This window comes from Sediminibacterium ginsengisoli (assembly GCF_900167075.1).
GTDB lineage: Bacteria > Bacteroidota > Bacteroidia > Chitinophagales > Chitinophagaceae > Sediminibacterium > Sediminibacterium ginsengisoli.
Genome location: NZ_FUWH01000002.1, coordinates 374,239 through 489,581, shown reverse-complemented (window position 1 = coordinate 489,581; position 115,343 = coordinate 374,239). Strand labels below are relative to the sequence as shown.

At 46.6% G+C, this 115,343-nt stretch carries 110 protein-coding genes, 1 tRNA gene and 1 riboswitch (2 of these 112 only partly in view); of the genes, 43 read left to right on the top strand and 68 right to left on the bottom strand.

The features are described 5' to 3' along the window. The 4 genes in view from B5D42_RS05285 to B5D42_RS05270 are tightly spaced (at most 37 nt apart) and all read left to right on the top strand, a layout consistent with a single transcriptional unit that may run on beyond the window. Nucleotides 1-50, top strand: the 3' portion of a protein-coding gene (locus B5D42_RS05285) for a YfhO family protein (protein WP_078830397.1). It extends 2,455 nt beyond the left edge of the window; 50 of the gene's 2,505 nt are visible here — the last part of the coding sequence; the start codon falls outside the window, past its left edge; the stop codon is at nt 48-50. Between the two features lie 37 nt (nt 51-87). After that, nucleotides 88-1,005, top strand: a complete 918-nt coding sequence (locus tag B5D42_RS05280) for a glycosyltransferase family 2 protein (RefSeq protein WP_078830396.1) — start codon at nt 88-90, stop codon at nt 1,003-1,005. An 11-nt stretch (nt 1,006-1,016) separates the two neighbouring features. Continuing rightward, nucleotides 1,017-1,709, top strand: coding sequence for an FkbM family methyltransferase (locus B5D42_RS05275; protein WP_139366992.1), 693 nt, complete (start codon nt 1,017-1,019; stop codon nt 1,707-1,709). Between the two features lie 6 nt (nt 1,710-1,715). Beyond that, nucleotides 1,716-2,600, top strand: coding sequence for a hypothetical protein (locus tag B5D42_RS05270; RefSeq protein ID WP_078830395.1), 885 nt, complete (start codon nt 1,716-1,718; stop codon nt 2,598-2,600). Here the strand turns inward: B5D42_RS05270 and B5D42_RS05265 are convergent. After that, nucleotides 2,583-3,491 (bottom strand): FkbM family methyltransferase, encoded by a 909-nt coding sequence (locus B5D42_RS05265; protein WP_176112909.1) that lies wholly within the window; start codon nt 3,489-3,491, stop codon nt 2,583-2,585. The genes B5D42_RS05270 and B5D42_RS05265 overlap by 18 nt on opposite strands. A 145-nt stretch (nt 3,492-3,636) precedes the next feature. Between B5D42_RS05265 and B5D42_RS05260 the strand changes: the two genes are divergently transcribed. Then, nucleotides 3,637-4,797, top strand: a complete 1,161-nt coding sequence (locus tag B5D42_RS05260; protein WP_078830393.1) for a glycosyltransferase family 9 protein — start codon at nt 3,637-3,639, stop codon at nt 4,795-4,797. On the opposite strand, the gene B5D42_RS05255 is transcribed toward B5D42_RS05260, so the two are convergent. Together B5D42_RS05255 and B5D42_RS05250 are read right to left on the bottom strand one after the other, a co-directional pair. Next, nucleotides 4,766-5,545, bottom strand: a complete 780-nt coding sequence (locus B5D42_RS05255) for a glycosyltransferase (RefSeq protein ID WP_078830392.1) — start codon at nt 5,543-5,545, stop codon at nt 4,766-4,768. The genes B5D42_RS05260 and B5D42_RS05255 overlap by 32 nt on opposite strands. Before the next feature lie 19 nt (nt 5,546-5,564). Beyond that, nucleotides 5,565-6,314: a menaquinone biosynthetic enzyme MqnA/MqnD family protein gene (locus B5D42_RS05250; protein WP_078830391.1), complete on the bottom strand. Its 750-nt coding sequence runs from the start codon at nt 6,312-6,314 to the stop codon at nt 5,565-5,567. A 78-nt stretch (nt 6,315-6,392) separates the two neighbouring features. Here B5D42_RS05250 and purB point away from each other — a divergent pair, with 78 nt between their 5' ends. The 6 genes from purB to B5D42_RS05220 all read left to right on the top strand — a co-directional run bounded on the left by purB (nt 6,393) and on the right by B5D42_RS05220 (nt 11,553). After that, nucleotides 6,393-7,739 (top strand): adenylosuccinate lyase, encoded by a 1,347-nt coding sequence (purB, locus tag B5D42_RS05245; protein ID WP_078830390.1) that lies wholly within the window; start codon nt 6,393-6,395, stop codon nt 7,737-7,739. A 57-nt stretch (nt 7,740-7,796) separates the two neighbouring features. Further along, nucleotides 7,797-8,438, top strand: a complete 642-nt coding sequence (locus B5D42_RS05240; RefSeq protein ID WP_078830389.1) for a Crp/Fnr family transcriptional regulator — start codon at nt 7,797-7,799, stop codon at nt 8,436-8,438. Between the two features lie 116 nt (nt 8,439-8,554). Further along, on the top strand, nt 8,555-9,964 hold the full coding sequence (locus B5D42_RS05235; protein ID WP_078830388.1) for an MBL fold metallo-hydrolase: 1,410 nt from the start codon (nt 8,555-8,557) through the stop codon (nt 9,962-9,964). 33 nt (nt 9,965-9,997) lie between these two features. Continuing rightward, entirely contained in the window at nt 9,998-10,561 is a 564-nt protein-coding gene (locus B5D42_RS05230; RefSeq protein WP_078830387.1) for a YeeE/YedE family protein, read from the top strand. Nucleotides 10,562-10,570: 9 nt separating this feature from the next. Then, entirely contained in the window at nt 10,571-11,038 is a 468-nt protein-coding gene (locus B5D42_RS05225; RefSeq protein ID WP_078830386.1) for a YeeE/YedE family protein, read from the top strand. A gap of 128 nt (nt 11,039-11,166) precedes the next feature. Next, entirely contained in the window at nt 11,167-11,553 is a 387-nt protein-coding gene (locus B5D42_RS05220) for a hypothetical protein (protein WP_078830385.1), read from the top strand. Between the two features lie 5 nt (nt 11,554-11,558). On the opposite strand, the gene B5D42_RS05215 is transcribed toward B5D42_RS05220, so the two are convergent. Continuing rightward, complete coding sequence (locus B5D42_RS05215; protein ID WP_078830384.1) at nt 11,559-12,620, bottom strand: response regulator; 1,062 nt, start codon at nt 12,618-12,620, stop codon at nt 11,559-11,561. Beyond that, nucleotides 12,617-14,221 (bottom strand): sensor histidine kinase, encoded by a 1,605-nt coding sequence (locus B5D42_RS17840; protein ID WP_078830383.1) that lies wholly within the window; start codon nt 14,219-14,221, stop codon nt 12,617-12,619. The genes B5D42_RS05215 and B5D42_RS17840 overlap by 4 nt, the downstream gene beginning before the upstream one ends. Nucleotides 14,222-14,372: 151 nt before the next feature. On the opposite strand from B5D42_RS17840, the gene B5D42_RS05205 reads away from it, so the two are divergent. Beyond that, nucleotides 14,373-15,401: an MBL fold metallo-hydrolase gene (locus B5D42_RS05205; RefSeq protein WP_078830382.1), complete on the top strand. Its 1,029-nt coding sequence runs from the start codon at nt 14,373-14,375 to the stop codon at nt 15,399-15,401. A gap of 1 nt (nt 15,402) precedes the next feature. On the opposite strand, the gene B5D42_RS05200 is transcribed toward B5D42_RS05205, so the two are convergent. The 12 genes from B5D42_RS05200 to B5D42_RS05145 all read right to left on the bottom strand — a co-directional run bounded on the left by B5D42_RS05200 (nt 15,403) and on the right by B5D42_RS05145 (nt 29,785). Beyond that, nucleotides 15,403-17,238: a UbiD family decarboxylase gene (locus B5D42_RS05200; RefSeq protein WP_078830381.1), complete on the bottom strand. Its 1,836-nt coding sequence runs from the start codon at nt 17,236-17,238 to the stop codon at nt 15,403-15,405. Between the two features lie 122 nt (nt 17,239-17,360). Beyond that, nucleotides 17,361-19,760: a ribonucleoside-diphosphate reductase subunit alpha gene (locus B5D42_RS05195; RefSeq protein ID WP_078830380.1), complete on the bottom strand. Its 2,400-nt coding sequence runs from the start codon at nt 19,758-19,760 to the stop codon at nt 17,361-17,363. Nucleotides 19,761-19,862: 102 nt separating this feature from the next. Continuing rightward, on the bottom strand, nt 19,863-20,834 hold the full coding sequence (locus tag B5D42_RS05190; RefSeq protein ID WP_176112908.1) for a ribonucleoside-diphosphate reductase small subunit: 972 nt from the start codon (nt 20,832-20,834) through the stop codon (nt 19,863-19,865). A gap of 103 nt (nt 20,835-20,937) precedes the next feature. Further along, nucleotides 20,938-21,148: riboswitch (cobalamin riboswitch) on the bottom strand. Nucleotides 21,149-21,406: 258 nt separating this feature from the next. Next, nucleotides 21,407-22,438, bottom strand: coding sequence for an LLM class flavin-dependent oxidoreductase (locus tag B5D42_RS05185; RefSeq protein WP_078830504.1), 1,032 nt, complete (start codon nt 22,436-22,438; stop codon nt 21,407-21,409). A 91-nt stretch (nt 22,439-22,529) separates the two neighbouring features. Then, nucleotides 22,530-22,973, bottom strand: coding sequence for a DUF3592 domain-containing protein (locus B5D42_RS05180; RefSeq protein WP_078830379.1), 444 nt, complete (start codon nt 22,971-22,973; stop codon nt 22,530-22,532). 98 nt (nt 22,974-23,071) lie between these two features. Further along, complete coding sequence (locus tag B5D42_RS05175) at nt 23,072-23,512, bottom strand: carboxymuconolactone decarboxylase family protein (protein ID WP_078830378.1); 441 nt, start codon at nt 23,510-23,512, stop codon at nt 23,072-23,074. Nucleotides 23,513-23,579: 67 nt separating this feature from the next. Further along, entirely contained in the window at nt 23,580-24,152 is a 573-nt protein-coding gene (locus tag B5D42_RS05170) for a Crp/Fnr family transcriptional regulator (protein WP_078830377.1), read from the bottom strand. 34 nt (nt 24,153-24,186) lie between these two features. Continuing rightward, nucleotides 24,187-26,400, bottom strand: coding sequence for a TonB-dependent receptor (locus tag B5D42_RS05165; RefSeq protein ID WP_078830376.1), 2,214 nt, complete (start codon nt 26,398-26,400; stop codon nt 24,187-24,189). 100 nt (nt 26,401-26,500) lie between these two features. Next, complete coding sequence (locus B5D42_RS05160) at nt 26,501-26,788, bottom strand: hypothetical protein (protein WP_078830375.1); 288 nt, start codon at nt 26,786-26,788, stop codon at nt 26,501-26,503. A 62-nt stretch (nt 26,789-26,850) separates the two neighbouring features. Beyond that, nucleotides 26,851-27,804, bottom strand: coding sequence for a phosphodiester glycosidase family protein (locus B5D42_RS05155; protein ID WP_078830374.1), 954 nt, complete (start codon nt 27,802-27,804; stop codon nt 26,851-26,853). A 156-nt stretch (nt 27,805-27,960) separates the two neighbouring features. Further along, nucleotides 27,961-28,899 carry a lipoyl synthase gene (gene lipA, locus B5D42_RS05150; protein ID WP_078830373.1) on the bottom strand — a complete coding sequence of 313 codons (939 nt, stop codon included), beginning with the start codon at nt 28,897-28,899 and terminating at the stop codon, nt 27,961-27,963. Nucleotides 28,900-28,957: 58 nt separating this feature from the next. Beyond that, complete coding sequence (locus B5D42_RS05145) at nt 28,958-29,785, bottom strand: hypothetical protein (RefSeq protein ID WP_078830372.1); 828 nt, start codon at nt 29,783-29,785, stop codon at nt 28,958-28,960. Between the two features lie 44 nt (nt 29,786-29,829). Here B5D42_RS05145 and B5D42_RS05140 point away from each other — a divergent pair, with 44 nt between their 5' ends. After that, the gene (locus tag B5D42_RS05140; protein WP_078830371.1) at nt 29,830-30,237 is read left to right on the top strand and encodes an OsmC family protein; all 408 of its coding nucleotides are present in this window, start codon (nt 29,830-29,832) and stop codon (nt 30,235-30,237) included. 67 nt (nt 30,238-30,304) lie between these two features. Here B5D42_RS05140 and B5D42_RS05135 read toward each other — a convergent pair whose 3' ends face one another. The 7 genes from B5D42_RS05135 to B5D42_RS05105 all read right to left on the bottom strand — a co-directional run bounded on the left by B5D42_RS05135 (nt 30,305) and on the right by B5D42_RS05105 (nt 36,999). Further along, nucleotides 30,305-31,597 carry a DUF2851 family protein gene (locus B5D42_RS05135; RefSeq protein ID WP_078830370.1) on the bottom strand — a complete coding sequence of 431 codons (1,293 nt, stop codon included), beginning with the start codon at nt 31,595-31,597 and terminating at the stop codon, nt 30,305-30,307. Nucleotides 31,598-31,655: 58 nt separating this feature from the next. Then, nucleotides 31,656-32,246 (bottom strand): Maf family protein, encoded by a 591-nt coding sequence (locus B5D42_RS05130; protein ID WP_078830369.1) that lies wholly within the window; start codon nt 32,244-32,246, stop codon nt 31,656-31,658. Between the two features lie 38 nt (nt 32,247-32,284). Beyond that, nucleotides 32,285-33,223, bottom strand: a complete 939-nt coding sequence (locus B5D42_RS05125; protein WP_078830368.1) for a geranylgeranylglycerol-phosphate geranylgeranyltransferase — start codon at nt 33,221-33,223, stop codon at nt 32,285-32,287. 82 nt (nt 33,224-33,305) lie between these two features. Then, nucleotides 33,306-33,830, bottom strand: coding sequence for a KdsC family phosphatase (locus tag B5D42_RS05120; protein WP_078830367.1), 525 nt, complete (start codon nt 33,828-33,830; stop codon nt 33,306-33,308). A gap of 23 nt (nt 33,831-33,853) precedes the next feature. After that, nucleotides 33,854-34,093, bottom strand: a complete 240-nt coding sequence (gene iscX, locus B5D42_RS05115; RefSeq protein ID WP_078830366.1) for a Fe-S cluster assembly protein IscX — start codon at nt 34,091-34,093, stop codon at nt 33,854-33,856. A gap of 32 nt (nt 34,094-34,125) precedes the next feature. Continuing rightward, nucleotides 34,126-34,461, bottom strand: a complete 336-nt coding sequence (locus B5D42_RS05110) for a 2Fe-2S iron-sulfur cluster-binding protein (protein WP_078830365.1) — start codon at nt 34,459-34,461, stop codon at nt 34,126-34,128. Between the two features lie 192 nt (nt 34,462-34,653). Further along, nucleotides 34,654-36,999, bottom strand: a complete 2,346-nt coding sequence (locus tag B5D42_RS05105; protein ID WP_078830364.1) for a S9 family peptidase — start codon at nt 36,997-36,999, stop codon at nt 34,654-34,656. Nucleotides 37,000-37,138: 139 nt separating this feature from the next. On the opposite strand from B5D42_RS05105, the gene B5D42_RS05100 reads away from it, so the two are divergent. Continuing rightward, the gene (locus B5D42_RS05100; protein WP_139366991.1) at nt 37,139-37,612 is read left to right on the top strand and encodes a DinB family protein; all 474 of its coding nucleotides are present in this window, start codon (nt 37,139-37,141) and stop codon (nt 37,610-37,612) included. 275 nt (nt 37,613-37,887) lie between these two features. Here B5D42_RS05100 and B5D42_RS05095 read toward each other — a convergent pair whose 3' ends face one another. The 5 genes from B5D42_RS05095 to B5D42_RS05075 form a co-directional block, all read right to left on the bottom strand. Next, the gene (locus B5D42_RS05095) at nt 37,888-38,118 is read right to left on the bottom strand and encodes a hypothetical protein (RefSeq protein WP_078830362.1); all 231 of its coding nucleotides are present in this window, start codon (nt 38,116-38,118) and stop codon (nt 37,888-37,890) included. A gap of 45 nt (nt 38,119-38,163) precedes the next feature. Next, complete coding sequence (locus B5D42_RS05090; protein ID WP_176112907.1) at nt 38,164-38,655, bottom strand: thermonuclease family protein; 492 nt, start codon at nt 38,653-38,655, stop codon at nt 38,164-38,166. A gap of 453 nt (nt 38,656-39,108) precedes the next feature. Then, entirely contained in the window at nt 39,109-39,774 is a 666-nt protein-coding gene (locus B5D42_RS05085) for a response regulator (protein WP_078830359.1), read from the bottom strand. Between the two features lie 7 nt (nt 39,775-39,781). Next, nucleotides 39,782-41,371: a tetratricopeptide repeat-containing sensor histidine kinase gene (locus B5D42_RS05080; protein WP_245825558.1), complete on the bottom strand. Its 1,590-nt coding sequence runs from the start codon at nt 41,369-41,371 to the stop codon at nt 39,782-39,784. A gap of 181 nt (nt 41,372-41,552) precedes the next feature. Continuing rightward, a complete protein-coding gene (locus B5D42_RS05075; RefSeq protein WP_139366990.1) occupies nt 41,553-41,759 on the bottom strand; it encodes a hypothetical protein in 207 nt (68 codons plus the stop codon). A 504-nt stretch (nt 41,760-42,263) separates the two neighbouring features. Here B5D42_RS05075 and B5D42_RS05070 point away from each other — a divergent pair. Then, nucleotides 42,264-43,142, top strand: a complete 879-nt coding sequence (locus tag B5D42_RS05070) for a hypothetical protein (protein ID WP_217698785.1) — start codon at nt 42,264-42,266, stop codon at nt 43,140-43,142. Nucleotides 43,143-43,240: 98 nt separating this feature from the next. Next, nucleotides 43,241-43,714, top strand: a complete 474-nt coding sequence (locus B5D42_RS05065; RefSeq protein ID WP_078830355.1) for a VOC family protein — start codon at nt 43,241-43,243, stop codon at nt 43,712-43,714. Between the two features lie 100 nt (nt 43,715-43,814). Here B5D42_RS05065 and B5D42_RS05060 read toward each other — a convergent pair whose 3' ends face one another. After that, the gene (locus B5D42_RS05060; protein ID WP_078830354.1) at nt 43,815-44,438 is read right to left on the bottom strand and encodes a hypothetical protein; all 624 of its coding nucleotides are present in this window, start codon (nt 44,436-44,438) and stop codon (nt 43,815-43,817) included. 103 nt (nt 44,439-44,541) lie between these two features. Here B5D42_RS05060 and B5D42_RS17835 point away from each other — a divergent pair, with 103 nt between their 5' ends. After that, a complete protein-coding gene (locus B5D42_RS17835) occupies nt 44,542-44,718 on the top strand; it encodes a hypothetical protein (protein ID WP_176112906.1) in 177 nt (58 codons plus the stop codon). Nucleotides 44,719-44,772: 54 nt separating this feature from the next. Beyond that, nucleotides 44,773-45,858 (top strand): SMP-30/gluconolactonase/LRE family protein, encoded by a 1,086-nt coding sequence (locus B5D42_RS05055; protein WP_245825556.1) that lies wholly within the window; start codon nt 44,773-44,775, stop codon nt 45,856-45,858. Nucleotides 45,859-45,868: 10 nt separating this feature from the next. Here B5D42_RS05055 and B5D42_RS05050 read toward each other — a convergent pair whose 3' ends face one another. From B5D42_RS05050 to B5D42_RS05020, 7 genes are all read right to left on the bottom strand, one after another. Continuing rightward, entirely contained in the window at nt 45,869-46,804 is a 936-nt protein-coding gene (locus tag B5D42_RS05050) for a ketopantoate reductase family protein (RefSeq protein WP_176112905.1), read from the bottom strand. Between the two features lie 10 nt (nt 46,805-46,814). Continuing rightward, a complete protein-coding gene (locus B5D42_RS05045; protein WP_078830351.1) occupies nt 46,815-47,405 on the bottom strand; it encodes a GNAT family N-acetyltransferase in 591 nt (196 codons plus the stop codon). Next, a complete protein-coding gene (locus tag B5D42_RS05040) occupies nt 47,402-48,904 on the bottom strand; it encodes an APC family permease (protein WP_078830350.1) in 1,503 nt (500 codons plus the stop codon). The genes B5D42_RS05045 and B5D42_RS05040 overlap by 4 nt, the downstream gene beginning before the upstream one ends. Before the next feature lie 13 nt (nt 48,905-48,917). Further along, nucleotides 48,918-49,613, bottom strand: a complete 696-nt coding sequence (locus B5D42_RS05035; protein ID WP_078830349.1) for an aspartate/glutamate racemase family protein — start codon at nt 49,611-49,613, stop codon at nt 48,918-48,920. A 40-nt stretch (nt 49,614-49,653) separates the two neighbouring features. Further along, nucleotides 49,654-50,193: a YbhB/YbcL family Raf kinase inhibitor-like protein gene (locus tag B5D42_RS05030; protein ID WP_078830348.1), complete on the bottom strand. Its 540-nt coding sequence runs from the start codon at nt 50,191-50,193 to the stop codon at nt 49,654-49,656. After that, nucleotides 50,190-50,675, bottom strand: coding sequence for an acyl-CoA thioesterase (locus B5D42_RS05025; RefSeq protein WP_078830503.1), 486 nt, complete (start codon nt 50,673-50,675; stop codon nt 50,190-50,192). Before B5D42_RS05025 ends, B5D42_RS05030 begins: the two co-directional genes overlap by 4 nt. A gap of 67 nt (nt 50,676-50,742) precedes the next feature. Then, nucleotides 50,743-51,348: a TetR/AcrR family transcriptional regulator gene (locus B5D42_RS05020; protein WP_078830347.1), complete on the bottom strand. Its 606-nt coding sequence runs from the start codon at nt 51,346-51,348 to the stop codon at nt 50,743-50,745. 136 nt (nt 51,349-51,484) lie between these two features. Between B5D42_RS05020 and B5D42_RS05015 the strand changes: the two genes are divergently transcribed. The 6 genes from B5D42_RS05015 to B5D42_RS04990 all read left to right on the top strand — a co-directional run bounded on the left by B5D42_RS05015 (nt 51,485) and on the right by B5D42_RS04990 (nt 57,035). After that, a complete protein-coding gene (locus tag B5D42_RS05015; protein WP_078830346.1) occupies nt 51,485-52,546 on the top strand; it encodes an NAD(P)H-dependent flavin oxidoreductase in 1,062 nt (353 codons plus the stop codon). A gap of 63 nt (nt 52,547-52,609) precedes the next feature. Continuing rightward, nucleotides 52,610-53,365, top strand: a complete 756-nt coding sequence (locus tag B5D42_RS05010; protein ID WP_078830345.1) for an AraC family transcriptional regulator — start codon at nt 52,610-52,612, stop codon at nt 53,363-53,365. A gap of 65 nt (nt 53,366-53,430) precedes the next feature. Continuing rightward, entirely contained in the window at nt 53,431-54,921 is a 1,491-nt protein-coding gene (locus B5D42_RS05005) for a serine hydrolase domain-containing protein (protein WP_176112904.1), read from the top strand. 87 nt (nt 54,922-55,008) lie between these two features. Then, nucleotides 55,009-55,623: an NAD(P)H-dependent oxidoreductase gene (locus B5D42_RS05000; protein ID WP_078830343.1), complete on the top strand. Its 615-nt coding sequence runs from the start codon at nt 55,009-55,011 to the stop codon at nt 55,621-55,623. A gap of 110 nt (nt 55,624-55,733) precedes the next feature. After that, the gene (locus B5D42_RS04995; protein WP_078830502.1) at nt 55,734-56,408 is read left to right on the top strand and encodes a type 1 glutamine amidotransferase domain-containing protein; all 675 of its coding nucleotides are present in this window, start codon (nt 55,734-55,736) and stop codon (nt 56,406-56,408) included. A gap of 51 nt (nt 56,409-56,459) precedes the next feature. Continuing rightward, a complete protein-coding gene (locus B5D42_RS04990; protein WP_078830342.1) occupies nt 56,460-57,035 on the top strand; it encodes a Crp/Fnr family transcriptional regulator in 576 nt (191 codons plus the stop codon). A gap of 21 nt (nt 57,036-57,056) precedes the next feature. On the opposite strand, the gene B5D42_RS04985 is transcribed toward B5D42_RS04990, so the two are convergent. Further along, on the bottom strand, nt 57,057-57,572 hold the full coding sequence (locus B5D42_RS04985) for a HEAT repeat domain-containing protein (RefSeq protein ID WP_078830341.1): 516 nt from the start codon (nt 57,570-57,572) through the stop codon (nt 57,057-57,059). 101 nt (nt 57,573-57,673) lie between these two features. On the opposite strand from B5D42_RS04985, the gene bla reads away from it, so the two are divergent. Beyond that, complete coding sequence (gene bla / locus B5D42_RS04980) at nt 57,674-58,435, top strand: subclass B1 metallo-beta-lactamase (protein WP_078830340.1); 762 nt, start codon at nt 57,674-57,676, stop codon at nt 58,433-58,435. 41 nt (nt 58,436-58,476) lie between these two features. Here bla and B5D42_RS04975 read toward each other — a convergent pair whose 3' ends face one another. Both B5D42_RS04975 and B5D42_RS04970 read right to left on the bottom strand, forming a co-directional pair. Further along, entirely contained in the window at nt 58,477-60,630 is a 2,154-nt protein-coding gene (locus B5D42_RS04975; protein WP_139366989.1) for a PI-PLC domain-containing protein, read from the bottom strand. A gap of 358 nt (nt 60,631-60,988) precedes the next feature. Next, a complete protein-coding gene (locus tag B5D42_RS04970) occupies nt 60,989-61,978 on the bottom strand; it encodes a GlxA family transcriptional regulator (RefSeq protein ID WP_078830338.1) in 990 nt (329 codons plus the stop codon). 132 nt (nt 61,979-62,110) lie between these two features. Between B5D42_RS04970 and B5D42_RS04965 the strand changes: the two genes are divergently transcribed. Both B5D42_RS04965 and B5D42_RS04960 read left to right on the top strand, forming a co-directional pair. Further along, the gene (locus tag B5D42_RS04965) at nt 62,111-62,554 is read left to right on the top strand and encodes an SRPBCC family protein (protein ID WP_078830337.1); all 444 of its coding nucleotides are present in this window, start codon (nt 62,111-62,113) and stop codon (nt 62,552-62,554) included. 37 nt (nt 62,555-62,591) lie between these two features. Next, nucleotides 62,592-63,086, top strand: coding sequence for an SRPBCC family protein (locus B5D42_RS04960; RefSeq protein ID WP_078830336.1), 495 nt, complete (start codon nt 62,592-62,594; stop codon nt 63,084-63,086). Between the two features lie 187 nt (nt 63,087-63,273). On the opposite strand, the gene B5D42_RS04955 is transcribed toward B5D42_RS04960, so the two are convergent. From B5D42_RS04955 to B5D42_RS04935, 5 genes are all read right to left on the bottom strand, one after another. Continuing rightward, nucleotides 63,274-63,969 (bottom strand): hypothetical protein, encoded by a 696-nt coding sequence (locus tag B5D42_RS04955; RefSeq protein WP_139366988.1) that lies wholly within the window; start codon nt 63,967-63,969, stop codon nt 63,274-63,276. 329 nt (nt 63,970-64,298) lie between these two features. Further along, nucleotides 64,299-64,383, bottom strand: a tRNA-Ser gene (locus tag B5D42_RS04950). A gap of 202 nt (nt 64,384-64,585) precedes the next feature. Continuing rightward, nucleotides 64,586-66,334, bottom strand: a complete 1,749-nt coding sequence (locus tag B5D42_RS04945) for a M14 family metallopeptidase (RefSeq protein ID WP_078830334.1) — start codon at nt 66,332-66,334, stop codon at nt 64,586-64,588. Nucleotides 66,335-66,355: 21 nt separating this feature from the next. Continuing rightward, nucleotides 66,356-67,990, bottom strand: a complete 1,635-nt coding sequence (locus B5D42_RS04940) for a M14 family metallopeptidase (protein ID WP_078830333.1) — start codon at nt 67,988-67,990, stop codon at nt 66,356-66,358. A 149-nt stretch (nt 67,991-68,139) separates the two neighbouring features. Continuing rightward, a complete protein-coding gene (locus B5D42_RS04935; protein ID WP_078830332.1) occupies nt 68,140-68,916 on the bottom strand; it encodes a Rossmann-like and DUF2520 domain-containing protein in 777 nt (258 codons plus the stop codon). 11 nt (nt 68,917-68,927) lie between these two features. Here B5D42_RS04935 and B5D42_RS04930 point away from each other — a divergent pair, with 11 nt between their 5' ends. After that, a complete protein-coding gene (locus B5D42_RS04930; protein WP_078830331.1) occupies nt 68,928-69,812 on the top strand; it encodes an alpha/beta hydrolase in 885 nt (294 codons plus the stop codon). A 98-nt stretch (nt 69,813-69,910) separates the two neighbouring features. Continuing rightward, the gene (gene topA, locus B5D42_RS04925; protein ID WP_078830330.1) at nt 69,911-72,511 is read left to right on the top strand and encodes a type I DNA topoisomerase; all 2,601 of its coding nucleotides are present in this window, start codon (nt 69,911-69,913) and stop codon (nt 72,509-72,511) included. 105 nt (nt 72,512-72,616) lie between these two features. Here the strand turns inward: topA and B5D42_RS04920 are convergent, their stop codons facing one another. Next, nucleotides 72,617-73,693 (bottom strand): fatty acid desaturase family protein, encoded by a 1,077-nt coding sequence (locus B5D42_RS04920; protein ID WP_078830329.1) that lies wholly within the window; start codon nt 73,691-73,693, stop codon nt 72,617-72,619. A gap of 236 nt (nt 73,694-73,929) precedes the next feature. On the opposite strand from B5D42_RS04920, the gene B5D42_RS04915 reads away from it, so the two are divergent. After that, nucleotides 73,930-74,802: a transglutaminase family protein gene (locus B5D42_RS04915; RefSeq protein ID WP_078830328.1), complete on the top strand. Its 873-nt coding sequence runs from the start codon at nt 73,930-73,932 to the stop codon at nt 74,800-74,802. Nucleotides 74,803-74,862: 60 nt separating this feature from the next. Here B5D42_RS04915 and B5D42_RS04910 read toward each other — a convergent pair whose 3' ends face one another. Continuing rightward, nucleotides 74,863-75,273 carry an OsmC family protein gene (locus B5D42_RS04910; protein ID WP_078830327.1) on the bottom strand — a complete coding sequence of 137 codons (411 nt, stop codon included), beginning with the start codon at nt 75,271-75,273 and terminating at the stop codon, nt 74,863-74,865. A gap of 30 nt (nt 75,274-75,303) precedes the next feature. On the opposite strand from B5D42_RS04910, the gene B5D42_RS04905 reads away from it, so the two are divergent. The 3 genes from B5D42_RS04905 to B5D42_RS04895 all read left to right on the top strand — a co-directional run bounded on the left by B5D42_RS04905 (nt 75,304) and on the right by B5D42_RS04895 (nt 78,310). Beyond that, a complete protein-coding gene (locus B5D42_RS04905; RefSeq protein ID WP_078830326.1) occupies nt 75,304-75,633 on the top strand; it encodes a tRNA-binding protein in 330 nt (109 codons plus the stop codon). A gap of 20 nt (nt 75,634-75,653) precedes the next feature. Then, nucleotides 75,654-76,151: a methylated-DNA--[protein]-cysteine S-methyltransferase gene (locus tag B5D42_RS04900; protein ID WP_078830325.1), complete on the top strand. Its 498-nt coding sequence runs from the start codon at nt 75,654-75,656 to the stop codon at nt 76,149-76,151. A 119-nt stretch (nt 76,152-76,270) separates the two neighbouring features. Continuing rightward, nucleotides 76,271-78,310 (top strand): T9SS type B sorting domain-containing protein, encoded by a 2,040-nt coding sequence (locus tag B5D42_RS04895; RefSeq protein ID WP_078830324.1) that lies wholly within the window; start codon nt 76,271-76,273, stop codon nt 78,308-78,310. A gap of 9 nt (nt 78,311-78,319) precedes the next feature. Here B5D42_RS04895 and B5D42_RS04890 read toward each other — a convergent pair whose 3' ends face one another. From B5D42_RS04890 to B5D42_RS04865, 6 genes are all read right to left on the bottom strand, one after another. Next, nucleotides 78,320-78,805 carry a cytidine deaminase gene (locus B5D42_RS04890; protein WP_078830323.1) on the bottom strand — a complete coding sequence of 162 codons (486 nt, stop codon included), beginning with the start codon at nt 78,803-78,805 and terminating at the stop codon, nt 78,320-78,322. 126 nt (nt 78,806-78,931) lie between these two features. Further along, entirely contained in the window at nt 78,932-80,437 is a 1,506-nt protein-coding gene (gene lepB / locus B5D42_RS04885) for a signal peptidase I (protein WP_078830322.1), read from the bottom strand. 110 nt (nt 80,438-80,547) lie between these two features. Next, on the bottom strand, nt 80,548-81,699 hold the full coding sequence (locus tag B5D42_RS04880; protein WP_078830321.1) for a sigma-54-dependent transcriptional regulator: 1,152 nt from the start codon (nt 81,697-81,699) through the stop codon (nt 80,548-80,550). Between the two features lie 130 nt (nt 81,700-81,829). Further along, nucleotides 81,830-83,887: a TonB-dependent receptor gene (locus B5D42_RS04875; protein WP_176112903.1), complete on the bottom strand. Its 2,058-nt coding sequence runs from the start codon at nt 83,885-83,887 to the stop codon at nt 81,830-81,832. 76 nt (nt 83,888-83,963) lie between these two features. Then, the gene (locus B5D42_RS04870) at nt 83,964-84,950 is read right to left on the bottom strand and encodes a pyruvate dehydrogenase complex E1 component subunit beta (RefSeq protein WP_078830319.1); all 987 of its coding nucleotides are present in this window, start codon (nt 84,948-84,950) and stop codon (nt 83,964-83,966) included. A gap of 156 nt (nt 84,951-85,106) precedes the next feature. Then, nucleotides 85,107-88,013, bottom strand: coding sequence for a TonB-dependent receptor (locus tag B5D42_RS04865; protein WP_078830318.1), 2,907 nt, complete (start codon nt 88,011-88,013; stop codon nt 85,107-85,109). Nucleotides 88,014-88,153: 140 nt separating this feature from the next. Between B5D42_RS04865 and B5D42_RS04860 the strand changes: the two genes are divergently transcribed. Next, a complete protein-coding gene (locus tag B5D42_RS04860) occupies nt 88,154-89,092 on the top strand; it encodes a phosphoribosylaminoimidazolesuccinocarboxamide synthase (RefSeq protein WP_078830317.1) in 939 nt (312 codons plus the stop codon). A 24-nt stretch (nt 89,093-89,116) separates the two neighbouring features. Here B5D42_RS04860 and trhO read toward each other — a convergent pair whose 3' ends face one another. From trhO to B5D42_RS04835, 5 genes are all read right to left on the bottom strand, one after another. Beyond that, complete coding sequence (gene trhO, locus B5D42_RS04855) at nt 89,117-90,160, bottom strand: oxygen-dependent tRNA uridine(34) hydroxylase TrhO (protein ID WP_078830316.1); 1,044 nt, start codon at nt 90,158-90,160, stop codon at nt 89,117-89,119. Between the two features lie 157 nt (nt 90,161-90,317). Further along, nucleotides 90,318-92,771, bottom strand: coding sequence for a DUF5686 and carboxypeptidase regulatory-like domain-containing protein (locus B5D42_RS04850; RefSeq protein ID WP_078830315.1), 2,454 nt, complete (start codon nt 92,769-92,771; stop codon nt 90,318-90,320). A 147-nt stretch (nt 92,772-92,918) separates the two neighbouring features. Then, nucleotides 92,919-93,263 carry a hypothetical protein gene (locus B5D42_RS04845; RefSeq protein ID WP_078830314.1) on the bottom strand — a complete coding sequence of 115 codons (345 nt, stop codon included), beginning with the start codon at nt 93,261-93,263 and terminating at the stop codon, nt 92,919-92,921. A gap of 9 nt (nt 93,264-93,272) precedes the next feature. Further along, on the bottom strand, nt 93,273-95,732 hold the full coding sequence (locus tag B5D42_RS04840; protein WP_078830313.1) for a penicillin acylase family protein: 2,460 nt from the start codon (nt 95,730-95,732) through the stop codon (nt 93,273-93,275). A gap of 84 nt (nt 95,733-95,816) precedes the next feature. Beyond that, nucleotides 95,817-96,911 (bottom strand): aminotransferase class I/II-fold pyridoxal phosphate-dependent enzyme, encoded by a 1,095-nt coding sequence (locus B5D42_RS04835; protein ID WP_078830312.1) that lies wholly within the window; start codon nt 96,909-96,911, stop codon nt 95,817-95,819. 75 nt (nt 96,912-96,986) lie between these two features. On the opposite strand from B5D42_RS04835, the gene B5D42_RS04830 reads away from it, so the two are divergent. Beyond that, nucleotides 96,987-97,595 (top strand): MiaE family protein, encoded by a 609-nt coding sequence (locus B5D42_RS04830; RefSeq protein ID WP_078830311.1) that lies wholly within the window; start codon nt 96,987-96,989, stop codon nt 97,593-97,595. On the opposite strand, the gene B5D42_RS04825 is transcribed toward B5D42_RS04830, so the two are convergent. Beyond that, nucleotides 97,592-98,584, bottom strand: coding sequence for a GSCFA domain-containing protein (locus B5D42_RS04825; RefSeq protein ID WP_078830310.1), 993 nt, complete (start codon nt 98,582-98,584; stop codon nt 97,592-97,594). The genes B5D42_RS04830 and B5D42_RS04825 overlap by 4 nt on opposite strands. 110 nt (nt 98,585-98,694) lie before the next feature. Then, a complete protein-coding gene (locus B5D42_RS04820) occupies nt 98,695-101,109 on the bottom strand; it encodes a TonB-dependent receptor (protein ID WP_078830309.1) in 2,415 nt (804 codons plus the stop codon). A 185-nt stretch (nt 101,110-101,294) separates the two neighbouring features. Here B5D42_RS04820 and B5D42_RS04815 point away from each other — a divergent pair, with 185 nt between their 5' ends. Both B5D42_RS04815 and B5D42_RS04810 read left to right on the top strand, forming a co-directional pair. Continuing rightward, nucleotides 101,295-102,335: a sensor histidine kinase gene (locus B5D42_RS04815; RefSeq protein WP_078830308.1), complete on the top strand. Its 1,041-nt coding sequence runs from the start codon at nt 101,295-101,297 to the stop codon at nt 102,333-102,335. After that, the gene (locus B5D42_RS04810) at nt 102,332-103,057 is read left to right on the top strand and encodes a LytR/AlgR family response regulator transcription factor (RefSeq protein WP_078830307.1); all 726 of its coding nucleotides are present in this window, start codon (nt 102,332-102,334) and stop codon (nt 103,055-103,057) included. The genes B5D42_RS04815 and B5D42_RS04810 overlap by 4 nt, the downstream gene beginning before the upstream one ends. Here the strand turns inward: B5D42_RS04810 and B5D42_RS04805 are convergent. The 8 genes from B5D42_RS04805 to B5D42_RS04770 form a co-directional block, all read right to left on the bottom strand. Then, entirely contained in the window at nt 103,054-103,383 is a 330-nt protein-coding gene (locus B5D42_RS04805; RefSeq protein WP_078830306.1) for a helix-turn-helix domain-containing protein, read from the bottom strand. The two genes, B5D42_RS04810 and B5D42_RS04805, sit on opposite strands and share 4 nt — an antisense overlap. Continuing rightward, complete coding sequence (locus B5D42_RS04800) at nt 103,367-103,738, bottom strand: type II toxin-antitoxin system RelE/ParE family toxin (RefSeq protein ID WP_139366987.1); 372 nt, start codon at nt 103,736-103,738, stop codon at nt 103,367-103,369. Before B5D42_RS04800 ends, B5D42_RS04805 begins: the two co-directional genes overlap by 17 nt. 79 nt (nt 103,739-103,817) lie before the next feature. Then, the gene (locus B5D42_RS04795; protein ID WP_078830304.1) at nt 103,818-104,678 is read right to left on the bottom strand and encodes a hydroxymethylglutaryl-CoA lyase; all 861 of its coding nucleotides are present in this window, start codon (nt 104,676-104,678) and stop codon (nt 103,818-103,820) included. A gap of 37 nt (nt 104,679-104,715) precedes the next feature. Further along, a complete protein-coding gene (gene rlmB, locus B5D42_RS04790; protein ID WP_078830303.1) occupies nt 104,716-105,456 on the bottom strand; it encodes a 23S rRNA (guanosine(2251)-2'-O)-methyltransferase RlmB in 741 nt (246 codons plus the stop codon). 12 nt (nt 105,457-105,468) lie between these two features. Continuing rightward, on the bottom strand, nt 105,469-106,044 hold the full coding sequence (locus B5D42_RS04785) for an NUDIX domain-containing protein (protein WP_078830501.1): 576 nt from the start codon (nt 106,042-106,044) through the stop codon (nt 105,469-105,471). Nucleotides 106,045-106,134: 90 nt separating this feature from the next. Beyond that, a complete protein-coding gene (gene metK, locus B5D42_RS04780; RefSeq protein ID WP_078830302.1) occupies nt 106,135-107,385 on the bottom strand; it encodes a methionine adenosyltransferase in 1,251 nt (416 codons plus the stop codon). A 49-nt stretch (nt 107,386-107,434) separates the two neighbouring features. Then, nucleotides 107,435-108,919, bottom strand: a complete 1,485-nt coding sequence (locus B5D42_RS04775; protein ID WP_078830301.1) for a DUF4270 family protein — start codon at nt 108,917-108,919, stop codon at nt 107,435-107,437. A gap of 10 nt (nt 108,920-108,929) precedes the next feature. Next, entirely contained in the window at nt 108,930-109,748 is an 819-nt protein-coding gene (locus B5D42_RS04770) for a glycogen/starch synthase (protein WP_078830300.1), read from the bottom strand. Nucleotides 109,749-109,852: 104 nt separating this feature from the next. Between B5D42_RS04770 and panC the strand changes: the two genes are divergently transcribed. From panC to B5D42_RS04740, 6 genes are all read left to right on the top strand, one after another. Beyond that, entirely contained in the window at nt 109,853-110,689 is an 837-nt protein-coding gene (gene panC / locus B5D42_RS04765; protein WP_078830299.1) for a pantoate--beta-alanine ligase, read from the top strand. 74 nt (nt 110,690-110,763) lie between these two features. Continuing rightward, on the top strand, nt 110,764-111,108 hold the full coding sequence (gene panD, locus B5D42_RS04760; RefSeq protein ID WP_078830298.1) for an aspartate 1-decarboxylase: 345 nt from the start codon (nt 110,764-110,766) through the stop codon (nt 111,106-111,108). A gap of 47 nt (nt 111,109-111,155) precedes the next feature. Further along, complete coding sequence (locus B5D42_RS04755) at nt 111,156-112,172, top strand: lysylphosphatidylglycerol synthase transmembrane domain-containing protein (protein WP_078830297.1); 1,017 nt, start codon at nt 111,156-111,158, stop codon at nt 112,170-112,172. Next, a complete protein-coding gene (rfaE2, locus tag B5D42_RS04750) occupies nt 112,159-112,656 on the top strand; it encodes a D-glycero-beta-D-manno-heptose 1-phosphate adenylyltransferase (protein WP_078830296.1) in 498 nt (165 codons plus the stop codon). The genes B5D42_RS04755 and rfaE2 overlap by 14 nt, the downstream gene beginning before the upstream one ends. A gap of 86 nt (nt 112,657-112,742) precedes the next feature. Continuing rightward, the gene (gene ppk1, locus B5D42_RS04745) at nt 112,743-114,839 is read left to right on the top strand and encodes a polyphosphate kinase 1 (RefSeq protein WP_078830295.1); all 2,097 of its coding nucleotides are present in this window, start codon (nt 112,743-112,745) and stop codon (nt 114,837-114,839) included. Then, nucleotides 114,820-115,343, top strand: the 5' portion of a protein-coding gene (locus tag B5D42_RS04740; RefSeq protein ID WP_078830294.1) for a Ppx/GppA phosphatase family protein. Its footprint extends 364 nt past the window's final position; only the first 524 of its 888 coding nucleotides appear in the window; its start codon is at nt 114,820-114,822; the stop codon falls past the right edge of the window. The genes ppk1 and B5D42_RS04740 overlap by 20 nt, the downstream gene beginning before the upstream one ends.

Sequence of the window (115,343 nt, the reverse complement as noted above, 5' to 3'; positions counted from 1 at the left end):
GCGCTGTGATCGCAAGTTTTGCAGGTAAAAGGAAAGAACAAAACGCATAACACGCTTAGCGGTGACTGAACTATCTTTGAGCGTTTTATGAGTACATCTTTCCAAATATCGGTAGTGATCTGCACCTATAACCGCGCAACCTATATACAGGATGCATTGGTAAGCCTGTATGCGCAAACACTTGATAAATCGCTGTTTGAGGTACTCGTGGTGAACAATAACTCCACTGATGACACGGAAGCGGTTTGCCGGCAGTTTATAGGCAATCACCCGGAAATGAATACTACTTTCCTGAACGAACCCAGGCAGGGAGCATCTTTTGCAAGGAATACGGGTTCGGCCCTGGCAAAGTCGCCCTTGTTATGTTTTATGGATGATGATGCCGTGGCTACACCCGATTACCTGGAACGGATCATCCGCTTTTTCGGACAGCATGCGGATGCCGGCGGACTAGGCGGCAGGATCATCCCGCGTTATATTCCTTCAGAACCTGAATGGATGAGCTATTACGTCTCTTCACTTGTAGGAAATTTCGATTATGCACCGGAAGTGAAGGTATTTGAACCCGGCAAGTATCCGCTCGAGTCCAATATGATCGTACGCAAGGCTGATTTTGACCGGATCGGAGGTTTCAATTCAGCACTTCCGGGTGTTGTAGGGACCTTACGGATCGGAGGTGAGGGTAAGGATTTCTTTCTGCGTTTACAGGCGCTGGGTAATCGTATTTATTATGATCCGGCTATTAAGGTAGACCATGTGGTTGAAGTAAGCAAACTTACCCGCGAATATATGTACCGTGTGGCCAGCGGTATCGGTCGCGGTGAACGTGTGCGGATGAAGGAAAAAGGCGGGAACGCACTTTTCATGAAACTGCTCGAATACCTGTTTAAACTGGGTGCATCGGTGATACTGGGAATAAAATATACATTGCAGGGGCATCCTGCCAAAGCAGCCCCCGTGATCAGATTCCGGATCGATGCATTAAAAGGATTACTCAATTATTAAGAAAGCCGTTTATGGGCAACCTCAGCAGAAAAATAAAAAAACATATCAGTCGCTTCTTCATGTTCCTGGATCAGAGCGCAAACTATTCCTATGCCCAGGAAGGAGAAGACCGTATCCTGCTGCGGTATTTCGGCAACAGGCCGGAAGGTTTTTATATCGATGTAGGTGCGCATCATCCCCGCACTTATTCCAACACTTACCTGTTCTATAAAAAGAACTGGCGGGGTATTAATATAGATGCCATGCCCGGATCTATGGCTCCATTCAGGAAAGAACGCAAACGTGATATCAATATCGAGGCGGCTGTTTCAGACCAGGAAATGGTGCTCGACTTCTATATCTTCAACGAACCTGCGCTGAACACGCTGGACAAAGAACTGGCCGAATCCAGGCACGATCCGGCTAAAAACCACCTGCTCCAGGGAAAGAAAGAAGTAAGAACAACCACACTTACCAAAATACTGGATGAACATTTGCCGGCAGGGCAAAAAATAGATTTCATGTCTGTTGATATCGAAGGGCACGACCTGCAGGCGCTGCGTTCGCTGGATTTCAGCAGGTACAGACCCGGACTGATCCTTGTAGAGATCTATGAACAGGATCCTTCGCAGACGGATATTTACAAGTTCCTTGCGGAAAAGAATTACAGCTTTATGTCGAAAGCCGTACTGACCTGCATTTTTAAAGATAACACTGTTGCTTAACCAGCTATGTTGAATACGCCCGTCCTGTTTATCATTTTCAACCGGCCCGAACAAACGGCCGAAACCTTTCATGCGATCAGGGCTGCAAGGCCTGCCAGGTTATTCGTATCTGCAGACGGGCCGCGGAAAAATCATCCCACAGATGCAGCAAACAGCAGTAAATGCAGGGAGATTGTAAAGCAGGTAGACTGGGACTGCGAAGTATCTTATCTGTTCAGGGATGAAAACATGGGTTGCAAGCTTGCGGTATCGGGGGGCATCACCTGGTTCTTCGAGCACGTGGAACAGGGTATCATTCTGGAAGACGACTGCCTGCCCCTGCCCTCTTTTTTCAGTTTCTGCGAAACGCTCCTGGAACGGTATAAGAATGATGAACGCATCATGCATATTTCCGGCAATAATTTCCAGTTAGGCAAACAAAGGGGCGATGCGAGTTATTATTTCTCAAGGTTCCCGCATATCTGGGGCTGGGCCAGCTGGCGCCGTGCATGGAATAAGTTCGATATTACGATGAGTGCTTATCCTTCGCTGCTCAATAATCCCGATTTTGTAAAATATGTAGACAATTTCATCCTCCCGCTCACTTATTCGGGCCAGCTGAACACCTGGGACAGCCAGTGGCTTTGTTCTGTTTACGCTAACAATGGCATCAGCATATTACCCAATACCAACCTGGTGAGGAATACCGGTTTTGCAGCACAGGGCTCCACCAATACGAGCGAATACCCCAGATGGTTTGGCAAACTCACTTATGGAGATATTAACGAGATCGTGCATCCTGCCGGAATAAAGCTGAACGATGCGGCAGACCTGTTCACAAAACGTAATATCCTGTCTTCCTTCCGGATGCGTGTAAAGCAAAAGCTGCGGAAATTATTCCGCCGCATTTAACCGCATTTCCGAGCTCACAAAAGCACAGGCCATTTCATCATCGTCTTTATGGAAGAAGCAGATGTCGTAAAATTCAAAAGGTGCTTTGTAACCTTCGATATAATCATGCATCTGAACGATACTGTCGAAGTCCTGAGTGGTCAGTGCCACGATGAAACGCCCCTGGTTATCGTAGAATAAGATGCGGTGATAGCCTGCATCTGCGAGTTTCCGCAACGTATCGATCCCCGGATCTTTCTGCTGACGCAGGAATTCGCGGTCGTATTCAAAAAACAGAACCGGTTTATTGCGTTCGATAAAGTCCATTGCTCCGCGCAGGATCATCATATCGTAACCGTCTGTATCCGTTTTAATAATTTTCACACGACTGAAATCGTATGCAGGATCTTTCGCAAGATCGTCAAAGCTGACCAGCCGGATACGGTCTTCGCCTTCGAGGATCGATGAAGTGCCTTCCACAAAAGTAGGTTTACCGGCTATTTCAGTTGTTTTTTCGGCCAGGTAGGTTTTGATCAGCGTAACGTCCGGAATGGACTGCGTGTTTTTTTCGAGCAATCCGAAATAATAATCGTTGCCTTCGATACAGATAACAGGAACGTCTGACATGTTCCTGATAAAAGCAGCAGTATCCCCGATATTCGCCCCGATATCCACTACCGCTGCGCCGGGAAATCTTCCTTCCACAAACCTCGCCAGCCTGGGCAGATTCAGGTTGTAGAACGGAAACTGGCGCATATTGAATTCTATCGTATGATTTTTATTGGCAAGCAGCTGAAAACGGCCGATCCGGAAAGTGCGCAGTCCGTCGCCGCCGAAAAAACTTTTCCGGTGAACGGGTTTCAGGGCATAGCCCATCGAATGAAACAGGTGTTTGAATGCTTTTTTTATCATGATGATGATTTCCCTATTACTTTTACAGGAAGCTACTGTTCCCGCATGCATCTCCGATAAGGATGCGCCGGAATGAGTGGTCTGCCGTTCCGACAAATATAGTTCATAGCGGCTTTCCCAGGTAAACCAACATAAGAAGCGTACCATGATGAATCGTTTAAAAGGCTGGATCTATGACATGGCCGGCTGGCTGGCCACTGCCGGTTCCAGACCGCCTGTTCAGAAAACGATCCTGGTTGTGCGGCTGGATGAGATCGGCGATTTTATGCTCTGGCATAAATTCCTGCCCGAAATAGTGGATGCGCCCGCTTATACCGGCTATTCCTTTCACCTGTATGCCAACAGCAGCTGGAAAAGCCTTTACGACCGTTTTTACAGCGATCTGCCGGTTGAAGTGACCTGGGTCAATAAAACGCAGTTCAAAAAAGACATCAAATACCGCTTGAACATATTGCGTTCAGCATACCACCTTCACAGCGAGATCGTTATTAACCCTGCCTATTCAAGGGATAAACGGAATGATGATGCCATTGTTGCAGCGGCAAGGGCCCAGGTAAGAATTGGCATGAAAAGCAATACCGAGAGCGTTAAATCTTATGAGAAGGGCTACGATCAGAAGTTATACACCAGGCTTTTCGATCTGCCGCAGCGGCCCGTTTTTGAATTTTACAGGAACAGTGCTTTTACTGATTTTGTAACGGGCAGTTCCAACTCAATCCGCGACACTTCGGTTGACCCGGGCCGTTTGCCTTCATTATCTTTCACACTTCCTGAAAAATATTTCGTGGTATTCCCTGGCTCCCGCAGTAAAGCGAGGATCTGGCCAACGGATCACTTTGCGGCTGTCAGCACTCACCTGCACCAGCGTTATGGATTTACGGCACTGGTTTGCGGCGGTCCCGGCGATATCGAATATACCAATGCTTTCTGCGCAGCTTATACCGGCCCGAAGCTGGATCTTACCGGCAAAACCTCGCTGCCTGAAATGCTGACCATATTTGCACATGCAAGCTGCCTTGTTTCCGTAGATACAGGTTCCGTTCACCTGGCTGCCGCTGCAGGATGTACGGTGTTCGGCATTTTCAACGGCTCGCAGTACAAACGTTTTGCGCCCTATCCGCAGAACATGCATCCTGGTTTCTTCGCCATCTATCCGGATGAAATTGAAGAAGACCTTGCAGACCCGCAACTGGTGAAAGAAAAATATGAATTTGTAATCAGCGTGCCTTACGCTTCGGTGAAAGCTGAAAAAGTAATTGCCGCCACAGAAAAAGCTACCAGTTTTCTCCGCCCAGCTTTTTCTTGATACGGAACAACCATTTACCCAATCCGGTATTCAACAGGTGATGCAGGGTTTTCAGGCGCAGCTGCCAGAGGATCATGGGCATGGAACGCCCGTAATAACTTTCATACACAGTTCTTGTTTCCTTTAATGCGCGCAGGTAAGCGGTGGAACTGATACCTGTATCATCGAACACGGTAATTGTTTTATCGATATAGCGATAAGGCTCATCTGCAATCCGGCACATCAGGTCATAATCCATCGCGATCTTATAATCTTTAAAACCACCGATCCTTCCGTATACTTCTTTTCTTACAAACCAGGTCGGATGCAATACGCTTCGCATACCGCGGTACAGCTTATCCTTTTCAAAAGGTTTTCCAACTGTTACAGGTTGCCCGCCGCGGATCATACTCAGGTTTCCGCTTGTCCACTGAACCGCCGGGTCCGATTCAAACACCTGCATCATAGCAGCGATCACATCGGCTGATGCGTACAGATCTCCCGAATTGAGCAAATGCGTTACTTCACCGGCGGCGAGATGTATCCCTTTGTTAAATGCATCGGCTATACCCCTATCCCTTTCATTGATCCATTTCCTGTATACCGGCTGTGGCGTATGTTCCAGCCATTGCCGGATATCCGGCGCTGTAGACCCGTTGATGATATAATGTTCATCCGGATGACGCTCCTGCCGGTCTACCGATGCACAGGTTGCCTGCAGGTCTGCCAGGTTATTGAAACAAATGGTGATGACGGAAACTGTTGCCATATGCTTTACTGACCGGTGATCAGCGCGGGTTATTTTTCAATTTTTCCAGGAATAATGCGAGTCCGGCCTTTTTTGCTTCGTCCAGGTTATAATCGATATTCTCTGTGTAATAATGTTTGAGATCGTAGACCGGGTATGCTTCCTCCTTTACCACTTCATCGACATGTGCCAGCCCATGTGCATTTGCCGCATTAAAAGATACGATAAAATCATTGTCGAGCTGCTTGTTGGCTACCCAGGCTGCAAATACGAATGGCAGTCCGGTGTGTTGTTTCCAGGCCGCGGACAGATCATAAACATAAGGGGAAATATTGCGTTGTTCGAGCGCCCTGTCGCCTATTACCACACCTGCAGTGGTTCCTTTGATATGTTCCCGGAAATCTTCCCGTGCATTTTCGAACCGGATGTCTTTTTTCCAGTACTCGCGCAGCAGTACGCGGGCCAGGTTAACCGAAGTACGGCTCTGGTAATCGAGCAGCAGCGTTTCAGTCTCTTCCAGCGGCACTTCGCTGAAAATGCACACAGAAGCCACATCGCCATCGGCTCCGATGCAATAATCGCTGATAATATGGGATTCTTTCAATTCAGGGATAATAGCTACCGGCACCAGTCCCGCATCGATCTCATCGTTCACCAGCATGGCGGCTATCCGGGAAGGATAGGCTTCGGTCAGTTCTATGTTCCCGGCCACCTTGGAATGCCTGATTCCGTATAATAAAGGTCTTGTATTCAGATAACTTACTGCTCCAATGCGTATTCTCTTCTCCAATTCGGTTATTTTTGCACAAAGGAACCAAAATTTGCGATCAAAAATCGCTGATTCACCACTTTATTAATTGCAAAAAACATGGAATTGACCGCTCTGTCCGCCATTTCACCTGTAGACGGCCGTTACCGTAAACAGGCAGCCCACCTCGATAATTATTTCTCCGAATACGCACTGATCAGGTACCGGGTACTGGTGGAGATTGAATATTTCTTTTTCCTCGCCGGAAAAAAATTCTTTAAGCTGCCGCAGAAAGCAAGGCTGCATCTTCAGAAAGTACTGGAGCAATTCAGCATGGAAGACGCACAGCATATCAAGGAAATAGAAGCAATTACCAATCACGATGTAAAAGCGGTTGAATATTTCCTGAAAGAGCAGCTGGACAAAGCCGGTATCCCCGAACTGAAAGAATGGATCCATTTCGGACTCACTTCGCAGGATATCAACAATACATCCATCCCGCTGAGCTGGAAACATTGCATGGAGCATGAATACCTGCCTGCACTGGTAAACCTTCAGCATACACTTACACAACTGGCAAAACAATGGAAAACGGTATCCATGCTTGCCAGAACACACGGGCAACCGGCATCTCCTACCAGTCTCGGTAAAGAGATCATGGTATTCGTAGAAAGGATCAGCAACCAGGTAGCGCTGTTTTCAGCAATCCCCTATGCTGCAAAATTCGGCGGGGCTACCGGTAACTTCAATGCACATCATGTGGCATTCCCGAAAAAGAACTGGGTAAGCCTCGGTAACGAATTTGTAGACCAGACGCTAGGCCTGCAACGGATGCAGTTTACTACACAGATTGAACACTACGATAACCTGGCCGCACATTTTGATGCCATCAAACGTATCAACAATATCCTGGTTGATCTTTGCCGCGATATCTGGACCTATATCAGCATGGATTATTTCAAGCAGAGAACAAAAAAAGGCGAAGTAGGCTCATCCGCTATGCCGCATAAGGTAAACCCGATCGACTTTGAAAATGCAGAAGGAAACCTGGGCATTGCAAATGCTTTGCTGGAGCATCTTTCAGCAAAACTACCGGTGAGCAGGCTGCAACGGGACCTGACCGATTCAACGGTACTGCGTAATATCGGCGTACCCGTGGCACATATCACCATTGCACTGAAATCGCTGGAAAAGGGGCTTGGTAAATTAGTGCTTAATGAAGCTGCGCTGCAACAGGATCTCGAGAATAACTGGGCAGTGGTTGCAGAAGCGATCCAGACCATTCTGCGTCGCGAAAATTATCCGAATCCATACGAAGCACTGAAAGATCTCACACGCGGGAATGCGAAGATCGATAAGAAAGCTATCCATAGTTTCATCGCTTCGCTGAAGATCAGCGCTGAGCTGAAAAAAGAACTGAAAGAGATCACACCTTCAGGATATACAGGTGTTCATCCTTCATTCTAATTATAAATTCAGGCCCGGTAAAATACCGGGCTTATTTTTTGCTCCCATTCTGACCACATGATTACAACAGAAGAAATCCTGGGTTTATTTCCCTCCTTCGACAGGCCGCTTGCGGAAACGATCGCGCAGCATGCCAGCCTGCAACGTTTCCGGGAAGGAACCACACTGATCAGAACAGGACAGCAGATCCGATCCATCCTGCTTATTACAGCAGGACTTGTAAAGCTGTCGCGCGAGGAAGAAGACGGAGGCGAATTCTTCATGTATTACCTCCAGCCCGGGCAGGCATGTGCGCTTTCACTGATGTGTACAGCCAAAGACCAGCGCAGCGAGGTAACAGCCGTTGCAACAGAAGACACTGAAGCACTAGCCATACCGGTTGCACTAATGGACACACTGATGCGGGAACACAGGCGCTGGTATGTTTATGTGCTGGAGACCTATCGTTCACGTTTCGGGGAATTGCTGAACACGATAGACCAGATCGCTTTCAGGAATATGGACCAGCGGCTGCTTTTCTACCTGAAAAAACAGCAGGAAGTATCGGGAACGGCCCGGTTATCGCTTTCGAATACAGCCATTGCCAAAGAACTCAACTCATCACGGGAAGTCATTTCCAGGCTCATGAAGCAACTTGCAGAAAAAGGATATATCACCCAGCACAAAGGGTATACCGAGATCCTGAAGCTGCCCGGCTGATTGTTCAGAATTCCCTTTTCAGACATTGATCAGCCATCGGCGTGACCAATGTCACGTTTCATTAATTGCGTATATGCCAGTTTTGCAATATTCACTTACCTGTAAAAACAGCATATATGAAAATAGAACAGATTTACACCGGCTGCCTGGCACAGGGCGCTTATTATATTGAAAGCAATGGCGAAGCCGTGATCATCGACCCCCTGCGCGAAACAGAACCTTATCTCCGCAGAGCTGCCAATGATGGCGCACAGATCAAATATATTTTCGAAACACATTTTCATGCCGATTTTGTAAGCGGGCATCTCGACCTGGCTGCAAAAACAGGCGCAACCATTGTTTACGGCCCGACTGCGAAACCAGGTTTTACGGCACATGTAGCTGAAGACGGGGAAATACTCACTGTAGGAGATATTTCATTCCAGGTATTACATACGCCAGGCCATACCATGGAGAGCAGCTGCTTTCTCCTGAAAGACGAAAAAGGTAACAATAAAGCTTTATTTACCGGCGACACATTATTCATCGGTGATGTGGGCAGGCCGGACCTTGCCCAGAAAGTAAACGCATCTTTAACGGAAGACATGCTTGCGGGGTTGCTGTACGATTCACTGCACAACAAAATCCTTCCGCTGGAAGACGGCATCATTATTTATCCTGCACATGGGGCCGGCAGTGCCTGCGGCAAGAATATGAGCCGTGAAACCACAGATACCCTGGGACATCAGCGCGCAGTAAATTATGCACTGCAGCCAATGACGCGTGAACAGTTTATCAAAGAAGTCACAACCGGATTAACACCGCCTCCCGGCTATTTCCCGGAGAATGTATTGCTCAATCTGAACGGATACGAAAGCTTTGACACAGTTATTGAACGCAGTAAAAAAGGACTCAACATTGCCGATTTTGAAAAAGCTGCGCAAAATGACGAAGTTCTGCTGATCGATACAAGAACGCCGGATATGTTTGCAGCAGGCTTTATCCCGGGATCCGTTAATATCGGTATCGATGGCAGTTTTGCACCATGGGCAGGAACACTGATCCCCGATATTCAGCAAAAGATCTTACTGGTAACCGAAGCGGGCCGCGAGGAAGAAACCATTACCAGGCTTGCAAGGATCGGATATGATCATTGCATCGGTTATCTCGAAGGTGGATTTAATGCTTGGAAAGCAGCCGGGAAAGCGACAGATCAGATCAGCTGCATCACAGCTGTGGAAATGGCAGCAAAAACAGAACAAGCTCCTGTACTGGATGTGCGGAGGCAAAGTGAATATGAAAGCGAGCATCTTGTAAATGCGATCAATGTTCCGTTGGATTATATCAACCAGCATTTGCCGGAACTGGATAAAGAACGTACCTATTATGTTCATTGCGCAAGCGGTTACCGGTCGATGATCTTTTGTTCTATCTTAAAAGCGCGGGGTTATAATAACATGATCAATGTAAACGGGGGATTCCAGGCATTGAAGAGCAGCGGACTGTTTGAGATTACAGATTATAAATGCCCGATGACCATGTTATAATCACAACTGCTGTTTACCTTTAAAGAAAATCTGATGATGTCTATATTGAAAGAGCCCTGGCCCTGGTATGTGGCGGGGATATTGATCGGGCTTACCGTTCCCGTTTTGCTGATCGCAGGAAATAAGCAGTTCGGCATTTCAGCTAACCTGCGCCATATCTGCGCTTCCTGTTTCCCGGGGAAAGTTTCATTCTTCAGGTATGACTGGCGAAAAGAGCGCTGGAACCTTGTATTTGCAGCAGGCATTCTTATCGGCGGATATATTGCAGCTACCTTTCTCAGTAATGGGCAGGATATAAAGGTTAATCCAGAACTGGTACAACAATTAAAATCTTACGGCATTACCGACTACAGCAATATGGTTCCGCGGCAATTATTCAATTTCGGATCCCTGCTGACATTGAGAGGCTGGGTGATGCTCGTAGGCGGCGGTTTTCTGGTGGGTTTCGGCACGCGTTATGCCGGCGGCTGCACAAGCGGCCATTCGATCATGGGTCTGAGTACATTGCAATGGCCATCACTGGTAGCCACCATTTGTTTCATGGCGGGTGGATTTATCATGGCAAACCTCATCCTGCCTTTTATTCTTGCATTATAACCGATACAAATGTCAACAACCTATTCTGTAAACAATACAACCAACACAGCTGAAAAAGGCCGCAAACATTATTTACGGTATCTTTTAACAGGTATTATGTTCGGGATCGTTTTTGTGAAAGCGGAGATCATCTCCTGGTTCCGGATACAGGAAATGTTCAGACTTCAGAGCTTTCATATGTATGGCGTGATCGGCACCGCAGTGATCACAGCGGCGTTATCCGTATGGCTGATCAGGAAGTTTGGCATCAGAACACTGGATGGTGAAAAGATCACTATCCAGCCAAAAAAATTCAAACAGGGTCAGATCTGGGGCGGCCTGATCTTCGGGTTAGGCTGGGGTTTGACCGGCGCCTGTCCCGGGCCGCTGTTTGCCCAGATCGGAACAGGGGCACTTGTTGTAATTGTTGTGCTGGCCAGCGCAGTGGCAGGTACCTGGACCTATGGCTACCTGAGCAGCAGAATAAAAAACGATTAAAAACGTTTATAACCGATTGTTTTTCAGCTTTTCACAGGTATTCCTGACCATAATCATACAGCTGCATGACTGGTATCTTAAAGCCTGTTTTCCCATACCGGTACCTTTGGGCTTCTATTTTGTAGCTAATGAAAATGCAAGCGCCTGTTATAATCGAAAACAACCTGTTGTTCAAGCAACTGAAGTATGAAGCGGATACGTGGAAAAGACACCTCTCATTCATTATGGAAGAAAATATCCGGATGAAGAACAGGCTCGCAGATATACTGAAAGACAATTTTGACCAGCGCCTCCTGCCGGATATAGATTCCTTCCAGGAAATATTACTCAGGGAGGATGCACGGATCGGTTTGCTGAGAGATGATATTGCCAAACTGGATCAGGCGCTTGAAAAAGAGACTAGCAGCATCATGAGAACAAAAATGGCCGGTATCAGGCAACTGATGGCCCATGCAGAGAAAAACGCTTTACAGCTGAAGCAGGACTTCAATCTTTTCCTGACCAATAATATCTGAGCAATTTAATTCAGCAGCTGCTCCAGTTTTCGCACGTCTTTGATAATAATACGTCCTTCCTGGATATCGATCATTTTTTCAGTACGAAAATCGCTTAGTGTACGGATCAGCGATTCAGTAGCCGTTCCGGCAATTGTGGCCAGGTTTTCGCGACTGAGATCGATCGAAAATTCTTCGGTCTGAGACTGGTGGTATTTGTTCCTTAACAAAAGCAAAGCTTCTGCCACTTTTTTACGCAGAGAATTATAAGCCAGACTCAGCAATTGTTTTTCTTTTTCCGCAACATTCTTCGCCAGCAGGCTCATGAACTTCATGGCGATCTCACGGTTATTATTCAGCAGCTGTTCAAAATCACGTTTGGGAATCATTGCCAGCTCAGCATCTTCGATTGCTTCCGCGGAGTCTTTATAAACAGTTCCTTCAATCAGTGATGTATAACCGATAAAATCACCCGGGCTGTATAATTCTGTAACGAGTTCCTTCCCGTCTTCATTACTTTTAAACGCTTTGATCTTACCCTTCGTTACATAATAGAGATAATCTGCGCGGTTGCCTTCTGCATATACAGCCTGCTTGCGTTTGTATTTATTTACATTCCGGTTACCGGTAAAATCAGAAAGCACTTTCCGGGTGTCGCCTGCATATTCCATGAGGTCCTGCAAGCCATCGAGACCGGGCTGCAGTTCTTTTTTCAGCAATTCGGCTTTTTTCAGTCGCCTGTCTACCGCATTGAGCAGTTCAGTGCCGTTGAAAGGTTTTGTGATATAATCATCAGCCCCCGCTTCCATTCCTTTTCTAAAATCAGCTCTTTCTGTTTTCGCGGTGAGGAAGATGAAAGGTGTATGCCTGATGCTTTCATTCCGGTGAACAGCGTGCAATACGCCATAACCATCGAGTTCGGGCATCATGATGTCGCAGATGATCAGATCCGGTTTGCCGGCAATGGCTTTTTCCACACCTATTTTACCGTTTGCGGCTGTAATGACAGTGTAGCTCGACAGTTCGAGTATCTCGGCGATATTATCGCGGATATCATCATTATCCTCGATCAGTAATATTGTTTTCATTCTCCGTTCTGTTTTGCCTGAAAGACTATTATAAATTCTGTTCCTTTTCCGATCTCACTGTTGCAGGTCACTTTGCCATGCATGAGTTCCGCATATTTGGATACGATGTGCAGCCCCAGACCTGTTCCCTGTATATTGGCAGCATTGGCACCGCGGAAGAATCTTTCCATGAGGTGCTGCTGGTCTTCCTTAGAAATACCGATACCATGGTCTTTAACTGCGAGCAGGAACTGTTTGTTATGGCAGCTTGTTCTCACCTCGATAGTACTGTTTTCCGGTGAGAATTTGCCTGCATTGGACAAGAGATTCATCAGTATATGTTTCAGCAACGATACATCCAGTATGAATACCGCCTCTCCTTCATGTGTATAATGGATCCCCTGTTGTTTTTTAAGATTATGCCGAACCTCTTCGATAACAGATTCCACCGTTTCATGAATATCGAATTCCGCAGGCCGCACCTGTATTTTGCCTTCTTCAATTTTACCTACACTCAGGAAATCATTCAGTATTTCCGTAAGCATCGCCACAGATGATTTGATCCGGCCGAGATGCCTGTCGCGGCTGGGCTGTTCTTCGGTTTTGATATATTTCTCGATCAGGTAAGTAGAGGAAAGAATGGTACTGAGCGGTGTCCGGAATTCGTGCGAAGCCATGGAAACAAAACCAGACTTCAGTTCGTTGAGCTCCTTCTCTTTTTCCAGTGCCTTATGCAATTCTTTCTCTGCCTGTTTCCTCGCTGCAATATCGATGGCCACGGCCACGAAGCCAGTGACCTTCCCCTGCTCATCTTTTACAGCGGAAATCGTGAGTGAAACCGGGAATACAACACCATCTTTGGTGATATAGTTATATTCCGCATCTTCATGCAGGCCCTGCTCCGAACCTGCAACCAGCGTATTGAACAGATCGGCATCACTTTCCTGGTCAGGCGCATGCAATAAAGTGATGGAAGCTTTACCGATCACTTCTGCTTCATCATAACCCAATCGCGCTGATGCTTCAGGATTGAACAGGCGGATGATACCGTGTTCATCTGTAGCTATGATCATTACGCCCGCATTATCCAGCAATGCTTTCTGGTACAGGTGCAATTCCTGTAACCGGCCGCGCGACGTTTTAAGTTCATCCAGCGTAAGCTGCAGGTCGCGGGTTCTCTGTACCACCGTTGCTTCCAGTTCTGCATTCATTTTCTCTATCTGGGCTTCCGTGCGTTTCCTGATTGAAATATCACTGACAAAAGCGATCACGCTTACTTCGCCTTTATCCTGGTAATTACCAAGGCTGACTTCCACCGGAAACTCCGTCCCGTCTTTCTTGATCGCGAACAGATCCATTCCCAATCCCATGGGCCTGTTATTGGGATGATGCGTATAGCCTTCCCTGTGGCCCACATGGCGGTGATGATAACGCTGCGGAATCAGTACTTCGATAGCTTTCCCCGTCAACTCACCCGGTTCATACCCAAACAGTTTCAACGCATAAGGGTTGGCAGAACGGATCATCCCTTTGTTATCCAGCACAACAATGCCCATGGATGCATGGTTAAAGAGCGCTTCGTACTGAAGCATGTCAGGAGAAGTTGATTGTTGTTCTTGCATGCTGTTTGGCTGATAGCTTCAAAAATACTATTTCTGCCGGTTGATGCGTCAAAAACAGTTCCCCGGATCGTTTTATTCCGGCTGGTCTGTAAATTGAAGGCGCTATACAATATCCATACACTCCATACGTCTTTCATTAAAACGAAAATTGATGGGATTACAGGCATTCGGGCATAAGCCCTCCGGTCAGAGACAACAGCGGATAGAACAATCGCCCAATTACCGCGATGGGAGGTTTCAGAATATCGAGCCGACTGCCGTTATGCGTGAAGGAACTTCTTTTTTCAAAATACTGAAGGATTTCAATAACAGGCCGGCATCTTCTGTTCCGGCAGCCCCGGTTCCCGCACAGCCTTTCTCTTTTGGCAGCCAGACGCCTGAAAATCCTGTAATTACCTGGTTCGGTCATTCGTCTTATATAATCCGGCACCTGGGTTTCACCCTATTGGCAGATCCTGTATTCAGCGGTTTCGCATCTCCCTTCCCCATTTTTGGTAAAGCTTTCAACGGAACGGGCATTTTTGATCCTGCCCAATTTCCGGAGATCGATGTATTGCTGATCACACATGATCATTACGACCATCTCGACATGCAGACTGTAAAAGCACTTAAGTCAAAAGTAAAACAGGTTATAACACCACTGGGTGTAGGTTCGCATCTTGAATACTGGGGATTTAAACCGGAGATGATTACAGAACTGGACTGGTGGGAACAGGCTTCTATTAATAATGACATAAAGCTTACCGCAACACCTGCACGGCATTTTTCGGGTCGCGGTCTTGCAAGAGCAAAAACATTATGGGCTTCATTCGTATTGCAATTGCCCGGCTTCCGTTTATTCTTAGGCGGCGATTCGGGCTATGATGCGCAGTTCAAAAAAATCGGGGAACATTTCGGGTCTTTTGATCTTGCCATACTTGAATGCGGACAATATGGTTACGACTGGCCGGCGATCCATATGTTACCCGAAGAAACGGTACAGGCTGCGCTCGACCTGCATGCTGCCCTATTGCTGCCGGTACACTGGGCTAAATTCCGGCTTTCTAACCATAGCTGGAATGAACCGGCAGACCGTGTTACAAAATCGGCAGCGGAAAAGAAGCTGAAACTGGTCACTCCCATGATCGGCGAATCATTCAGCCTGGATTCTGCAGTAACCCGCCCATGGTGGCATGATTAAATCAGATCACCCCATGCAGACTACCACCTTTACCGAATAAGCGATCAATGGCTTTTTCAACAGCGGGATCTTTTTCCAGTACCGGTGCATGATGCGGTTTGATACGGGCATCGAGTACCAGCGGGCCTTTGCAGCCCCAGTGCTTATATTCGGTAAAAGCGCTGATCCCATAAATATCATGTGAAGGATTACAACGTGTATAAGTAACCCAGAGGTAATTATTGAGTGATGCAGCAGTAAATGCAGCATCATCGCATACTACAATGAAAGGAAGTTCATTGAGTGCATCGGTATGATCGCGCAGCATTTCATCCAGCGCCAGCATTTCGGCGGCGGCATCAGGATAGGAAGAGAATGCTTTTGTTTCAATACATGCCACACCCGGCATGGCCATTTGAACCTTACCGAATCCATGCAACAAGTTCATAACAGCAGGCACTTCTTTAGCAAGCGTACGTTTTACATCGCCATAGGCGGCAAACACCACTTTACTTCCCGTGTTCAGTCCTGTACCGGAATAATCCAGTGTATCGATAGTAGTATTGGTGTAGAAATGAACATCGCGCGTAAGATCGATCCTTTCCAGCAGGTATTGCATGAATGTACCGGCATGATGTGTGGAAAGGCTGCCTGAATCATCTGCAGTAATAAAGAGAAATTTGGCAAGGCTTAACTGTCCGGTTCCTAAAATATGATTGGCGATCGTCAGGAGTTCTGCCGGCTGTCTGGCAGGCATATACGGCGTATAGCGTTCACTTCCGATTGCAAGTAATAACGGGTGTACACCGGCCGCGTCCACTGCGTGTACTTCCTTAACACCGGGTATTTCCTGCGGAATGGCATCACCGGTTATTTCATGTATCAGCTGACCGAAGCTGGTATCTTCCTGTGGCGGTCTGCCAACAACGGTAAATGGCCATATGGCATTTTTGCGTGCATAGACTTTGTGTACACGCATCAGCGGGAAATCATGCATCAGGCTGTAATAACCAAGATGATCTCCGAAAGGGCCTTCGGGCTTAATCTCGCCCGCATACACTTCTCCTGTTATTACAAAATCAGCATCCGTACTGATACCGAAGCCATCTTTATAGGTATACCTGAATCTCCGTCCACCCAGTACACCGGCAAATGTCATTTCACTGATCCCTTCCGGCAATGGCATTACTGCCGCAACTGTATGCGCGGGCGGGCCACCCACAAAACAACTTACTTTCAGGGGAATCCCCTTCCTGTTTGCTTTGGTCTGGTGTACACCGATCCCTCTGTGCAGCTGGTAGTGCAGGCCTATTTCCTTATTCATCTGGTATTCATTCCCCGAAAGCTGTATCCTGTACATACCCAGGTTGGCTTTCATGATACCGGGCTGGTCTGCGTCTTCCGTATATACCTGCGGCAGTGTTACAAAAGCACCACCATCCTGTTTCCAGTGATGGATCTGCGGAATATCCGCAATACAGATCTCCTGGTACAACACGGGTTTGCTTATCGGATTTTTAAGCGGAAAAGCCTTGGCTGCCGCCATCGCCGCACCAAAATGTTTCAATGGTTTTTTCAGCGCCTGCAGAGGATCTGATTTCAGCTCGATCAGCTGCTGCACGCCTGCAAGCGTATCCCTGAAAATAAAACGGCTCCTCTCGAGCGTACCGAAGATATTCGATGCGGCCCTGAAACGCGAGCCTTTAACCCGTTCAAACAGCAGTGCCGGCCCGCCGGCTTCATGCACACGCAAATGAATGGCGGCCATTTCAAGATATGGATCCACTTCTTCGCGGATCCGTACCAGGTGACCGTTCTTTTCCAGGTCGAGCAGACAGGCTTCAAGAGAATGATACATGAACTAGGAATTATCTGACAGTAAAGATACGCAGCATACAAGAGCATTTAATAAAAAAGCGCGGATAACCGTTACAGTTATCCGCGCCGTATTATTTCAGAACGAACGGGTTCGTTAGATTACTATGCGCTGCAGGTTACACAGCCGTCTTCCATGCTGCAGGTGCCGCCATTCAGCAGTTTATCTTCAACAGCATCTGTTCCGCCATCCACAACACTCAGGTGATGTGTATCGATCAATGGTTCTACTGATTTGCCACCCTGTTTTTCTACTGTGAACTGTACCGCCTGTGATGCTGCTTTGGTACGCAGGTAATACATACCTGTTTTCAGTCCTTTTCTCCATGCGTAGAAGTGCATGGATGTCAGTTTCGCTGTAGTTGGTGCATCTACGAACAGGTTGAGCGATTGTGACTGGCAGATATATGCACCCCTGTCGGCTGCCATATCGATCACTGCCCTTTGTTTGATCTCCCATACGGTTTTGTAGATCTCTTTCAGGTCGTTGGGGATGCCATCTATTTTCTGGATGGAACCATTGTTGCGGATGATCTCGTTCTTCATATCATCGTTCCACAGATTCAACGCAACCAGGTCGTGCAGCAGGTGCTTGTTCACCACCACAAATTCTCCGCTCAGTACACGCCTTACATAAATATTGGATGTATATGGCTCAAAACATTCGTTGTTACCGAGGATCTGCGAAGTAGATGCTGTTGGCATCGGCGCTACCAGCAGCGAGTTGCGCACGCCGTATTTCTTTACTTCTGCTTTCAGTGTATACCAGTCCCAGCGGAGTGTTGGTTCAACATCCCACATATCGAACTGGAAGATGCTTTTTGAAACCGGAGAACCTTCATAGGTTTCATAAGGGCCGTCTGTGATAGCCAGATCCTTACTTGCGGTCATGGCTGCGAAATAGATCGTTTCAAAGATCTCTTTATTCAGTTGTCTCGCTTCTTCACTTTCAAATGGCAGGCGCAGCTGGATGAATACATCCGCAAGTCCCTGTACACCCAGGCCGATCGGGCGGTGACGCAGGTTAGAACGCTCTGCTTCTTCTACCGGGTAGTAGTTGTAATCGATGATCCTGTTCAGGTTTTTGGTTGCCTGATAAGTCACTTCATACAGTTTGTCGTGATCAAATTTTCCGTCGATCACATATTTAGGTAATGCCAGTGATGCGAGGTTACATACGGCAACCTCATCCGGAGAAGTGAACTCCATGATCTCTGTGCAAAGGTTTGAACTTTTAATGGTTCCGAGATTCTGCTGGTTGCTTTTCCTGTTGGCTGCATCTTTGTACAACAGGTATGGTGTTCCTGTTTCGATCTGCGCTTCGAGTATAGCGAACCAGAGTTCCTGGGCTTTAACCACTTTTCTTGCACGGCCTTCAGATTCGTAGCGGGTGTAAAGTTCTTCAAACTCCTTACCCCAGCACTCGTGCAGTCCCGGAGCTTCATTAGGACAAAACAGGCTCCATTCGGCATCTGCTTCCACGCGCTCCATGAAGAGGTCGCAGATCCAGAGTGCATAGAACAGATCCCTTGCGCGCATTTCTTCCTTACCGTGGTTTTTACGCAGGTCGAGGAATTCAAATACATCTGCATGCCATGGTTCGAGATAGATAGCAAATGCACCTTTTCTCTTACCGCCGCCCTGATCTACATAACGTGCTGTATCATTGAATACACGCAGCATAGGAATGATCCCGTTACTGGTTCCGTTAGTGCCGCCGATATAACTGCCGGTTGCGCGGATGCCATGTATAGCAAGGCCGATACCACCTGCGCTTTGCGAAATGCGTGCAGTTTGTTTCAGGGTATCGTAAATACCTTCAATGCTGTCGTCTTTCATGGTCAGCAGGAAACAGCTGCTCATCTGTGGTTTTGGTGTACCCGCGTTGAACAGTGTTGGCGTTGCATGCGTGAACCAGCGTTCACTCATCAGGTGATAGGTTTTGATCGCGCTTTCGATATCGTGTTTATGGATACCGATCGAAACGCGCATATACATCTGCTGCGGGCGTTCGGCTACTTTGCCGTCGAGTTTCAGCAGGTATGATTTCTCCAGTGTTTTGAATCCGAAATAATCGAATCCATAATCACGGTCGTATATAATGGTAGAATCAAGAAGTTCGGCATTATCCTGGATGATCTGCCATACATCATCGGCGATCAGTGGCAGGTGCTTGCCGGTTTTGCTGTCCACACAGGCATGCAGCAGCTGCATGGTTTGTGAAAAGCTCTTCGTAGTATTTTTATGCAGGTTGCTCACAGCGATGCGGCTTGCCAGCAAAGCATAATCGGGATGCTTTACAGTTAAAGACGCTGCCGTTTCTGCAGCCAGGTTATCCAGCTCCGTTGTGCTTACACCATCATACAATCCACCGATCACTTTTTTGGCTACGTCTACTGCGTGCACAAATCTGCGATCAAGGCCATAACACAGTTTTTCTATACGCGCAGTGATCTTATCGAACTTTACGCTCTCCTTTTTTCCGTTTCTTTTTACTACCTGCATGATGTAAACAATTTATATATAGTTAATGATGTTTGTATGAGCATGAAACTTTCAGGGCCGCAACTTGTAAGCCACGGTTCACTTCCGGCTTCCCGTTTTTTGTTAAAAATCTTCGTCTGTTGAAAACGCCTGTGATTCTTTACTCGAAAGCACACCGGCTTTCTGGTAATCTCCCACCCGCTTCTCGAAGAAATTGGTTTTACCTTCGAGCGAGATCATTTCCATGAAATCGAACGGATTGGTTGCGCTGTATATTTTGGCATAACCTAATTCCGCAAGCCATCTGTCTGCCACAAATTCGATATACTGTTTCATCAGCTCTGCATTCATCCCGATCAATGCTACAGGCAATGCTTCCGTGATGAATTCTTTTTCGATGGCTACTGCATCACCCATGATCTGGTGCACCTGTTCCTGCGTAAGCTTGTTCCTGAGCATGCTGTAGAGCAGGCACGCGAACTCGCAATGCAGGCCTTCATCCCGGCTGATCAGTTCATTACTGAATGTAAGACCCGGCATCAGGCCGCGCTTTTTCAACCAGAAGATGGAACAGAAACTACCGCTGAAGAACACCCCTTCCACCGCAGCGAAAGCTACAAGACGCTCGGCAAAAGTTCCGTTCTCGATCCAGCGCAGCGCCCATTCCGCTTTTTTCTTTACCGCTGGAACGGTATCGATGGCGTGGAACAGTTTATCTTTCTGTACAGGATCTTTAATGTAAGTATCGATCAGCAGCGCGTAGGTCTCAGAATGGATATTCTCCATCATGATCTGGAAACCGTAAAAACAACGGGCTTCCGGTAACTGCACTTCACTCATGAAATTAACCGCCAGGTTCTCATTCACAATACCGTCACTGGCCGCAAAAAAAGCAAGTACATGCGAGATGAAATGACGTTCGCCATCATTCATCGCATTCCAGTCCTTCATGTCACTGCCCAGATCAATCTCTTCGGCAGTCCAGAAGCTTGCTTCATGCTTTTTATATTGCTCCCAGATCTTGGGATAATTAATCGGCAGGATAACAAACCTATCCTTATTCTCTTTCAGTAATATTTCATCTTCCTGCATCATAACAACATACGGTTTTTAATAACATGGATACCGGCAGGTGTGGGGACGACCGATCGCAGAGAAGATCTCAGAGATACCAGTTTATGCCTTTCACCCGAAAGCCTATCACTCAATATTTATGGCAGGTCTTCTGACTGTCCCAACCCGCTGAAGCCTTCCCGTTACGTTGTTCGCAACAGTGGCGATACCGATTTCAGGGGTAATTTTAGGGGGATTCACAGCTACGGGGATAGTTCCGGATTTATCACCGGATTCCCTTTTAATACGGTATTACCCAGACCCATAATACCACAACCATAAATACATTACAAGATTACTAATTGAATGTTAACATAACCAGTCTGAATTATTCACCGATTGTTGAAAACAAACCGAGATGCAAACAGAGCAAATGTTTCAGCGTATGTAAAATTTTCCGGCAGAAAAAAGCAACTGTTGCGTGCCAAAATCGTAGAAAATGCTGTAAGCCATGCCCTGCCCCACACATAATTAAAAAACATTACATAATGACAGTAAAATTTCATTTCCGGCCGATCGTCCTGACCAGGGATATGCACAGGGTCTGTGAATAACTACAGGGAAGCATGTTCGGTGGTATGGCGGGCAGGCAGGCCAAAAACGTCGGCTAGTAATTCAAAAGAACGCCGGCGCAGGTCTGCGCGGCCGCTCATACAGGAAACAATGATCTCATCCACTCCGAAACGCTCCGCAAGTGCCAGCAATTGTTCTTTTACCGATGCGGGCGTACCGGAGATCATCCTGCCGCTGTTGTAGCGGATCCGTTCCTTTTCTTCATCGGAGAAACGGTACCCGGAAATCGTTTTATAATCGCCGAACTGATCGAATTTTCCTCTTTCGAACTGCAGGAGCACATAATCTGCATAATGCCGCATTTCTGCCGCGATTGCTTCCGTTTCGCCGCAGTAAACACTGATGGCTAATAACACTTGCGGTTGCGGGAAATATTCTGAAGGCATGAACTCACGGCGGTATTTTTCCACTATCTCCGGCGTCACATCGCCGTTGATGAATTTAGCTACAGCAAGCCCCAGTCCGAATCTTGCTGCAATACTGCTGCTACCTCCGCTCGAGCTCAGGATCCATTGCTGCGGTACGCCTGATGCCTGCGGCACTGCGAGCAAGGGACCGTGACTGGTTGCTGCACTATCGTCAAAAAAACGCTGCAGGTGCTCCAGTTGAAGCAGGTAGCTCTGTTCACTGAATGTATTGGAGGGGTTGAGAAATGTGGATGTAATACGATCCGTGCCTGGCGCACGCCCCATGCCGAGGTCTATCCTGCCCGGAAAAAGGGTTTCCAGCATCCGGAAATTTTCCGCCACTTTCAGTGCGCTGTGGTTAGGAAGCATAATACCGCCCGAGCCGATCCGGATATGACTGGTTGCGTCTGCCAGCTTAACCATCAGCACTTCCGGCGTGGAGCCCGCTATAAATGTAGAGTTATGATGTTCTGAGATCCAGAAGCGGGTATACCCGAGTTCTTCTGCAAGTTTTACCGTACTGATCGTTTCCTGCACTGCATCTCTTGCTGTTTCTCCGTGACGTACGATCGACTGATCAAGAATACTTAATTGTAAATTTTTCATCGCTGCCGGTTTATTACCATTCGTTTTCCGCACTGTAAAGCTACGCATTTTACGGGCCTGCGATTCTTATGTAATGGTTATAACATGCTTTTTACAACTGATCATTTTCTACCGGATCGCATTCCATATATTTCGGCTTCTTTTCATCCTTGTAAGCCAGCTGCTCGGCAAGCGATTCTGGAGAAGGGCTCTTCGTTACCGCTACAGCTACCTGGAATAAAGCCAGCAACAGCACAACCGAAGCGATCAGTTCACCCCAGGTAATGCCGTAACCCCAGAAAGCATATACCGCAGCCCGTTCAGGATGTGCGGTATCGTGAATCACTTCAAGCCGCTCGCCTTCTTTCCAGTTCCGGAATACATAACGGGCATCAATGGCATGGACCTTTCCTGCTTCGCTGTAAACAGCTTTGGGAATTATTTTTTGTGCGGCACTGTCGTAGGTGTAATGAATAACAGCAGGCGTTTTCTCACCGTCGAAATAATCCGGCTGACGCGTGAACAGGATATAACACCCGAAACATACAAGATACAATATCGTAACTGACCTGAACAGGCAGCAAAAATAGGCTTTGCCCTTATTCAGGGCAATAAAAATGCCGGCGAACCGGCATTCCTGTTTTTATGATGCATTTATAACGCCGGTTCCAGCCTCGTACTGATGGCGATCCTGTTCCAGCCATTGATGGCAACAATGGCCATGATAGCCTGGCCTGTATATTGCTCGCCGAACCGGGCAACCGCTTCTGCATAAGTGGCATCCGACAAGCCGCCCGCTGCGATAAGCGTTACTTCTTCCGTTAATGCCAGCAGGGCTTTTTCCGCAGGTGTATAAAACGAGGTTTCTTTCCAGGCATTCAGCAGGTAAATCTTCTCTTCGCTCATGCCCAGTTTACGTGCGTCTTTTGTATGCATATTCAGACAGAAAGCGCAGCCATTGAGTTGCGATGCCCTGATCTTGATCAGTTCCTTGTGCGCTGCCTCCAGTTCTGTACCTGCGATGTACTGTTCCAGGCCAAGCATGGCTTTATATGCTGCAGGCTCTGACTGATTGATGTTGATTCTCTTTGTCATGATTCATTGTTTTATACAACAAAGCTGAAGCATCGCCGTCGAAAAAAACTTAATGTAGTTCAAGAAATCAGAGTTGCCTTGCCCTGATCCTGCTCAGGAATTCAGGTGTAAAGCCGAGGTAAGAAGCCAGCATGTATTGTGGTACGCGCTGCACGAATCCGGGGAAATTTTTATTGAAATGATGATAACGTTCCTCACCGGATAAGGTATACAGGTATTTTACACGCAGTTGCGATGCGGCGTATGCTTTCTGGAACACGATCCTGAAATAACGCTCGAATGCCGGCGCTTTTACCAGCAGGGATTCATAGGCCGAACGTTCGATCATGGCAACGGTTGTTTTCTCTACTGCCTGTACCGAAAAAGAAGCCGGGTTTTTCGTTTGCAGACTCATAAAATCGGATAACCACCATTGTTCGATGGCAAACTGCAAGGTCTGTTCGGCACCTTTATCATTCACGAAATAAGAGCGAAGACAGCCATCCAGTACAAACCAGTAATAACGACAGGTATCGCCTTCCTTCAGCAATACTTCTTTTTTCTTCAGCTGCCTGTATTCAAGGATGGGATCCAGCAATGCGATTGCATCGGCACCCGGATCTGCCAGCCTCGTTATATGTGTTTTTAATGCCCCGTACATAACTGTACACGAATATAACTTACCCGTTACACTTTTAAAACCGGTAAGTGAGCACACCGCGGATATTGAATGGGGTACCCGGGGTAAAATGTATTTCCGTTACCGGTGCGGGCTCTGTGCTGAGGCGCGTTTCAGTTGCAAACTGGGTTTCATTCCAGGCTGTGTTGAAGATATTTTCCGTGATCACACCAATGGTCCAGTTATTCCACTGATAAGCCAGACTCAGGTCTGTAACATGGTATCCTTTGGCCACGATGGTATTATCTTCATTGGCAGGCCTGTGCCCCAGGTACCTTGTACGGACACTACCGTTGAATCCTGAATGATGACGGTAACTGATACCTCCTGTTACGGTAACAACGGGTGCCAGCGGAATGTGGTCGCTGCCTTTGGGCTCATCCGTTGCACGTGCATGTGTATAGGTCAGGTCTCCATCGAAAAAGAGATTACTGCCAACCTGGTAACGCAGGCCGAGGTCCACACCCATACGCCTGGTTTTACCTCCTGGTTCTACTACACCTTCATCACCCACATATACAAATTCCTGCTGCAGGTGCAGGTACCATAATGCAGCATTCATCACCAGTTTGGGCCAGGGTTTCCATACCACACCAAGATCGGCGCCATAAGCGGCGGGTAATATTTCTTTGCCCGACTGTGCAACAACTACTCTGGTATCGTTGCTGTGAAATCCTTTGCCCAGCTTCAGGAAATATTGCAGATTCCTGTTGGGCGTATAGATGAAATTGAGTTTGGGACTGATCGTTGTTTTTTCCTGTTGCTGCGACTGGTATGCAGCGGCCAGTTTATCCGTATAACCAAAACGGAAATGATCGATGCGAATGGCAGGATTGATCAGCCATTTGCCCAGGCGCCAGTCAGTGTTTACGTAACCGTAAAGATTAACCTGGTCTGCATCACCCAGCTGAATTTCCTGCAGTGTCGTTTTACGGTTCAATGTATGCGAAAGTTCAAGATCGCGAACGGCATCATTGCGTAAACCGGCTGCCACCTGTAATGCTACGGGAATATTCCCCGCCATCAGGTTTTTATTGAATTCGGATTCAAAACCGGCAAGTGTACGTTTTTCTTTCTGACGGATCTGATCCCCGTTCACTGGATCGTTCAGGAAAAATGTAAAGTTGGAATAGAGTTCAAAATCATAACGGGTAAAGTAAGCAGTGTTTTTCACAAACGTTCCGGCATCGATATAACGGAAGAACTGAAGGTTAAGATTTGTGCGCCGCGTATTTCCGCCTTCCGTATTATCGATCGCACCGAATCTGGTAATAGATCCGTTATCAACAGCACGTTGCGGTATTTGCCCGCTGGCATCCCAGCGGCTATCCAGATGAGAGAAAGAAAGCGACAACTTATTCTTACGCGGAAGGAAAGCCGTGTATTTCCCCATCAGGTTCAGCCTGTTGAAATGCTGTGGCGATTCGAAATAACCGTTTGTAGACATATATTCAGTAGCCAGCCAGGCAGCCTCTTTTTCATCGCCTGCCAGGCGGAACATTCCCAATGTGCGTAACGTATTGAATTTGCCAATACCAAGTGACACACTGCTTTTATCAATATCTTCAGCTGTTCTGAACGCCACATAACCCGCCGTTGCAAAATCGCCGCGGGATGCATGGTAAGGACCTTTATCGAAATCTATTTTTTCAATGGTCTCCGGGATTAAAAAATGCAGATCTGCATAGCCCTGGCCATGCGCATGACTCACCATATTTACCGGCATACCATCTACACTGATGTTCACATCTGTTCCGTGATCCACGTCGAACCCACGCAGGAAAATCTGTTCGGCTTTTCCGCCACCGGCGTGCTGACCAATGAACAAACCCGGCACTTTCCGCAACAATTCCTGCGATGTATTAACAGGATTGGTAACAAGATCGATATCGGCAATAATATTCAGATGACGCAGTGAAGAACGGATAGCTACTTCATCCAGCTTAAATTCTGCCGGATGCAGGCGGATCTCAATGTCATTTTTGCCGGCTATAGCTATAGTGTAAGGAGAATAAGATATGTGGGTGATACGCAGAGAATCGCCGGTATTCACATCTTTCAGACGAAAAACACCCAGTTCATTGGTATGTGTATGAATCCCGTTACGCAGGTTCAATACGGTCGCTTCTTCGAGTGGTTTTCCTTCATTCGTATAAACCGTACCCTGAAAGGTCTGGGCATTCGTAACAGCCGCAAGTAAACACAACAGGCAGGTCAAAGCATTTTTCATGGCGCGAATATAAGGGTATACCAAATGCAACCCTATTGCAATTACACAAACTGCTTAACCCAAAAACAACAGCCGGATACATAGATCCGGCTGTAATTGATTATTCCACTTCGCTGGTGGTAGTTGTTGTTCGTCTTACTTCGCCGTTTCTGTCAGTTACAACCGTAGTGCGTGAATTGCGCCTGCTGCTGCCACCTGCAAGTATAATGATCAGGAGCAATACGATCACTCCGGCGATCCACATCCAGTTCCTGCCAAACCAGGAACCAACATCCTGTCCGTTCACTTCTACCGTGGCGCCCTGTGCGAGGAGCACGGTATGGAAAGCAACAAACATTGAGCAGAACAGCGTGGCCTTGAAGAAAAGGCTGTTTATTATTTTTTTCATGGCATCTCTTTTCAGGGGCTACTTCAATAACTATGCCCGTGGAAAAGGATACCAGCCGGGTATTATTTGCCCTTATTTTTCACTACAAATACCGCCGGCACTGGTCGCTGACCTTCCTTATCGCTTACTTTAATAGTCGGTTTGCCATTGATCAGCAAACAGCTGCTGCCACCGCCATCGAGGTTCAGTGCTTCCACGCAGCCGATCTCTTTGAGCAACTGTGCTTCCTGTACCAGTGTAACACCTTCTGCTTTACCGGGGTTGCGGCCTTCCACTACCATAAGAACCAGCAAACCGTCTTTGGTATAACCCATTGCGGTACGCGGATGTTTATCATTAATGGCTTTACCATTGAATTTCAGCTCTTCGTTGTTGGCAATGCTGATGTTTCCATCCTGGATCAGTACGGGACCACCACCTACTGCGGTTTCCACATCCCATTTACTGAATTTGCCATGAGCAAGCATGTCTGCAGGTTTATGATATGCCACAGAATCTCTGAAAAAAGGGATCACCTGCTGGCTTGCATAAGCATAGGCACTGGCAGAATCGGTGTAAAGCCAGGCCACATCGGCTTTTCGCGTTTTGCTGATACCGATCGCACTGCCAAAAGTATGGCGGTAAGTAAGTGTATCTTTTCCTTTTCCGGCCAATGAATGTACCTGGAATGCTTTCATCTGGCCGTCTTTAACAACCACATTCAGGTTACTGTGATGCACAAATTCAAAAAAAGTGCAGTTCATGACCAGCAGCGGCTGCTCTTCTTTTTCATAATACTGTGTTGGCGTATATCTTTTACCCTCACCTACCTGTGTCGTAAATGCAAGTTTCGGGTCATCCAGTTTTGCGGTAACATAGTAGGCTATGTTTGGTTTACCATCGGGCAGCGTATCTGCTGTATAATAAACATGCACCGATGCCGGCAATGGCTGGAACAGGTGGTCTACATTCTGCCAGCGGGTTTGTGCTTTGCCGACAAAAGGCAGGGCCAATAACAGGAAAAAGATTTTTTTCATTGGATTTATTTGGGTTGGAAATGATAGGTTTAAGTGATTGATCAGTTGGCTTAATGTCGTTTAAATGTATGCAAAAGCTAATATTCCGCACAATATTGCACAAAAAAAGGAGCAATCCCGCAGAATTACTCCTTTTAAAAGAAACTTAATGCTGTTTTATGCTGTCACCAGGTTATTTTTCTCTTCCAGCCATTTGTTACGGCCCCAACCAGGGATAACATGTTTTTCGCTGTGATAGGATGAGCGTACGAGCGGACCGCTTTCCACATAGTCAAAACCAAGCTGGTAACCGATCTCACGGTATTCCGCAAATTCATCGGGATGTACAAAGCGTTGTACGGCCAGGTGTTTGCGGGTGGGTTGTAAATACTGGCCTAAAGTAAGTACATCGCAACCTACTCCAACCAGGTCTTCCATGCTCTGTATCACTTCTTCCCTGGTTTCGCCGAGGCCGAGCATGATGCCGGTTTTGGTGCGCATACCGCCTTCTTTCAGCATCCGCAGTACATCGAGACTGCGGCGGTATTTGGCCTGGATCCGCACCTGGCGTGTAAGCCTTTCTACGGTTTCCATATTATGGCTCACCACTTCGGGCGCTGCATCTATGATTCGCTGTATCTGCTCTGCATTTCCCCTGAAATCGGGCACAAGTGTTTCCAGTGTGGTATCCGGATTCAGGTTTTTTACTGCTTTAATGGTATTGTACCAGATGATAGAACCGCCGTCTTTCAGCTCGTCACGGTCAACACTGGTCAGTACAGCGTGTTTCACCGTCATGAGGTGGATCGCCTCTGCCACGCGTTGGGGTTCGTCCCAGTCAACAGGCAGCGGGCGACCTGTTGCCACTGCACAGAAGCCGCAGCTGCGGGTACAGATATTGCCCAGGATCATGAATGTGGCAGTTCCTTCGCTCCAGCACTCGCCCATATTGGGGCAGTTACCGCTTTCGCAGATGGTATGTAATTTATGGGTATCTACCAGTCCTCTTACATGTTTATAGCTTTCCCCGATGGGCAGCTTAACACGAAGCCAGTTGGGTTTCTGGATCTTGCTGGTGGATGCATCTGTTTTTGAAACAACGGGTAATTCCTGCATAACGCCTCCTCTTCTTACTGATTAATGATGATCAAATCCGCTCAGCTGCAAAAATAGGTCACTTTCGTTTACCAACAGTAAGTGCGATATAAGCGTTGAAAAAGAAGTTCTTTTCGGGTAAACCCACCATTATAGGCATTTTCTGGGAGTAATATTCGGCATTTAAGCCTACTTCTATGGCTGATAACAGCTCATTGTAACGCCCGTAGTCGAAACGGAGCGCTGTACGCACATGGGCGCCGGGCACAAATTTTATTTCTCCGAATCCTTTGGTAATAGAGCCGCGGCCGATGATAATGGTTGGATCGAGGAAAAGACTGTCGTTCCCGCCGGTGTAGCGCACTTCTTCCCTTTTATTGGCATTATAAGGATTCTGGATCTCAATATAGTAGGGCTTCAGCAGGCCGGCAGTAATACCACCACCATAGATAGCCGAAACGGCTACTCCATTCCGGTTTCCTTTGCCACCGATCAGTTTTTGCTGGCCTAATCCGAGCTTGAGGTAATAAAAGTTATTCTGTTTGCCGAATTTATAGCTCGATACCACCAGGAAACCTGATGAACTGCTCAGGGTTGATGTTTTGTCTTCTTTCTGATGATTTCTTTCGCCCAGTTCTATCCACCAGAGACTGGTATTGGTGAGGTTCTTGTATTTTCCCCTTTCATAGAAAGCTCCCCAGCCGTCAGTATTGAATTTAAAACCAAATGCGTTCTGCTTCTGATAGATCAGGGCGCCTTCTTCTTCCTGCTTGATCAGCTGATTGATCTTTTCCCTTTTTTCTGCCCTTTTCTGTGCCCTTTCGATCGCTGCCGGTGAAGGCTGTTTTTGCTGTGCAGAAACTATAACCGAGCTTAATACGCATGCAATTAAAAATATCTTCTTCACTTCAATTGATTTGATACCTGTAAATTTAAAGCAAAATTGACGCAATGACTTCACAAATTATTTATAAAGGTGATTTACGCACTACAGCCCAGCATCTTCAAAGCGGAAGCATGATTGAAACCGATGCCCCTACCGACAACCAGGGTAAAGGCGAACGTTTCTCACCTACCGACCTGGTGGCTACCGCACTCGGCAGCTGCATGGTTACAACAATGGCCATCAAAGCCCGCTCTATGAATATTGAGCTGGACGGTACCCGCGTGGATGTTACCAAGATCATGGTTTCAGATCCGCGCAGGATCGGAAAGATCATCGCCCATGTTTATTTCCCGGAAGGACTGCAGCTTGACGAGAAAACCAAAGAGATCCTCGAAAGGACCGCACGTACCTGTCCGGTAGAAAGAACACTGCATCCCGACGTGGAGCTGGACCTTGCCTTCAACTGGGGCTGATCTGCCTGCAACAATGATACGGCGTTAAGCTTTTCCGTTGCATGAGATGGTGCTTGTTTTAAAGCTTTTACATCTTGTTATGATTTCTGGCAGGATACAGTATTTTATTGCCTACTGCGCATTCCAGGCATTTTTTGGTTGCGCAGTAGCTGTTGGTGAGCTCTATCATGGATTGCGCATCCATTGCAGATCTTACCGGGATACCCAGCTCCTGCCAGTTCCTTGTGATCCTGTTGTCTTCTGCCGACAGGTGGTATAACCATTGAATGGCACGTTCCCGGTACCGGTATATTTTATGGTAAGTGCCATAAGCAAATAATACCGGTATTACTGTATTCACCATCAGTGTACCGGCCATCTGCATGCCCAGTTGTTTGGGCTGAAAGGGGGATGCCTCACCAAACCTGTAATGACTGTTCCAGTATGGAGTGGCTGTTACATTGAAGGTGGCCATTATCTGCCTGGGCTCTGAGATTTCGCAGAGTGTTGCAAACAGCCTGGTATTGCGATGGAGCAGCATGGCCAGCTGCGACAACCGCACTGTTGGAAAACCTGCGGGCCGCATACGCAGAAAAGCCGGCATTCTTGACACCCGCATGAGTTCATATTTATGACGCAGGTATGCATATTCATCCTGCAATGATGCATGGTAAGTATCTGCGGGCAGATCATTCAGCAGATTGGCCTGACCAAGCAGTAATGCTTCGAGCTGATCCGGCCTGCCCTGGTGCCGCATCAGCAACGGCAGGGACAAGCTCAGCGCTACCTGTTCAAACAATACGCTATTCAGTTTGCCTCCGAAGCCGGCTGCCAGCATCTGCCAGAGCACTTCTTCCCAGTGACCTTTATTTCTTTCCAGTTGCTGCAGTACATGATCAGCCTTGCGGTTAAGTCTTTCTACAGCGAGTCTTTCCTTCCATGCAAACCAGGATAATTCATCCAATGCCGGTAAAAAAGAATGACAGGGGATTTCAGAAGGCGCTTCCATCATTTCCCGGTAACGGCTGAGCAGCAAACCGGGGATCCTGTTCTCCAATACGAGGGTTGGGATAAGATTTCCGTAATGATCGTATAAAACTTTATCTTCTTTCCAGACAACATGCAATACAATCCTGTCGTAATGCCTGTCAGCACCATGCCCATGCTGTTCCCAGTCTGAAGACTGCAGGTGCAGTTCTACATGGCCCGCCCATCTTGTCTGTCCTATCCTGATCAGTGCTTCAGAAAAATCAGGCCCCTGGTGATGATTCCAGGTACCGGCTTTTTCGATCACCACATCTTCACCTTCTGTTGTCTGTAATTGCTGCTTATTGAAATACTGAAACTGCCAGATAAACTGCAGCAACCGCTCATTCATCATGTTCAACCTTTTTAAGGGCTGTAAACTATACTGAAAGAGGTTGCGGGAAATACCTGTTTTATTGAAGATCTAATTGAGTCAATGCCTGTACTACCCTGCTTACGGGCAATCCCATTACGTTATAGAAATCGCCCTGAATACTTTCTATGCCTACTACTCCGATCCATTCCTGTATGGCATAGGCGCCGGCTTTGTCGAAGGGCTGGTATTTATCTACGTAGAAACTGATCTGCTCTTCCGTTAAAGGATGAAAGCGCACGGTGGTTATATCCTGAAATGACGTTTCTCCTGCAGCGTGCAGTATCACCACGCCGGTGATCACACGGTGCTCCCGTCCGGCCAGCCGCATCAGGATCTCTATCGCATCGCGCCGGTTTACTGGTTTGCCTATCACTTCTTCACCCAATACCACTACGGTATCCGCTGCCAGTATCGGCCGGCCTTCATATTGTCCGTGGTAAGAATCACGAAGATGTGCCTGCACCTGCAGCGCTTTTTCACGGGCTATGTATACCGGCACTTCTTCTACCGCCAGTTCCCGCGGATAATTTTCATCCGTTGCCTTTACCACTACTTCAAACGGCACTTCAGCCCATTCCAGCAGCATTTTACGGCGGGGCGACTGTGATGCCAGTATTATGTTTTTCATTTATCCTGATTTATGCTGATGCTGCCCGCTTACGGCTCTTAAAGATAGTACCGGAAAAATACCATGGAAAGAATACCTGTGAGCATAACAAGTTTAATCACCGTGCTCAGGCGATGAAAGTCGGCCGGCGATGTTGCCTTACCCAACTTGACCAGTATCCATATCAATGGCAGGATCACCAGCAGCAGGCAATAGACAGCGCTTGGCCACCAGCCAAAAGGCAATATGTAAAACTGCAGTATGCTTAATGCAGTGATGAGTACTGCCAGCCAGACGGCTGCAAATAATTTACTTGCCTGTACACCCCAGACGATCGGCATGGTTCGGCAACCATATTTTCTGTCACCCTCCAGGTCTTCCATATCTTTCACCACTTCCCTGACCAGGGAGATCACGAAAGCAAAAGCCGCATACAGGATCGTGAACCTGAAGAAACGGATCTCATGCTGGTCTACCTTCAGCAGAGAACTGAAATGCAGCGGGTGTTGTGCGAGAAAGAGGATCAGTATCACCCAGGCAGTGAGCAGCGAGATCAGCACATTGCCGATGAGGAGCTTCTTTTTAAGCGTGGTGGAATAAAACCATAAGAGCAGAATACTTGCGAGGTTACCCAGTATCAGGTGCCAGTAACCACGCAAAGGCAATGCCGCCATAGTAAAACACATACCTGTCAGGCTCAGGAACATATGCCAGAAGATCACCCAGCGCCTGCTGATGATCGCATTCACCACCACTTTATCAGGTTTATTCACCTGGTCTATATTCAGATCGAAATAATCGTTGATGATATAACCGGCTGCTGCTATGAATACCGATGCCAGCACGAGGTAGATAAAATGAACAGCCGATAAAAGGTGCGCTTCCGAGCCTGCATAGATCTTATCGTAAATGCAGTAGGCAAACAATACCTGCGTCAATGCAATGAACACAAGATTGGGCCATCTTACCAGCCTGAAAAATGCCTTGATCAGTTTCAAATGGAATTCGGTTTGTCTCCTGCAAGATAACCCAGGCGGGCGGAATAAAACAGGAAGACAGGTTAATTTATCGGTTGAAGTATTATTGCGCTCTTATGCTGGTGTCTTCGCTCCAGTTTCCGCGCAGTTTCATGGTTTTCTCGATCACATCACGTACACAGCCTTTTCCGCCGGGCAGATGAGAAATATAAACCGCTTTTTCCCTGATCTCTTCCACAGCATCTGCAGGGCAGCAGGGTAAGCCGGCCATAGCGATCACTTCTGCATCGGGTACATCATCACCCATATATAATATTTCTTCCTGCTGCAGGTTATGTTCCTGCATGATCTGTTGCAAAAGCCCGGCCTTATCTTCCACCTTCATGTAAACGGCTTTTACACCCAGGTTTTCCAGCCTCGATTGCACTTCGGGTGAATTGCCGCCGGAAATCACGATAACACGGTAACCTTTTTTAACAGCCAGCTGCAATGCATATCCATCTTTGATATTCATACTCCTGGCCATTACGCCGCCGGGCAATACCAGCACTGTACCATCTGTCAGTACCCCATCCACATCGAATACGAATGTGGTGATCTTTGTAAAGAACGTTAATACGTTGGCCATGCGTTCTGCTTTGGTTAGACGGACTATTTCTGGTTATCGCGCCATTCATATACCCAGGCGCTCTGGATCATTTCAAGATGACCTTCGGTGCTTTGCTCTCTTTTTCCGTCGAAATTGGGTATTTCAAGGATCCATTCAAGCAGATCTGTAAAACGGATACGATAGATCCGGCCTTCATTGAATTCGTCGCCGAAACGCTCGTAGAGCTTCATCGCAATATCTTCGTGATCGCTCCAGTGTATCGGGGGTTCAAAATGACTCATGTTTTTCTGGCGTTTGTTGTTAAGGATAAGGATTATTCGCCCAGGAACTGGGTCTGGTCTGGCAATGTCAGCTCTACTTCCCCGCTTCCTGCCTGTAATACACATTGGCAACCCAGCCTGGAATTGATCCTTGGATTCACTGCCCTGTCGATAAAATCCTCTTCACGGTCACTGAGTTCTTCCAGGTAATCCATGCCATTATCTATATAAAGATGACAGGTACTGCAGGCGCATACCGCACCGCAGTTATGATGAAGCTCGATCCCGTTATCGAGGCAGACTTCCAGCAGACTCTGGTCTGCAGCAATATCTGTCAGGGTTACAGGACTCAATCCTTTCTGTTCAAATTTTATTTTTATTGTATACATGCGCTCCTTTTCGAGTGCAAAAGTATCTTAAATCCTGCTATCTGCTGCTCTTTAAAGCCTTTTTTCAGGCAACTGATGGCTGAAACACACTGTATTTGCTGTTTTCGCCTTGTTATGAGCTTTTCACCGTTAAAACAAAGGCTGCCTTTAAAGAAGACAGCCTTTGTTTTAAATTTTTATTCCCGCCCGGTTTTAATTGCCCGGATTCTGCATACCCCCCATTTTATAATCGTAAGGCGGTTGTGCGCCCAACAGGTTGGTGACGAAATAATCCCAACGTCTGCGCATCATGTATGGCCCGTAAGTACCGTAGCCGTGCGGACTGTTGGGGAAGATCACCAGGTCGTAGCTTTTATTGGCTTTATTAAGTGCTTCTACAACCAGGAGTGTGTTATAAGGAGGTACATTGTTATCCATCATACCATGTGCAAGCATCAGTTTTCCTTTCAGGTTCTTTGCATAGTTCTGGTTAGCCTGTGCTTCATAATCTGAATTTTCCACAAGGCCGTTGTAACGCTCGCCCCAGTCGTCTTCGTAGTTACGGTTGTCGTGGTTACCGGATTCTGCGATACCTACTTTAAAGAAATCAGGATAGCGGAACATAGCTGCAGCTGTTGCGAAACCGCCGCCTGAGTGGCCCCACATACCAACGCGCGTTGTATCCATGGGGTATTGACGTGACAACTGGCGGATCGCCGTGATCTGATCAGGCAGCGTATTCTCTGCCATATTTCCGTAACTCATATCATGGAAGCTTTTGGAACGGTTGGGATTACTGGTTCCCTCAATCACTACTACGATAAAGCCAAGCTCTGCCAGTGCCTGGTGATCGCTGCGCGATGCAGAGAATGCCCAGCTGCCAACGCTGCCGCCCTGTGGCCCAGGATAGATATAATCGATCACAGGATATTTTTTCGATGCATCCATTTTCGTTGGCGTGAACACGAGGCCATAAATATCAGTTTTACCATCATGCGCTTTTACGGAAACCGGAGTCGGTGGTTTCCAGCCTGCAGCCACGAGTCTTGATACATCTGTTTTCTCTACATCAACCACCTGATCGCCATTGATTGTACGCAGCACTGTTACTGCAGGCATATCTGGTTTGGAATAGGTATCGATCAGGTAATTGCCTGAAGGCGAAAATGTAACCTGGTGTGTTCCTTCACCAGGCGTGAGTAATTTGAGGTTTTTACCATCGAAACCGATACGGTACATGTAAGCGAAATAAGGATTACCGGGCTCTTTGCCACCCGCCATGAAATAGAGTTCCCTTTTCTTTTCGTCTACTTTTATAAGACGTGTCACTACCCAATCGCCTTTGGTGATCTGGTTCTTGAGTTTTCCGGTTGCTGCATCATAGAGATACATATGCCCCCAGTTGTCGCGCTCCGAATACCACAGTATTTCATTGGAAGCCGGGAGGTATCGCCAGTTGATGGCTCCGCGACCCGATTCGAATTGTGTTTTCACTGTTTCCTCGAATACTTCGCGTACGGCGCCTGTTGCAGCATCTGCAATGCGGAATTTTTCCTGTTTATGATCACGTGAAGTGGAGAGGAACGCCAGCTGGCTGCCGTCTTCTTTCCAGTCGTTATCATCGAATGTTCCGCTGCTTGCTATATCATCGCTCAATGTGGCACGGTGCGGATCGGCGGGCACCTGCAAAGGAATTACCTTAGGTGTTTCGGTTTCGATGATCACGCGGTGGATCATTGCGATATCCTTATCACCCGGCAACGCATATTTCCAGGCTTTGAGTGTAGGCTTTCCTACGTTGGTGGTTACGAGGTACATATCTCCCACCTTACGCTGATCCTGTTTAAAAGTTGCAAGTTTTTTGCTGTCGGGCGACCAGCGTACGATCGGTCTGTCGCTCGATTTCCAGCCGGCGTTATCCGTTGCGTAACCGAAATCTTTTTCCCCGTCTGTGGTCAGCTGGGTTTCTTTATTTGATGCCACATCACGCAGCCAGAGATTCCAGTCGCGGATGAACACTGCTTTTTTACCATCGGGCGAAAGCACTTCATTACCACCACCTCTTCCGCCGCCGCCACGGCCACGACCCTGAAAGCCGCCACCCTGGTTGCCGGTGATACCGGTACCCGGCGTTACTTTATTGCCAGCCAGGTCATAGTTCCAGCTTTTGCCTTCTGTAGCAAAAGAGAAGACGGTTCCATCTGCAGAAAGATCGGCATTCTGTAGCATTAGTTTACCGGGTTCGTATTGTTTACCGGCAGCTTCCGATAAAGCGCCGGCCAGTTTTGCGCGGTCAAAAAGAGCCGTGCGGGTCTTTTTAACCGGGTCAATGAGAAAATACTCATTACCATTGGCAGTGGATACGGAATACCAGCACTTTTCACCATTGATCCAGTTGAGTCGCGGGTTGGCCCTGTCGATCAGCGGTTCCGTTTTATAACTTAAAAAACTTTCTGCATGTGCGTAGTCTTTTTCCGTCAGGATCCGCGGGGATTGCGCGCTTGCACCTACAGCGCAGATCGCAGCCATAAATGCAGGAAAATATCTTTTTATTGTCATAGAATAAATAAGGTTTTACAAGCGCTTAATGTACGAACTATTGCATGAGCGGAAAAAAATATTCAGTCTAAAGGCTTTCCACACCGGCGATCTTGTTATATTTAAGCAAGACAGCAGGTTGATCTGCCGGAACAATACCATGCAACAATTGCTTATTTCCCAGTACGGTGCTGCATTGCAAATGCTTAAAAATGCAATAGAGGTCTGTCCGGAAGAGTTGTGGACTGCCAATGATCTTTCGCATGCGTTCTGGAAAATAGCCTATCATGCCCTGCACTTTACCAATTTCTATCTTTCCGAAAACGAGCATAGCTTTTCACCCTGGCCATTACATGAACCAGGCAACCACCAGCTTCAGCAGAAAGAAGGCCGTGTATATTCACACGAAGAGTTGTTGCAGTTGTTGCAACAGACAGAGCAGTCGCTTAAAACTAAACTGAGCTTACAGGATATGCGGGCCTCATCTGGTTTTGAATGGCTGCCGATGAATAAGGCAGAATTACATCTCTATAACATCAGGCACCTGCAGCATCATGTAGGACAGCTGGTGGAAAGGCTGCATTATGCAGGCATTACGGGAATCAGATGGGTAGGCAGACAGGAGCTGCATTGACCGCGGCACTACCTTGTCAAATCAGCTTTTCGTTCAGCGTGGATGCCGGAACTATACTATTGTCTGCCAGCCTCATCTGTGTTTGGTTCAGGCGATAATACCCTGGCCGGCATTGAAGCCTGCGTTCCTTTAGTGCAAGGATCGCTTTTTTATAGCCTTGTTCTTCGGCTATTCTGAATACATGCTGCTGCAGCTTTCCGTGAAGATGCAGCGCCGCCTGTGCTTTGCAGGAATCAGCCAGTACAGGCGGATCAGTATAAGCAGGCAGTAATGCATCAATTCAGTTTTGAGAAAACAACCAATTGAAAGAAGTTAACTGAAGTTTTTGCACCGAATCCGAAACAACCCGGATCATTAACGGCTGTCTCAAACTTTTCAACCGACTCGAATGTCCAGCCCTGCGATGCAAAATCATTGATTAAAATTTCAAGTTTTTCAGCAACCATGGATGATGTATCGCTGGTGGTAATTTTTGCTACGTAGGGAACAACTTTGTAAGTTTTCATATTGAAGTTTTATGTGATGATACCGTCTCCGTACAGCCTGGTTATTCATTTATGCCGCCATACCCATGGAGCTACAGGATTTTCCTGTGTCCAGATTCCAATATGCTGTTTTCTGGCAGCAAGTTCTAACACAGCATATTCGAGATCATCAGAATATTGTTTAAAATGCCAGGCGAGTCCGTTCCGGATCAATTCTTTATTCAGGTTTATGCCATTTATAAGTATTATTTCTCCCACTATACGTTTGTAGCGGTCTGTCTTGCCGGTTGTCCTGACCACCACTTTTTTTCCCAGGCAAAGTGTAGCTGCAAAAGATTTTGCCGCTTCGCCGTAAGGCTGCAGTATTTCCGCACAATCTATATGAGCAAGTCTGACCGTCTTCTTTTCGCCATTGTACACTATATGGTAGGTGTCGCCATCTGTGATTCTGATTATACTTGCTTCAAAGATCAGCGGAACCTGTTTACTCTTTTTCCTATCCCCGCAACCGGTCAAAAGCAGGAAAATAAATACCCAGCTCTTTAGAAAAAATTTCATCGCATTTAAAATCATCATATACTGCACACCTGTCTGCAGCTTATTTTTCAGGCAGCTTTTCAAACTTGCAAAGCGTTTTATTCATTCTTTTTGCGCTATCCAGCGTCACTGTATCAATTTTATAGCTGCAATTACGCAATCCCCGGCAGCTAGCAGATATATGATACCTCATGGCAGATTTACTACGACAAACGTATACTACCGGTTCGGCACAACTGATTCTGACAATGGCAATAACTGTGATCAGAAGAAGCTTCATACTTGAAGATGATTGATCTATTTTTTTATATCACACAAAAGTAGAATCCGGGGTACGCTGTTTTTTATGGGAAACCGTAAAACGAAAAATCCTGATTATTTTTCTGGCAGGTAAAAAGCATGCAGGTTTTTATTAAAAAGAAAGCACCGGTAACGGTGCCTTCTTTTTAATTGAATCAACTGACAAAACCCGGGTTAAATAAACCCCATATCCTTACAGAATGCGATCAATTGTTCATTCTTGGAAAAACCAAGCGTTTCCTTGATACGGCTGAGTCGTTTTTCCACACTGCTCAGTCCGCTTGGAGATATCTGTTTTTCCAGGAGATGCGCAGGTATATCCTTTTGCATTATCCCTTCAGCCAAGAGGGTGATAATAGTTATATCATACTCGGTAAAATCATGTGAATTCATTTGCTTAACCAGGTCCAGCAGATGACGCGGGTAATAACATTTATTCTTGCCAATAGTATCGATAGCCAGTTTCAGTTCTTTAGCATCATTCCTCGCTTTTTGTACGTAACCATCTATATCCAGTTTACTATATAGCTTTTCAATAATTGTTGCTTCACGTGTTGCGGAGAATACCAGTATCTTCAACTCAGGCTGTATCTCCCTTACAGCAAGGATCAAAGCTTTGCCGTCTGGTATCTTTTGAACGCGCTCATCTTCTTCAAAAGAAAGATCCGTAATCAGCAGATCGTAAGAATCTCCCATCTCTTTTGCCTTCTTTATTTTATGGAAGGCATCGTCACAATAATGAACATAGTGCGGGTCGGCTATCCCGAATTCTTCCAATGTTTTTTGTACAGAGATATTGGCGCTTTCCTGGTCTTCTGCTATCAGCACTTTTTTTATCATACGATGATTAATTAATTGGAATATTGATACGGATCTTTAATCCTTTAACACTGTCAATATCAAAATTAAACTCTCCGCGGAGCTCAACAATACGGTTTCCCGTACTTGTCAATCCGTTCTTTTTGCGAAAATTTTCAGGAAGACCTTTACCATCGTCTGCATAATGAATCTGCAGGATATTGTGCTCTTTTTTAAATCGTATGGCAACACTGCCGGCGCCGCTGTGTTTTTGCATATTTACCATCAGCTCCTGTAATACCGGCAACAGTTCTTGCTTTACCTTGTTGTTTACTCCGGCCCAAAGGGCGGCTTCATTTCCGGACGAGGTCACTTTCTGTTCTTCAGATGAAAAAGCATTTAACAATCCGTTTATCGTTTCACTAAAATCGGCGGGTTCTTCTCTTTTCCATTCATAAGAGATATCTCTTGATTGTTCATACAATGCGTCAATTTTATCCAACAGTTTCTCTTTTTCAAGATTGTTATGCTGTACTTCAGCCATGATCCTATATAACCCGTTGGCGATCTCATCATGGACTTTTTTAGATGCCCGCAGTTTTTCTTCACGCCGTGCGATTTCACTTTCCTGTTTTAACCGTTCCTGGCGTTTCTTGTTCTTCCGGTACGATACAATGATTACAGCTATAAAGAGCAGGAAGATCAGGCTTCCGATCATTGACTGCATAAGCAACTGCGTATTTTTCTCTGCATTTTCTTTCTGTAGTCTTAGATTATCCGTTTTGCTTTTTTCCACGTCGAAATGAATCAGCGCAAACTGGTTTTTTGCCGTATTTCTTGCTGCTTGAACGCTGTCGCTCAGGTAGCGATACCTTTCAAAATACATTTTAACCCTTTCGGGCCGGCTGAGCATAATCAGTTTCTTCAGTGCTTCCAGTTCATCATCCGGGCTGTTAAGATTCCGGGAAATATCATACATTTTACCTGCATAGCTCAAAGCCGAATCGGGATAGGATTTATAATAATAGTCTGCGAGATGTGAGTAGCTCGCATTCAAACCCCAATCGTCTTTCTCTGCTTTACGTATCCGAAGCGCGGTCTGAAAATCGGGCAATGCACGATAGTCCGGGTTCTGCAGCCACAGCACTTTGGCCATGTTCGACAATACCCGTGCATATTCTTTCCTGTTTTTCCTGGTGGAGTCAATAATTGACCGGTAAATTTCAATAGCCTGTTTAAACTCGCCTTTTTTATAGTATGCGACACCCATATTATTCAAGGCTATCCGGTTCAGCTGCTGGTTCTTACTGAATTTCAGTGCCAGATTATAATAATTGATCGCTGCATCATAATTCTGAAGATTGAGGCTGGTATTCCCCAGTTCATTATAATCCGAAAGGAGGCAATACTGATTTTCTTCTTTTGTCTCATCCAGGTACTTCAGCGATAACAAAAGACTTTGCTGGCTTCCGAAATAATCGCCGGCGTCCGTTTGTATTATTGCCATCCCGTTGTAAGCCCTGGCAATCAGGAGACTGTCTTTTGAATTGGTTGCTACTTTATTATAATAGTAAAATGCCGAATCTGTATTGGAGCTCATCAATGAGTCAGCCTTCTCATAATCAGGTTCCGTTCTCACAGGAACTGGTTTGCGCTGTTCCCGGCAAGCGTATAAGCTTACGATCAGAACAATAAAGTAGACCTTTTTCAAAAGCAGGTATTTGCTTTAAAAATAAAAAAATCATATATTTCTGAACAGCTTTTAAAAAAATGAGGCAAGAAAAGATTCTTGCCTCATGTCCTTATCCAATATCACAGGATTATGGTGTTGGTGGTTTTGTAGGGATATGCCCTGTTTCGCCACCGGTATCACCGCCCCCTCCTTCTTCACCGCCGCCACCTTCGCCGCCGGAATCGTCGCCGCCTTCGTTGGTTGTTGCGTGTATAGGGGGATTGTTTGACGTATGATTATGATCGTGCTTAGGGCACGCCAATGCCCAGAAGAATGCCAGAAATATGTAAAACATTTTGATTTGTTTTTGAAAATGAATGAATGGTGCAGCCCGACAGTGATGCTGTCCGGATGCGGTTGACGGGGTTGTAAGAAGCGCTTCTTACATTGTCTGGGAAGGGAAGTGAGCTCAGATTGCAGAAGCCGGGAAACGCTTCCCAGGCCATTTATCAGCCCCTGCTTTCTTTGCTCACAGAAGCCGGCTTTGTACAAAATGCCTTTTAGCAAGGAAGGCACCAACCGGCTTCGGAAACAAAAGTAGATCGGGCTAAACCCTTGTACACCAAACGATTCCGATGATTCCATTCATTCCGGTGAGATTCCGGGAGTTCCGGTACAATTCCGGAAAACCGTAATTAATTCCGTGAAAATTCCGGTAGAATTGCTAACTGCTTAATTATATTTTATGTTATTTATCGAGTACCAGGCGCTGGTAATTAAGGATTATGAGGCCAAAAAAAATTCAGGGGAGCTGCGTTGGGCATCTGCTTTAAGCCCGGGCAGACTTAGAACCGAGTGCATGAATGCTTTCGTTAAAAGGTATAAACGTAAAGACGAACGGACGCTGAATGACTTTTTCGGGGACAGGAAAGAGAATATCAACTATGCAAATACAATAAAAAAATTTGATCGTGATAAGTTTAAACCGCTAAATAATTACCTGAAGGGAATCAGTAATAATACAGATGAAAAAAATATCGAACTTTTAGCTTGGCTCATCGACTATGAACCCCGTCCACATGACCATAACAGGAAAGCCGTACCAGAACTGTCGGAAATCGGACCTGAAGGGATGATTGAAACAGGAAATGGAGAGACTGGCATTCCAATTCCTGCAATATTCCTGGAGGAAATGTTTGACAGCAAATCAACATCGAATATTACAAAACTTGGCTTTTCCGATGCTTTCAATCATGTAAGCAAAAAGGACATAAAAAAAGAAGATGGCATATTTAATATAGAAACACCGGATACTGTTATTAAAAATCCGCGAACAAAAAAAAGATTTACAATAGCTTCGATATCGGCAGTCCTCATTATATCCGCTTCAGTCTACTTCGGCCGTATGAATATCTCTTCCCAAACCCCTCCTTCCGGCCCCCAATCCTGCATGTACTGGAACGGAGATCATTATGAAGCCACACCGTGTAACGAAACAGAAGGAAAAAAACTGGTGATTGCGCTCGATTCCCTTAAACTCCGGAATTTCAAAAAGATCACACAACCGGACACCATCACTTTCAGATCAAAAGGATCTGTGTGGTATGTTAAGATAAACGGCGGTATAGAATATTATACTTCCGATGGATTTCATCCTGTGGATATACGCCTGAGGCTGAAACCCATCACAGATTATATGATCCGTAAATATATTTACAACACACAGGCTTCGAGATAAATACCAGCTTTGTCGCAATCCCCCTTTTATTTGTCAGGTTTGCCCCTCAGTGCTTTCATAGGCCGGGCATAATTTTGGTGAACTAAATCAATAAAACCATGCGCGCAAAGATCACTCCGTTCCTGCTGTTCAATAACGAAGCTGAAGCAGCAGCCAACTTTTATGTATCCGTATTTAACGGCAAACTCCTGTCCGTTACCAGATATCCGCAAAACACACCGATGGCCGGCGCTGTGCTTACTGCCAGCTTCGAGATCCTCGGAATGACCATGACCGCCCTGAACTGGGGCCAGGAAGCTACCTATAAGGAAACCATCTCATTTGCAATTGAACCGGAAACCCAGGAAGAGGTGGATCATTACTGGAATGCTCTCATTGCAGACAGTGGCGAAGAAGGACCATGCAGCTGGCTTAAAGACAAATACGGTGTTTCATGGCAGGTGGCACCGGAAATACTTCCCCGCCTCATGAGCGATCCGGACCCGAAAAAATCGGCAGCAGTAATGCAGGCCATGATGAAGATGAAAAAAATCATTATCAGCGATATACAGGCGGCTTACGATAATGCCTGAGCAGCAATAAAAAGGAGCTTCAAACGAAAGCTCCTTTTTATTACCATCAGGTTTTTAAATTATAATTGGCAACAGTTGTAAAGCCTGCCTGATTTCAAACCTATGAGTCTTTATGTGCTTCAGCGTCATTACACGATTCATTCAGCAGACCCTTTAATAAGGCAGACCATTGCAGTTCAGACAATCCGGCCATGGCAAAAACACCTGTAATACCGTTACGGATTTTGTCGCCGATCTTTTCAGTGTCAGTATTGGGCGTTTCATTGCGTCCGTGATAGGATAATGATACAGTATTGCCTTCCAGATGAACAACAAATGTGGATGAAGCCTCGGAGCCAAAGAAATGTGCAGTATCCTTATCATCAGCACCCGGCGCACTGCAAGGCGAGAGTGTTAATGCAAACAGTACCGGTTCCTGCCGCCATTCCATCTCCTGCACACAAACCCAGTCGTAACCCTCGCCTGCAGCCGGACCGGGCCCGGGAAGATCGATCCGGAATAAATCGCCTTTTTCCGCAGCGCGGTTTTGGGGCACACCATCGCTGTTCATCAGCAGGAACTCTGCACTGGCCGCACCGGCAAGCCGGTGCCATTCAGCAGGCGTTCTTAATAAGAATTCTATTTTTCTGAAACATGCAGCAGCAGCTGGTTCATCAGGGAAACTTCTCTCGAAAGTCAAGTCATTTTGCTTTCCATGGTCATTAACAGGAATTATCGGCTTCATTATCATGTTTTTTAGATAAATAAACTGGTGATGCTATACGGGGAAAACGTTCCACCGCAAAGAGCAGGAATACTTTTTTCTGATCTCCTTAAAAAAATGCGCCATGAACTCAAAAAAAAGCAATACGGACAAGAAAAGCCAGTCAGATACTTCTGCGGTTAAAGCTGAAACCAAAATACGTGGACTGGAACACGAAGCTGATAAAGAGCGCACACGTAAACCCGGAAGCCAGAGCAATAGTTCTGATCGTCACAATACCGGTCGCGGTGGAGGAAAATAGGTCACCTCTATTTCATGTACAGAATGCATTAGTCTATCATTGAAAATTTCTGTTATGAAAATCCGTGGATTATTCTGCAGTGTCATTATGCTGTCCGCCGTGGCCTGCTCAAAAATGAGCGATAACAAACCGCAGCTGGATCTTGTTTATTCCAATGACACTTATCAGCTTACAGGTGTTGCCATTACCAATACCAACCGCGTTTTTACAAACTATCCGTTGTGGAGCGATGTATACAGGTACGCTGTTACCGAGATCAACGGCAAAACAACTGAAACAGCTTATCCGAATACAGAAATGAATTCCTGGAATCCAGGGCAGGATGGCTTGTCCAAATGGGTCTGCGTTCAGGCAGTGGTAGCAGGGAAGAACAACAAACTATGGGTAGTGGATCCTGCTTCTCCAAAAATGCAGGGCGTGTACAACAACAGCAACAAGCTGGTCAAAATTGACCTCACCAACAATACAGTTGAAAGGGTGTATCCTGTAAACACAGCCGCAGGACCTGGGAGCTACATCAATGATGTACGTGTAGACGAGGAAAGAGGGATCGCATATATGACCAATTCGCAGGAAGGCGGCATTGTGATCGTGGATCTGAACACCGGCAATGTACGCCAGGTATTACAAGGGCATTATTCCGTACTTTCTGATCCTTCATTTACTTTTATCATAGATGGCAAAGAGCTCAGGAAAAACGGGCAACCGGTAAAAATACATTCAGATGGAATTGCACTATCTCCGGACAGGGAATGGCTTTATTACAAACCACTTACAGATGATAAGCTATACCGGATCCGCACTGAATTCCTGCGTGATGCTTCATTGACGGGAACAGCACTCGGTGCGAAAGTGGAAGACCTGGGCAGATTCACAACAACCGACGGAATGATCTTAGATAAATTCGGCAATCTTTACCTTGGCGACCTGCAGCATAACCGCATCGTAAGAATTACACCAGACATGCGGATGAAAGAAGTAATCAGTGATGAACGCCTGATCTGGCCAGACAGTTATTCAATTTCGGAAGATGGTTACTTATATATCAGTTGCTCACAGATCAATAAACAGCCGGAATACAATGAAGGGGTAAACAAACGTACTTCGCCTTATACAATTTTCAGGATAAACATTTTGTAACAAATCATCATTACAAAGATGCGCGCATTGCAATACCTGACTTGATCCTTATCAATTCACCCAGCAAGCGTGTTGTTGGCACCATTGTTTCCTGGCGGGCGTTATCGGCAATCTCAGCCACAGCCATATTCAGGGTTTCAATTTCCGTTTTACGCCCGTTCAATATATCCTGGTAGGTTGAGATCAGTTGCCCTTCCGAGGATTTACTGATCTGCAAAAGGCGATCAAACACGTCAGCTGCATCCAGGAATACCCCTTGCGTTTCAGCAACTGAAATACATTCAGCTATTACTCTTTTTGCAACAGACCTGGCTTGCTCATCGCGGTAAAAAATACCATTGTCCGTTTCCAGCAACGGGCAAACCGAGTTAAAAACACAGTTAGCGATTGTTTTTGTCCAGATAACGCGTTGAATATCCTGCTCTGCCCTGAATGTGAAATAAGGGTTACTGAATTGATCAATGATGCCGGACAATTCTTCACTGCTGCCACGCACCACCCCAACCGGCGATGCCGCAACAGGCTTAAACCTGATGGCATCAGCAGATACCTGTTGTGCTGTAGCAAAAAGAATGCACCTGTAAATCCGTTCAAAACCATGATGAACAAACGGCAACTCCACATTTAAACCATTCTGCAGAATTACAACGGGTGCATTACCGATCCTTTTTTTCAATCTTTCTGCGATCAGCTCATTGCCATATGATTTGCTGGCAATCACAACAATACCATCCAGGTTTGTAAAATTACTGACAGCACTTACCAATACTTCCGTCTTTACAGCGTCTTTATCATTAAGCAGCACTTTGATGGTAACCATCGAGTCGTTGATTTCATCAGCCTGGCCCCTGAGCAGTATCACTTCATTTCCCTGCGCTTTCAGAAAAGCTGCCAGTGTTTTCCCGATAGCACCGGCACCTATAATAAAGATCCTGTCAGATTTCATGATCGAAGTTTTAAATATCATTCAAAAGCATGGTCTCGATGCCGGCCCATTCGTGTTTCAGTATGCTGTAGCAAAAAGTATTTCTTCTGAAACCATCCTGCACCAGCATGTGTTCGCGAAGTGTGCCTTCATATTTGGCGCCGAGCTTTTCAATCGCTTTGCGCGACTGTATATTTCTTTCATCAGTTTTGAACTCCACTCGGTTTGCATGCAACTGATCGAATGCGAATTCCAGCATCAGGTATTTACATTGCCGGTTCATTCCTGTTCCCTGAAATTCCTTGCCTAACCATGTGGCACCGATTTCCAGCCGGTCATCTGCATTGGAAATATTAAGGAATGCGGTACTGCCGGCATAACGGCCCTGCGTTTTGCTGAATATGCTGAAAGAATACCTTATTTCCGCCTCCCTCAGCATGATCGCCGCATCAACGTATGCAGTTAACATCTCTTGGGTATAAACCTGTTTCGGCGAATACTGCAGGAGCCTGCGGTCGGAAGCTGCCGCAGCCGACAGGTTCTCTGTATCCTGTTTCGCAACCGGCATTAAACATATAACATCATTCTCCAGGACAATATCCTTTTCAAATCTGAAATTCATAACCCATAATTATCCTGTGACTGATTGTTTTTTTCAACGCGGTTCAGGTTACTGTTTTTTGCACTGTAAAGAAAATACACGGCAATACCGGCGATACTCCAGACCAGTAAACGCAGCCAGGTCGACTTATCAAGGCTGAACATCAGGAGCATATTGAACCCCAGTCCCAATCCTGCTACCAGAGGAAGATATTTCACTTTATAAGGTCTGTGCAGGTCAGGTTGCTTTTTCCTGAGTACCAGTACCGCTGCACAAATCATTGCAAAAGCAAACAAGGTACCGATACTGGTCATTTTAGTTGCTTTTTCAATAGGTGTAACTGCCGCTACGAATGAAGCAACCGCGCCGAGCAGAATGGTACTTTTCCAGGGAGTTTTAAAGCGCGGGTGTACAGCTGCAAATAATTTTCGCGGAAGCAGTCCATCCTGCGCCATATTCAGAAAAATGCGGGTTTGCGAAAGAAGCATTACCAGCATTACCGATATCAGACCGATCACTGCAGCTATTGTAACCAGCAGCGAAGCCCAGTTCAGACCAACCGAACTGAAAGCCGAAGCCACAGGAGCACCGAGGTCCAGGTCCTTATAGTTTGCCATGCCGGTAAGTGTCAGAGAAACAAGAATGTACAAGCCTGTGCAAACAACGAGTGAAGTGATGATCGCAAAAGGGATATCCTTTACCGGGTTTACCGCTTCCTGCGATTGTGTTGATACGGCATCAAAACCAATAAAAGCAAAAAATACAATACCCGCTGCGGTCAGTACACCGGAAAGCCCGTAATGGCCTGTGCCGGATGCATCAATTACCCGCTCGGGTATGAATGGTTGCCAGTTGGCGGGATTGATATACAGAACGCCCACGATCACAACAAAAAGTACGGCAGCCACTTTTAAGGAAACGATGATATTGTTGGTCTTTGCCGATTCTCTGATTCCTTTTACAAGGATATAAGTAACCACCCATACAATCAGCGCAGCCGGAAGGTTAACAGAGAATGCCGGCACCTCCACACCTGCCCTGAGTGCTTCTTCCTTTGCCGTAACGGGATCGTTCACCAGCCATGCCGGTACATGATGGATGCCGGATAAATGCAGCAGTTTTACAAAATACCTGGACCAGCTTACTGCTACCGTAGTGGCACCCATCATATATTCGAGGATCAGGTTCCAGCCAATGAACCAGGCAAAGAACTCGCCCATGGTTCCGTAAGAATATGCATAGGCAGAACCGGAAACGGGCAGTATACTTGCAAATTCGGCATAACAGAATGCCGCGAATAAACACCCCAGCCCTGCCAGTACAAACGATAAGGCGAGCGCCGGCCCGGCATATTGATTGGCAGCCACGCCGGTTAATACAAAAATTCCACCACCTATTACAGCGCCGACACCGATCGCTGTCAGTTCCCATTTACCCAGGGTTCGCCTGAGCTCGCTCGTTTTAATATCGTTGTTATAAGATTCAAGTGGTTTTCTTCGCAGTAGTTTGGCAAGATTCATTGTGGTATTTTTATTAATTCGATAATGCAAATTCAACAGCAGCTGTTGCGTGGATCTCTGTAGTATTGAAAACGGGAACAGTAAAGTCAGCCTGTGATAAAAGCAGTGGAATTTCCGTGCACCCCAATATGATGCCTTCCGCACCTTGCCTGATCAATTCATTGGCAATCCGGATATATGCGGCTTTCGTTTCTGCTTTGATGATCCCCCTGCCCAGTTCATCAACAAGGGTTTGTTCTATAAAGTCACGGTCAGTCTGCTTTTCCGGGATGAGGGATTCAATACCATATTCTGCCAGCTTGTTCCTGTAAAAATCGAGTTCCATCGTATACGTCGTACCCAGCAAAGCCACTTTGCGGATCCCGCGTTTCATGATAGCATTGGCAGTCGCTATCCTGATATCGATCAATGGCAGGTCAACAACTGCTGCTACCCTTTCGGCAACAATATGCGCGGTATTGGCGCCAAGTATGATGAGTTCTGCCCCTGCATTCCTGAGCTGCAGTGCTGCGGCCGACAGTAATTCAAAGCTGCTGTCCCAGTCATATGCTGCATTGTATTTTCTGAAATATTCAAAATTGACAGAATAAAGAAGGCATTCTGCGAAGTTCAGTCCGCCTAATCTTTTGTTGGTCACTTCATTAATGTAACGGTAATAATCAACGGATGAAGCCCAGCTGATACCACCTACGAGCCCGATCTTTTTCATGTGAGCTGATTTTTAGAATGGATACAAATCGTTTCGCCGGCTATCGCCTGAAATAAAAAACAAGCGATGCTTTTTCTATTACGTGTGCAGACAAGTTGAAACCCACCAGTGCCGCAGCTGCGTTCTGATCCAGGCCAAGCTTCGCAATATCCAGTGCATAAATGGTAATGGTGTATTTATGAATGCCGCTACCAGGTGGCGGACAGGGGCCGCCGTAGCCTGGCACTCCGAAGTCTGTCCTGGATTGTATGCTATTGGGAGGCGCAAGCTGTTTTTCAACAGTACCGGCACCAGATCTCAGTTCGGATACAGATCTGTCGATATCGAAAATGACCCAATGCCACCAGCCGCTACCGGTGGGAGCATTTTCATCATGAATGGTAACGGCAAAACTTCTGGTACCGGAAGGCGGATTTTCCCAATACAACTGGGGCGAAATATTCTCTCCGTTACATCCGGATGCATTGAATACCTGCCTGATGGCAGCCTGTCCGCCAAGTTCTTTTGATTTAAGAGTAAAAGTCTGCGCTTGACATAAAGTTGCAGAGCAACATGCAATGATTAAAATGAGCGTTTTCATTTCGGTTGTTTCAGATGTTTAACACGTGTTTCGAAATCGACAGGTTCGGGCAGTGGGTTAACAACTTCGGCAAACAGCTGCATCAGTTCTATACCGTGCAAATGGCTTTTCTGGGTGGCAAGCTGAAAATGAACAAGTTTAGTCCACATCACTGATTTTAATACGCTCTTATCCTGTTCCCACATCGATGCTTCGAAAAGCAGGCTTTTTTCAGAGTAATAGAGCAACTGTGTCTGTATCGTAACTTCCTCCATCAGGAAAGCCGGAACGAGGTAAGAGATCTGCGTTTGAGCCGATACCCAGCCGATCCCTTTGGTACGGGCAAGCCGGTAAATATCCAGCCCGTAGTGATCAAGCAACTGATCACCCCTTGCGGTGACCATGTAATCGATATAGCGCGAATTGTTAAGATGATTAAAGGGATCACAATCGTGAAACCGGATTTTCATTTTGCTTTCAAGCACTTTCTTAAAAATTTTCATATTCTCTTTTATCATGGTACAAAATGTTTCAAAAAATACCATTCGGTATTTTTTTATGTAAAAAAAATTACACTTTCAGATCGAGTATCATTTTTTCGAGGAAGTCCATAGCTATCCTGAGTTCAGTATTTCTTCCGGTCACCTTCGCCTGCATGAACGCACCTTCCACGAGAGACATCAGCACAGCTGCAATTTGAGCCGGATTTGTATCTGCCTTTATCTCGCCTCTTTCCATACCTCGTTTAACCTGGTTCTCAACGGATTTTTTCCAGAAGGAAAGTGCATTGGCGGCTTTTTCCTTTAAGAGCGGATGTGTATCGTCGGCTTCGGTTGCCGTATTTAAAATGGGGCAGCCTGTCTGCAGAAAAGGAATTTTCAGGCAGTTCCTGTACACCGCCGGATATACCAGCAAACGTTCGATTGAATGGTCCGCAGCCAGTATACGTGCCTTGATATAGGCTGTCACCCTGTTGAAATTATAATCGAATGCGGCTAAAGCTACTTCGTCCTTATTCTCGAAATTCCCATAAATACTGCCCTTAGTCAGGCCCGTTGCCCTGGTCAGGTCGTTAAGGGATGTACCTGCATAGCCTTTCTCATTGAAAACAGCTGCGGTTTTTTCAATGATAAATTGTCTGGTACGTTCGGCTTTGGAAGTTGGTTCGTTATGCATCGGAACAAATATATAGCAAATTATACCAACTGGTATAATTTAGATGATTTTATTTTTTCTTCGCTTTCAAAGCTGCGCAGATTGGTTAGATTTGCATACCAGCGCATGATTGCTCACACCTTAAACAGAACCTGCAATGCGTAATATATCGGCAGATCTTACTCATCGCCTTTCAATAGAATATCCGGTTATCCAGGCACCGATGTTTGGCGTTTCCACACCGGAAATGACGGCAACCGCTTCAAATACGGGCGCATTAGGCTCGCTGGCCCTGGCAGACCTTACTTATAACCAATGCGCAGAACTGATCAGAAAAACAAGGCAACTCACCTCCAGACCTTTTGCTGCCAATATCTTTCTGCATACTTTACCTGCAATAACAGCTGAGCTGAAAGACCGTTACCAGCGCACAAAAGCATTTCTGGAACAACTGGCAAAGGAAAACGGTATTAATGTGAGTCTCCCTGAATTTGATACGATACAATTGACGGATTACAAAGATCAGCTTGATGCAATTGTTGAATACGGCGTCAAAATATTGAGTTTTACCTTCGGGAATTTAGATCCGGAAAGCATCCGCTTTCTGAAATCGAAACAGGTAGTATTGATCGGCACCTGCACTTCGGTTACAGAAGCTTTGCAGCTGGAAGCTTCGGGTATTGACATCATTTGCGTTCAGGGGATTGAAGCCGGCGGACATCGCGGAAGCTTTACGGAGAGGAATATACCTGAGATCGGAGGTTTGTCGCTGCTGGCTACAGTAAGGGATGCCGTAAAAACACCGCTGATCTATGCCGGCGGGCTTTACAACGGCGCTACCATGCACGCTGCCAAAGCACTCGGCGCAGCCGGGTTTCAGCTGGGCAGCATATTTCTCTGTGCACAGGAAAGCGCTCTTGAGGAATTTGAAAAGCAACGGCTTCTTAAGGCCACGGAAAACGAGATCATGCTGATCAGTAGTTATACCGGAAGATATGCACGCGGCATTGCGAACCATTATGTTCAGCTGGCAGAAAATTCCGGAATGACCCTGCCTTACCCCTACCAGAACAAACTGACCCGTGCTTTGCGAGATGTTGCGAAACAGCAGAAAAACGCTGAGTTCATTAACCTGTGGGCAGGCCAGTCCCTCCATACTTATAGCAGAGATTCTACCGCATCAATTATCGGCAGCCTGATCAGCCAATTACCGCATTGATCATTCTTGCATCCATTCCTCCCGAAAAAAAACATTAAGTCATTACATTCTTTAATTTCAGGTATGTATTCTGATCATATCCTTGCAGACAATGACCTGTTTTCTTTATCCCGGGTTGTATACCACAAGGGACATGGCTATACTCCGCATAGTCATAAAGAAACGGCCATCAGCATTGTGCTCAATGGCATTATGCATGAGAAGGTCGATGGCCGTTCCGAAATCGGCAAAGGAGCTGTTACGATCATCAAACCCGCCGGCGTTGTACATGAAAACCTTTTTACGGAAGATTGCACGATACTCTGCCTTTACCTCCATAAAAATCATGATACAAGACTTGATAAAAAAGGGGTACTGGAAGAATGGAAATGGAGACAGGGTCTGAATTGCCTTCCGTTGCTGTCTGACCTGCTCAAAAGCAAAACAGAGCAGCAGGCCAGGGAAAAACTAGCAGTCATGCTGGGTTATATTGGCTCCCACCAGGTTAACCGTGAAGACGCTATTCCGTTCTGGCTTGCTGATGCCAAAGAATATATCGATCATCATTTTACAGAACCGGTGAATGTAACCATGCTGGCAGCGCGGTACAAAGTGCACAGGGTTTACCTGGCAAGGGCTTTCCGCCGCTATTATGGCCAGAATATCAAATCTTACCTGAAGGCGCTGCGACTGCATCATTCTGCTGCATCGGTCATAAACGGCAATACTGTGATGGATACAGCACTGTTGAACGGGTTCAGTGACCAGAGTCACCTCCAGCGCCTGTTCAAAGAGCAGACAAAACAGACGCCACTGCAATTCCGGGAGACCTTCAGTTAAAGGTTTCATTTGTTCAACCCGTTTGCTTTTATGCGAATTAGTTTTGGGCTGTTTAAATGTTCAATATGAAAAAATCGATCCTTATTCCACTGTTATGGTTGTTTTATACAGGCATCGGGCAATCCGTAAAACAGCCTTCAGAGAAATTCAAACATGAATTCGAAAGGACTGTTTCTGACCTTTACCGCAAACATAACCTGCATGCGGATTTCATTATTGGTATTGTTAATGGGAACGGGCTTGTTTATTCCTTTTCGATAAAAGGTGACTCATCCACCCTGCATAGCAAGATCAGCAGCAGTACACCGATCTATATCGCATCCCATACCAAAGCAATGACAGGCACATTGCTCAAAATTCTCGAATCCGAGAAAAGGATCGATCTCAGCGCTCCCATCAGCAGGTATTTACCCGGGCTTCACTTTAACGGCAAGATCAATCCTGACAGCATTACCACGCGGGACCTCCTCAGCCACACACACGGCATTTCAAACAACGTACTTACCTATCTGACTGCATACCTCGGGCACACCGGCAATGACGATGACCTGATCCATATTTTAAACAACTACAGCAAATTCGACCCAAGCCGGAAATTTGAATACTCGAATATCGGACCGATCATGGCGGGCCTGATCATCGGCAAAGTAGCAGGAGACTGGAAAACCTTAATGCAGGAGAAGCTGTTCAGGCCTTTGCAGATGATAAATACCAGTGCCGACATCAGTAAATATAAAGTGACAGATATTGCCCCGACACAGATCTTCTTTCAGAACGGAAAATTCATCAGCGCTTCGTTTCAGAAACAAAACAGCACCATGCATGCCGCAGGCGGCATCATGTCAACGCTTGATGATCTGTCGAAGTGGATGGCCTTCAATATAAACAAACGAAATAACACCGGACCGCAACTGTTAACTCCGGAGCAGATCACCGATGTTCAGGCATTGCAGGCCCGGCAGGACAGGCGCTATTTTACTTACCAGCGTTACGGATACAGTCTCGGCTGGGATCTTGCAACTTACAACAACGAAAACATCCTGACACGCAACGGTGGATTCTCTGCCGTGACATTTAATTTCTCTTTTATCCCCGACAAAAAAATCGGCGTCATCGCTTATGCCAATACCAATGAAGCCGGTTCATTTATTTATGTAGCAGCAAACCTGGCTTATAATTTACTGTTATCAAAAGACAATACTGCTGCGCTTCTTAAAGAAGAAACGGCATTGTTCGAAAAAGGGTTACAGAATATCACAAACACTGTTTTTATTGAGCGCTCCATTTCCGCCGACAGCAGTTCGGAAAAATTAACCGGATACTATTCTGCAAAAGATGGCTGGCCACCCATAGAAATCGTTAGCAAGGGTGGCGAAATCCTGGTAAAATGGAAAGAACTTACCGGCAGAATGAAACTTGAACAGGAATCCGGTGCTACAAAAACTTATTCCGTTGATTTCGGAGCAATGAGCAGAACGTTTAGGTTCCATTTCAAATCCGGCGAGGCGGATCAATTTGAAAACGGTTCCATAATCTATTCCAAAAACCGGCAATAAGGGGTTGCCCGGATCAAAAACTTGTGACATAGCTCACAGGTCGGTTCCGCTGATATTACAGAATTTTGTGTCGTTAAAACAGACGCAATGCACAAAGTATTTATCATAAACGGCGGACAACAGTTTGCACATTCGGGTGGCGCTTTCAATAAAACGCTCACCGAATGGACCCGGGATCATTTCAGTCAAAACGGTTTTGAAGTAAGAGTAACCAATGTTAATGATGATTTTATACCCGAAGAGGAAATAGCACATTTCAAATGGGCAGACCTCATTATTTACAATACGCCTATCTGGTGGTTCCAGGTTCCGAACCGTTTGAAAAAGTATATAGACGAAGTATTTACTGCCGGCCATAAAAACGGCATTTATCACAGCGATGGCAGGTCTCACCACAACCCCGCGATCAATTACGGCACCGGCGGATTAATGCATGGCAAGAAATACATGGTAAACACCACCTGGAACGCGCCTGCAACAGCCTTTACACTGCCCGGGGAATTTTTCAATGAAACGTCAGTCGACAACGGCATCCTGTTTGGGTTTCACCGGATGAATGCGTTCGCTTCACTGGAAATGATCCAGGGCTTTCATTTCCACGATATGGAGAAAAATGCCACACCCGAAAGAATTGCACAATACCAGCAGGAATATTCTGCTCACCTTACACATACATTCATGAACGAAACAGTCTGCATATGACCATCAGTAATATTTCCAAACGGATCGGAATATTATTCCTTTTGCCGGCATTCCTTGCCTGTAACGGGAACAAAAACACATCACCTGAACAAGCAAAAATCTCAATTACCATGAAACAAAAGATATTATTCGTAGTAACCAGTCACGATACCAAAGGCAGCACCGGTGAAAAAACCGGCTATTATTTAGGCGAAGTGTCTCATCCATGGGATGTGCTTACAGAAGCAGGTTATGAAATAGATTTTGTAAGCCCTGAAGGCGGAACACCACCTGTAGACGGCCTTGACCTGAACGACAGCATCAACAAAAAATTCTGGGAAGACGCTTATTATCAGAACAAGATCTCTCATTCGATGAAACCTTCTGAAGTAAATTCAGGTGATTATAAAGCTATTTTTTACGCAGGAGGACATGGCGCCATGTGGGACCTGCCCAACGACACGGCAATAGCCGGGATCGCAGCTGCCATTTATGAAAACAACGGAATAGTGGCAGCAGTCTGTCACGGACCGGCAGGTTTAATCAATATAAGACTGAACAATGGAGCATTGCTGGTCAGCGGAAAAAAAGTAAATGGTTTCAGCAATGAAGAGGAAGAAATTGTAAAACTGACAACTGTTGTTCCGTTCTTGCTGGAGAATAAACTCAAAGAACTGGGCGGCATCTATGAAAAATCACAACCCTGGCAATCTCATGTAACGGTAGACGGACGATTGATCACCGGTCAGAATCCGCAATCTGCCAAAAATGTAGGTGAAGCTATAAGGGATGCCTTACGTAAATAGTATTCCGGCGTAAAGGGTTGCAAAGCGTATTCCAATTTGTATTTTTACTGAATGGAGTACGCTTCTTTTTTAAGGAAACATATCGGGGAGATCGTTGCATTAAGTGATGAGGAATTCAACCTGATCTTACCTTTTTTTTCTTACAGAACGATCAATAAAAAAGAATACCTGATCAGGGAAGGACAAACCGTTCATTCCGAATTCTTTGTGCTGAAAGGTTTACTGAAAGCATTTATGTCCGATGAGTCTGGCAAAGAATTCATTGTTCAGTTTGCTATGGAGAATTGGTGGATTTCAGATTATCCTGCCTATAAAATACAGGGCAAAGGTGACTTATGCGTTCAGGCGCTGGAAGATTGCGTGGTGCTGGAACTGAGTCTCGAAAACAAAAACAGGATCTGCGGGTTGGTTCCAAAAATGCAGCAGTTCCACGGCACCAAGGCTTTCAATGGTTTTGTAGCGCTGCAGAAAAGGGTATTATCATTGATGAGAAATTCTGCCAGTGAAAAATATGAGCTGTTACTGGAGCAATACCCGGCTTTGTTTCAAAGGGTTTCCAAAACGATGATTGCACATTACCTGGGCGTATCTCGGGAAACACTTAGCAGACTTTCACACCAACGCTGAAGATTGGGGTGCAAGCGAGGTCTATTTTATTTTTTTGAGCGCATCGGTGTATTTTTTCTTCACCCCGCCATCTTCTTCTTTCTCTGCAAGTTGTTCAATTTGAGGCAACAGTTTTTCATTGTACTTTTTTTTCAGTTTGATGATCTCGGCCAATGCATATGCAGTTGCCCAGCGGACAACGGTTCCGGGGTTTGAGGCATTGTTTAAAAGTCCGGGGATCGTTTCATGAAGCTGATCTGGAAAATGCTTCGCGATGTTTCCGATTACTTTTGCGCTCTCCCACTTGATGCGGGGCTCTTCGGATCTCAGGGCCAGGGTAACATAGGAAAGCAGGGCTTCATCAGCGACCGACGCATCTTTCCTGGTAGCATATTCCATTGCTTCAATGCAGGTTGCCTTGTCGGATGCTTTTTGCTTTTCGGCACATGCCATCAGTTCTTCTGCCGGCAACTCGCCATTCAGCAGCCATTCCCCGATCATGGAGACCTTCCCTTTTGCTTTTACGGATTTGTCATTAAAGACCTGTTCTAGCGTCATATTTTAATAATATAGCTGGCCGATGACATTACATCACAATTCTGCGTTGCATACGATCAAAAAAATACGAAATTGTGGTTACTCAAAGAAAACCCGGGCGAATGAAATCCATCATAAAATCCCTGACAATCAGCCTGCTTTTTGCATTATGCGTAAATGTCAGCGCACAAAAAAATAATGTCTTTAAATCAAAAGTGGTTTATAAATCTGAGATTCTGGTCATTACGCAGATCTCCGCAAATGCTTTTGAACATACTTCATTCCTGCAGACCAATGATTTCGGAAATGTTCCCTGCAACGGGCTTGTGGTAAGAAACGGCAATGAGACAATTGTCTTCGATACGCCCACCGATGACAAAGGTTCCGAAGCACTTATCAGCTGGATTAAAGACTCGCTTCACTGCAAGACAAATGCAGTTATCCCAACGCATTTCCACGACGATTGCCTGGGCGGACTGAACGCATTCCATAAAAATAATATTCCCTCTTATGCTTATTTCAAAACTATGGCATTTGCAAAAGAGAATAACTATGCCATTCCAGAAAACAGTTTCTCGGATTCCTTACGGCTTAAGGTTGGAAAGAAAGATATTGTTGCCCGTTTTTTCGGTGAAGGCCATACGAAGGATAATGTGGTAGGTTATTTTCCCGATGAACAGATCCTGTTTGGCGGCTGCCTGATAAAAGAACTCAATGCCAACAAAGGTTACCTGGGCGATGCCAATATTGCTGCGTGGTCAGGCACAGTAGAAAAAGTAAAAAAAGCATACCCCAATGTGAGCATTGTTATTCCCGGGCATGGGGATTATGGAGATAAGCAATTGCTTGATTATACGATCAGGCTGTTTAAAAGTCAACATTAATTGCGAACCTAAGGCTGCCCCACTGAACGCAGTTGTGATTCTCATTGTGCGTTGTTCTGATTTGCAACAGGACTGTAAACACCGAACAATTGATAGGGATTATTCCAGTAGCCTCCGGATGATTGCGATTTTGCAAAAGTGCCGTCGGGCAGGATTTCCTGTATAAACCAATAGTTGTGGCCGTCGCAAAATCCAAAAAGAAAAACACGCCCAAGTGCCTCATAAACGGCAAACCAGTTATAGGAATTTTCCCAGTTTCCTGTATCGGTTTGTGTTCCCAGGGTTCCTGAACTGGTAAGTTGCTGAACAAACCAATAATTAGTGTACGCATTAAATCCGAAAAGGTAGTTTGTATTGCCGATGAGGAAAGCAACCGCAGAAGTATAAGGGCCATCTTCGAATGTGCCGTTTTGCGTCTCTGTACCCATTGTACCATCGCTGTTCAGTTCCTGTATAAACCAATATTGCGTATTAATATTATGGCCGAACATATAGGTAGGTCCATTCGGTATGGTATAAGTTGCAATAACTGCATACGGACCATTTTCCCACTGATCTCCCTGTGCCTGTTCCGATGCCATTGTACCATCTGCCAGCAGTTGTTGGGTAAACTGATAATTATCCTCATGGTTCATCCCAAACAAGAACGTATTACCCTGTACAGAATAGGTAGTTTGTGTCAGATAAGTGTTTTCAAAATTCCCCTGCGCAGTCTGCGCCGGACCGAGCGTTCCATCTGACAACAATTCCTGTATAAACCAGAAATTGGCAGGGCTCGAGTCGGGAGAAAATCCATATAAGTAATTAGTTCCGCCAACCTGGTAGGGGGACAGGGCGCAGTAATTATTCTCCCAACCCTGACTAAAAACCTGGTTTCCCATGATACCGCCAGGAAATAGCTGTTGTGTTATGAATGTATTGCTATCCATACCAAACATGGTCAGGTATTGTACCTGAAAATTATTACTGGTATTAAGCGCTATACAAAGATCTACGAGGTTGGTATTCTCATAAAAATCAACATATATGTATGCTATGGTATTTGTTGTTGCACCTTGTTGTACAAAGCTCTGGGCAACTAATCCGTATAACTGACTTTGTATCGGTGCAGACATTTGGTTTATTGTTGTCCATGGCGGCTCCGTGGTTGTTGAGAGGAGGTATGAGATATACTCTTTTAAGCCTATATATGCAGCAACATTAATGCCCGGCGGCAATGCGACCAGAACAATAGGCAGCAGATCAGAAATAGCTGGCAAAGCTGCATTGGTAATAATATTAGTTATATCGTCATCTGTAAAAGTCAGTGTCATGTACAACGCAAAAGGAATACCATCTGCCTGCTGCCAGTTGGTAACCTGGCCCTGCAACATTGTATTGAAATCATCGGAGTCGCTGTAAGAGCCTGTTACAGGGCCGGAACTGCTGCTGGACGAGGGGGAGCAGTACTGGTTCGGCCAAAGGAAATAACCGGTTGGGCTTTGTTCTATGTTATAGGTATTACCGAATGTTATGATTACTGTAGACTGTATTTTCCCTGTTCGTTGTGTGACGATCTGCTCATAGGTTTGTGTGAAATAGTCGTTCTGGACCTGATAGGTATTGCTATTGGAATCATAAGCCGTACAGCACAAAAATGCATATTCCTCCAGGTACGTGGATAAAAGATTGATAAACTCAGTGTAGCTATGCTCCAAAAAATGCTGGAAGTGCCCCACATTTACAACAACAATTTCTCCGCTTGTCTTTTCCAAAAAAGTTTTGATATCTCCCAGCACATCTTCCATATTACTACCAACCATTCCATGATAGGTAAAAAACCTGTGTTTGCCAGTATGATTTTCATGACTGTATTTAATGCGAAGGTCAAGGCACCGGATCCCATCGCGTAATTGCTCGCCAATTGTTCTGGTAGTAGTTTGGGAAACGCCGAGAATACTATCGAATATTTTATCACACACCCATTTTTCGGCTTCACCTATTATTCCGATTAGTCCCGGAATAGCGGAGAGTTTTGTCGAAATACTATTTATTGTATCCAAAAGAGTGACCATCTGGGCATCCGTGTCGGTGGTAGCTTTGTCTCTTAATTTGCAGGTACCGGAATCATGTGTGGCCGGGAAGCAGATATTCTGGATCAATGTATTGTTTCTTTGTCCCGCATAAAGATTATACATCCAATTTTTGTAGTCCATTGTCAGTATTATTATTTATAAACGATTCAACTCATCTCAACCGAAATCAGAGGGCTGTTTAAAATAAAAAAAACTATCAATATCTCATAGTGCTGTTCGCAAAACATTTAAGCCTATACCGAAACAATGGATTACAAAAAGGGGGATCACGTAGTTCTATAAAAAAACGCCAGGCAAAAAGACTAATAATCAGCAATTTGCGTTTCATCAGCATTGTTTCTTAGTAAACATGCGAACATGAAACTTCCGGCAGCTTGTTAGGGTCTATGACTCTCGGGGACTTGAAGGTTCTGATAACTGTGCTGCTGGTTATCTTTTTTACACACTTCATGTTTACAATTGAATGAATATATCTGTATCACTGTAAAACAGAAGCTTCCCTGTTATATTTATTCTTGTACTCCAGCGGAGACAGACCGGTTATTTTTTTAAACACTTCCCTGAAAGCTTTTACATCGGAATAACCAACTGCATACATTACTTCATTGATGGTTTTACGGGTGCTTTCCAAAGCTTTTTTTGCAGACTCGATTTTCACCCGCTGTGCATATTCCACAGGCGTATTGCCGGTAGCTTTGATAAACCTCCTGTCGAAGTTTCGCCTGCCGACAGAAAATCTGGACGACAGATTCTCTATGGATATTTTTTCTTCAATATTGTTCTCTATGTAGGTCTGCGCCTGTTGAACTATTTCATCGTTGTGTTGTTTCTGACCGGTGAATATGGCAAAGGCCGACTGGCTATTCCGTTCGAGTTCGATCTGGAATATTTTAGAACAAAGAATAGCGGTTTGCCTGTCGTAGTATTTTTCAATAAGGTATATGACCAGGTTCAGAAAAGAATAAGCGCCGCCGTTGGTATAGATCCCGTTTTCATCTGTGATCAGTTTACCCGAATGCAGGTTCACTTTAGGGAACAGCGACCTGAACCTGTCTTCGAAGGACCAGTGAGTGGAACAGCTTCTGCCATCCATAATACCGGTAGACGCAAGAATAAATGCACCTGAACACATGCTTGCTATTTCGGCGCCGGCTTTATACTGGCTATGTATCCAGTCAAACATTTCCCTGGAATCAGCAGTGTCTTCACCGGGCATAGCCGATGGAATAATGATGAGGTCGGTTTTAGCAATATTGTTTATGCAGATATCGGGCGTTAAAGCAACAAAGTGGCTGACGCATTTTTTGTGAGGAACGATACAGGCGATCTCAAGCCGATACTTTTTCTTATTACCCCGCTGCTGCCACAAAGCTTCTGCTCTTGAAAATATTTCCACTGTGCCAACGATACAGGCGATCGTACTCAGGTTGCACTGTCCTTCCGGATATAATAGTGTAATATGTTTCACAAGTGTGTTTTTACAAAGTTATATGGATACCATGTCCAAATCAACCCCATATAATGTCTATTTGACCACCCTTTCGCCCCATTTACAGACAATACCTTTATCCTGTAAAGCTTTAAAAAATTAAACAGCAATATGAAAAATCAGGATTTCACCACCACGATCTGGGTAGAGCAGACACCAGCAGAGGCCTATCGCACTATTTTAAACGTCAGGGCATGGTGGTCTGGCCTGTTTGACGAATCGTTCGAAGGCAATTCGGAAAAACCGGGCGACGAATTCAGTTTTCGGGCAGGCGGAGGCATGCATTATACCAAACAAAAACTTGCAGAACTGGTGCCGGATAAAAAAGTGGAATGGCTGGTTACGGAAGCCAACCTCAGTTTTGCAGAGCAGGCGGAGGAATGGAATGGAACGAAGATCCGCTTTGATATTTCGGAAGAAGCTGGTAAAACGAAGATCGTGTTCACGCATATAGGCCTGGTGCCGGAATTTGAATGTTATGATTCGTGTGCTCCTGCCTGGACACAGTATATAAAAGAACAGCTTCCTGCTGCTATAGCAAAAGCGAGCCAATAGTATTCTATCCATTCATAAAACCAAAATCGCAAATCATATGACAAGCGCTGATTTCAACACAACTATTTTAGTGGATCAAACGCCTGAAGCCGTTTTTAAAGCAGCCAGCAATGTGCGCGGCTGGTGGTCTGAGAGTATTGAAGGCAATACTGATCAGCTGAACGAAGAATTCCTTTATTACTATAAGGATGTCCATATCAGTAAAATGAAGATCATAGAATATATTCCCGGCAAAATGATCGTCTGGCAGGTATTAAATAACCACTTTAGCTTTACGAAAGACAAAACGGAATGGAACGGCAACAGGATCGTCTTCGAAATTACACCCAAGGGCGATAAAACAGAATTACGCTTTACGCAGGAAGGACTGACGCCTGCTAATGAATGTTATTCTGTTTGCCACGATGCCTGGACAAGCTATATCCAGGGCAGTTTGAAAGACCTGATCACCACAGGAAAAGGAAAGCCGAATGCAAAAGAGGGTGGACTCAACGAAGAACTGATCGAGAAATGGAAGCTGCCGAGAAAATGATATAAGGGAACTTAGGGAATATTTTCAATACCCAGAAAGTGAACAGTGCAGTTGCGCGAAATTCTGCATCAAATGATCCTCATAAAAAAGACGCCGAAACAGGCGTCTTTTTTATGAGGCGGAGACCGTTTCTTACTTCTTAACCATCCAACTTTTACACCGCAGCGCTGATGCCATTTTAGTGTAATTACGCTTCAGGTGTTTTTTTGTACTGAAACCAGGAGGCATCGCCCAGGCCTGATTCAGCCAATGCACCTACTGTGATGGTTTTCTGGGATCCGTAGCCCAGGTTACCTGAATATCCTTCAATAGCAAAAATGTGAGACTTGTCAATAAACTTATGATACCACAAACCATCTTTTTGTCTTGAACTGTGCGCCGTGTCATCATACATGGTGATCTGCGTATCTGCAACCGTTCCCAGGGCTGCAAGTCCGTCAGGTTTTGCTATAGTATTCCAATCCCTGGATTTCAACCCTATATCTTCGCCATCGATCAGAAGCGGGGCTTCTGATCCTTCGAGCAAGCCATGTATCTCTTCTATATTTGAACTGAAAGCGGCATTTAACCCGCCGAAAGACCAGTGGTGGCAGACTTTTTCCGCTTTGCCGGGTGTTTTTATGATGTGTATTTTTTTGTCCGCCAATGCAGCGGTCAGGTCTTTAGAAACAATAAAACCCCATATTTCCAAAGCTTCCGCTTCAAATGCTTCATCGTTAATCGTCAGTGTGTATTCGCCTTTTACCACATCTTTTGCTCTCTGAACAACCTGGTTTCGGATCTCAACCGCCGGTACAGCAGGCATCGACTTAGCATTCTGCGTTACTGTAGCTGCAGAAGCGTGGGTTATAGCCTGCTTGTTTTGAATTGACTGCTGATACATGTTTGTGATTTAACTTGGGACAGCGTGTATGTAAAATAAGGTTTTTTGCCTGCTATTTTTGAAATAAAACACGGGTTTGGTTCTGCAAATTTGTCCTTGTTGTTAATTCCTGATGCATAGGGGTTTTATAATCCGTTAATATATAAGGCTAAAGCTGGAAAATAAAAGGTTTAAGTATTACTGCTCAAACTTTTCGGCGGAGAGAGGGATTCGAACCCCCGGACCTGTAACAGTCAACGGTTTTTCGAAGGATCCTGCGGGCAAGACCACCGCACTCGACGCTATATGAAATAAAAAAAGGTTTAAGTATTACTACTCAAACCTTTCAGCGGAGAGAGAGGGATTCGAACCCCCGGACCTGTAACAGTCAACGGTTTTCAAGACCGCCGCATTCGACCGCTCTGCCATCTCTCCGCGGCAAAAGTACGTTTTGAAATTAAATAGCAAAAAAAAATTAAGCGCTTAACACCTTGTTTATCACAAAACCCTTTAGCAGCAAGACTTACAGGGAAAATATTTTGTTTAAAAAAAGATAAAAAAGCCGGATCAGGAGAAACTTCCCTGCTGTATAAAGGAATTTTCTTCCGATCCGGCTGTATTAAAAAACGTTGTTGCTTTATTTCGCCAGCGTGGCGGTTCCGCCTTTACGGCTGTCTACATTTACGGTGTATTTGCCATTACCACCCTGCACGATCCATTTAACCGTTACAGCTCCCAGTCCCGGGATATTGTTTACTTCAATGGTCTGCGGATTGTTCTTCTGCTCGGTAGAAAGATTCAGGTCTTTATTTTCTATCTGCATACCTGCCACTACTTTGCCGTTTGTTGTAAGACTGATATAATCCGGCCGCTCTATTTTATTCTTCACATCCTGGCTGCTGTGTGTTGGCATGATACGGCCATTGTACACGGTAGCAGTTACTTCTTTCAAGCCATCACCAAGGTCTCTTTCAGTAATGTCCTGCACTTCCAGCTTCGGTGTATGGAAGCAGTGGTAGATGCTGAACGCCATGTTACGATGCGCATCTGACTCCAGCAGGAAGCCGGGGTGTGCACGGCCAAAATTCTTTTTCAGACCTCCGATCTCGATCTTGCCATACTGCGGATGATCATATTCCTTCCAGGGCACAAATGCATCCTGGAACAGCAGGTAACGGTCAAAACTGTAGGTAGTGTTATCGAAAGGATCACGGGTTGCATCTTTCATGAACATCAGGTATGGCGTCCATAATTCGTTGGAATAGGTATAAATACCGCGACCTGCATAGAACCAGTCGAGCTCACCGCCATAAGCTGAATAGAGATCTTTATATACAACCAAGTATTTATACCCTGGCAGCAACTCCTCCCCTTTTTTAGCGATCGCATCATACACTGAAATATCCTGCGCATTGTATGTACTCACATCTTCCTGGCCACCCGGACCACGGAGGATCATGCCTCCGGCATTATGGTAAGATTGTGCTGCAGCTATATTCGGGTGCTTCATCACAAACTCCATCACAGCCCTGTTCTCCGGTAACGAGAACGGGTATTTGTACGCACCACTCTGGATATAGTTCGGCTGCCAGCCCCAGCCCCAGTCGCGGTTGGGATCGTATTCAAATGCATAACCATCTTCATTTACACGACCATCTCCATCGTTATCGATACCCTCGCTGCCGAGTATTTCATAATCGCCCTTTTCATCAGGACCTACCTGGATCATATTACGCGGGTCTTTCGGGTCGATCTTCCAGCGGCCATTTGGATTTTTACGACGCATCATGGTAATATGTCCGTCACCATCCAGATCATCATACAGATCCTCATTTACCAGGCCATCCCCGTCATTATCGATCGGCAGCAGTCCTGAACGTGGCGAGCTTCCGGTATTGGGTTTGTGGATATAACTGTCCCTGCCATCAGGATTAATGGTCGGAACAATATAGAATACTTTATCTGCCAGCAGTTCCTGTATGAATTTCGTGTCTGCAAAAGACTCCGCTAAATACCATGCTGTATAGAGTGCAAATTCTGCACCCTGTACTTCATTGGAGTGAATATTACCATCGATATACATCGCCGGCTTCTTTTTCTCTTCCCCTTTTTTGAAATCAGTAATGGTCATACACCAGAGGTCGCGGCCTTCGTATGATTTACCGATCGATTCCAGCTTTACCAGGTTCGGATACGCTGCTGCCAGTTTCTTACAGATCTCTGTAATACCTGCGTGATCATAATAGCGGTTCCAGGTCACGGTCACTTTCGGATTTACCGGTGAGCCTGCGGCTTTAAATACCTGGTTCGCGTTCTGTGCCTGTGTACCGCCAATGCCAAGTGCCATTGCCGCTATCACAGGAACTATTTTTATATTGAGTTTCATGCTTACATTTTTTTAGAATGACTAAAGATTTACTTCGATGGTTTTGTAGCCGGCAGTAGGGCAACCCGCTTCAATGGTCAGCTTGCCGCTGCCTTTGATCACCCAGTTGAACTGCTGCTGCGTACCGGCATCCAGAGCTGGAAGCAGCGTTGTTTTACGTCCGCCTACCACTTCCTGCTTGTCGCCGGTCTTCACATCGATCTTTACCTTTTTAAGGAAATAGCTGCGCTCGCCCAGTTTGGTATGTGTAGACATACCGCCTTTATTCACCAGGCTGAAACTTACACGCGCAAGACCATTGGCCAGTTTTTCCGTTTTCAGGTTCAGCACTTCAAGCTCAGGTTGTTTACCTGCCAGCTTTACAAGAAACTCAGTATGTTTTTTTACGATCTCGCCGGTCATTTTAAATGGCGGGTTGATGAGCACATAAGGATCGAGCCCGCCAACCTCTACCTGCTGGCCGGGATAATCGGGATGCTGAACTGTTTTCCAGTCAGTGAATGTATTGGTGATTCCCTGTTGTGCTGCCCAGCGCAGGTAATTGGCCGCAGGATCTTCCACAGTGAATGGTTTCTCTTTTTTAGCAGTATCTGCTTTTGCCTTAGGTACCCACCAGCCCGGCGTACTGTAGCTGTAACGGCCATAATGGAAATAACCCCACGACATAAGATCACCGCCACCTGCATTGGTCTTAGGTGCGTCTTTCGTGCCGGTTACTTTATTATAGAGATCGCTGATCACCCCGTTCACGCGTGCATCCGGTTCAAGATAACCGGCTACGATACGTTGTTGTGCAGCACCAGGATTATAAGGAATGGCCGCTGAAAGGTTGTTATTACTGCCGAAGCTGACTACCGCATATACGTTGAATGCATCGAAAAGAAAATCGAGCAGTGCACGGGTTTCTTTTTCTGAAGCGGGGAAATCACCGGCACCGGGCGCAAATGTATTGTGCCTGTAAGTGAGGTTACGGTTAAAAGCAATACCGCCTTCGCCATCTTCATCCTGTTTGCCGTCCTTATCATTATCGATGCCTTCCGTGAGCAGCAGGTAAGTACCTTTCTCGCCTTTGGCAGCATCTGCCTTGATCAGCACACGTGCATCATCGGGATGCAGTTTATAATCACCAACAGGTGATGTCACACGCATCATCGTGATCTTGCCATTGCCGTCGAGATCGTCGAAACCGTCTTCGTTCAAGCGGCCATCGCGGTCATCATCCGTTTCGGTGGTATTCCCGTTACGTTCATAACGGAGTTTGCCGAAATATTGTTCCATTGCATCGGGGCTCATATTCGGGAACACATAATAAGTAGTTCGGGCCAGGAGATTACGGATACTGTCCGTATTGCTGCCTTTCAGCAGGTTTTCTGCAAAGCCGATGGCCATTTCCGTACCCAGGAGATGACTACCCTCCACACCGCCGATCACGGCAATAGCAGGTTTGGCTTCGGTTTTACCGGTTCCGATGGTGAGCAGCCATATGTCTTTACCACCATTTGTTTTGGTAAGCGATTTTAATGTGGCAAGCTGGGGATATGCTTTTACCAACGCATCCAGCCTTGCACCCTGGCCGGCATAGTTACTGTAATCCTGTGCCCGCAGCGACACACAGAGCAGGAACGCTGCAGCCACGAGAAGTGAGATCTTCCTCATGCAGTTAAGTTTTTTTAGTTTTTAAATATAAGGCATTAGTACTTATGGAGGTACTGATTATGATACATGGTATCATCCTGCACAGGCATAAAGCAGCGCATGCCATATATCTCAATAAATTATTATGCGGCTATATGCACTGCGGCTGATCAGTTTTGGGGCTCCCATCCGAATTCACGACGGATACTTGCGGTCATTGCATCGTATATTTTCAGTATATCCGGATATTGAGCCAGCAGTTTACGGTGTCGTTCCAGTGTGGCACTGTCGTTACGGAAAGCTGGACCCGCCTGCACTTCCCGCGGATGCGATACCCGCAGCTGGCTCACTGTATCTTCGATCAGCGGCAGGAAAAGATGAAAGGGAATATTTTCCGCTTCACAATAATGATTGGCCAGGTGATAAAGATGGTTGGTAAAATTGGAAGTAATGGCTGCCAGCAGGTGCATTTTTGCCCGCGCTTCATCGTTGGCCCGGCTCACGGTATCACTGAATTCTGCTGCCAGTGCTTCCAGTTCCTTCATCACCTCTTCCGTATTCCCGTCTATAAATATAGTAACGGGTGTAAGCGTTTGCATTTGTTTGCGGATCATTTTCATCGGCCATAATACGCCGTACCGGGTGGAAGCCGGTTTCAACACAGACAGCGACACGGAGCCGGCTGCATGTACCAGCAGCTTATCTCCCAGCCACAACTGCGATGCCATCTCTGCCAGCGCGCTGTCCGTCACTGCCAGCAGGTAAAGATCTGCTTCTGTATTAATAGCGTTGATATCCGTTATTGCTTCTGCATTCAGTTCCGCAGCAAGTGTTGCGGCATGAAGGGCGTTCCGGCCCCATACCTGCAATATCTGATGTCCGTTACTTACCATCAATCTTCCCAGCACTGTAGCCACATTACCCGAACCAATGATCACAACCTGCATATCTTTGTATTATGGACATGAAATTAGCACAAAGAGTTGTGATTGGCTATTACCGCACCAAATTGCGTACGATCGGCATGCTTTCTCCTGACAAAGCCGCGGCCAGCGCATTCAGGCTCTTCTGCACACCTTATCCCGGCAGCCGGTTGCGCAAAATGCCGCCGCTCTTCCACAAAGCGCTGAAAGTATCACTGCCGGTGAACGGGTTGAAGGTTAAAGGATTTCACTGGACATCCCGCGCCACACCCAATGGCAAAAAAGTACTGATCGTTCACGGCTTCAGCAGCCAGAGCTATAAATTTGAAAAATACGTTTCCCTGCTTACACAGGAAGGCTTTGAAGTATTCGCATTCGATGCTCCCGCCCACGGTGAAAGTGAGGGCAGCCAGATCAATGCAATTCTTTACCGCGATACAATTATCGGCATTGAAAAATCATTCGGGCCTTTCGATGGCATCATTGCACACTCCCTCGGCGCACTTTCCACTACACTCGCTATGGAACAGCTGAGTCAGCCGGTCAACCCCGACAAAAAGATCGTCCTCATTGCACCGGCAACGGAAACAACCACTGCTTTCGATCATTTTTGTAAAATGCTGCGTATCCGTGCTGAAGTAAAATCGCTTTTTGCGCAGGTCATTGAAAAAGTGGCCAATCAGCCGCTGAATTACTATTCTGCCAGCCGCATCGTACCTCTTTTACCGATGCAGGTGCTGTGGATCCATGATAAACAGGACGCGATCTGCCCTTTCGATGATACCCTGCCTGTCCGCGAAACGCCACCTCAGAATTTACAGTTCATTGCTACAGACGGGCTCGGTCATAACCGGATCTACCACGATAAAGAGGTAAAAAACCAGGTGATCCGCTTTCTTACAGACACTGCCGCCGGCTGAAAAACAGTGCATTAACATCTTTGTGAAAGACTTCCGGCAGACAGGGAATATCAGTAACATTTTTTGTGTTTTCCCGGTTTCGCCTAATATTGCAGTACATGGCAAAGAATTTATTGATTGTTGAGTCGCCTGCAAAGGCCAAAACCATCGAGAAGATCCTGGGTAAGGATTTCGAGGTAAAAAGCTGTTATGGTCATATCCGTGACCTGGAAAAGGACGATATGGGTATTGACCTGAACAACCATTACCAGCCGCGTTACATCGTTCCGGATGAGAAAGAAAGAGTGGTGCGCGAACTGAAACAACTGGCTAAGAAATCTGACGAAGTATGGCTGGCATCGGATGAGGACCGTGAAGGAGAAAGCATCAGCTGGCACCTGGCAGAAGTGCTGGGCCTCGATCCTGCCAAGACCAAAAGAATTGTTTTCCATGAGATCACGGCGCCGGCCATCCGCAAAGCGGTTGATAATCCCCGCCGTATCAATATGAACCTCGTGAACGCCCAGCAGGCCCGCCGGGTGCTGGACAGGCTGGTGGGTTTTGAACTGAGCCCCGTTCTCTGGCGCAAAATAGGTATGCAGCGCAGTCTCAGCGCCGGTCGTGTGCAAAGTGTGGCCGTTAGACTGATTGTTGAAAGAGAGCGCGAGATCAACCATTTTACCGCGGAAAGCAGCTATAAGATCGAAGCTTTTTTTACTGCACCCGATATCAACGGCAGGCCTGTAGGTTTTAAAGCCGAAGGACCTGCGAAAGTAGCCAGCCAGGCTACAGCACAGTCATTCCTCGAATCCTGTGCAGGTGCACGTTATACGGTAGCGGATATCACCGTAAAACCTGCTAAAAGAACGCCCACCGCACCATTCACCACATCCACCCTGCAGCAGGAAGCCTCCCGCAAGCTGGGTTACGGCGTGAGTAAAACCATGCTGCTGGCGCAGAAACTTTACGAAAGCGGTATGATCACCTACATGCGTACCGACAGTGTAAACCTGAGCGATACGGCCATGCAGGATATACAGAAAGAAGTGACCAATAGTTATGGCGATCAGTACTACCAGCCGCGCCGCTTCAAAAACAAGAACGAAAGCGCGCAGGAAGCACACGAAGCGATCCGTCCTACTTATATGAGTAACAGGAGCGTGGCCGATGAAGAAACCCGCCGCCTCTACGAACTGATCTGGAAAAGAACCATCGCTTCACAGATGAGCGATGCGGAATTTGAAAAGACCATCGCCAAAATCAATATTTCCACCAATAACGAATCCCTTACTGCAACCGGGGAAGTAATGAAATTCGACGGCTTCCTGAAAGTATACCTCGAAGGCAAGGATGATGAGGATGATGAGGATGCAGAAGGAATGCTCCCCCCGCTGAGCGTGAACCAGCAGCCAGACTTCAGGGAAATGACCGCCACTGAAAAATTCACCCGCCCAGCACCAAGGTATACGGAAGCTTCGCTGGTTAAAAAACTCGAAGAGCTCGGCATAGGCCGTCCTTCAACCTATGCACCTACTATTTCTACCATTATCAAAAGAAATTATGTAGAAAAAAGGGACAAGGAAGGGGTGAAAAGGGAAACCCAATTGCTCAGGCTAGACAAAAACGATAAACTCAGCAAAGAAACTTTCACTGAAAATACCGGCGCAGAAAAATCCAAGCTCTTCCCTACCGACCTTGGCATTGTAGTGACCGACTTCCTGAAACAACATTTTCAGAAAGTAATGGACTTTGGTTTCACGGCGAGGATAGAACAGGATTTCGACAGCATTGCCGATGGCAAAGTAACCTGGAGTGATGTGATTGATGAGTTTTACAAACCCTTTCACAATAACATTGAACATACCCTCGAAACCGCGGAAAGAGCCAAAGGTGAAAGGGAATTGGGTATCGATGAAGTTTCCGGCAAGAAAGTGATCGCAAGAATGGGACGTTATGGCCCGATGGTACAGATCGGCCATGCAGAGGATGAAGAAAAACCACGTTTTGCCAAGCTGAAAGCAGACCAGAGCATCGAAACCATCAGCCTCGAAGATGCGATGCAGCTGTTTGCACTACCCCGCGTACTGGGTGAGTATGAAGGCCAGGAAGTATCGGTGAATGTGGGTCGTTTCGGCCCTTATGTAAAACTGGGCGAGCAGTTCATTTCCATTCCGAAAGGCGAAGACCTGCATACGATGGAACTTGAAAGAGCGATCGAACTGATCAATGAAAAACAGCAGGCCGATGCACCGATCGGCTATTACCAGGAACTCCCCGTCACCAAGGGCAAGGGCCGTTTCGGACCTTTTATCAAATGGAACAATATCTACATCAATATCCCCCGTGCTTATAATTTCGATGCGCTTACACAAAAGGACATCGATGAACTGGTAGAGAAAAAACTGGAAAAAGAATCAAACCGTTTTATCAAACAATGGCCGGAGGAAAAAATTGCTATTGAGAACGGAAGATGGGGGCCATTCATCCGCTTCAACAAAAAAATGCTGAAGCTGGGTAAAGCTGCAGATGGTAATAAATACACGGCAGAAAGCCTGGCAGATGTAGACCTTGAATCGGTGAAGAAAATGATCGAAGAACAGGTACCCAATGCTTTTGCAAAGAAGGCCAAAGCTCCTGCTAAAAAAGCGGCTGCTAAAAAAGCAGCACCGAAAAAAGCAGCTGCAAAGAAAGCGGCTGCTAAAAAAACAACGAAAAAGTAAGTACCGGATACCGCGGGCCGGCATAAGCAAACCGGTTCCGTATAAAAAGAAAAGATGCGCAATGCGCATCTTTTCTTTTTATACCATGTTATGATCTTAACCTGATTAAGCCCTGCCCATCTGACGCAGGAAACGTACGTGTGCTACCACTGCTTTGCGCATGGTCGGATATTCAATGTACTGCAGCTGGTATTCGCGGCATACATTTCTCACGATCTCGCTGATAGCGGGGTAGTGAACGTGCGATATTTTAGGGAAAAGGTGGTGTTCGATCTGGAAGTTCAGTCCGCCTACCAGCCAGCTTACCAGTTTGTTACGTGTAGCGAAATTGGCCGTGGTTTTGATCTGATGCGCTGCAAATTCATCAGGCAGTTTATTGGTTTCTATATCAGCAACCGGGAATTCGGTATGTTCTACCGTATGCGCCAGCTGGAATACGATACTCAGGATGAACCCGGCTACCAGGCTCATTACCAGGAAACCTACGAGCCAGCTTAACCAGCCCACTGCTATGATCGGTATTACAATGAATACGGCTGCATGGTAAACTTTAACACCCCAGAATTCGAGATGATCGGCCATACTCATCTTTTTCAACGGCACATTCCCGATTTTACGGGAGAAGTATTTTTTGTAATCGGCAAAGAATATCCAGAATACATAGAGCAGCATATAAAGAACCCAGAAATAAAAATGCTGGAACTTATGCGCCTTGTAATGCTTTTGTGTAGGGGCCATGCGCATCAGTATGCCGACCTCGATATCATCATCCACACCGTCTACATTGGTAAAACTGTGGTGGATCATATTATGTTTCATATTCCACATGAAGTGGTTAGCACCAAGCAGGCTGATAGATGAAGCAGCTATTTTGTTCACCACTTTATTGGTGCTGAAACTGCCGTGGCTGCCGTCGTGCATCACATTAAAACCGATGGCGGCAATAAACCCGCCCAGGATCACACACTCTGCAACAGCGATATACCAGACCGGGGTAAAGAGGAGCAGATGAAGGTAAACAAGCACAAAACCGATCACCATCAGGATCGCTTTTGTAAACAATTTGGGGTTACCGGTTGCATCAATACCTCTTTCATCAAAATACTGCTGCACACGCTTCTTGAGTTCAGTATGAAGCGATTGCTTTACTGAAGGGAATTTAGGAATAGTGATCTGTGACATAGCTCGTTGCTGTTATAACGGGCACAAGTTACTTCTTATACGGTTGTGAAAGCTGTTAAATCTTGTTTTTACGCCGAAAAAAAGTCAACGTAGGAACACTCATATTTATTATTCAGAATAAATAACATATTTCCACACCTGTTGAATAACTTATAACCGTTTGTTTGCAAAAAATTAATTTAGTTTGAGTTGGAATTGCGGACATTTCGCCCCATTCGCCCCCCAATGGCTTTTATATGCAGCAGACCAGAGAAATAAATGCACTGTTTACCCTTATCGATGATCCTGATGAGGAAGTGTATGCCACCATTTCTGAAAAACTGGTAGGCTATGGAAAAGGTATCATCCCCAACCTCGAGCACCTCTGGGAAACGACCCTCAATGAAGATATACAGGAAAGAATAGAAATGATCATCCACAGGCTGCATTACGGCGATCTGGTGCATGATCTCTGCGAGTGGCGCGACAGTGCTTACCACGATCTGCTGTTTGGAGCATTACTGGTATGCAAGTTCCAGTATCCCGACCTTCACACTACACCTGTACTGCAGGATATTGAAAAGATCAGGCGCAATGTATGGCTGGAACTGAACAGCTTTCTCACACCGCTGGAACAGGCCAACGTGCTTTCCAGTATCATGTACAATTACTATAACCTGAAGGGAATCGAAACGCAATACAATAATCCAGATGATTTTTTCCTGCATAAAGTGCTTGAGGCTAAAAAAGGGAATGCATTAAGCAATGGCATCCTTTATCAGGTGATGTGCGAACAACTGGAGATCAATGCGCGGATCATCAACATTCCGCAGCAATGCATCATTGCTTTTTATCATTCCGATTACGATCCGGCTACTTACAAAGGGCCGATCCAGGACAAGATCCATTTTTTTGTAGACGGTACATCCGGACAAGCATTTTCACATGCTGATATAGAAAATTATTTCAAACGCAGTTCTGTTGAACCTTCGCAGGCATATTTCAAACCCAAATCGCACAAGCGCATCATCCAGTTATTGCTTTCCGAACTTTCCAAATGCTTCACAAGGCCATCCAACGAATACAAGCAGCAGGAATTACTCAGTCTTGCAGAACTGCTCGACCAGTAAACATACTAATGAAAAAAGTGCCCTCAGCAGAGGACACTTTCACAAATTTTACATTGCTTCTTATGCAAGTGATGCTTCAAGTGTAATATTCGTATTGTACGCTTTGCTCACCGGGCAATTCGCTTTTGCATCTGCCGCAGCCGCCTGGAACTGCTCTTCGGTAATACCCGGCACTTTTGCTTTCAATACAAGATGAGAACCGGTAATGGAACCATCTTCCAGGGAAATGGTGCACTGTGTTTCCAGTGATTCAGGTGTAAAACCTGCGGCGCCCAGCACAAAGCTCAGCTTCATGGTAAAACAGCCTGCATGGGCGGCCGCCATCAGCTCTTCAGGGTTGGTGCCCACCCCTTCTGCAAAGCGGGAATTGAATGAATACTGCGTCTGATTGAGTGTAGTGCTCTGGGTGGTAAGATGGCCGCTGCCTTCTTTACCGGAACCATTCCAAACGGCGGTTGCTGTACGTTTCATAGGTAATTATTTTAATTTTGATAAAAAACAATGATCAACTGGGACGATTTTGAAAAAATAGATATCCGCAGCGGATGTATCACGGAAGTTACAGATTTTCCCAAAGCAAAAAAACCTGCCTACCAGCTGACGATCGATTTTGGCCCTCTGGGCATCAAAAGATCCTCGGCCCAGATCACCCATCATTATCCGAAAGAAGCGCTGATCGGGAAGCAGGTGGTGGCCGTGGTGAATTTCCCGCCCAAACAGATCGCTAATTTTTTCAGTGAATGCCTGGTTTTAGGTGTGTATGATGAAAATAATCAGGTAATTTTATTACAGCCTGATACCAGAGTGGCCAACGGGCAGCGGATCGGCTAACCTGCACCAAAAAAATTACCATGAATGAACTGCATTATACCTATTATGAAAGTCCGATCGGCTTGCTGAAAATAGGTGGTACGGAACAGTTCATCGGCGAACTCACTTTTCTCGATAATGCCGACCAGCTTTCGCATGGCGAACCCGGCATTACCGAAGTAATGCACCAATGCACCGAACAACTCATCGAATTTTTTCATGGCAGCCGTCGCATATTCACCGTTCCCGTACACCAGGAAGGCACCGAGTTCCAGAAAAGAGTATGGGGTGAACTGATCGAAATCCCGTATGGCCGCACCATCAGTTATATGGATCTTGCCAAAAGACTCGGCGACCCGAAAGTAATCCGCGCAGCAGCCAGCACCAACGGCAAAAACAAGCTCGCTATTATCGTTCCCTGTCATCGCGTTATTGGCAGCGATAGTTCGCTTACCGGTTACGGGGGTGGCATGTGGCGTAAGAAATGGCTGCTCCAGCACGAGTTCAAGATCGCACATGGTGTTCAGACACTCTTCTGATGCCCAAGCAACGTTACCACTGCATAAAAGGTCTATAAGATGCAGGCCTCCGTTACAAAGCATATTCCGCTTATCATTATTCAGGCACTGCGCTATCAGTAGTGTTTTATTTTTGAACGATGCGGTATACCAGGTTCATTCTTTTCATATTGGTTTGTGTGTTCAGCCTTTCAGAAGCTGTTGCACAACCCTGCACTGCACTTGGTCAGAACCCTAATACAGCATACCCGATCTGCGGAACCACTTCATTCACCCAGACCAGCGTGGCGGCCTGCACCAACAGCGCTATTCCAACGGGCAACCGTTGCCTGCCCGGTACTTTTGTCTCCGTTAACAGGCCTTTCTGGTATCGTTTTACCTGTTACCAGGCAGGTACACTCGGTTTTACATTGAACCCGATCGGTACCGTTGATGAAGATTACGACTGGCAGATCTTCGATATCACCAACCGTGATCCGAACGATGTTTTTACTGATCATTCCATGATGGTAGTAGCTAACTGGGCAGGCACCTACGGACCAACAGGAGCATCTGCCGCAGGCACTGCCGTATATACCTGCGGATCTGACCCCAAGGATAATATTTCTACCTTCAGCACAATGCCTAACCTGATCCAAGGCCATGAATACCTTTTACTGATCAGTCACTATACCCAGAATGAACTGGGTTATACGCTCAGCTTCCAGGGCGGTACGGCCAGCATTGTAAATCCCATAGCACCACTTATACAAAAAGCCTATGCCGTGTGCGACGGCACAGAAGCACTGGTGATCCTCAATAAAAGGATCGATTGTAAAAGCATTGCAGCCGATGGTTCTGACTTTACCATTAACGGCCCTGCCGGCGTAACCATTGTTTCCGCTTCAGGCAATGGCTGTAACGGCAATTTCGATTCGGATACGATCATGCTCAGACTGAGCGCCCCCCTGTCTCCCGGCAACTATACCGTTACCGCTCAGACAGGCTCCGATGGCAATACCCTGCTCGATAACTGCGGTACCGGGCTCGCTGCAGGTGCAACTGCTAAATTCAATTTTATTGCACTGGTTCCAACACTGATGGACAGTATCAAACCGGTGATCTGCATAAAGGACACACTGGAGCTTGTTTTCAGCAAGCCTATGGATTGCAGTACGATCGCAGCAGACGGAAGCGATTTCCGTATAACAGGTCCCGCCCCTGTTAGCGTCAGAAAAGCGGAAGGTATTTGTGTAAGCGGTGTAACTACAACCATACGGCTGATACTGACCACTCCTATCCGCACCAATGGTCTGTTTACCATCACACTCGTAAATGGCAGTGACGGCAATACACTTACAGATGAATGCGGCATGACAACGCCAGCCAATTCCACCCTCCGTTTCACAACCGCCGACATTACTGATGCAACTGTATTTACAGCTACAGTAAATGCAGGCTGTAAATATGATACGCTATTGCTGCGTCACAATGGGAACGGCAATGCGAATAAATGGAACTGGATGCTGGACGATGGCAAAAGCAGTACCATTCAGAATCCTGTGATGCGTTTCAGCACGTTCGGAACGAGGGAGGTATTGCTCACAGTTACAAACGGAATCTGTACGGATACGGCCCGCCAACAGGTAGTTCTGCCAGACTTTACCATTAAGGCAGCTTTTAACAGCAAGGACACTCTATGCCCTACCGACACCCTGCTTTTTACCGATGCTTCGCGCAGTGCGCTGCAGTTACAATCCTGGCAATGGAATTTTGGCAATGGCACTACCAGTGCACAGCAGGCACCTCCTGCCCAGCGATACCCGCTGAATGCAAGGCAGACGCGTTATCCTGTAAGACTGATCGCATCCAATGGCCGCTGCGCTGATACGGCTACTAAAAATATCCTGGTGCTGAATACCTGCTATGTAGCGGTTCCAACAGCATTTACACCCAATGGTGACGGGTTGAACGATTATCTCTATCCGCTCAATGCCTATAAAGCAGCAGACCTTCGTTTCATTATTTACAACCGTTACGGGCAGGTGCTTTTCGAAGCAAGAGAATGGCCTAAAAAATGGGATGGACGCGTTAATAATGTTCCCCAGCCCAGCGGCACTTATGTATGGGCACTGGAATACACAGATAAGGATACGGGAAAGAAAGTGGCTATGAAAGGCACAACCGTACTGATCAGGTGACCGGTTTCTTTATTTCATGTTTTCACGCGTAAAACTGAGCGGCAAAAGCATTGAAGCAGCTGGTATTACCAATACTTTGCCTTCCATGCCGCTGAGAATAATGCGGACAGGGTGACTGAACCTTGTTTCATGCTCCAGGAGTGACTGCCTGCAAAGACCGCAGGGTGAAACCGGCGCATCGCTGCTGCCATGGAGGTTATGATAACTGATAGCGATGGTATCAACAGGCACGGCAGGATGCAGCGCCGATGCAGCGGAAAGCAGTACCCGCTCTGCACAGATCCCTACAGGATAACTGGCATTTTCCTGGTTACTGCCGATCACTTTTTCACCATTGGCAAGCCTGGCAACGGCGCCCACTTTAAAACTGGAATAAGGAGCATAAGCGATCTCTGTTACCTCCCTTGCCTCTTTCAGCAATGCTGCATCTCCGGCCGCAAGTTCTTCAACTGAATCATACTCCTCAAAGTGGAATGTATATTGCTTGTGACTCATACTAAACTGGTTTAGACGAAAAAGTCCTCATAGCTTACGCTGTGAGGACCCCTCCGGTAACTAAAGATACGCTAATCCGGGCAATTTTCCATATAGGTCACCGGTGGATGAGCTGTACCTGTCAGTTTATTTAATGCCGTTGAAAAGACGTTTCCAGCGCGGGCCTTTGTCCCAGCTGAACCAGATAAATGAAGCCTTTCCTACGATATGTGTTTCAGGCACAAAACCCCAGAAACGGCTGTCCTGGCTGCGGTGACGGTTATCTCCCATCATCCAGTAATAGGTGTACCTGGTAGTATAGGTATTGGTCTCTTTTCCGTTGATTATGAATTTACCGTTAATTTCTTCCAGCTTGTTGCCTTCGTAGGTGGCAATAAGCCTTCTGTAGAGAGAAATGTTCTGCGCGGTCAGCGTAATCACATCACCTTTTTTAGGTACTTTAACCGGACCGTAATTATCGATGGTCCATGGAAAGTTTGCTTCATCATTCGGGAATGTATAACCAACATAGGTATCTACGTAAAGATTCACCGCAGTCACATTGGGCTGTTTTTTTACCAGTTCCGCTTCTGAAGGCGTCATATTGATCTTGTATGCACCTTGTTTACCTTCAAGCATCATGATCTGTCCCTTGGTATCTTCCACATCGATATTCAGGTTCTCTTTCAGGAACTCGGCGGTAAAAGGTCCGCTGGTTTCCACCACATATTCTGTCTGGGATCCTGCCGGGAAAGGAGCCGGCTGACCATTGATCATCAGCAGCCCGTTCTTCACCTGCAATTCATCGCCGCCAACCGCTACGCATCGTTTGATATAGTTATCCGTTTTATCCATCGGGTGAACAAGGATAGGATACTGCGCTTCCAGTGCAGCCCTGTCGCCTTTGAAATCCCGGCGCAGTACATCGTAATACAATTCCTTGCTTCCGAATTCCGGCAGGTTGATGATGGTATCGGCCGCAGGCACATTAAACACCACAACATCATTGCGTGTCACTTCAGTAAAAGCGGGAAGGCGTTTGTAAGGCAGCTGTACCGCTTTAATATAGGAAGGTGTAGTTTGTGAGAAGGGCATGGTATTATGCACAAAAGGAAAACTCAGCGGTGTCTGCGGGATCCTTGCACCATAGGTCATTTTATTCACGAACAGGAAATCATTTACCAGCAAGGTTTTCTCCATACTTTCCGTAGGGATCACATACGCTTCAAAAATAAATGTGCGGATGATGGTGGCAGCCACTACAGCAAACACACCGGCATCGATCCATTCACGGGACACCGGTTTTTTATAACTGCGGAAACCTTCTTCACCATACCATTTCTCATTCGGTGAAAATCCGAGATAAGGGAAATAAATAAAAGGGAACAATACAACCGCCGTATGCTGCAGCAGGTTGAACTTTTTGAAATGCATCACGAAAATAATAGTGATCCAGATCGTGATGAACTGACCGGCAATAGGGATCAGCTGCAGCCAGAACCAGTATTTGCGGATATGGGTCTTTTCAACAATGAGCCATGTGTTGTAGAAAGGAATAAATGCTTTCCAGGGTGTAATGCCTGCTTTTTTAAACATGCCGTACATCCCCACATGCCAGCCGATCGTACCGATAATTAGTAGAAATAAGCCCATAATTACATATTAAGTATCAACAAAAATATCCTTTTCGTTCACTCCCACCGGATTTAAACAGAAAAGTTTTCTTAAATATAAGTATCCGTGAAGTCTGTTTCCTTACAGTCTTACACATAGGTTTTTACGTCGGTTGCAGCGATCTCTTTGCCCGAAAGGATCACCAGCCTTTCCACCACATTGCGCAGTTCCCGGATATTACCGGTCCAGTTGTGCTCCTGCAGGGTTTTGATCGCGTCTTTGCTGATGGACTTTACCGCCTGGCCGTATTCGTCTGCGATATCTGCCAGGAACTTGTTTACCAGCAGCGGAATATCATCCCGGCGCTGGTTGAGCGATGGAACATGGATCAGTATCACTCCCAGCCGGTGATAAAGGTCGAGGCGGAAATTCTTCTCTTCCACTTCTTTCAGCAGGTCTTTATTGGTGGCAGCCACTACCCTTACATCCACAGCGATCTCCTTGTCGCCGCCAACTCTTGTTATCTTTCCTTCCTGCAAAGCGCGCAATACCTTGGCCTGGGCGCTTAGGCTCATATCACCGATCTCATCCAGGAACAGCGTACCGCCACTGGCCTGTTCAAACTTCCCGATGCGTTGTTTGATGGCTGAGGTAAAAGAACCTTTCTCATGTCCGAACAATTCACTTTCGATCAGTTCCGACGGAATAGCCGCACAGTTCACTTCTACCATCGGCCCTTCGGAACGGTTGCTTTTGGCATGCAGCCACCTGGCTACCAGTTCTTTCCCGCTGCCGTTCTCACCTGTTACCAGCACCCTGGCATCCGTTGGAGCCACTTTCTCAATCGTTTCTTTGATCTTCAGGATCGCTTCACTTTCACCGATGATCTCCTGCACTTTGGCCACTTTGCGTTTTAATACGCGGGTCTCTTTTACAAGGCTGGTCTTATCCATCGCATTGCGGATGGTAATGAGCAGCCGGTTCAGGTCCGGTGGTTTGGAAATATAATCGAAGGCACCTTTTTTAACCGCATCCACTGCCGTTTCTATATTACCATGCCCGCTGATCATGATAACCGGCGTTTCAGGGTTGGTTTCCGTGACTTTCTGGAGAACTTCAAGTCCGTCTATCTTCGGCATTTTGATATCGCAGAGTACCAGATCGTAGGACGCACCTGCTATTTTTTTCAGGCCTTCCTCGCCGTCTGCGGCTTCATCCACTTTAAACCCTTCATTGGTCAGGATATCTTTCAATACATTGCGGATCGCTCTTTCATCGTCTATTATCAGGATATTCGGCATATGTTCTGTTACGGTTTATTATAGTTGCTAAGGTAAGTATTGGCGGCATAGAAGTTCGTTAAAATACCATAACTGCTCCGTCACACAACATAATCGCTGCAAACAACCCTCACCACCTCCATCTCTTTATCTAATCCCGCGCTCTCTTCAGCGACCAGCTGATCCCTGCAAAGAAATTCCTCCCTGCGGCTGCATTGTAATAACGGCGGCCCGCGGCATTGATATCGTTACCGAGGCTATAACGCTGGTCCAGCAGATTATCGGCTCCTGCATACACGTGCAGTTCCTGTGTACCAAGCTGCGTTTTGTAACCGGCTTTAGCCTGCAGCAGCTGATACGCTTTTGCGCGTTCGTCGTTTGCATCATTCAGCGGCAAAGAAGAAACCAGGCTGGCGGAAATATTAAAATAGAATCCTTTAGCCATGGTGAGATCCAGTCCGGCTGCTATAACCTGCTGTGGCACACCGGTAAGCGGGTTTCCCGAATAATCGGCATTACCCTGCCTGTAATCATCGAAATAATAAGGCTGAAAAGCATAACTCGACCAGGCGTTAATTGTTTGAAGCCAGCCTTTTCCGTTCAATGGTAACCGGTAGCCAAAGCGTGCTTCCGTTCCCTTCTGGATGGTACCGCCGGCATTTACAAAATATTCAGCACCGGTATTACTGTTACGTCTTACAATCGCATCCCTCAGCCTGAAATAATAAGCGGATATATCAAACGTACCCCGCTGGTTGAAAAGATACCCTTTGAATCCCAGCTCATAATTCCAGCCCTGCTCAGCCTTGAGATCGCCGTAATAATTTCCGTCAGACGGACGCAGTTCCGCTAGAGATGGCGGCGAGAATCCCTGGGCGGCTGTTGCATATAAGGACAAGTCTCCCGATACTTTATACAATACCGAAAAACGCGGCATAGCCACAATGCCGGTGGTTTTGTGTTCATGCTGAATATTTTCCAGGCGCCTGTAACGAAACCGCTGCTCGTTGATGCTCAGGCCTGCAGCCAGTTCCCACCGGGTTATACCGAAAGATAGCTGCGAAAATGCAGACCACTGCAGTGCATGTACACGATCCCGGTACTGGATGGTGTCTGACATACCGCCTTTATTACCATAATTATCGATAGCAGAATGATTATAAAGCCATTCCGTTCCCGTGATCCATGAGAATTCACCTGCAGGTCCTTTTTTATGATAGCCGATATGAGCCCCCGCAGAAAAGTTGGTCTCATTCCTTTTCTCATAATTGGTGATAAAAGGATTACTGAAACCTGTTCTGCTCCCGGTTACAAAAGCAGCAAGGCGCAGTATGTCGCTGATGGTGAGTTCATCCTGTATCCCTGCAAAGAGTGTTCTGTTATAAATGGCAGCTTTTTGCTGCACCGCTCCGGGTAATGCACCGGCAGGCGGCCGCGCCTGCACCGGGTTGGCTTCCCATTGTGCTAAGGTTAATCCGCCAGGTGTCTGGTAATAGAGATCTGTATAAAATACCAGTGCGCGTAACTGATTGCGTTGTGATTTCCAGGCCGACTGCCAGCTGATTGCATCGCGGCGCATGGCAGATTGTTCGCGATAACCAGCTGCCTGCTGGTGAACCTGCTGCAAAGACGATGTGATGCCCGGACCGGTATGCTGCCAGGAAGCCCTTTGCTGAAACTGACCGAAAGAACCGCCGGTGACTGCAAGTGCTGCCTCATCGGAAATACGATCTGAAAAAGCAGTGTTTGAGTTCAGCAGCAAAACCCCGCCGGTACCTGCTCCGTACATACTGGCCGCCGGACCTTTGAGCAGGGTTGCGCCGGTAATGCTGTTCATATCTACCAGGTTGAGGTAGGTATTGCCACCACCGTCTGTAAGCGGCAGCTGATTCCAGTAAACTTTTACATTACGCACACCAAAAGGAGAGCGGAGCAGGCTGCCGCGGACAGAAAGCCTGTAACTGCCGGGTGAACGTTCCTCCATTCTTGCGCCGGGCAGTATATTCAGAACAGGTACAAGTGACACGGGAGCATAACGCTGCAATTCATCTTTTCCGATAACGGCCACTGCAGCAGGTGCTTCTTTCCAGCGTACGGTTGAGTGAAAGGAACTGACCGTTACTTCTTCCAGCAATGTTGTGGTATCTGCCTTCGGCTGCTGTGCCCATACAGTCAGTGGAAGCAGGCAGAACAGAAGGAATGGGCGCATGGACATGGTTTACCTTTTCAAAATAAAAACCCGGAAACTGGTTCCGGGTTTATTGAGTTATCTAAAGATACAACACTTATTTTTTAGTGAACATCAGTTCTTTCACCAGCTTTACTGTCCGGGAAACATCCGGTATTGCCAGTGCTGCCAGGTTTGGTGCGTAGTGCATAGGAGCATCTGCGCTGGTGATACGGCGGATCGGGGCATCGAGGTAATCGAATCCTTCTTTCTGGATGCGGTAAGTGATCTCAGAAGAAACAGAAGCAAACGGCCATTGTTCTTCAACAATTACCAGGCGGTTTGTTTTCTTAACGCTTTCAAGGATGGTCATCCAGTCGAGCGGGCGGATGGTACGCAGGTCGATCACTTCAGCGCTTACGCCTTCTTTTTCGAGTTCTGCTGCAGCACCCAGCGCTACCTTCATCATTTTATTGAAAGAAACGATAGTAATGTCTTTACCGGTTTTCTTTACATCGGCTTTACCCAATGGGATATAGTATTCTTCATCAGGCACATCGCTCTTGTCCCCGTAACCCACTTCCGATTCCATGAAGATCACGGGATCTTCTTCGTAACGGATAGCCTGTTTCATCAATCCTTTTGCATCGTAGCCGTTAGAAGGAGAAACTACTTTAATACCGGGGATATTGGCATAATAGCTTTCAAAAGCGGTTGAGTGCTGTGCTCCGAGCTGGCCTGCGCTTCCGTTAGGTCCGCGGAATACGATCGGGCAACCGATCTGGCCGCCGCTCATTGCCAGCATTTTAGATGCGGTATTCAGGATCTGATCCATCGCCAGAACAGCAAAGTTCCAGGTCATGAACTCTACTACGGGCCTGAGTCCGTTCTGGGCAGCACCAACTGCTACCGCAGCGAAACCGAGTTCCGAGATCGGAGTATCGATCACCCTTTTGGCACCGAATTCGGCCAGCATGCCCTGACTTACCTTATAGGCTCCGTTGTATTCCGCCACTTCCTCTCCCATCAGGAAGACCCTGTCATCCCTTCTCATTTCTTCACTCATGGCTTCACGGAGCGCCTCTCTAAAAGCTATTGAACGCATATACGCAGTTTATTAATTGAGGGGCAAAAATATAAGATTATCGAGTATAAAACCAAAAGGATTTGCGTTTTATGCCCGCAGAACCTCTGCAATCGTTTCCGTAAAAAAAGAGCCGCTTCCTGGCGGAAGCGGCTCTTTGTATAACATGTGTATTTATTAGAACACATTCCAGCCGAAGCTTACATAGTATAATCCTCCGATCTGCGGGTTACCGAAGCCTGTACGATAGTATTTGTTCAGGATATTGGTTCCGCCCACTTTGATGAGTGCTTTGGCTGCAGGCACTTTGTAGCTGATCATCGCATCCAGAGTGCTGTATGCCGGGATATCTCCTACTGCAAAAGTTCCTTCGTAAGTGAATTTATCCAGCCACCTGTACACCACGCTGAAACCGAAGCGGTCGTCTTTCAGGAAACCGCTGTTGTTCACAGCCAGGTTTACACGGTATTTAGGCGTATTGAAGTAAGATACGAAGCCTGCAGGCAGGTCGCCGATCATGTCTGAATAGATATTACCGCTTACTGAGTAATTCTTAGGCAGCAGGTATTCTACTGATGCTCCCCAGCCCTTGGTAGTTACTTCTGCCGGTGAGTTTACAGAAATGCTGTAAGCTGTTCGCGTTGAAGCGCTCAGCAGGCCGAGCGTGCTTCCGTTATTGGATTGCAGTACAGCAACACTGCTGATGAAATCCTTGTATTTACCTACATAACCATATACATCGATCAACAGCCTTTTGCCGATCAGGCCTTTGTAACCTACTTCGAAAGACTGGCTTGACTCCGGCTTGAACTCTCCGAATTGTTGTTCTACCAGCAGGGCCGGGTTCGGACTGCCGCCGCCTACAGAAGCACCATATGCTGCCACGCTTGCAGGAGTGTACACTTTGTTACCGCTGAAGTTATAGTAGCTGCGCAGTTGCGGCAAACCACCCATCAGGCGTGTTCCACCTCCTACCAGCAGGTTGATCCACTGGTTCTGTGTGGTTGGGAAACGGTAAGCTGTCTGGTAAGAGAACCTCAGGTTATGGTCTTTCGCCAGTTTTACCACCGCAGAAGCCCTTGGCGTGAAACGGCCTTTGAAATTTGAGTTTTTGTCGTAACGACCTGATATTGTGATCTTCAGTACATCGTTCAGCAAACGCTGGGATAATTGTGCATATCCGCCATATTCATTGATATTGATATTACCAGTGGTATCTGCGAACAGGGTTCCCTGGGAATTCAGTACATACTGCTTGTAGCTCGCACCAATCAGGAAGTCGGTTCCGTGCTTGTCAAGACCCAGGTCTTCAGAGAAGTTATACTGACCTTCGATCACATTCAGCCTTGATTTATCCAGGAACAGACCACCATTTTTGGAGATCGGGGTTCCTGCTACCTGCATGAACAGCGGGTTGGTACCGATATAACCGGTTGGCCTTCCCTGGTCTGCAAATGCACGTGCGGCGAGGTGTGCGTTCATGTTTGGCGCTCCTGCATCACGTGCAGTTACGTAAGCTCCCATGTATTGCGGGTACCATGTAGTGCTCGCTTTCCACGCTTCGTTGAATAAACGGGTAGTGATGGTTGCGTTGAACGATGAACCTGAATTTTCGTGTGTGGTATAAGCCCTGAGGTACCAGTTCTTGTGTTTCAGTTCCACTTTATACTGACCGATTTTCAGGTCTTTCAGAGAGTAACGGTCGCTACCGGTATATACAGTGTTACCTGTACCGAATGTTGCCACGAAAGAAGCTTCGATCCTGTCGGTGAGTTTATAATGCAGTGCACCGGTCAGTTTCACATTCACTGTTGTAGGATCGATCACGTCTTTTTCGTTGTAACCGGTACGGCTTACCGACTGGTTGTTGAAGTAGTTACGGCTCGGGCTGTTACCATACAGGAACGGAGAACCGCCGCCTGTTACAATAGCACCTGCTCCGATACCGGTGAGGTAGGTGTTCAGATCAGCCAGTTTCGCGCCCGGATTAGCTGCCAGGTAAGCGTTCGCTGCCGCTACCACGGTGCTCGGGAATCCACCCACCACGCCACCTGCGATCGTGCTCATATTTTGTGTGGTTTCATCACCATACACATTCACACCATCGTAGTTAGGATCTGTTTCGCGCCAGCCTGGTATTACCTGGCCATTCGGCGTTCCTGTTGTGCGTGAATAGTTATCGGTCTGGTTCGCAAGCCAGTCCTGCGCCTGGATAAACTGTGCGCCTACTTTGAATGCGAACTTGTCAGATACTTTTTTGGCCCAGCGGAAACTCCAGTCGTAATAAGGAGCTGCATTGCGCTGATAGTTATCAATGTGATTGATCCCCTGTTTGATCTGTACGCTCAGACCCTGGTATTTGAAAGGATTCTTGCTGTTGATCAGCACGGTTCCGTTCATACCGCCCGGACCGTACAGTGCCGAAGATGCACCGGAGAGCAGTTCCATGTTGTCTACATCCAGTTCGGTAAGACCGCTTACATTACCTACCGAAAAGTTGAGGCCTGGTGCCTGGTTGTCCATTCCGTCAACCAGCTGGTTCAGCCTTGTATTACCGCTGCTGTTGAAGCCGCGGGTACCAACGCTTTTAAAAGTAAGACTGGCAGTAACCACATCCACACCTTTCAGGTTGGTGATCATATCGTAATAGTTGGCAGCCGGTGCAGTACGGATGGCGCTGCTGCTCACACGTTCAATGGATACGGGTGATTCGAGTATGCGCTCGGCAACCCTTGATGCCGCCACAACCACATCCTGACCCAGCGTGAATGCTGGTTCAATATCGATGGAAAGACTGCCGGCATTGGTTTCGGATACCGATATTTCTTTTGTGGCAAATCCTACAGATGATATAACCAGGGTCAATGGCAGCTTCTGTACGGTTGTAAACCGGAATGCGCCCCTGTCATCGGTAAATGTTCCTGTTGAACTTCCTTTAACCGTTACTGATACAGCCGGGATGACCTCCTGAGTCCGCGCATTTTTAATGATTCCGGAAACGGTGGTGCTCTGCTGGGCCACGGCCACGATCGATGCCGTTGTTGCCAGCGCCATCAGCAGGCTGTTTTTGTAGGTTCTTCTCATATGGCTAGTTTTAATCTATAGCAAAATACCATTTGTTAGCTGCCTGCAAAAATTTAATTTTTCCACAAGCTGAAATAGTTTGTTGAGAAAAACCAACTACGTTACTATTTATTTATCAATGCGCTATCTACTTTTGCAGCATGTCAGCTTTTCAGTTTCCCGCCCAGACAAATATTTACCACGGTAAAGTAAGAGATGTTTACACCATCCAGTCCGACTGGCTGGTAATGGTTGCCAGCGACCGCATCTCGGCATTTGATGTGATACTGCCCCGCCCCATCCCTTTTAAAGGACAGGTGCTCAACCAGATAGCAGCATTTATGCTCGATGCCACAAAAGATATTTGTCCTAACTGGCTGGTTTCCGTACCGGCTCCCAACGTATCTTTCGGGAAACGGTGTACGCCTTTTAAAATTGAAATGGTGGTGCGCGGAAACGTAGTAGGTCATGCCTGGAGAACTTACAGCAGCGGTTTACGCACCCTTTGCGGGGTTACTATGCCTGAAGGTCTGAAAGAAAACGACTTTTTCCCAACGCCGATCATCACGCCTTCCACCAAAGCTGATGAAGGCCACGATGAAGATATCTCCAAAGAAGAGATCATTGCACGCGGGCTGGTGAGCGCTGCCGACTGGGAAGTGCTGGAACGCTATGCGCTTGCACTTTTTGCAAGAGGAAAAGAGATCGCAGCTTCGCGAGGACTGATCCTTGCAGATACCAAATATGAGTTTGGCAAGATCGGCGATACCATTTATCTCATGGATGAAGTGCATACCCCGGATTCGTCCAGGTATTTCTACGCAGAAGGCTTCGAAGCAAGACAGGCTTCCGGAGAAAAGCAGAAACAGCTGAGCAAGGAATTTGTACGTGAATGGCTGATCGCCAATAATTTCATGGGTAAGGAAGGCCAGACCGTTCCGGATATGAGCGACGAATGGATCGATACCATCAGCAAACGCTATATCGAACTGTTCGAAAAAGTAACCGGCCAGACTTTTAATCCTGAAACACCAGACAAAGCCCTGATCGAAGCCAATGTTGCAGCTGCGCTGGAACAGGCCGGCGTAAAGATCAGCTAAGTCAGTTCCCGGGAAACAGCTTTATCAGAATTTTCCTTCGTTCAATCGCGGGCGTAATCTTGCTTTGCTTTTGTTGAAGATATGCTGACCATTGTCTGTTCCCTGCCTTAATTCCTTTTGTCTTTCCAGCGGCAGGTGAATGGTTTCATGGCATTCCTTACTGCAGCAGCCTTCGTATTCGGCGGCACAGGAAGGACATTGTATGAAAAGCAGGTGACAGCCATCATTGGCACAGTTGGTATGCGTATCGCAGGGCTGACCGCACTGGTGACATTTTGCGATCACATCCTCGGTGATCCTTTCGCCAAGACGGTTATCGAACACAAAATTCTTTCCTATAAAACGACTGTCGAGCCCTTCTTCTTTTGTTTGTTTCGCGTAATTGATGATACCGCCTTCAAGGTGGAATACATTTTCGAATCCTTTGTGCAGCATGTAGGCGCTGGCTTTTTCGCAGCGGATACCACCGGTACAGTACATGATGATATTCTTGTCTTCATTTCCCCTCATCATATCCACTGCCATCGGAAGCTGATCGCGGAAGGTATCGGAAGGCACTTCCAGGGCACGATCGAAATGACCTACTTCATATTCGTAATGGTTGCGCATATCGATCACAATGGTGTTTGGATCAGTCAGCAGTTCGTTCATCTCACGGGCATTCACATATTTGCCTTTCCGTTCCATGCTGAATGCAGGGTCATCGATTCCGTCGGCCACGATCTTGTCGCGCACTTTGATCTTCAGTACCCAGAAACTTTTACCGTCGTCATCCACGGCAATATTCAGTCTGAGTCCGTCGAGATGCGGAATTGAATACAGGAAAGACCTGAAAGCTTCCATATTATGTTCCGGAACACTGATCTGCGCGTTGATCCCTTCTTTGGCAACATAGATCCGTCCGAACACACCCAGTTCATTCATGCTACGATACAGTACATCACGGAATTCCTGTGGATTGACGATTGGAAAATACTGGTAAAAGCTGATGGTGACCCTGCGGAAGGTCTCGTCCATAAGGCGGGCTTTCAGCTCCTCATTGGACACACGGTTGTGTAATACGGGCATATTTTAAAATTTCTGACATCCCCTTCCGGGAATGCTCCATTAACAATAGAACCACTTGCAGGGTGGTCAAAATTCGCCGCAAAGATAAGAACTGAAGGATGTTTCCGCAAAGAAAAATCCTTCAGTTCAATTGTCCGTTACTGTATCCGGAATCGATCTATTGAACAAATGGCAGGGAGATACGAATACCACTTGGCCTGCCGCCGCCGCTTTCAAAGCCCTGTACAAAATCTACACGTAATACTTTCAGGATATTCTCGAGCCCTATCAGTACTTCATAATAATTCTTCTGACCATCGATATGCAGTGCATTTGCTCCTGCAACCAGGAACCAGTTCAGCCTGCGGAAGCCCGGTATTTTATTGGTGAGCAAACCGTTCAGGTGATAATTGACATGTGCCGTACCATAGAATTTTGCGGTATTGCTGTACTGGTAATAAGGTGCCAGCTGGAAAGATGAACGGTAATCATTGGCCAGTATGGTCTGGTTACCCATGATATGATTGTAATCAGGCGCAAACACTTTGTCGGCATTAAAGAAACCACCTGCTGCGAAACGGTAATCGAGATTACCTGCCATTTTGAGATTCAGCTCATCGCTGATGGTTACGCGCCATTTGGTATAATCCACATCGCTTCCGAAAAGTCCGTTGATACCTTTGGTTACCGATGCATTGATGACAGGAAATTTCGAACCGATACTGATCTTCCTGTCAGGGAATTCTATATACCGGCTACCCGGTCTCCAGGTTAAGCCTACCGATACTGTTGATGCCTGGTTACGCGGCATGATGGCATTGCTGATCCCTTCGGGATAGTTTGGTGTAAAATCGCGGCTGGCAACATCTTTCCATCTTGTCATATCAGCCAGGTTATTCAGTCCGGCGCGGTTCTGGAACTGGAACGATGCATTTACACTGAGGCCATTACCAATACCTGTTCCATAACTGATGCGGAAGAATGTTGCTTCATAGATCTTCATATGATTCGCTTCATAAAGAAGCGTGGAAATACTGTTATTCCGCTCACTGATGGGGTTGGCATTGTTGTATTGCAGCACAGTTTTTCCGCCACCGATACTGAGTGTATGGATATATTTTTTCCCGAAATTATAACTGCCGTTCACATGCACATTGAAATGCCCGTTGGCAAATCCATAACGTAATACAGGTGTAATGAAAAGACTTTTACGGCCTTCATTTCCAAATGCGCGGGTATAACTTGGCGAAAAGTTCAGTACGCCGCCTTCCACTGTATTGTAATTCAGTGTGCCCAGTATCGATTCAAAATTGATATACTCTTTTCTTTTCTGTTTGCTGATCGATTGGCCGGTCAGCAACAAACCTCCGATCGTTATTTTGTTCCGTCGCCTGTCAAGTGAATCCAGGTAGCGCGGATCTTTCCTTGCCTGTTCAAGGCTGTCCTTCTTTTTATAATCCCGTATCTCTTCCTGTAACAGCGGGAGCGGGCGGATGCTGTCCCAGTAAGCCATTGATTTTTTATTGGAGCTGTCGAAATATTTGATCACGGTATTATCGAAGAATTTCTTTTTGAAAGCAGGTTCCAGGTCAAATTTGTCGTACACCTGTACGAAGTTTCCAAAGAAATCAAAACCCAGGAATTTTCCGGAAGGATAGATCACCTGGCTTTTGATCACCCATACCTTTCCTGCGGGAACATAGAGCTGTTCGATCTTAAGCGTATCCAGCAATTGCATCTGTTGTTTCTGCAGCAGGAGAAGCTGTACGCTCTGCAAACGCCATTCGTTTTCTATAATATTGATATAACCGGTGAACAGCGGCTCATAGGCGCGGCGCGGTGTTACCTTGATCCTGTTAATCTCCACGCCGTTCTCATAAAATGTTCCTTCAAATTTATACCGGTAATAATTGATCGCGTGATCTGAAATAGGAGAAATAAAACCGCGCGGGTTCAGGCCTTCGCCCAATGATATATTGTTCTCATAAAATGAAACGATCTGCGGACTTCCCAATCCGAATCCGTTGCTTCTGCCACTCACTTTGGTAGATATCACTTCAATTTTTTCATTGCGTGGCTGCTCTACCGAATACCTGGCTACTGATTCCGACAGGAATAACATTTTCCTTTTGCTGGTATCCCCATCTTCAAAATCCACTTTCTGACCCAGGAATTTTGTCGGGTAATTACGCAGCTGCATCTGCCCTTTCAGGTATACTTCACATTGGAAACTTTTGATCTCGTTCAGGTGTTCCGAACGACGTGCGATGGTTTTCCGGATGATCTCATAGGCCGGGTCTTCCCCGCCTGATTTCACGGCAACATCGTTAAGACTGTACGACTGTGCTTCCAGTACAAAATCAATGATCTCATCCTTCTTCTCCACCTTCACCTGTTTTTCAACCGTCTTGTGACCGATGTACTGACAAACAAGTGTATACGAGCCGGGCTTCAGTGTTATACTGTAAAAGCCCTTGCCGTTGGCAGTAACACCCTGCGTACTGCCTTTTACAATAATGGTTGAAAACGGCAGCGGGTTACCACCTGCCTCTTTTACGGTTCCGCTGATGGTTGCGGCCTGTACCGTCAGGATTGCAATCATTGCAACCAGGAAAAGGAATGTTCTTCTCATAAGTAGTATGTTACAGCTAAGATAACATGGCAGTTATATGCCGGATGATAAGACGAATGGTTTAACTTATTCTTATCATACCGGGTTATTTCCATGTATACTATAACAATGCATGAGCAGTCGGCTCCGTTGCCCGGGGCGGGTATTTTATTTCCTGAAATAACTGCCCGAAAGACCTGCAAGACCTGCCACAAGTCCGCCTACGATACCCGTAACCAGTATAAGTGCCATATAAGAACCACCGAGTGGCAGTAATGCCGCTATTTTGGTGGCAAGCAGGTGATCATTGGGCGTGTCTTTGATCATTGCCAGGATAACCCAAAGCGAAAACATACCCAGGAATCCTGCAAGAAATGCTTTACCGGCGCGCTGGTGAATGGCTACTGCAACGATAAAAGAGGTAATTACAAAACTCCACCAGGGCAATGTGCCATATATGCCAACCGCGAATCCGAGAATGGCGGTCAATACGAGTGCTGAGATAAATTTCATGATCTTTTTTTATCCGTTTACGAATGAAAGATGCCATTTGGTTTGCTTAGCTGCTGCTTCTTTTCTGAGGAACAGCAGTTTGTAGTAACGTCCCTGTGCCCAGGTATCGATAAATGAATCGTAATACTTGCTGCCCGGATTTCCGTTTTGTCCGCCCGGATACACGCCATATGCTTCGATAGTATCTGTCAGATGAACGATCATACGCCAGCTCGGGCCATGTGTTGCCGTTGTTGCATTGATAATATGCGTTCCGCCGCCGATCGGGAGATGCAGCCTGCTGAATGCCGGCAGCTGCAGCAGGTGCTGTACTTTTGTTTCTTTAAACCTGCCCCAGGCAAGCCTGTTGTCCTTTTCCATTTCCTGCAGGTAAACAGCAGCTTTTTTACAAGCCAGAGTAATCACTTCTTTCAGGCTTTCCACTTTATCTGTTGTGTTGATATTGTCGGCAAACCTGTAAACGCTGTCTCTCAGGAGGCTTTCGAGCAACGTAGATTCGTCCGGCCATGGCAATGGTTTTTTCGCATTGAGAAGTTCATCACCCCATATCTGCGTTTCCATGCTATCCCACATGCAGCGAAACACAGTTGCGCCTTTTTCGTCTATATCATTACGCAGGTTCCAGCTGCGGAGCAAGGCCACATATCCTTTTGCCTTTTCGTCGAGCGCGCTCTCGTCTATATATTTCAGCATGACAGGGCGCGCCATTTCTGCAAATACATTATAGTTATCCGTTTGCATCTGCTGCATATCTTCCGGCGTGATATTATTCATTGCAGCCAGCTTCCTGTTAATAATGATACCGCGATATAAGGGGAAATTTGTTGCAGCGCCCGGGTAATAAGGATAAGTATTATCTGTAGGCATCTGGTTGGCACTGCTTACAAAACCACGCGCAGGATTCAGCATCAGCGGGTTTTCAACAGATGGGATCTCGGCCTGCCATGCATAACTGCTATCGGTTCCGGGCATGATAAAATCGCCCTGCCTGTTCCATCTTGCGATGAATGCGCCCTGTTGTTTGATCGCAATATCGCCAGCTATGGATGCATATACAAAGTTCTGACCCGGACAACGCCAGGAAGCGGTAGCGTCCAGATAATCGTCGTAATTTTTTGCGCGGTTCAGCAGGTAGAACGATTGCAGCCCGGTTCCCGCCTGGGGTGCCGTCCATCGTACTGCCAGGTATTTACCTTCCGTACTTGCATTTTTATAACTGCCGTCGTACATCACCGGGCCAAATACCGTCATAGCGATGTTTTCAACGAGATCTTCACCACCGTTCACCTTGATCACTTCCGTTCTTTTCCCGGCATGTTTCCATTCGTTATTGTACCAGTATTCCTGCATGGATGAATCTTTAAAACGGATATCGTAATAATCGATCACATCTCTGCCGGCATTGGTAACGCCCCAGGCAATACTGTCGTTGAATCCGATGATCACCGCCGGTGAACCGGGAAAACTTGCCCCGTAAGTATTGTGGGTAGGCGTATTGATCTGCACTTCATACCAGAGGGAAGGAAGGTTCAGACCCAGGTGCGGATCGTTGCAGAGAATCGGTTTACCGCTTTTGGTTTTACTGCCCGATACAGCCCAGTTATTACTTCCGTTATTCTTATCAGGAACAATCGGCGCTACGGCGGTACTGTTACCACTATTTTTGCCGAAATAAGCAGAATCCGCGCCTGCGGGCATCACAGGCACATAGGAGGGCTTGCCATAAACAGTTCCCTTCGGCAGGATCGGATCAAGGGAATCCTGACTGTTCGGGTACAACAGGTCGAAAGCATCGAAACCAAGATAATTCTTTGCATTGGTCATCTGCAGATCTGTGGTGGTACCCCTTGCGCTCAGATCATAAGACATATACATCAGGAACAAGTAGGTTTTGAACGGCGTCCACTCTTCCGGCTTATAATTCAGCAGTTTATATTCAAGCGGGATCTGTTCGGGCTTAAGTGAACGGATATAAGCGTTTACACCCGCCGAATACGCTTCTATGGTGGCTTTCATGGCCGGATCGGCATTCATTTTCTGCATGGTCTGTTCCGCACCGTATACCATACCCAGCCTTCGGAAAAAACGATCTGTTGCAATCCTGTCCTTGCCTACGATCTCACTTAACCTTCCCGCAGCAACATGCGTCTGGAATTCCATCTGCCACAGCCTGAATTTCGCGTGCAGGTATCCCTGTACATAATACGCATCTTCATCATTGGCTGCATAAATATGAGGCACCAGTCTTTCGTCCATGTATACGTCCACTTTGTCTTTGAGACCAGGCACTTTTATTTCCCCGTCAAATGCTGCATCTGCGGATTCTGCATTCTGCCAGAAACCATGCTGCGGCGACAGGAAATAACCGAGCCGCGGTGTTTTACCCGAGCCCATCGGCAATTGCGTATTGAGTGTAATAACAAGTCCGGCAGTGCAGGCTACCGATACCAGGAAGGGGAAAATTCTCATAGCAATGATTTGTCAGTGAAAATTAAGCATTAAAAGCAAGAAACATATATGAAGCTAAGATAAGGTTCTTTTGGTGCCGGCGTATCATACAGTATGCAACAGCTCAGCGATGCGTTTCACATCTTCCGCACGGTTGAATGCATGCAGGATGATCCTCAGCCTTTCCCTGTTGCGGGGTACTGTGGGGTAAAGGATCGGCCTGATATCGAGTCCGCCTGCCTGCAATGCCGCAGCCGCCTTTCTTACCGCATCGTTTCCGGGGATCACCAGTGCCTGGATAGGCGTTGCCGATGGTAATACCTCGCAGTTGAAAGGCAGGTCGTGAAAAAGCCCGATGAGTTCATTCAGTTTCTTTCTTTCACTAGCCATGGAAGGGAATAAACGATAACTTTCGCGGATCGTTTCGAGCGCATGTTCCGGCAATGCCGTGGAATAAATAAGACTGCGTGCAAAATTGACCAGGTAACTGCGTAGTCTTTTGGAGCCAAGCACCACGGCACCATGACAGCCGCAGGCTTTTCCGAATGTATGTACGCGGGCGAAAACTTTTTCTTCAAGTCCGTGGAGCTGCACAAGCCCGGCCCCTTTTTCGCCGATGATACCGGTGGCATGTGCTTCATCGACCATGAGATGAGCGCCGTATCTTTCACATAATGCGATGATCTCTTCCAGCGGGCAGGTATCGCCATCCATGCTGAATACGGACTCTGTTACAACAAACAGGTTGCCCGATGCATGCTGCAGCTTTTTCTCCAGGTCTGCCGTATCATTATGTATAAAGGAAAAGGAATGCGCGAAAGAAAGCCGGATACCGTCGCGGATCGATGCATGGCTGAGCTGGTCATAAATAACTGTATCACCCTTTTTCGGCACGGATGATAACAATCCCAGGTTGGCATCGTAGCCCGAATTGAACAACAGGGCTGCATCTGCATGATGGAATGCGGCGATCTCTTTTTCTGCAAGTTCGGCCAGCGCAGTATTACCGGCCAGCAAACGAGAGCCGGCAGAACCGGGATGGAAACCCGTGGCTTCAGTACCGATCAGGCGGTTGGTGGCAATGCCCAGGTAATCGTTTGAACAGAAATCAACTTTTCCTTCAGGCAGGCGGAGCGCACGCAATGCATCATTGGCGATGCGCTCGTTGAGTGATAGCTGTAAAAAATCATCCTGGTACATAGGTTCAAAACTAACGGTTTGTTTCAGATATTTGCAGCAGGCGTTGAATTATCTGCGTTCAGTCAAACAGACCCTATGGAACTTTCCGATCACACCAAAAATATACTCGGATTAAAATTACCAACCGATCCGCGCTGGGTAGACCTGGCCGGCATCAGCCTCGAAGCCATTCTTACCGATCACGCTTACTGTGAACAGAAAGCCGCGCTCACCTGCATTTCGCTGATCCAGCGTTTCTCCGACAAGGATGAACTGGTAAAACAGCTGGCCCCGATCGTAACGGAAGAATGGGGGCATTTCAGGCTGGTATTACAGGAGCTTACGCGCCGCAACCTCAAACTGGGAACACAACGCAAGGATGTTTATGTGAACCGCCTCATGGAATTTCAGCAGAAAGGCGGCCATGAAGAAGGCTGGTTCCTGGACCGGCTCTTAATGATGGCACTCATCGAGGCACGCAGCTGCGAGCGTTTCAAAAGGCTCAGTGAAGGGCTGGAAGATGCTTATCTCCGGAATTTCTACCGCCGTTTCATGGAAAGCGAAGCAGGTCATTATACATTGTTCATCGAACTTTCCGAACATTATATCGACAAAGAGACCGTAAGAAAAAGATGGCAGGAATGGCTGGCTTATGAAGCCGGCATTATGCAGGAAATAGAAATCCGCGGCGACCGCATTCACTAAGCTGAAAAATAACGGAGTTCTTCCGACAGATCCAGGTAGGGATATTTTGCCTGTAATGCCATTGCTTTCTGCCTGCTTGCATCGAGGAATTTCCTGTGCTGCCCTGAAGACGGATTGAACGGCTTATGCCGGAAAGCCAGCTGAATCTCGTGCAGTTCCTGCATTACCGAACGCGTTTCATCATTCATACAGGCACCCGTGAATTTTTCCCAGACATATTGCGTAGCGTGATAATTCGGATGTACGAGGTCTTCTGCATAAAACCGGTAATCCCTCAGGTCGTCGATCACCAGTTCATACGCAGGGAAATAATACAGTTTTTCAAATTTATTCACCAGGTGATGAACAGCCTGTATCAGCACCGCCTTACTCCTGTTGTTTTCAACCATACCTTCCCGCAAATGTCTTACAGGACTGATCGTAAAAATGATCCGCAGCTTCGGATTGAAAAAGAAAAGCCGGTGAAGCATGTTATCCAGTACACTCAGCGTTTCTTCCACGCTCATCAGGCGTTTATAGAACCAGTCGGCCGGCGCTTTATGGTTGTTTGCAGCCACCATGCCCGGCCTGGCATTCTGTGCATTTTCTGTAAGTGTATAGATCCATGCCGAACCCAAAGTGATCAGGATATGATCAGCTGCAGCCAGGTAGGCATGCGCGCCGGCAACGGAAGCATTGATACCGGTAACAGCAGCTTCAGGTGTTAAGGCAGAGAAGCGGCTATGGTGCATCCAGCTATGCCAGGCTTCATTGTATTGAAAAAGGTCATCGGCGGTGATCACCGTTTTCTCCACGTATTGCGTAACTGCCGCCGCCACGCTCACCGGGTTGAAAAGAATACCATGCGGATTCTCCATTACGCTGAATTTATGTGCACGCAGCTTCTCTCCTATATTTTCTGTAAAACAGGATCCAACCAGCATCAGTTTATCCTGGTGCAGGATCGGTTCCTGCATTTTGCGCACTTCCAGTTCGTAATGAAATTTCATGGCCGCAAGATCGGTAAAGATTGGCATCTAACCCCCAGAAAAAAGCCCGGGGTTTCTATTGGCCTGCGCCTTAGAAACCCCGGGTATTGATTTGTTATTTAAAAGGCAGTTTAAAGATTCACCCTGTTCTTTTCAGCCTGCACACCTGTATTCCGGTTCCGGCTGGCTTTCACGTTCATGTTACCGAATTTCCAGGCAAAGTTCAGGTTGATCCTGCGACCTTCCCATTGGTTCTTCCAGGTAATATCAAGTTCATCGCTTACGATATGTGAACGATAAGCGCTCGGGCCGATGATATTGGTGAAATTGAGGCGGATGGTTCCTTTCTGCTGCCATACCTGTTTTTGCAGTGCCAGACCCCAGGAATAAGAACTCCGCATCCGGCTCAGTCCCTCGCGTGTTGGTATACTGTAATAGATATCTGTCATGATCCTGAAATCGTTTTTCAGTTTGAATGTATGACTGGTATACAAACTTGCTGCGAACGATTCCTGGTTGTAACTGAAATCGCTGATGGCAGAATAACCTTTCACGTATGCCATTCCGAGATTGTTATCGCTGCTCCACCACGTTGTGAACGGAATAGATGCAGATACATTCAGACCAAGATAATCAGACGCATTTGCATTTTCGGTAGTGTTGGTAACGGTACCCGTTACTTTATCCTGCCTGATCACAGTAGTTTGTACAGCTGTAGCGTGACGATATACCAGCGAGGTAAAAATCGCCTGTTTATATCCATGCTTCAGTTCGAACGAATGACTGAAAGAGGGTTGAAGAAAAGGATTGCCCGCAAAAATGGTAAAAGGATCCACATACCAGGTAAAAGGGTTCAGCGACTGGTATCCCGGCCTGTTGATGCGCCTTGTATAACTCAGGTTCAGCTGGTTGTTGCTGTCCAGCGGCTGGCTGATGAACAGAGAAGGGAACAGCCCCCAGTAATTACGCTCGTCGATACGGTTCATGGTGATCGAATTCCCCTTGCTGATGGTCTGTTCTGCACGTACACCGATCTGAATGGCGGTAGAACCAAAACGGCGTGACAGATTCAGGTAAGCAGCGTTGATATTCTCATCGTAGATGAATTTATTGGTACGACTGATATCCTGCTTCCATGAACCGTTCTGTAAAGAATCAGCGATCAGGTTATTATCGGTGGTCACCCAGCTGAATTTCACCCCCACTTCCATCTTCATCTTATTCCTGAACATACGGGTATGATCTGCTTTGAACGACCAGATCTTTACGCCCGCCGGCTGATCATTCCTGAATATATAAGGCGAACGGGTTGCAGTGCCGGCCGCATTGGTAAAGAAATTCTCGTTGGTTTCTATTGATGATCTGTTGTATACAGCATAATCCGCATCGAGATTCAGATCACTGCCGAGTGTATCCAGTTCTGTTTTAAAATTGAGGTTATAGGAAAAGTTGGAACTGTTATCATCTCCGTTACGGATGCTTGAGATGTAACTATAGGCCTGTTTTTGTCCGTTGCTGAAAGTGGTCAGGTTATCGGTCTGCGCATTTGTGTTAGACAGATTCCCGTTCATGAGTACACCGATTGTAGACCGCCTGCCTAATTGCAGATCCGCGCCGGCTTTAAAGGAAGAATACCTTGTAACCGGGTGCCAGTAATTCTCACGATCCTGGTAATTAACCGTACCATTGTTGCGCACAATGCTGTTATAGTTCAGCAGGTTGAAAGACTCGGAATAACCGCCGCTGCCGCTGCCGAAAAGGTTCCAGCCATTCTTGCGGTAGTTGACGCTGAGACCGCCATTGGCTTTTGGATATTCACCATAACCGGTACCGGCATTCACGATACCGTTAAGGCCGTAAGCCTGGTTCTTTTTCAACCGTATATTAATGATGCCGGCAGTTCCTTCAGCTTCGTATTTGCTGGAAGGGTTACTGATGATCTCGATACGGCTCACCATATCAGCGGGCAGGTTCTTGAGGTATTCTGTTAACTGTGTGCCAGAGAGATAAGCGGGCTTGCCATCGATAAAGATCCGGCAGGCAGCGCCGTTAAGCCTGATATTATCGTCTTTATCAGTAGTAACAGCAGGAGCTTTGCGCAAAAGATCAAACGCCATGTTACCGGTGGCGAGCGGACTGTTCTCGATATTCATCACCATTTTATCCGGTTGCATATCAAACAGCTTTTTGGTAGCCGCAACTGTTACTGTGCGAAGCTGTTCAGCAGCTTCTTTCAATATTACGGGCGGCAGCTGTATTTTACCGGTTCCGGCTTTTACCCTTATGGTATCTGACCGGTGATCAGCGTAACCGACAAGGGAAACGGTCAGGACATAATTGCCGTCTGGTATATCCCTGTATTCATATTTACCAGATGAGTCGGTAAGTGTGCCTTTGAGGATTTTACCATCCCGCTGCAGTAATGATACCACTGCATAAGGCAATGGCTGCTGACGTGCATTCTTAACTTCCCCGGAAAGATCGGTTGAGGAAGACCAGGCAGCGAGGCTGAGGAAAAGGAAACATACAAGTGAGATAATTTTCATAAACAGGTATTTAATGCCCCAAAAATCATCTCTGCAAACCGGCGCCGGAGATTTTTTATACCAACAGGTCAGAAAATCCGATCAGCAGGCCCAGAGGTGTTGGTAGAACAAAAAAGCCTGTTGGTAGAAACCAGGAACAAATCCGGCGGCATGATTGTACTTTTAATGAATAACAACAATTCACCATGAGAAAGAGCTACAAGGTGTTGCTTCACTTATTGTACTGGAGTTACTTCTTCGGCTGGAGCCTGCTGGCCAGATCATTTTATAAGAACAACCAGCCCTTTACCTGGGCAGACCTGGCAGACCCGCTTTCCATCAGCAATTATTTTGTGTTCCTGAGTACTTTTTATATCAACTACAGCATTATCATGCCGCGGTTGTTCCGTCATAAACGTTACAAACAAACCTGGTTATCGTGGTTCCTGCTGATCGCATATTTTATTGCAATACGTTACCTGGTCCAGGAAGTGTTATTGTTAAAATGGTTTGGCATACACAATTACTTTAAAGGAACAACGCTCGGTTATTATACCTTCGACAATATTTATTACGCTGCAAGCATGCTGGTAATGAGCATTGTTTTCTGGAGCGTAGAGAACTGGATCAAAAATGAACAGGAGAAAGTGATACTCGAGCGGGAAAAAACAAATGCAGAAGTCAGCTTTCTCAAATCGCAGGTAAACCCGCATTTTTTATTCAATACACTGAACAATATTTATTCGCTTGTTTATCACAACTCAGAAAAATCGCTGCCAGCTATTCTGAAGCTGAGCGAGCTGATGCGTTATATGACGCACGAAACAAATGCGGACCGCATTTCCCTCTCAAAAGATATCCGGTATATTGAAAGTTTTATAGAACTGCAGTCGCTCCGTGCAACAGGAGAACCTGCTGTTCAGTTTACTACAGAAGGCGACGCAACTGACAAACAGATAGCTCCTTTGCTGCTGATCCCATTCATAGAAAACGGATTCAAACATGGTATCATTACGGACAGGGATCATCCATTCATCATACGTCTGACACTGGACAACAACAGTCTGCACCTGTACACCCGGAACCGGATCAACAAAGGTCAGAAAGACCATTCGGGCGGTGTAGGAATGGAAAACGTAAAACGAAGGCTGGAGTTGCTTTACCCCGGCAACTATTCTCTGCAGATCAAAGACACGGGCGATGAGTATATTTGTGACTTAACCATTCAATCACTTTCACGGGTATGATCAGGTGTATTGCAGTAGATGATGAACCATGGGCGCTTGCGCTTTTATCGGATTATATCCGCAAAGTACCGTTTCTGCAACTGGAGCTGGCTACCGGCAATCCTATAGAGGCGCTTCAGCTGGTACAGAACGGGCAGGCAGATCTTGCGTTCCTGGACATACAGATGCCAGAGATCACCGGCATGCAGTTCATGAAGATTATCGGTAACAAATGCAGGGTGATCCTTACCACTGCTTACAGCGAATATGCGCTTGACGGTTATGATTTTCAGGTGATCGATTACCTGCTCAAACCTATATCGTTCGATCGTTTTTACAAAGCTGCGTTACGTGCACAGGAGCAATTACAGCCGCAACCGCAGATCGCCGCGGTGATTGAAAAAGAGAAAGAAACGACTGCACCCGAATACATTTTCATCAAATCGGATAGCCGTATCGTAAAAGTTACGTTGAATGAATTATTGTATATAGAAGGATTGAAAGATTATATCGCCGTTCATACTTCAAAAGGGAAGATCATCGCGCTCGAGAATATGAAAACGATGGAAGCCGGTTTGCCTGCCGGCAGATTCATGCGGGTGCATAAATCCTATATTGTGGCGCTGGAACAGATCAGTACCATTGAACGCAACAGGATCTTCATCCGAGAAGCATCCATTCCTATCGGGGATACTTACCGCGACCCGTTTTTTGCCGCCATACAGGGAAGGCATTTCGGTTAACCGAACTGCAACTTCCTGTTTTCGATTTTAACATGAAAGCTGATCTCCGCCTTTAATGCTTTGAAGACTTTTAAAATGGTTCCGATAGTAGCACTGTTTGCACTGCTTTCCAGTTTGGAAATCTGTGCTTTCTGAACACCTACCAGCTGACCAAGTTGTTCCTGTGTAAGATTGCGTTCCTGGCGTACTTTTTTAATCATGTAACTTAACACTTCCATGCTGAGCTCATGTTCATATGCATCCCTTTTTTTCGTTCCTGTTTTCCCGATAAACTCATCTTTCATTTCTGAAAGCGAGTAAGTCATTGGTTTACCTTTTGTTGCCATCTGCACGTTTTTTCTGTAAAAAATATTGTTTCCTGATTGCACTTGCTTTTTCTATGTCTTTTACAGGCATCTTGTTCACCTTTTTAATAATACCATGTACTGCGAATACCAAAGTATCTTCGGTTTCTGTTTTATCCCAGAAAGCCAGTAGCCTGTACTGAAGATTTCCATATTTCGTTCTGAACTCCCATATTTCATCCGTAAGCTTTTTAAAAAGCCTGGGATCATTTGTCTGTTCAGCCAGGTCAATGTTCCAAAGAATTTTACATGAAGCTTTAGCATCAATGGAATGCATAAATACCTTTACTTCTTCATGAAATTCTGTTCTGAAGAATCGCTTTCTCTCTAATGGCATTCCGCGAAACTATCAAAAGTTTCCAAATTTAGAAACTTCTATTTAATACACCAAGCATCTGTAAATTTTTATTTTACGCTTATTGGAAAACTGAAGCAGCAAGCCTGCTGCTTTCGGAAAGGGCCTGGTCATCAAGATTTGATAAGTATCCTTTTGACCTGAAATAAGGAATCATCAGTTCACTGTCCATATTCCCTACCAGGTCATCCTGTGCCATCGGGCAACCACCGATACCTTTCAATGCACCATCAAAACGACGGCAGCCTGCATTCAATGCTGCTTCGGCTTTTTCTTTCCAGTTATGCGGGGCGGAATGAAGGTGCACGCCGATACTGGTACCGGGATAAGCAGGGATCAGTGTCTGTAGTGCAAAAGTGACCTGTTCCGGCGTGGCCACACCAACTGTGTCTGCAAGCGAAAGTATACGGATGTCTTTGGCTACCATTTCTGCAGCCCAGCGGAGGAGAATTTCCTGGTTATACTCATCACCGTAAGGATTACCAAAGCCCATGCTCAGGTAAATCACTGCTTCTTTTCCAGTCTTAACACAGAGTTCCTGTATTGCATCGATCGTTGCAGCGCTTTCTTCCATGGTGCTGTTGGTGTTGCGCTGCTGGAATGTAGGTGATACAGAAAAAGGGAAACCGAGATAGCTGATCTCATCGTACATCACCGCATCGCGGGCACCCCGCTCATTGGCAACAATGGCGAGCAGTTTGGTTTTGGTTCCGGACAGATCCAGTCCTGCGATCACATCCTTTGTATCTGCCATCTGCGGAATTGCTTTCGGCGATACAAAGCTGCCGAAATCCAGGGTATCGAATCCTACTTTCAGCAATGTATTGATATAGGCGATCTTCTGATCTGTTGGAATAAAATGAGCCCAACCCTGCATGGCGTCACGCGGACATTCTACCAAAGTGATCTGATCGTTCAGCATAAACTGCGGTTAAGATTAGTATAACAGTTTGAAGATATTAGAGCCTTTGTTTCATGGCTTCATACAGTACAATACCCGCTGCCACCGATACATTCAGGGAATCAAAATTACCTTTCATCGGTATACGGAAAAAAGCATCGGCCGCTTTTGCAAGATGAGCCTGTACACCGCGGCCCTCATCGCCCATGATCACACAGCAGGGTGAGGTCATATCCAGTTCAAAAACATTCTTATCGGCCCTCATTTCACTGGTGAATACCTGTATACCATTGAGATGAAGTGTATCTACGGCTTTCAGCAGGCTGTTCACACGACAGATATGGATATGTTCAAGCGCACCGGCGCTGCTTTTCATCGCTTCTTCATTAAGCGCGCCCACTCCTTTATCCGGTATGATGATGGCCTGCGCTCCGCAGCAAAGTGCGCTGCGTGCAATCGCACCGATATTGCGTACATCCGTAACACCATCGAGCATCAGGAACAAAGCCAGTTCACCATTTGATACCACATGATCGATCACCTGCTGAAGATCCATGTATTGGACCAATGCAGTAAATGCCACCACACCCTGGTGATTGGCCCTTGTAAGGCCGTTCAGTTTTTCCTGCGGCACCTGCTGGATGGGGACCTGCTTTTCTCTTGCCAGCAGGCGGATCTGCTGGATCACATCGCCGGATGCGTTTTTATGAAGCAGGATCTTATCGATCGGTTTACCGGTCTGCAACGCCTCTATCAGCGGCTGCCGGCCGATCACCAGTGAACTTTGTTTAATAGCCATATGTAAAGGTAACTAAAGACGGCCTTCTGCCTGCATCAGCCTGAGTTTTAAAATACCTGCTACGCTCATTGAATCCGTGATCTGCCCTTTTTCTACCATGGAAAAAGCTTCACCAAAGGGCAGTTTCCGGATTACCAGCTGTTCCGTTTCTTCAGGTGCGGCTTCCTGCTGAACAAGACCTTTGGCCAGATAAACATAGGCCAGCTCATCGCTCACCGAATTGGAAAGATGCATCGTCAGGATCAGCTGCCAGTGGGAGGCAACAAGCCCTGTTTCTTCCAGCAGTTCTCTTTGGGCGGCTGCAAGACAAATATCCTGGCTGACCGGCTTCCCCGGTTCGTGCAGACATCCGCCCGCCGGGATCTCCCAGCTGTATGCGTCTAAGGTAAAACGGTACTGTCCTACCAGGAACGTATTCAGATCTGCATCTACCGGCAATACAGCTACCGCGGTATTTTTAAAATGCACTTTGCCGTAAATACCTTTCCCGCCGCCGGGATTGATCACATCATACTCAGTAAGCGAGATCCAGGGATTATCATATACCGGCTTTTCCTGCAGGATGGTCCAGGGGTTCTGTTCTTGCATAACAGCAATTTTGGTAAAATTAAAGGTTTCGGTTATGCACAAAAAGAAACCCCTGCCGGAACAGGCAGGGGTTCAATTGATTCGTTATTATCAGATTCCGAAAGCTTTTTTCACTTTGGAAACATAATCCAGTTTCTCCCAGGTAAACAGTTCCACTTTTACTTTCTTCACTTTACCATCCGGTGAACGGAATTCTTTGGTTACCACTTCATTTTTGCGGCCCATGTGACCGTAAGCAGCTGTTTCGCTGTAGATCGGGTTACGCAGTTTGAGGCGCTGTTCGATAAAATAAGGGCGCATGTCGAAAATGCTTTCTACCATCTTACCGATCTGGCCGTCTGTGAGGTTTACTTTCGCGGTTCCGTATGTGTTTACGTTAATGCTGGTTGGTTGTGCTACACCGATTGCATAAGATACCTGAACCAGTACCTCATCTGCCACACCTGCTGCTACGAGGTTCTTTGCAATATGCCTTGTTGCGTAAGCAGCTGAACGGTCTACCTTGCTCGGATCTTTACCGCTGAAAGCACCGCCGCCATGTGCACCTTTACCCCCATAAGTATCTACGATAATCTTACGGCCTGTTAAACCGGTATCACCGTGCGGACCGCCGATCACGAACTTCCCGGTTGGGTTGATATGATACTTGATCTTATCATTGAACAGTTTAGCGTATTTTTTGTACTTGCTCTTCACGCGCGGGATCAGGATCTTCACGATATCTTCTTTGATTTTGGCAAGCATCTTTGCTTCTGTGTCAAAGTCGTCGTGCTGGGTAGATACCACGATCGCGTCTATGCGAACAGGCCTGTTGTTATCATCGTATTCCAGGGTAACCTGGCTTTTTGCATCGGGACGCAGGTATTTGATCTGCTTGTTCTCTCTTCTCAGCGCAGCCAGTTCAATCAGGATCTTATGTGCCAGGTCAAGCGCCAGCGGCATATAATCATCTGTTTCGTTAGATGCATAACCGAACATCATGCCCTGATCACCAGCACCCTGTTCTTCTTTTTTCTTGCGGTCTACACCCTGATTGATATCCGCAGACTGCTCATGAATGGCAGACAGGATACCACAGCTGTTCGCTTCAAACATGTATTCGCTCTTGGTGTAGCCGATCTTGCGTACAACACCGCGGGCTATTTCCTGTACATCCAGGTAAGCTTTGGATTTCACTTCACCGGCCAGTACTACCTGACCTGTTGTTACTAATGTTTCGCAGGCTACTTTGGATTGAGCGTCGAAAGCAAGAAAGTTGTCGATAAGGGCATCAGAGATCTGATCAGCCACTTTATCCGGATGTCCTTCAGATACACTCTCGGACGTAAAAAGATAAGGCATATAAAAAGTATTTAACGGGTATAAATATATTACAATGTTGAGCTTTTCATCAAATGCGCGAGAAAATTATCCGTAAACGCATCCTGAAACGACTGTGTGTACCGCCTCCGAGTCTTACACGTCCATTAGCTATATCATTACCGACGCTTGGATTCAGGTAATTGAGTGTAGTAGTTGGTGTAGTCGGATATGGAGGAGTATAATAAATAGAGTCATTTACGGGAGCGGTCAGACGCAGCGTATGCGTTGTATCTTTCCTGGTTATGACGCCCTGTGCATACCTCGTCAGATCAAACACATAGGAACCTACCCTGTCGTACCCATTAATACTTTTATAGGTGAGGAAGCCGCCGAAACTGGAAATATTCGGGCCATCGGAGCTGATGATGTAATCATTAGGTACATTACGCTTGCGCTGGTTCACTGAATCCCATACGCTCAGCAGCAGGTAACGCGGAGGCAGCATCGCGGCTTCAATAGTGGTAAGGTTCGCATCATCAGGCACCTGCTCTGCGATCAGTTCCGCACGGTGTATGATCCGGTTGCTGAGGTCTTTCAGTCCCGGAATACGCACACGCACATAAGTACCCGGACCGGTTTGTACATATACCAGTGAATCCGGCTTAGCCGTAGTGGTGAGGTGATTACTGATCTCGCTTCCGGCACGGTTACGGGTTACAAAGTTGGCGCTTCTGCTCACACCTGCCGTAAAACGGAAATTCACCACGTTGGTATCACGGGTAGTTGCTCCGGTAGTGCTTGAGCTATAATAAAGTGCAAATTTTGAATTCGTATCTGTCAGGTTAAACTGCAGCAGTGCATTGGCCGGGCTCGTCGCATCTGCCGTTAAGGCAAAGCCTGCAAAGTACTCGCGCAATACTGAATCTGATTTATACGCATTGGTGGAATCGTAGAATTTGATGAACCTCGCAGCAACATCACTCCTCACTTTGATCCTTAACTGGTTCACCGCATTTTCGTAGCGGTTCTTCACAGAATCTTTCAACCTCCGGATATCGATCGTTACCGGCGGAGCCAGCTGGCCGCTGACATTAAGAGGACGTACATTCGGATAGTTGGACGGGTATGCTGAAGGCTGGATCGGCGTATTATGATCAACTTCCGATAAAGTAAGCCTTATGGGTTGTGTGGAATCGCCATAAACACCCTTGTAGCTCAGGATCAGCACCGCAGAATCTACCACGATACTGTCCCTTGTTCCGGGAACACTGAACGGGTACAATGCAGGCTGCATTTCAAAATACATGGACGCCGTTGTACGGCCAAACAAAGGATCATTGGTAATAGCTCCTACCACATGCTGGTCTGCTGCATATACACGTGCAGTATCGGCATCATCAAAACTATCAGTCATAACATCCAGCAAAGTATCTTTGGTAACCACACCATCAATCGGTGGTATTAACCCGCTGCCCAGTTCAGTAGAAGTAACCCTGGTACAGGCAGCCAGCCAGATAATGGTTATAAGAACGGCGAATAATGGAAGTCTCCGCAGTGTAAAAATTGATTGCATGGATTAGTTATTACTTGCTCGCAAGGTCGTTGTACAATTCTAAATACTCTGTTAAATCAGAATCCCAGCCTTTAAAAGGAACTACCTTCTTTCCCTTTACTTTTCCGAACTCGTCGGTCAGTTTTTTATCGATCACATCAGACCCGAAAGTAATGGCATCCGCAAAAGTAGCACCACCTTTGAAAAGAGCTGTGTTATCTGCGCCTTTAAAGGCTTCCAGGTCTTTCTCTTTGATGTTGGCGTTGATAACCGCCTGCTTTACAAAGTCTTCACCCAGGTTCTCTGTAAAAGTATTCTGACCGATGGTAAAGATCACTTTACTGTTACTGAAAACAGGTTCTTTTTTATAAGCGGTTTTAATGTAGGCAGGGATCAGGGATGTCATCCAGCCGCTGCAATGGATCAGGTCCGGCGGCCATCCGAATTTCTTAACGGTTTCAAGCGCCCCCTTGCAGAAGAATACCGTACGGAGGGCGTTGTCTTCAAACCAGTTTTCATCATCATCATGAAATATCTGCTTTCTTTTGAAGAAATCTTCATTCTCAAGGAAATACACCTGCAGTCTCGCATTTGGCAATGAAGCCACTTTGATCTGCAGCGGATGATCATCATTATCTACCGACACATTAATTCCCGACAGCCGTACCACTTCATGTAAACGATGCCTTCTTTCGTTGATCACACCGAAACGCGGCATGATACACCTTACTTCCAGCCCGCTGTCATTACTCTTGATAGCAAGCTTATTGATCACCTCTGCAAATTCTGTCAGCTCCAGATAAGGAGACATCTCAGTAGCAATAAATAAAATTCTTTTCTTTGTCGACATTATTACGCCAATTTAGCAGGATGCTTAAAAATTAGTTGGCAAAGGTACGAAAAATATGAAGAATTTAAACACCAGGCCCATCCAGCCCCCTAAACCGAGCCTTTATGATACTCTTTAAAAAAGCAGCAGACCTGAAGAATTACCTCGATTCTGCGCCCGGTCCGAGGGGTTTTGTACCCACCATGGGGGCCCTTCATGAAGGCCACCTGGCGCTGATCAGGGCCGCCAGGGAGCAATCGGCGGTCACGATCTGCAGTATTTTTGTGAACCCCACCCAGTTTAACGACCCTGCCGATTTTGAAAAATACCCCGTAACCATAGAAAATGATATCCTTTTGCTGGAAAAAGCGGGCTGTGATGTGCTTTTCCTGCCGGCTGTGACGGAAATATACCCCGATGGCCTGCCTTCGGAGCAATACAACCTCGGCCGGATCGAAACACTGCTGGAAGGCGCATTCAGGCCAGGCCATTTTCAGGGTGTATGCCAGGTGGTAAGCCGCCTGCTTAACCTTGTACAACCTGATCTGCTGTTCATGGGCCAGAAAGATTACCAGCAATGTATGGTGATCGCCCGGCTGCTGGAATTAAAAAACATGGCAACCCGACTCGTGATCTGCCCTACCCTCAGGGAACCATCCGGACTGGCTATGAGCAGCCGGAACATGCGGCTCACGGAAACGCAGCGGGAACAGGCAATTGTCATTTACCGCGCACTGCAGCAAATCAGGTCGGAGCTTGGCCAAAAAACACCAGATCAACTCGCAGCCGAAGCAACCAAACTGATCCTGGAAGCCGGCTTTGAAAAAACGGATTATGTCAGCATCTGCGATGCACGTACACTGGAGCCCGTAACCGGATGGGACGGGGAGACAAAACTGGTAGCGCTGGCAGCGGCATTCATCGGAAGTGTACGGCTGATCGACAACCTGCTGCTGAATTAAGTTTAACATAAATATGACCAGTGGGGAGAGATGCTTTTATGCATCGGTCAGAACTTCTTACTTTTGCAACCATTATGCAGATAGAAGTATTAAAATCGAAAATACACAGGGCAACCATTACAGAAGCCAACCTTCATTATGTAGGCAGTCTGACCCTGGACGAGGACCTGATGGATGCCGGTAATTTCATCGAGAATGAAAAGATCCAGGTAGTGAATGTGAATAACGGAGAAAGGCTGGAAACTTATCTTATTAAAGGCAAAAGAGGCAGTGGAATTGTTTGCCTGAACGGCCCTGCAGCCCGCAGAGGTGCAGTGGGCGACCTGGTAGTGATCATTTCTTATGCTACCATGGATTTTGAAGCAGCCAAGGAATTCAAGCCCTCTGTTGTATTTCCGAAGGAAGGCAACAAACTGTAAGCAGACGACATTTTTACGGCGCAGGCACGGCCTAAACACCCGAGTACATGAAGAAACGAATCGCATCTTTATTAAAATACCTTTTCTTCCTCGGCCTGGGTATATTCCTGGTATGGTGGAGCCTGCACCAGATACCTGCTGAAAAATGGAACGATTTTAAGAAAGGATTGCAGACTGCCAATTACTGGCTGATCCTCCCGGTGTTCGTGATACTGCTGTTGAGTCACATGCTCCGGGCCCTGCGCTGGAAGATCCTGATGCAGCCGATGGGTTACAGACCTTCATTCATGAACAGCTTTTTCGCGGTAATGGTAGGTTATCTGGCTAATCTGGCCGTTCCCCGCCTGGGTGAAGTGCTGAAATGCACGATCCTGGCACGTTATGAAAAAGTTCCGGCAGAAAAACTCGTAGGTACCATCGTTGCAGAACGTGCGGTGGATGTAATTTCACTCGCCCTCGTTTTCCTGCTTGCGATGACCGTACAATCCGATATTGTAGGCGAATACGGCATGCAGCTGTTCAAACAGCTTTTCGAGAACAAAAGCGGCCAGTTTTCGGTGATGAAGATCGCCGTTGTACTGGGCGTGCTGGCAGTAATGATCATCGCGGTGATCATCCTGTTCAAACGGTTTTCACACCTGCGCATTGTAATGCTGTTCAGCAAGATCCTGAAAGGTATCTGGGAAGGTCTGAGCAGCATCCGTAACCTGAAGAACAAAGGCACATTCATCATCTACAGTGCCGGCATCTGGATGTTGTATATCCTGGGCACCTGGGTAGGCCTGCTGGCCACACAGGGTACTGCGCACCTCGGGATGTCTGCGGCAATAGGCGCACTCGCATTTGCAAGTATCGGCATGATCATCACACCGGGCGGAATCGGCGCTTACGCTTACTTCATTGCCAAAGTGCTTGAAAAAAACAATATTTCTTTTGAAACAGGCTTCGCCAACGGCACGCTGCAATGGTTTGCCCAGTTCATCATCGTGGTGATCGTAGGAGCACTGAGCCTCGGCCTGCTGCCTGTTTATAACAAAAAAAAGCAACCTCATGAGAGCCGTTAATGCCATTCAGCAAAAGATCGTAACCCTTCCCGCATTACTGTCGCTTGCAGCCGGATGGCGCATGACAGGCAAGCAAATTGCATTTACGAATGGCTGCTTCGACATATTACACGAAGGACATATCTTCTCTTTTTCACAGGCGGCTAAAGAAGCAGATATACTGGTAGTGGGCGTTAACAGCGACAGGAGCGTTAAAGCCCTCAAAGGTCCGGACCGCCCCATTAACCATGAGCATAGCCGTTCTCTCCTGCTGGCCAATCTCTCGCTGATAGATGCAGTGGTAGTGTTTGATGAAGACACACCCTTCAACCTCATCACTTCGCTTATGCCGGATGTACTGGTAAAAGGCGGAGATTATACCATTGAGCAGATCGTAGGCAGCAAAGAAGTGATCGCCAACGGGGGCCGGGTAGTCATTAATCCGATCGTGGAAGGCTTTTCAACCAGCGGCCTCATCCAGCAGATCAAATCGTCTTATTCATAGTCGTTTACAGCCGTTTCCGGAACAAGAAACTTAACATTAGCATCCCTCCGCATCAAGTATATTTGGCATGGACCAGTTACAGTATCATGTCAAAAAAACAATTCATTCAGCGGGATATCAGTTGGCTCAGCTTTAATGCACGTGTGTTACAGGAAGCAAATGACCCGGATGTGCCACTGAAAGAAAGGATCCGTTTTCTGGGCATCTTCTCCAATAACATGGACGAGTTTTTCAGGGTGCGCGTAGCTACCCTTAAACGCATGACAGAACTTGCCGGCAAACGTAAGAAACTGAACATGCACATGGAGATCGCGCCGCAGTCGATCCTCGATAATATACAGACCATTGTACTGCAGCAGCAGAATGAATTCAACAGAATCTGGGAAGGAATACTGAAGGAATTGCGTAAAGAAAAGATCTTCCTGACAGACGAAAAACACCTGAACAGGGAACAGCAGGCTTATGTGAAAAAATTTTTCGATGACGAAGTACGCGCCTATATCATCCCCCTGATGATCGAAACCTTACCTGCACTGCCCTATCTGCGCGACAAAAGCATTTATCTCGGCATTGTCATGCGTAAGCAGCATTCAGCCTATGAACAGAAATACGCACTGATCGAAATTCCGGCAAGAGCAGTAGGCCGGTTTATACAATTGCCGGCAGGGAAAAGCGGCGAACAGCATATCATCCTCCTTGAAGATGTGATCCGTTTCAACCTGCCGCAGATCTTCTCCTATTTCGGTTATGATTATTTTGATGCGCATATTTTTAAAGTGACGAAAGATGCAGAGATAGAGATCGAAGAAGATATCAGCACTTCTTTTGTGGAGAAAATGGAAAAAGGGCTCAAGAACAGGCGGAAGGGGAAACCGGTCCGCTTTGTATACGATAAGGAGATGGATGCGGGCCTGTTAGGTTACCTCACCAACAGGTTAAGCCTGAGCAGGAAAAGCAGTATCATTCCCGGCGGCCGCATCCATAATTTCAGGCATTTCATGGACTTCCCGGATGTGTTCGGCACAAAAAATCCGCGGCGTGCTGCATTTACACATCCATTACTCAGAGGCGCAACGCGGGTAACCGATGTGATTGCGAAGAATGATGTGATGTTGCATTTCCCTTACCATTCTTTCAATACGGTGATCGATCTGCTGCGGGAAGCAGCCATAGACCCGGATGTGATCTCTATCCGCATCACGGCATACAGGCTGGCATCCAGTTCAAAAGTGATCAACGCCCTCATCAATGCCGCAAGAAACGGGAAACAGGTAGTGGTAATGCTGGAACTCAAAGCCCGCTTCGATGAGGAAGCCAACCTGGAATGGAAGAGCGTGCTGGAAGAAGAAGGCGTAAAAGTATTGCTGGGTGTTCCGAACATGAAGATTCATGCCAAGCTCTGCATCATCAAAAAAAGAAAAGGACCGAAGATCATTCAATATGGTTTTGTAAGCACAGGTAATCTCAACGAAAAAACGGCCCGTGTGTATGGCGACCATTGCCTGCTGACCTCTAACAGGAATGTAATGGCCGACATCAACCGTATTTTTCACTACCTCGAGAATTTCAAAACACAGCCGGATCATCTGCGGTTATGCAAGACGTTGCTGGTTTGCCCTACAGGCATGCGCAAACAACTCATGCAACTGGTCAATGCCGAGATCAAACATGCAAAAGCCGGAAAAGAATCAGGCATCACACTAAAACTGAATGCGCTCAGCGATACGGTACTGATCCGCAAATTATACGAAGCAGCCGCTGCAGGCGTTCCGGTAAAACTGATCATCAGGGGGATCTGTTGTGCCATGACAGAAAATAAAAAGTTCAAACCACCGGTTACAGCCATCAGTATAGTTGACGAATACCTCGAACATGCCCGGGTAATGATCTTCTGCAACAGCGGGAAAGAAAAAATTTACATCTCCAGTGCAGACTGGATGGTGCGCAATCTGGACCACCGTGTAGAAGCGGCAATTCCTGTGACAGACCCTGAAATCAGGCAGGAATTGAAAGATATTATCCACATTCAATTAAGAGATAATGTAAAAGCCAGGCTGCTCAACAATGATTTATCAAACATCTATGTACCTTCCGCAGGTAAAAAAAAGGTACGCTCCCAGATCGAGACGTATCAATACCTGTACAAGAAAAACATAGCACCTGGTGAGGTTAGCAGCGATTGATATAGGAAGTAATGCCGCACGCTTACTGATAGTGGATGTAACAACAGATGCTGCGGGCACACCCATGTTCAATAAACTGAACCTGGTACGTGTTCCCCTGCGCCTGGGTTTCGACGTGTTTGAAAAAGGCGAGATCTCCAAAGAAAAAAGAGGCATGGTACTGCAAACCATGAAAGCTTACAGCCACCTGCTGAATGCATACCAGGTTGAGCATACCATAGCATGCGCAACAAGCGCCATGCGCGATGCACGCAACAGTGCCGACCTGATCCGCAAGATCAGGCTGGAAACAGGCCTCAGCATAGAGATCATCAGCGGCGATCTGGAAGCCTCCCTGATCTACGAGAACCATGTAGCCGAACATATGGACCCGCTGCACAGTTATCTCTACATCGATGTTGGCGGCGGAAGCACAGAACTCACTTTTTTTGCAGACGATCAGCTGGTATTCAAGGATTCTTTCAACATAGGCACGATCCGCCTGCTCAAGCAGATGGTAGACGA

Excerpts from the sequence above, each read along its gene's own strand:
- B5D42_RS05225 (WP_078830386.1), top strand. The coding sequence starts at position 10,571 with ATGTCAACAACCTATTCTGTAAACAATACAACCAACACAGCTGAAAAA.
- B5D42_RS05200 (WP_078830381.1), bottom strand. The coding sequence starts at position 17,238 with ATGTATCATTCTCTTGAAGCCTGTCTGCTCGACCTGGAAAAGAACGGT.
- B5D42_RS05025 (WP_078830503.1), bottom strand. The coding sequence starts at position 50,675 with ATGAAAATTTTTAAGAAAGTGCTTGAAAGCAAAATGAAAATCCGGTTT.
- rfaE2 (WP_078830296.1), top strand. The coding sequence starts at position 112,159 with ATGAGAGCCGTTAATGCCATTCAGCAAAAGATCGTAACCCTTCCCGCA.
- B5D42_RS04870 (WP_078830319.1), bottom strand. The coding sequence starts at position 84,950 with ATGCGTTCAATAGCTTTTAGAGAGGCGCTCCGTGAAGCCATGAGTGAA.
- B5D42_RS05040 (WP_078830350.1), bottom strand. The coding sequence starts at position 48,904 with ATGAATCTTGCCAAACTACTGCGAAGAAAACCACTTGAATCTTATAAC.
- B5D42_RS04995 (WP_078830502.1), top strand. The coding sequence starts at position 55,734 with ATGAAACAAAAGATATTATTCGTAGTAACCAGTCACGATACCAAAGGC.
- iscX (WP_078830366.1), bottom strand. The coding sequence starts at position 34,093 with ATGAGTCATTTTGAACCCCCGATACACTGGAGCGATCACGAAGATATT.
- B5D42_RS05035 (WP_078830349.1), bottom strand. The coding sequence starts at position 49,613 with ATGAAAAAGATCGGGCTCGTAGGTGGTATCAGCTGGGCTTCATCCGTT.
- B5D42_RS04840 (WP_078830313.1), bottom strand. The coding sequence starts at position 95,732 with ATGAGAATTTTCCCCTTCCTGGTATCGGTAGCCTGCACTGCCGGACTT.
- B5D42_RS04785 (WP_078830501.1), bottom strand. The coding sequence starts at position 106,044 with ATGCAAGAACAGAACCCCTGGACCATCCTGCAGGAAAAGCCGGTATAT.
- B5D42_RS04880 (WP_078830321.1), bottom strand. The coding sequence starts at position 81,699 with ATGCCGAATATCCTGATAATAGACGATGAAAGAGCGATCCGCAATGTA.
- B5D42_RS05070 (WP_217698785.1), top strand. The coding sequence starts at position 42,264 with ATGAATGCTTTCGTTAAAAGGTATAAACGTAAAGACGAACGGACGCTG.
- B5D42_RS04930 (WP_078830331.1), top strand. The coding sequence starts at position 68,928 with ATGGACATGAAATTAGCACAAAGAGTTGTGATTGGCTATTACCGCACC.
- B5D42_RS04965 (WP_078830337.1), top strand. The coding sequence starts at position 62,111 with ATGAAAAATCAGGATTTCACCACCACGATCTGGGTAGAGCAGACACCA.
- B5D42_RS04955 (WP_139366988.1), bottom strand. The coding sequence starts at position 63,969 with ATGTATCAGCAGTCAATTCAAAACAAGCAGGCTATAACCCACGCTTCT.
- B5D42_RS05260 (WP_078830393.1), top strand. The coding sequence starts at position 3,637 with ATGATGAATCGTTTAAAAGGCTGGATCTATGACATGGCCGGCTGGCTG.
- B5D42_RS04920 (WP_078830329.1), bottom strand. The coding sequence starts at position 73,693 with ATGTCACAGATCACTATTCCTAAATTCCCTTCAGTAAAGCAATCGCTT.
- B5D42_RS05280 (WP_078830396.1), top strand. The coding sequence starts at position 88 with ATGAGTACATCTTTCCAAATATCGGTAGTGATCTGCACCTATAACCGC.
- B5D42_RS05270 (WP_078830395.1), top strand. The coding sequence starts at position 1,716 with ATGTTGAATACGCCCGTCCTGTTTATCATTTTCAACCGGCCCGAACAA.
- B5D42_RS05090 (WP_176112907.1), bottom strand. The coding sequence starts at position 38,655 with ATGAAATTTTTTCTAAAGAGCTGGGTATTTATTTTCCTGCTTTTGACC.
- B5D42_RS04825 (WP_078830310.1), bottom strand. The coding sequence starts at position 98,584 with ATGAAATTTCATTACGAACTGGAAGTGCGCAAAATGCAGGAACCGATC.
- B5D42_RS04890 (WP_078830323.1), bottom strand. The coding sequence starts at position 78,805 with ATGAGTCACAAGCAATATACATTCCACTTTGAGGAGTATGATTCAGTT.
- B5D42_RS05130 (WP_078830369.1), bottom strand. The coding sequence starts at position 32,246 with ATGAAAAACATAATACTGGCATCACAGTCGCCCCGCCGTAAAATGCTG.
- B5D42_RS04830 (WP_078830311.1), top strand. The coding sequence starts at position 96,987 with ATGGAACTTTCCGATCACACCAAAAATATACTCGGATTAAAATTACCA.
- B5D42_RS05030 (WP_078830348.1), bottom strand. The coding sequence starts at position 50,193 with ATGAAAACGCTCATTTTAATCATTGCATGTTGCTCTGCAACTTTATGT.
- B5D42_RS04800 (WP_139366987.1), bottom strand. The coding sequence starts at position 103,738 with ATGCCATTAGAGAGAAAGCGATTCTTCAGAACAGAATTTCATGAAGAA.
- panC (WP_078830299.1), top strand. The coding sequence starts at position 109,853 with ATGATACTCTTTAAAAAAGCAGCAGACCTGAAGAATTACCTCGATTCT.
- trhO (WP_078830316.1), bottom strand. The coding sequence starts at position 90,160 with ATGCCCGTATTACACAACCGTGTGTCCAATGAGGAGCTGAAAGCCCGC.
- panD (WP_078830298.1), top strand. The coding sequence starts at position 110,764 with ATGCAGATAGAAGTATTAAAATCGAAAATACACAGGGCAACCATTACA.
- B5D42_RS04850 (WP_078830315.1), bottom strand. The coding sequence starts at position 92,771 with ATGAGAAGAACATTCCTTTTCCTGGTTGCAATGATTGCAATCCTGACG.
- B5D42_RS04815 (WP_078830308.1), top strand. The coding sequence starts at position 101,295 with ATGAGAAAGAGCTACAAGGTGTTGCTTCACTTATTGTACTGGAGTTAC.
- B5D42_RS05135 (WP_078830370.1), bottom strand. The coding sequence starts at position 31,597 with ATGATGAATGAGCGGTTGCTGCAGTTTATCTGGCAGTTTCAGTATTTC.
- B5D42_RS05075 (WP_139366990.1), bottom strand. The coding sequence starts at position 41,759 with ATGTTTTACATATTTCTGGCATTCTTCTGGGCATTGGCGTGCCCTAAG.
- B5D42_RS04795 (WP_078830304.1), bottom strand. The coding sequence starts at position 104,678 with ATGCTGAACGATCAGATCACTTTGGTAGAATGTCCGCGTGACGCCATG.
- ppk1 (WP_078830295.1), top strand. The coding sequence starts at position 112,743 with ATGTCAAAAAAACAATTCATTCAGCGGGATATCAGTTGGCTCAGCTTT.
- B5D42_RS05000 (WP_078830343.1), top strand. The coding sequence starts at position 55,009 with ATGCACAAAGTATTTATCATAAACGGCGGACAACAGTTTGCACATTCG.
- B5D42_RS05205 (WP_078830382.1), top strand. The coding sequence starts at position 14,373 with ATGGGATTACAGGCATTCGGGCATAAGCCCTCCGGTCAGAGACAACAG.
- topA (WP_078830330.1), top strand. The coding sequence starts at position 69,911 with ATGGCAAAGAATTTATTGATTGTTGAGTCGCCTGCAAAGGCCAAAACC.
- B5D42_RS04945 (WP_078830334.1), bottom strand. The coding sequence starts at position 66,334 with ATGAAACTCAATATAAAAATAGTTCCTGTGATAGCGGCAATGGCACTT.
- B5D42_RS05185 (WP_078830504.1), bottom strand. The coding sequence starts at position 22,438 with ATGAAAAATTTACAATTAAGTATTCTTGATCAGTCGATCGTACGTCAC.
- B5D42_RS04865 (WP_078830318.1), bottom strand. The coding sequence starts at position 88,013 with ATGAGAAGAACCTACAAAAACAGCCTGCTGATGGCGCTGGCAACAACG.
- B5D42_RS05190 (WP_176112908.1), bottom strand. The coding sequence starts at position 20,834 with ATGATGCAGGAAGATGAAATATTACTGAAAGAGAATAAGGATAGGTTT.
- B5D42_RS05050 (WP_176112905.1), bottom strand. The coding sequence starts at position 46,804 with ATGAAATCTGACAGGATCTTTATTATAGGTGCCGGTGCTATCGGGAAA.
- B5D42_RS04860 (WP_078830317.1), top strand. The coding sequence starts at position 88,154 with ATGTCAGCTTTTCAGTTTCCCGCCCAGACAAATATTTACCACGGTAAA.
- B5D42_RS05110 (WP_078830365.1), bottom strand. The coding sequence starts at position 34,461 with ATGTATACAATAAAAATAAAATTTGAACAGAAAGGATTGAGTCCTGTA.
- B5D42_RS05215 (WP_078830384.1), bottom strand. The coding sequence starts at position 12,620 with ATGAAAACAATATTACTGATCGAGGATAATGATGATATCCGCGATAAT.
- lepB (WP_078830322.1), bottom strand. The coding sequence starts at position 80,437 with ATGGGCTTATTTCTACTAATTATCGGTACGATCGGCTGGCATGTGGGG.
- bla (WP_078830340.1), top strand. The coding sequence starts at position 57,674 with ATGAAATCCATCATAAAATCCCTGACAATCAGCCTGCTTTTTGCATTA.
- B5D42_RS04910 (WP_078830327.1), bottom strand. The coding sequence starts at position 75,273 with ATGAAACGTACAGCAACCGCCGTTTGGAATGGTTCCGGTAAAGAAGGC.
- B5D42_RS05100 (WP_139366991.1), top strand. The coding sequence starts at position 37,139 with ATGCAACAATTGCTTATTTCCCAGTACGGTGCTGCATTGCAAATGCTT.
- B5D42_RS05015 (WP_078830346.1), top strand. The coding sequence starts at position 51,485 with ATGCGTAATATATCGGCAGATCTTACTCATCGCCTTTCAATAGAATAT.
- B5D42_RS04820 (WP_078830309.1), bottom strand. The coding sequence starts at position 101,109 with ATGAAAATTATCTCACTTGTATGTTTCCTTTTCCTCAGCCTCGCTGCC.
- B5D42_RS04900 (WP_078830325.1), top strand. The coding sequence starts at position 75,654 with ATGAATGAACTGCATTATACCTATTATGAAAGTCCGATCGGCTTGCTG.
- B5D42_RS05165 (WP_078830376.1), bottom strand. The coding sequence starts at position 26,400 with ATGAAAAATGCTTTGACCTGCCTGTTGTGTTTACTTGCGGCTGTTACG.
- B5D42_RS17840 (WP_078830383.1), bottom strand. The coding sequence starts at position 14,221 with ATGCAAGAACAACAATCAACTTCTCCTGACATGCTTCAGTACGAAGCG.
- B5D42_RS05175 (WP_078830378.1), bottom strand. The coding sequence starts at position 23,512 with ATGACAAAGAGAATCAACATCAATCAGTCAGAGCCTGCAGCATATAAA.
- B5D42_RS04755 (WP_078830297.1), top strand. The coding sequence starts at position 111,156 with ATGAAGAAACGAATCGCATCTTTATTAAAATACCTTTTCTTCCTCGGC.
- B5D42_RS05085 (WP_078830359.1), bottom strand. The coding sequence starts at position 39,774 with ATGATAAAAAAAGTGCTGATAGCAGAAGACCAGGAAAGCGCCAATATC.
- B5D42_RS04990 (WP_078830342.1), top strand. The coding sequence starts at position 56,460 with ATGGAGTACGCTTCTTTTTTAAGGAAACATATCGGGGAGATCGTTGCA.
- B5D42_RS05055 (WP_245825556.1), top strand. The coding sequence starts at position 44,773 with ATGAAAATCCGTGGATTATTCTGCAGTGTCATTATGCTGTCCGCCGTG.
- metK (WP_078830302.1), bottom strand. The coding sequence starts at position 107,385 with ATGCCTTATCTTTTTACGTCCGAGAGTGTATCTGAAGGACATCCGGAT.
- B5D42_RS05235 (WP_078830388.1), top strand. The coding sequence starts at position 8,555 with ATGAAAATAGAACAGATTTACACCGGCTGCCTGGCACAGGGCGCTTAT.
- B5D42_RS04805 (WP_078830306.1), bottom strand. The coding sequence starts at position 103,383 with ATGGCAACAAAAGGTAAACCAATGACTTACTCGCTTTCAGAAATGAAA.
- B5D42_RS04985 (WP_078830341.1), bottom strand. The coding sequence starts at position 57,572 with ATGACGCTAGAACAGGTCTTTAATGACAAATCCGTAAAAGCAAAAGGG.
- B5D42_RS05045 (WP_078830351.1), bottom strand. The coding sequence starts at position 47,405 with ATGAATTTCAGATTTGAAAAGGATATTGTCCTGGAGAATGATGTTATA.
- B5D42_RS04940 (WP_078830333.1), bottom strand. The coding sequence starts at position 67,990 with ATGAGGAAGATCTCACTTCTCGTGGCTGCAGCGTTCCTGCTCTGTGTG.
- B5D42_RS05005 (WP_176112904.1), top strand. The coding sequence starts at position 53,431 with ATGAAAAAATCGATCCTTATTCCACTGTTATGGTTGTTTTATACAGGC.
- B5D42_RS04775 (WP_078830301.1), bottom strand. The coding sequence starts at position 108,919 with ATGCAATCAATTTTTACACTGCGGAGACTTCCATTATTCGCCGTTCTT.
- B5D42_RS05230 (WP_078830387.1), top strand. The coding sequence starts at position 9,998 with ATGATGTCTATATTGAAAGAGCCCTGGCCCTGGTATGTGGCGGGGATA.
- B5D42_RS04810 (WP_078830307.1), top strand. The coding sequence starts at position 102,332 with ATGATCAGGTGTATTGCAGTAGATGATGAACCATGGGCGCTTGCGCTT.
- B5D42_RS05160 (WP_078830375.1), bottom strand. The coding sequence starts at position 26,788 with ATGAAAAAAATAATAAACAGCCTTTTCTTCAAGGCCACGCTGTTCTGC.
- B5D42_RS04835 (WP_078830312.1), bottom strand. The coding sequence starts at position 96,911 with ATGTACCAGGATGATTTTTTACAGCTATCACTCAACGAGCGCATCGCC.
- B5D42_RS05255 (WP_078830392.1), bottom strand. The coding sequence starts at position 5,545 with ATGGCAACAGTTTCCGTCATCACCATTTGTTTCAATAACCTGGCAGAC.
- B5D42_RS05155 (WP_078830374.1), bottom strand. The coding sequence starts at position 27,804 with ATGAAAAAAATCTTTTTCCTGTTATTGGCCCTGCCTTTTGTCGGCAAA.
- B5D42_RS04905 (WP_078830326.1), top strand. The coding sequence starts at position 75,304 with ATGATCAACTGGGACGATTTTGAAAAAATAGATATCCGCAGCGGATGT.
- lipA (WP_078830373.1), bottom strand. The coding sequence starts at position 28,899 with ATGCAGGAATTACCCGTTGTTTCAAAAACAGATGCATCCACCAGCAAG.
- B5D42_RS04960 (WP_078830336.1), top strand. The coding sequence starts at position 62,592 with ATGACAAGCGCTGATTTCAACACAACTATTTTAGTGGATCAAACGCCT.
- purB (WP_078830390.1), top strand. The coding sequence starts at position 6,393 with ATGGAATTGACCGCTCTGTCCGCCATTTCACCTGTAGACGGCCGTTAC.
- B5D42_RS05020 (WP_078830347.1), bottom strand. The coding sequence starts at position 51,348 with ATGCATAACGAACCAACTTCCAAAGCCGAACGTACCAGACAATTTATC.
- B5D42_RS05220 (WP_078830385.1), top strand. The coding sequence starts at position 11,167 with ATGAAAATGCAAGCGCCTGTTATAATCGAAAACAACCTGTTGTTCAAG.
- B5D42_RS04875 (WP_176112903.1), bottom strand. The coding sequence starts at position 83,887 with ATGCGCCCATTCCTTCTGTTCTGCCTGCTTCCACTGACTGTATGGGCA.
- B5D42_RS05195 (WP_078830380.1), bottom strand. The coding sequence starts at position 19,760 with ATGCAGGTAGTAAAAAGAAACGGAAAAAAGGAGAGCGTAAAGTTCGAT.
- B5D42_RS05065 (WP_078830355.1), top strand. The coding sequence starts at position 43,241 with ATGCGCGCAAAGATCACTCCGTTCCTGCTGTTCAATAACGAAGCTGAA.
- B5D42_RS04845 (WP_078830314.1), bottom strand. The coding sequence starts at position 93,263 with ATGAAATTTATCTCAGCACTCGTATTGACCGCCATTCTCGGATTCGCG.
- B5D42_RS04915 (WP_078830328.1), top strand. The coding sequence starts at position 73,930 with ATGCAGCAGACCAGAGAAATAAATGCACTGTTTACCCTTATCGATGAT.
- B5D42_RS04770 (WP_078830300.1), bottom strand. The coding sequence starts at position 109,748 with ATGTCGACAAAGAAAAGAATTTTATTTATTGCTACTGAGATGTCTCCT.
- rlmB (WP_078830303.1), bottom strand. The coding sequence starts at position 105,456 with ATGGCTATTAAACAAAGTTCACTGGTGATCGGCCGGCAGCCGCTGATA.
- B5D42_RS05275 (WP_139366992.1), top strand. The coding sequence starts at position 1,017 with ATGGGCAACCTCAGCAGAAAAATAAAAAAACATATCAGTCGCTTCTTC.
- B5D42_RS05240 (WP_078830389.1), top strand. The coding sequence starts at position 7,797 with ATGATTACAACAGAAGAAATCCTGGGTTTATTTCCCTCCTTCGACAGG.
- B5D42_RS04895 (WP_078830324.1), top strand. The coding sequence starts at position 76,271 with ATGCGGTATACCAGGTTCATTCTTTTCATATTGGTTTGTGTGTTCAGC.
- B5D42_RS05095 (WP_078830362.1), bottom strand. The coding sequence starts at position 38,118 with ATGAAAACTTACAAAGTTGTTCCCTACGTAGCAAAAATTACCACCAGC.
- B5D42_RS05060 (WP_078830354.1), bottom strand. The coding sequence starts at position 44,438 with ATGAAGCCGATAATTCCTGTTAATGACCATGGAAAGCAAAATGACTTG.
- B5D42_RS05010 (WP_078830345.1), top strand. The coding sequence starts at position 52,610 with ATGTATTCTGATCATATCCTTGCAGACAATGACCTGTTTTCTTTATCC.
- B5D42_RS17835 (WP_176112906.1), top strand. The coding sequence starts at position 44,542 with ATGAACTCAAAAAAAAGCAATACGGACAAGAAAAGCCAGTCAGATACT.
- B5D42_RS04975 (WP_139366989.1), bottom strand. The coding sequence starts at position 60,630 with ATGGACTACAAAAATTGGATGTATAATCTTTATGCGGGACAAAGAAAC.
- B5D42_RS05105 (WP_078830364.1), bottom strand. The coding sequence starts at position 36,999 with ATGACAATAAAAAGATATTTTCCTGCATTTATGGCTGCGATCTGCGCT.
- B5D42_RS04935 (WP_078830332.1), bottom strand. The coding sequence starts at position 68,916 with ATGCAGGTTGTGATCATTGGTTCGGGTAATGTGGCTACAGTGCTGGGA.
- B5D42_RS05140 (WP_078830371.1), top strand. The coding sequence starts at position 29,830 with ATGACTTCACAAATTATTTATAAAGGTGATTTACGCACTACAGCCCAG.
- B5D42_RS05170 (WP_078830377.1), bottom strand. The coding sequence starts at position 24,152 with ATGTACGGGGCATTAAAAACACATATAACGAGGCTGGCAGATCCGGGT.
- B5D42_RS05120 (WP_078830367.1), bottom strand. The coding sequence starts at position 33,830 with ATGGCCAACGTATTAACGTTCTTTACAAAGATCACCACATTCGTATTC.
- B5D42_RS05265 (WP_176112909.1), bottom strand. The coding sequence starts at position 3,491 with ATGATAAAAAAAGCATTCAAACACCTGTTTCATTCGATGGGCTATGCC.